The following is a 115343-nucleotide window of genomic DNA, read 5'->3' on the forward strand; positions in this document are numbered from 1 at the left end:
AGTTTATTATTACTACTATTATAAGAGCAAATAATATTTTTAGAGCTTTCGTCAAAACGATTCACTAATTGATTTTCAGCATTCGTTATTTTATGAACAACGTCGGTAGCATGAGCCTTAAGGCTGTTATCAAGAGATTTTTGGCTTTCTGATAATGCCGCTGCCAGAACCATAATTTTATCATATAAGTTATTAGTACTATTGGAGATCGAATCAACAATAGATTGAGGATGACCTGCAATAGTTTCTTCAAAGTGTGATTGTACTCGTGCGAGAGAATTAGAAAATAACTTCTCTCTATCAGAAATAACATTGCTTACTTTTTGATAGGAAGAATTAAATGAAGAGCAGAGCTCCTCTGATTTCTTTCCAATATCGGAATCAATCCTCTGACGTTTTTCTTCAAGCATATCTTTGAGAGAGTTTATACTATTCGTTAGAGTGTTTTCTAATCTTTCTGTATTCATACTCGTGATTTGAGAGATATTGTTCTGCTTTTTAGACAGGATATCTTCAAAGAGCAAAGTTTTCTTATCTAAATTAGAACCAATAGTTTGTATATTAGATAGGAAAAGATCTTCCATATTACCATGCGAATCTGCAAAACACCCTTGGAGCTTGTCTATATTGCCTTGCAAATTCGATTCAAATTCACTGAGATTATCTTTATAAAAGGAACTAAAGTCAGTGATGGAATTATTGAATGTTTCGACAATTTCTTTGAGAAATGCTGTGATTCTATTTTCTAGTGTGTTTGTACGATTGTCTACTTCACGCAACGTGTTATCCGTGGTGGATTTAAGATTACTACAAAAAGAATCTTCTTTTTCTTGAAGGGAAATTCGTAGACTTTGTAATACATCATTAAGTGTGACGGTGATAGATTTTTGTTTTTCCGAAAAGAAATTCGACATCTCACAGATATGTGATGTGAATGCTTGCATAAATTGTTGTGATTGTTCTTTGAGTGCAATGCTAACTTTATCTGTATTATTGCCCAACATTAACGTATAATTGCCCACCTGATTGGCCAAGCTACGTCCTGAATTATTAAGTGTATTTGAAAGAGATTCAATACGATTATCAAAGTCTTTCGTAATTACAATAGATGTTGAGTGAAGGACTTCTAATAATTGATCTATTTTTGAAGAGATGGTTTGTGCTGATTCTTGGACTATCCGAGTTGTTTTTTCAGTTACCTTCGCGATACGCACATCAACAATGGATTGAAAAGAATCTATTGCTCTCGATAGATGAACAGAAATTTCCTCACTTGTAAGTGAGAGTTCTTCTTTTAGGGACTCGTGTACTTCAGCAATAGATGTGCAAAGCTGCGTCCCGTGATTAATGATGGCTTCACGTTCCTGTTTAAGATTTTGAGTGATATTGTCAATCCGCATCTCGCTTTTAGTATAATTATTTTCAAGTACTTCTATTTCAGAGCGAACAGTTTTTTCTAATTCAGATGCACGAGAGATAGCACGATCAATCTCTTCCGTCATCAGCACAATCTCTTTGCGTACAGCACTACTAATCGACTGCATTTTTTCAGAAGAATATTCTTCTGGATCTATTAAGCGTAACGCAATTCCGGCTATTGATTGAGAAGCATCGTGCATATCGCGCGCGCGCGATATCATAATAAAGAACGAGAAGAATAGTAAAATAGGGACAACACTTACTACTAGAAACAGGGTGATCACTTCTGGTCGCATAGCAAAGTCGTAAAATGAATCCATGGGCGAATTAGTATAAAATTTGATCAAAAACCCCAATTCGCACGCTAACCAGATCAACGAGGACATAAACGCATTACGAAGTGCGATATTTAAGGAATTTTTACCAATATTTTGCAGTATATGTGTAATACCTCCATTGTCTAAATCATTCGCAGGATAGAATCCGGAATAGGTTTGCTTATTACTTGCCTGTTTAAAATTTTTCGAGAGAGTGGTTTGTTGCCTATCTTTAGATTCAATAGAATCGTCTCTTCTGCTATATTTGTGTTTTTTTCTAGAATGATGACGTTTTTTATTTTCATGCGAATCTGATGTAGACTGCTCTTCAAACTCTTTGAGCGAATCTCTATAAGTTGCTTTATTTTCTTTTTTATTACTCATATGCACGCCTTTAGATTGTTAAATTTCCAGACTTTCCAAAGAAAATCGAATATGAATTTCTGAATACTGCAGATACAAACCTATTTAAATTCGAAAAAAATATAAAAAATCAATATTTTAAAACCGAACGACTAACTACAATGAATCTCACCCTTGAAACAGAAGAGGAAAAGAATTTTTCTACAGATTAATTTTCATCCTAACAATTTTTTTACACTCACTTTTAAATTACGACACTACTACCAGCGTATTCTATGACTTTGTAATAATTATGTACATAGTAATGCTATGTTATACACAGATGCTATTCACTCATAGACAAAAATCCCAGCAATGAAGGTTACAAAGCGGTGCAATAGGTATCAGGTAATTTATTTATAATCAAAAAAATAAAATATACTTCAATTAGGTACATATTATTACTCTTAATTCTATGATAAAAATAGTCTATAACCGTTATTAATTTTTAAAATAGTGTTGAAGTGAATTCATAAAATAGAGAGCTATTTTTGATGATTTTCCATAAAAAAGTTAATAATAAAGTGCTATGAAGACATATTATCAATCTTGATATTTTTCTTTAAATTCCATCCATCCTTTTTGTCGTAGATAGCACGCTGGGCATGAGTTGCAACCATAGCCCCATTCATAGCGTTTATCACGTTTTCCAAGATAACAAGTATGACTCTCTTCAAGAATAAGATTCACCAAATCTTGCCCTCCAATATCTTGAGCAAGCTTCCAAGTTTCATATTTCTTGAGCCACATTAAAGGTGTATGGACAGTAACATGGCTTTCCATACCTAAATTAATAGCTGTTTCGATAGCCCTTATTGTGTCATGGCGACAGTCTGGATATCCTGAATAGTCGGTTTCGCATACACCAATAACAATATTAGTTATTCCAAGACGATACGCTAATGTAGCCGCAAAAACTAGAAAAATTATATTACGCCCAGGAACAAACGTATTAGGTAAATTATTGTCCTGGATTTTCATTGCAACATTTTTCGTGAGTGATGAATGGGAAATATCTCCAAGTATTGCAAGTGGCAAGATATGATCTTCTCCCAAAGAATCTTTCCATTTAGGCATGAGTTCCACTATTTTTTTACGCACGCAAAGGCGACATTCCAGTTCTACTTTGTTACGTTGTCCGTAATCAAAGCTAAGGGTTTCTACCCTATCAAATCTGTCCAACGCCCAAGAAAGACAGGTAGAGGAATCCTGTCCCCCTGAAAAGAGTAAAAGAGCAGAGGGTGCTTTTTTTATTATATCGTTCATCAGAATCCTTGATATTCGACCCAAGACATAGGCGTCTCATAAACGCGTACTGAGGATAAGATAGAAAGTGACGTGGATAAACGTTTCCAAATCCAGATAGCAATATTTTCTGCTGTAGGATTTTCTAACTCTTCAATCTCGTTAAGGCAATGATGATCTAATTTTTCTAAAAGTGGAGAAAAGTATTGTTCTATATTAAAAAAATCATCAACAAATCCAGTTTTAGGATCTACATCTCCTTCCATCACAAGCTCTACCCGATAGGAATGTCCGTGCATACGATGACACTTATGAGTTTTGGGAACACGCGGAAGTCTATGGGCTGCTTCAAATGTAAAAGCTTGTGTAATCTTCATTTTTTCTACAATACCTTTTTATGGTTATAAAGCTCTACAGAAATTAAAATTTCTAAAGAGCTCTTTATATTTTACTATATTGCTTCTTACATGAGTAGTGCGAAAAAATCATATTTTATTTTGGTATATTCTGATATGGAATGAGTTAATATAAGTCGCATGATAATGTTTTATAATACAACTCATGGAATGATAGATGAATAAAAAATTGATTCTACGTCATTTTTAAGGTTCTTTGCCGGTTTCATTTGAATGAGCATATTGGATTTATTTTTGAGTATTTTTTATACAATCATCATATAATCTGATGGAAATTGAATGAAAAAATAGTTGAGCAGTCTTCTAAACTTTACTGCTCAATATAATGTCTGCTGTGTTGTTACTGTTCCTTAATTCCAGGATCATCCGGTTGTCGAATGTGAGGATCTAAAGGATGAATAGTACTATCTTCAAAGGAAGAAACTTTTTTAATGCTAGGTAGATGGTTTTTCTTGCCATTGTTTAGCATACTTTGCAGATCATCCGCAGGATACGCCATTTCTAGAGAAAAATTGATGTTTTCAGAAGAAATATATTCTGGGCTTTTAGTAGGAATTTTCCATTCAAAATAACATAGTGTTTTACTTATAGGTGATAGAGGAAGCCATACAGATGATAAATAGCCATCATCTGATATCCATAGCGGATCTGGCATTGCGTGCAAGGCGCTTTGTGTCCAGTATAGAATTTTATCTGTGTTATGCGAATTTGCTTGCTCTATTTGAGCAAGCAGTAAAAAGATTTCTTTTCTAGGGGCGATTTTCATAGCAAGCATTGCTTTTGCGTGTGCCTGATCAATACTGCCCATTTCCAAAGCAATCTTAGAAACAATAACCAAGGATTCTACACTTTCCTTATTGATCTCTTCTAGCCTTAGTGCTCTCTTCAACTTTCCTACTGTATTTTCTGATAAGAGGTGCGTATAAATGTTGGCAATTTCAGGATGAGGATTAACCTTCCATATTTTTTCTAAAATTACTTCTGCTTTTCTTTTTTTATTTTGGGAAATTAAAGATTTGGCAGCACATATTGATGCCATGATTGAATTATCACATAGTTTCAAAGATTCTATTGCATCATGATAAGAAGCAATCATGTCACCTTTGTCTGCATTTTCTAAAGAGCGGGCTATGAGAAGTATTGCTCTATTACGATTCCATTCTTTAGCATTCTTCTTCTTTTGATTTAAAAAGGTAATGGCTCTAGACCATTCTTTTGCTAATACATACTGTTGTACGACTGCTTCAGTAACCCAAGGTGCATCAGGAGAAATATCCAAAGCTTTTGTTGCATAACGCTGAGCTGAATTTAAATCGCCTATACGGCAGGATTCAAAGTATAAACTATACACTGCAAATTCTCTAGTAGCGGGTATCTGTAGCATCATTTCTAATTTTTCATGTGCAATATTGTATTGTCTTTCAGCTAAAGCAATTTGCACTTCTAAGAGATAAACAAGATATTCGTTATGAAAAGTATGCTGTTGAGATACGTAAGAATGCATTTTGCGAGCCAATGGTATATTATGTGCGGCAATTGACATGAGACCCGTATATAACGCCTTATATCCCTTATCATAGTTGCGCTTATGAAGCATATGAAAAAGCATAGCGGGGCATGATAAAAAAAATCGTGAGACTGCAAATAATAAAATCCATGCAAAGAGAAAAAAATAAAGGATTGATAATATCACAAAAGGACTTGTTCGATATAATCGATTGCCCCAAGTAATGGACACATCCTCTGGGTAATGAGAGACTATGATAAAACTACAGATCACCAAGGAAATTACAAAAAAATAACGTATAAGACGGAGCATTTAATCTTGTATTCCTATGGCAAATCAGTTTGGGGAATCTTAGCCATCTCTTCCTTTAATATTGCATCAGAGCAAATATGCGCTTCAAGTGCATTTCTTAAAAACATACTAGGTTGTCTTGCTTTTTCTGGAATCTTATCCCATTCAGCAGCTGCTTTTACAAGATCACCTGTTTTCAGATTGTTCTCAATACGGGCGATGACATCGGTTATTGCATCTCCTTCAATATTTCCTCCTATGGGACGCACTTTTACTAGTCTAGTGAGTTGAAATAATAAGTAATTCGCAAATCCTGAATCTTTTTCAAGAGATTCGCTTGCAAAGACCATTTCCTCAGAAACTTTTGGAAATTTTGCTAAAATTTCTATTGTTGTAGGAATTTTTATATTAGCAAATTGCATTAGAGTAGCAGTACATGGCTTTAAAACCGAAAAATTTTCTTGCATTGTTGTATTCAGTGAGGAGTATTCCCCTTTATCCAATGCATTTTTCAATATGAGAAGAGAGACCATACGCTGAGTATTAGGGTTTCTAAGGGGGTTGGCAGTTAAAGTCTCCATCTTTGTTAATCGCGTGACAATATCTTGATAATTTTTACTAAGATCTGATATTAGTTGTTTTAAGGAAGCTATTTCTTCTAATAAAGGTTTTATGTTGAAATTTTGTGTGTTTGCTAGTTCTTTATCAGCCGTTTCTTCATCTTTTTGTTGAGCAATAGAGAGGTTTTGAGAAATAATTTCTTTTTCTATTACGGGCGAAATATCCTTAGGATCTTCTTTTAGTGGAGAAACGCTTGGTAAAAGGAGAAGATTATTATCGGTGCGGAGAAATTTTTCTGTGAATAATGCTGTAAATATAAAAATGAACGTGAGAACGATTACACAAACTAATGCAAGTATTTTGAAAAACGTTTTATTGCTAAGTATTTTTTCCCAAAAGAATTTCCTCCAAGTTATTTTTTTGACGTCACAAGAAGGAGGAGATGTTTCCTCTTGTTTAGGGGATTCTGTAGATCTACGAATATCCTTTTCCATAGAAGAATCAGACATAGGGCTCATCCTTTTTTCTCTTCACAATACGCTAATGTTCGGAATATATTAATTGAATAAACACCACATTATCATGCGAAGCTTATGTTATCGTAATTTTACAATCTTTCAAACGGCTTTATTCTCACCACTGATTATCTTTATACGGAATCTCGTCACAAGTAACGTTAGTAGCACTCGCAACGGACTATTTTATACTTAACTTATTAATTTTAAATAAAATATTAACCGCTACATACGAATCTTTATCTCCTTAAGGGAAGGAGCTTTAACAAGGAGGTTTCTTTTGGAAAACATGCTACTGTAACGACATTTTTATAGGATGCAGGAATCGCCGATGCAATATTATTGCTCAAACAGAGGAAAGCTGCAGATATTTTAGCAGGTAAAGGCAAACTAAAAAAGTATAAAACAGAAGATCGGGCATAAAACAATATAGCATCTGCATTTTGAAGGAGATTCTTCATTGTGGTTTCAGGGTAAGCGATGTCTTGGCTATAATAACAATCAATAACTCTTAGGGGAATCTTATGTTCGATAAGATAATCTTCAAAGTGAAAATTTCTTGGTTTCCCTCCTAGGTATATTAAAGGTTTTTGCGGGGTGAACAATACTTTTTGTTCGACGATTATCTTCGCTAAATTAATACTATTGTCTTTACCATGAAATATTTGAGTAAACCCTTTTTGTCGTGCAAGACAAGCACTGGCTTCTCCTATGGCAAAGATAGGGGTATGACGGCAGAAATTCGCAGGTAATGTAGAGAGAGATTCACTGCTGGTAATCGCAATAGCTCCGTATGATTGCTGCATTGCAAGAAAGACCGATTCTCTATCATGGATAAAATAGGATAGAGGCATCATAACGGGAATATACCCCATTTTTTGTATTTTTTCCTGTGTGCGTAGTGCCTTTTTTATTGGTCTCGTGATAACTATATACATAACTCGCTCTACATATTTTAATCTAACAATCAAACTACACTTTGCTATCAACAATTTTGGTGATGAGGATAGGAAGGGGGAAAGCAGTGGACTATGAATTTTCTATACTTTCGTATAATCGTTATATTGTTTTTTTAAGAAATCATATTTGATATTTATTGCATTGAAACGTTCTTCCCTCTAAAAAGTTTATTGATGATTTGACTAAATTTAAAGTGCCTACACCTTGATAGATTTACGTTTGCTGGTAATGATAATTGTAAGAATTTTGTTCGGTATATTGCGTGTGTTGATGCTTATGCTGTTGAGGTTGTTGCAAATAAATTTTTAAGACGCGCTTTTGTTTTGATGTGGATTGCTCCTTTTGGTAGTTTAGGAGTTGCAGTTTTGAGTCGTTATGTTAAGTCTGGTGTTTTTAATTTAGATAGTTTGTTGGTTGATTTTAGTGTTTCTTTAAAGGAACACTTTTTTGATACTTACTCAATTCCCTGGCATTCTATTTTTTATTTTGTTAGCGAGAATAGCAAGGAATACTGTAAAAAATGAACTAATTTTTGAGATCATTGTTTTAAACTTCAAAAGTTAAAAACATTTTTATTGGATATAAATCGTATATATTGAGCGGCATCACGACCTATATTAATAGCATCGCAACGGTTACCATTTCTTGATACTTCATGAAAAATTTTACCATCAGATGCCAAAACTATACCATAAAAATAAAGAGTTGATCCTTTACAATAGGCAAATCCAGCAATAGCACTTTTACAGGATCCATCTAATTCAGCAAGAAATGCACGTTCACAGTTTACGCTATCCCAAGTATCTTCATGATTAATCACTTTCACGAGTTCTTGTGCTTTAGGGTTATTCACATGTGTTTCAATGCAAATGGCGCCTTGTCCAGGAGATGGGGGAAAATCTTCAATGTTGAGAATTTCCTTTATAACTTTTTCTTTTTTTAATCTTTTGATTCCAGCATATGCGAGCAATATGGCATGGGCTTTATTATTGTTAAGCTTATTCAAGCGTGTTTCTATTTTTCCACGGAAATCTATGACAGATATGTCGGATCGCCATCGCAATAAGAGAGCTTTGCGACGTAAAGATGATGTGCCAATAACACTATGAAGAGCAAGATCTTTAAGGGACTGTGCGGTATGGCTAATAAAAACATCTCGTATATCTTCACGGGGAAGATAGGCAGAAATTTGAAGGCCTTTTAGCAATTTGGTTGGCATATCTTTGGCAGAATGGACCGCACAATCAATTTCGCCTGATATTAATTTTTTTTCAATTTCTTCCGTAAATAGTCCTTTGCCGCCTATTTCCGTTAATGTCCTATTGGTAATACGATCGCCTTTGGTTGACAAAGGAATAATTACAATATTGTGTGGAGGAATTTTATGCACATCCATAAGACTAGAGCGTGTTTCAAAAGCATGTGCTAAAGCTAGTGGACTGCAACGTGTTCCTATTCTAAAAGGTTTTTTTTCCATATTAATTCATCTGTGATATTGTTAAGAACGAGAATGACATTAATTTAATGACCATAAGAAAATTTAAAGTATTGTAATGTCTAAAATAAAAAAAACGGTTATCGGTATTGAAACGAGTTGCGATGAAACGGCTGTTGCTGTGGTACGTCGCAAAGATTCCCATGGCGAGATTCTTGCAGAAGCCGTTTTGTCTCAGATTGATCAACATGGTCATTATGGAGGAGTGGTTCCAGAAGTTGCTGCTCGTGCTCACGTAGACGTTTTGGATATTTTGATAAAACAAACCTTATTACGTGCTAATATGCAAATTTCTGATATGGATTCAATAGCCGTTACAGCAGGCCCAGGATTAATGGGAGGATTAATTGTCGGTTTGATGACAGCCAAAGCGATTTCCTATGTTAGTCATAAGCCCTTTTATGCTATTAATCACTTAGAGGGTCACATTCTAACAGCACGCTTGACAGATGACATTGCCTTTCCCTATCTGGTTTTGTTAGTATCCGGAGGACATACACAGATTTTGTTAGTAAGGGATGTTGCGCACTATGATCGTTTGGGAACAACTATAGATGATGCTCTTGGGGAGTGTTTTGACAAAATTGCCAAATCACTGGGATTACCATATCCAGGTGGAGTAGAGATAGAAAAGGCGGCATTGATGGGCGATGGTAAGCGTTTTAAGTTTCCGTGTCCTTTAGTACAAGGAACGCTATGTGATTTTTCTTTTTCTGGCTTAAAAACTTCCGTCCAGAAAACAATATGTGCTTTCGATGTGCTAGAAAAACAAGATATTGCTGATATTTGTGCATCGTTTCAAGTAACAGTCGTACGTATTCTTCAAGCAAGATTAAAACAAGGGTTTCTTTTATTTCGCAAGGCATTTCCACATAAACAAGCTGTATTAGTAGTTTCGGGTGGTGTGGCTTCTAATCATTTTATCCGAGCTTCTTTGATCGATCTTTGTGTTTTACATGGTTTTCGTTTTGTTGCTCCTCCAGCTCGTTTATGCACCGATAATGCAGTAATGATTGCTTGGGCGGCTTTGGAACGGATGGAGGCTGGATTACCTGCGGATGATTTATCTATATCACCTCGTTCTCGTTGGCCTTTAGATGAAAAAGCTCCGTCAAAAATAGGATCTGGTAAGCGTGGAGTCAAAGCATGAAAAATTATTCTACAATCTTCGTGATTGGTGCAGGAGCTTTTGGAACAGCGCTCTCTAGTGTCATTGCGTCACGTGGGCTTGCAAATGTCACGTTGCTTGGTCGAAAAGAAATTTTAATGCAACAATTAGAGGATACAAGAATCAATGCAAAAGCACTGCCAGGCATCAAACTGTCTCCCCTTCTAAACTTTTCATCTGATCACACGCTTTTGCAAAATGCCGATATTGTTTTGTTTGCTACTTCTTCTAAAGGCTATGGAGAAGCCCTTAACTTTTATAGCAATTGGTTGAAAGAGAGCGCAGAGATTATAATCTGTTCCAAAGGATTTGAATATAACAGCGGGATGTTGCTGAGTTCTTACTCAGAAAAAGTGCTTCCATCCCATTCTATATCGGTTCTTTCTGGTCCTGGTTTTGCACGTGATATTGCTCAAGGATTACCAGTAGGAGTGATCTTATCCTCTAAAAATATCGATATATCTCGGCGTCTTTCTAAGATTCTTACCACTGATTCTTTTCGAGTTTATTGTTCAGATGATCGTATCGGTGTTCAGATCGGAGGCGCTCTAAAAAATGTTATTGCTATAGCAAGTGGTATCTTAAAAGGGAGAGGATGTGGAGATTCGGCTCGCGCCATTGTAATGGTTCAGGGTTTGTCAGAAATTATGAAATTAACGGAAGCGATGAACGGTCGGGCTGATACAATTTTAAGGTTGTCTGGTGTGGGAGATTTAATATTAACAGCTACCAGTGAACAGTCTCGTAACTTTTGTTTTGGCATTGCTCTTGGAAGAGGGGAAAAACAGAATCCTGATCAGATACAACTGGTAGAAGGGGCAATTGCAGTTTCATGCGTGATAAATATATCAAAAAAAATGGGTTTAAAGTTACCTATTTTTCAAGCAATATCAGATGTGATGATGAATCATATTAGTGTAGATGAAGCTTTGAGTATTTTGTTAAACCACTCTTCCGAAGAGCAGTAGGTAAGTTTATTTCAATGATGATGCTTGTTGAATGAAGGAGAATCGTGGCATATTGGCTTGTAAAATCTGAACCTTCTGAATGGTCTTGGAAAATGCAACAAGATAAGGGGCGTGTTGGAGAAGCGTGGACAGGAGTTCGTAATTATCAAGCACGTAATAATATGAGAAAAATGCGTGTCGGTGATAAAGGATTTTTTTATCATTCTAATAAAGGTCGTGAAATTGTAGGGATTTTCGAAGTGATTACTTGTACGTATCCCGATCCAACAGCAGAACAATCATCGTGTTGGGAATGTGTGGATATATGTGCAGTTTGTAGTATGCCTTGCCCTGTTAGTTTAATGGCTATTAAAGCTAATCCACGCCTTTCTAGCATGATATTGATCGTTTCTTCCCGTCTTTCTGTGCAACCTGTAACGACGGATGAATACTTGGAAGTATGTCGTATGGGGAAACTATCTAATCCTCCTTTGTAGTCGCATATGAAGAGGTGAATATTCTATATTTTTGTTGATTATATTGGTAATTGTTTTATTGATAACGTTATTTTAAAAAATGAGGTTTTTTAAATGTCATATGTTAATAATTGTATACATATATTTCAATTAGTCATTGGGCTGTATCAGAAAGGAGTAGCTTGAAACTGATGTCTAGCATTAAGAATAATCGACCACTTTCTCCGCATTTACAGATTTATAGACTGATTCCTACTATGTTTGTCTCCATTGTACATCGTATCACGGGTTCAGTGGTTTATTTGGGAACTCCAGTAGTAGTTTTTTGGTTTTTTTGTATAGCAAATGGGGAACATACATTAAGTTCTTTAAGGTGTTATATGGATGGTTCTGTTTTCGAAGTATGCCTTTTTTTGTACACTTGGGCAGTTATCCATCATATGTTAGGCGGTATAAGATATCTTATTTGGGATGTTAGTTTGTGTTTAGACAAAAAAATTGCCACTCAAATGGCAAAAATTAATATTATTGCTTCGATTTTGACAGTATTAATAGTATGGATAATCAAGGATATTGTTTAAGGATGGAAATTGGATTTTGATATGCGTAGTAGTTTGGGAAGAGTGCGGGGCATGGGCTCTGCTAAGGATGGTACGGGGCATTTTATAAAACAAAGATTCACTGCTATTGCTAATATTCCCTTTATTATTTTTTTTATTGCTTTTTTTATAAAATATGGTGATGCTCCATATGAGCAGATTGTTTCTGTGCTTTCTAATGTGGCCGTAGCATCTATCATGGGATTAGGAACAATTTCGATTTCTGTGCATATGCAACTTGGTATGCAAGTAATAATTGAAGATTATATTCATTATAGACTATTGAAAATAATGTTCCTTTTTATGAATAGTTGTTTTGTTTTATTGCTTATTATTTTTTGTCTGTTCTCTCTCTTAAAAATTGCAATTTTGGGTACTCTATGAAGAATTCTTCTAATCTTAAATCTTCGTATACTTATGTAGATCATTCTTATGATGTTGTCGTTGTTGGCGCCGGAGGAGCGGGCTTGCGCGCTACTTTAGGTATGGCTGAAAAGGGATTTAAGACGGCATGTATTACAAAAGTTTTTCCTACTCGTTCGCATACGGTTGCAGCACAGGGAGGAATTGCGGCTTCGCTTGCCAATATGACACCGGATAGTTGGCAATGGCATCTATATGATACGATAAAAGGCTCTGATTGGCTTGGAGATGTAGATGCGATTCAGTATCTTGCGATGGAAGCGCCGCAGTCTGTTTATGAGTTAGAGCACTATGGTGTACCTTTCTCACGTAATGAAGCAGGGAAGATTTATCAGCGTCCTTTTGGTGGACATATGCAAAACTATGGAGAAGGTCCTCCTGTTCAAAGGACTTGTGCTGCTGCTGATAGAACAGGACATGCTATTTTGCATACACTATATGGCCAAGCGTTAAAAAATAATGCGGAATTTTTTATTGAGTATTTTGCACTTGATCTTATCATTAACTCGGAAGGTTGCTGTGTTGGTGTTGTCGCTTGGCAGCTAGAAACGGGTGAAATTCATCGTTTTTCTGCTAAATTAGTGGTGTTAGCGACAGGTGGGTATGGTCGAGCTTACTTTTCTGCTACATCAGCACATACTTGTACTGGTGATGGTGCTGGTATGGTTGCACGTGCGGGTCTGCCATTACAGGATATGGAATTTGTACAGTTTCATCCAACTGGGATTTATGGCGCAGGGTGTCTTATTACGGAAGGGGCGCGTGGAGAAGGTGGCTATCTTGTTAACTCTAAGGGAGAACGTTTTATGGAGCGTTATGCCCCTTCAGCTAAGGATCTTGCTTCTCGAGACGTTGTTTCTCGTTGTATGATGATGGAAATACGAGAAGGGCGAGGTGTTGGTAAAAGTAAAGATCATATACATTTGTATTTGAATCATCTTGACCCTGCTGTTCTTCAAGAGCGTTTACCAGGCATTTCTGAATCTGCGCGGATTTTTGCTGGTGTTGATGTAACACGCGATCCTATTCCTGTTATTCCTACCGTGCATTACAACATGGGAGGTATTCCGACTAATTATTGGGGAGAGGTATTAGATGCCAATAGTAAGAATCCAGAGCGTTTTGCCCCTGGTTTGATGGCAATTGGTGAGGCTGGCTGTGCTTCGGTTCATGGGGCGAATCGTCTTGGTTCAAATTCATTGATTGATTTAGTAGTTTTTGGTCGAGCTGCTGTTATTCGCGCTTCAGAAATGATTGATAAATCAAGTCCAATTCCTAGCTTAGATATATCTTCCTGTGATCGTATTATGGATCGATTTGATCGCTTGAGACATGCCGATGGTCATGTTCCTACCGCTGCTTTACGAGAGAAAATGCAACGAGCAATGCAATTAGATGCAGGTGTATTTCGTACTCAAGATTCTTTGTCTGATGGATGTCGCAACCTTTCTTGTCTTTGGGATGAAATGGCTGATCTAAAAGTTCATGATCGATCGTTAATCTGGAATTCGGATCTTGTGGAAACTCTTGAATTGCAAAATTTGATGATCAATGCGATTGCTACAGTTTATTCTGCAGAAGCACGCAAAGAAAGCAGGGGATCTCATGCGAGAGAGGATTTTAAAGATGGCGAATTTGGTGGACGTGATGATGTCAATTGGCGCAAACATTCTCTTTGTTGGGTTGATTGGAATACAGGGAAAATAAAGCTTGATTATCGTCCAGTACATACTGAATTGCTTTGTGGTGGAGTCGACTATTCTAAGATAGCTCCTAAAGCACGTGTTTATTAGTATAGGTATTGATCATGGTTGAAATTATGTTGCCAAAGAGATCTCGGGTAAAGCGGGGGAAGATTTGGAATGCTCCTACTGGAGAAAAGAATTTAAAAGAATATCGTATTTATCGATGGAATCCTGATAATAAGGGTAATCCGTGCATGGATACTTATTATGTTGATTTAGATAATTGTGGTCCTATGGTTCTTGATGGGCTTTTGTACATTAAAAATAAGATTGATCCTACTTTGACTTTGCGTCGCTCATGTCGCGAAGGTATTTGTGGCTCTTGTGGGATGAATATAGATGGCACTAATACTTTAGCTTGCGTAAAAGATATGAAGGATATTAAGGGTGCTATCGCGGTATATCCTCTGCCTCACATGTCTGTCATTAAAGATCTTGTGGTAGATATGTCACATTTTTATTCTCAACATCGTTCAATTGAACCATGGCTTAAGACTGTTTCTCCCAAACCTGCTAAGGAATTATTGCAAAGTCATGAGGATAGGCAGAAAATTGATGGTCTTTACGAGTGTGTGATGTGTGCTTGTTGTTCAACGTCTTGTCCAAGTTATTGGTGGAATTCTGATAGATATCTTGGTCCTGCTATATTATTGCAAGCGTATCGTTGGTTAATTGATTCTCGAGATGAATTTCAAGGAGAGCGTCTTGATAATCTCGAAGATCCTTTTCGCTTATATCGTTGTCATACAATTATGAATTGTACTCAAAGTTGTCCTAAAGGTCTTAACCCAGCAAAAGCAATTGCAAAAATTAAAATGATGTTGCTAGATCGTAAAATATAGTTTTTTCTTATTTTTAGAAATATTTCTGGATATATTAGTTATAATAATGATCTCGGGTATGAAGGATATAATAAATGCATTTTTATCGTTTTATTCTCTTAAATCTTTACATGCTCACATTATTTTCACATGGCTGTACACAAATAGATTTCGGAAATATTTTTTTCAAAAAACCAGAGATCTCCCTTCCTCCTTCTGTTGAATCAGAGATTCTTCTTCCGCCTATTCCTGAAGAAGAATTTGATCAGGACGATATTTCTGTGCCTAGTAAGGATAATAATGCCATTAGGATGGGAATAATAGGTGCTTGGAAAGTATCATACCGAGATGTCGACTGTAAGATGATTTTGACATTGACTCGATTTAAAAAGAATTTTCGTGGAACCGCTCGAAGTTGCCATGGTAGGTTAGCATCATTAGCAGCATGGAATATAATAGATGAGGATAGTTTTGAGCTTAAAAATAAATCCGGTCAAACTATCATTGTTTTCTATAAAACTGCGGAACAGTCTTTCGAGGGATCTTTTCAGGGTGAAAGTGATAAAGTTATAATTTCTCGGTAGGACATGAGATGTTTAAAAGGGAAACGTACAATGAATGTAGATCTAATTCGGAAAATCTTTATCTATATGGGACGATTAACGATAATTAAGTTTCATAGTGCAACAGGATTTAAAAATGGTATTCAATTTGGTGATACAACAGAAATAACTAAGTGATTCTTATAGAGCTTTCTTTGTGACTCAATTTTAGAAAGATCTCTCCTAAGATCAGCGCAAGAATTTCGAATATTATCTACAATGCTCTATCTAGTATTACATCATGGTCTAACCTTGACAGTCATGCATGCTGCAAGAGTTCAATTGCTACTAAAATTGACAAATTATGATATTATGTACATCTACATAGGTTTTTTTAATTTTTATCTTAGTTATATGTTCTTGGTTTTGACATAAATTTTGGTAATGGCAGTTATTTTATCTATTTTTTGGGTGTGTATTAGTGTCTCTTGATCTTGTCAGTAGTAGACTCATATCTTTGATTCAGGATAAAAAATTAAAATATAATCCCGCTCAAGAGAGTGTGGTGAAATCCTTTGATCGTCTTCTCGTTGATTTATATAAGCAACAAAAACAGGAACAAGGTATCTTTTCTTGGCTTTGGAATTTAAGGGGCATAAAAAGAAAATATTGTTCTATGCAGGGCATTTATCTCCACGGAGATGTTGGTCAAGGCAAGAGTATGCTCATGAATCTTTTTTTTGCATTAGTTCCTATAGAAAAGAAATGCAGGCTTCATTTTTACGAGTTTATGAAAGATGTTCACAGTCGTATTATCATGTATCGTAAAAAAATTGAATTTGGAGAAATACTAGAATCGGACCCTATTCCATTAGTTGCGAGTTCTATTGCTCTAGAATCCAGAGTTTTATGTTTTGATGAATTTATGATAACCAATATTGCTGATGCAATTATTTTATCTCGATTGTTTGCTGCATTGTTTTCACATGGTTGTATTATAGTAATGACGTCAAATTTTATTCCAGAAAATCTTTATAAAGATGAAATTAATCGCAATGTTCTGGTTTCATTTATAGAACTATTAGAAAAGAAACTTGAAATTATTTCTCTGGATTCAGGTCAAGATTACCGTAGAAAAGAACAATCAATTCTTCCTATTTATATGACTCCACTTAATTCTTATAATAGAGTGCTAATGGATAAATTGTGGGCTCATATAACAAAAGGAAAGAAATCACTTTCTTTGAATATTTCTACAGAAGGAGGATATGAAATTCATGTCCCTTTTTTTTGCAGTAGAGTATCTCGCTTTTCTTTTTTTGATCTTTGTGATAGACCACTATCAGCTAATGATTTTGTAGAAATTGCTAATCGATTTGATGTTGTTATTATAAATGATATTCCCTTATTAAAGGAAGATCGAAAGGATTGGATAAAGCGTTTTATTATGTTGATAGATGTGTTTTATGAGCATAAAATTGGTTTAATTATATCGTCAGAAGAAAATATAGAAGATTTATTCCCTTATAAGTTAAGAAAAGGGGCATTTGAGATTCAAAGAACTGTTTCGCGTTTGTATGAAATGTTCAGCGCGCAATATATCGGTAAGAATAAAATTATAATAGACGCTTGTAAGATTTTGTTATCAAATAAGAGTGTAAATGATTTTTTTAATAATAGTAAATTTCTTATATAGAGAACCAAAGTATGTTACTTGAAGAAAGGATGCGTAATGAAATCAAATAAGATTGCTCTTATAGGGTCTGGTATGATCGGAGGAACACTTGCGCATCTTGCTGTTCTTAAAAAGCTTGGAGATGTTGTTTTACTTGATATAGTAGATGGCATGCCACGTGGAAAAGCGCTTGATATTGCAGAATCTTCTCCAGTTGAAGGTTTTGGCGCACAGTTATGTGGCACCAGTGATTATTCAGATATTGCAGAAGCTGATGTTTGTATTGTAACAGCGGGTATTCCACGCAAGCCATCAATGAGTCGAGATGATTTGCTTGCTGATAACTTGAAGGCTATTGAAAAAGTAGGAGCAGGGATTCGCAAGTATGCCCCTAATTCATTCGTGATTTGTATTACAAATCCTCTTGATGCCATGGTATGGGCTCTGCAGAAATTTTCTGGCTTACCGTCACATATGGTTGTCGGGATGGCTGGTATTTTGGATTCGGCTCGATTTCGTTATTTTTTAGCGCAAGAATTTGGTGTTTCTGTTGAATCTGTAACGGCTCTTGTGTTAGGTAGTCATGGAGATTCAATGGTGCCTATGTTGAGATACGCTACTGTATCTGGTATTCCTGTTTCCGATCTTGTAAAACTTGGTTGGACTACACAAGAAAAAATCGATCAAATTGTGAAGAGAACTCGCGAAGGTGGCGCAGAAATTGTTGGATTACTTAGATCCGGATCTGCGTATTATGCCCCTGCTTCTTCTGCCATAGCCATCGCGGAATCATACTTGAAAAACAAAAAAAATCTACTTCCCTGTGCTGCGCATCTTTCGGGACAATATGGTGTGGAAGGATTTTATGTTGGAGTTCCAGTCGTGATTGGGCATAAAGGAGTAGAAAAGATTGTTGAATTAAATCTTTCTTTTGATGAAAAAGATGCTTTTCAAAAGTCGGTCAAAGCTACTGTTGATTTATGCAATTCTTGTACTAAATTAGTTCCTTCGTTGGTATAAAAGGGAATAGTGTTGTTATGAATATTCATGAGTATCAAGCTAAGGCATTGTTAAGAAAATATAATGTTCCAGTTGCTAAGGGTGTGGTCATTTCGTCTGTTCATGCGGCAGAATCGGCGATTAAAACTCTTCCTGGTCCGTTGTATGTTGTCAAAAGTCAGATTCATGCTGGAGGGCGTGGTAAAGGACGTTTTAAAGAATTACCCGCTGATTCGAAAGGTGGGGTACGTGTCGAAAGCTCTCTTAAATCTGTCATATCTGATATTCGAGAGATTCTCGGTTCTACACTCATAACAAAACAAACTGGACCTACGGGGAGCAGAGTGAATTGTGTATATGTTGAAGATGGTGCTGATATATTAAGAGAACTATATTTATCTCTTTTAGTAGATAGAACATCAGGAATGGTTGCCTTTATTGCCTCTACTCAAGGAGGGATGGATATAGAGGAAGTCGCCAAAGATTACCCTCAGAAGATTTTCAAACTACTTATTGATCCCTTGATAGGGGTGACTTCTGAAGATGTTGCCAGCTTGTGTGATATGCTTGAATTACAAGGGCAAGCTCGTATTGATGGCGGCGATCTTTTTCCTAACCTTTATAAAGCTTTCTGTGATAAAGATATGAGTTTGCTGGAAATTAATCCACTAATTATTATGAAAAACGGTCGGTTAAGAGTATTAGATTCAAAAATATCTTTTGACGACAATGCGTTATATCGCCATCTTGATATTCAAGAATTACGCGATGTTTCAGAAGAAGACAGTAGAGAAATAGAAGCCAAACAACATAATCTTTCTTATATAGCACTTGATGGTAATATCGGTTGTATGGTTAATGGAGCTGGTTTAGCTATGGCTACTATGGACATCATTAAATTATACGGAGGAGCACCTGCTAATTTTCTTGATGTTGGAGGAGGAGCCGATCAAGATAAAGTAGCTGCTGCTTTTAAGATTATCACGTCAGATTCTTCTGTTAAAGGAATATTAATCAATATATTTGGAGGGATTATGAGATGTGATGTGCTAGTAAAAGGTATTTTATCTGCTGTTAAAGAAGTAAAGATCAATATTCCCCTTGTGATGCGTCTTGAAGGGGCCAATGTAGATATTGGAAATCGATTGATTGCGGAAAGTGGTTTGAACGTTATTACTGCAATTGATTTAGATGATGCTGCTCAGAAAATAGTGCATGCAGTGAAAGGAGTTTGAATATTGTGTCTATCCTAGTTGATAAGAATACCAAAGTTCTTGTTCAAGGATTAACGGGTAAGGCTGGAACTTTTCATACGGAACAGGCTATTCTTTATTGTCAAACACAGGTTGTCGGGGGAATACATCCTAAGAAAGGCAGTACTTATTGGACTGGAGGAAATGTTAACGTCCCTGTTTTTACTACTGTCGCAGAAGCAAAAGAGCGTACAGCTGCTAATGCTTCTGTGATATACGTTCCTCCTAGTGGAGCGGGTGATGCTATTATTGAGTCTATTGAGGCAGAAATTCCCTTGATTGTTTGTATTACTGAAGGAATACCAGTTTTGGATATGGTTCGGGTAAAAGCGCGTCTCGAAAAATCTTCTTCTCGCCTTATTGGTCCTAATTGTCCTGGTATTCTGACGCCTGATAGTTGTAAAATAGGAATTATGCCAGGTTCTATTTTTCGCAAGGGGTCAGTTGGTATTCTATCTCGTTCTGGAACTCTTACGTATGAAGCTGTATTCCAAACATCTCAAGAAGGATTAGGGCAAAGTACAGCTGTTGGTATTGGTGGTGATCCTGTTAAAGGGACTGAATTTATTGATGTCCTTGAGTTATTTTTAGCAGATGAAGCAACTGAATCGATTGTTATGGTTGGTGAAATTGGAGGATCTGCAGAAGAGGAGGCTGCCCAGTTTTTGAAAGATGAAGCTAAACGTGGGCGCAAGAAACCAATAGTTGGATTTGTTGCAGGTAAAACGGCACCTCCTGGTCGAACTATGGGGCATGCTGGTGCGGTCATTTCTGGTGGCAAAGGAGGGGCTGAAGATAAAATAAATGCAATGAAAGAAGCTGGTATTTGTATTGCACCTTCTCCCGCACGTATTGGAAGATCCCTCGTAGAACTATTGGGTAGTTTGTAATATTTTGAAATTACATTTTTTTTAGTATAGAATGAATATTAGATCATCAACAACAATGCAGTGACGGAGAGAATGATGTTGCAAGATTTAAATAAGATGTTTTCTCTTTCTTCTTTTCTAGATGGTACTAATTGTTGTTATATTGAAGATCTGTATAAGAGTTATCAAGAGGATCCATCTAGTGTTTGTAAGGATTGGTATCCTCTCTTTTCGTTTCTTGATGAGAATTCTGAAGAGTATGATAATTTAGAAGACGGAATAGCTTCTTTTTTAAAAGAAGAATCTGTTGCGAGTGCCGTTTTTTCGCAGAAGAAGAGCGCTGTGGAGAGTTCTTGTTCTTTAGGCGAAACTCAATCTGTAAAAGATTTTTTTCAAGTCATGAAGATGATAGATGCATATCGTTCTTATGGTCATTTCAAGGCAAATATTGATCCATTAGGATATAATTCTCATCAAAAAGATTTATCAGAGTTGTCTCCTGCTCACTATGGATTTGTTAAAGCTGATTATGATCGTAAGATTTGTATGAAAGGTGTATTGGGTCTTGAGAGTGCTACGATTCCTGAGATTGTAGATGTTCTTTCTCATTTATATTGTTCGAACATAGGCGTGGAATTCATGCATATTGTCGATTCTATAGAGAGGGATTGGGTACGAAATACAATTGAAGATTATGATTTTTCTTCTAATTTTTCCAAAGAAGAACAAAGGGATATATTAGATAAGCTTGTTAGAGCCGAAGGCTTTGAAAAGTTTATTGACATAAAGTATAAAGGAGCAAAGCGTTTTGGTGCCGATGGCTCTGAGGTCATTATTCCGGCTATAGAGGAAATTATTAGACAAGGAGTTCAACAGGGTGTGGATGAGATGATTTTAGGAATGGCTCATCGGGGTCGCTTAAATGTTTTATCTCAGATAATGAATAAGCTCCCGCGCTCTATTTTTTATGAATTTAAAGGAAAAGGTCCTTCAGAAAAAGAATATTCAGGGGATGTAAAGTATCATTTAGGATTATGTTGTAATCGTCAGATTTGCGGAAAAGATGTGAAGTTGTTGCTACAGAGCAATCCTTCGCATCTTGAATTTGTTGACCCTGTGGTGATAGGAAGTGTCCGTGCTAGACAGGACTTAAAAGCTGGTATTGTAGGGGAAAAGAGTATCTCCTTAGTAGAACGCTCTCGAGTATTGCCCCTCATTATTCATGGAGATGCTGCTTTTGCTGGACAAGGTATAGTTTCGGAAACTTTTGGTTTATCTGGTTTGTCGGGATACACAGTTGCAGGCAATATTCATTTGATTATTAATAATCAAATTGGATTTACTACGAATCCTTCTTCAGCTCGTTCTTGTACCTATGCTTCAGATATATCCAAGTCTATTGGTATTCCTATTTTTCACGTTAATGGAGATGATCCAGAAGCTGTGATTCGTGTTGTTAGGATGGCTGTTTCATTCCGGATGAAATTTCACAAATCTGTAGTAATAGATATAGTATGCTATCGCCGTTTTGGACATAATGAAGGAGACGAACCTTCTTTCACGCAGCCTATGATGTATAAAACAATACGTTCACATAAATCGGTATTGCAACTATATGCTGATTCTCTCATGAAAAATCAAGTTATTTCTAAACAAGAGTTGCAGTCTTTAGCCAACAATTGGCATAAATATTTGGAAGCAGAATACAAGGAAAGTGAAAGCTATTGTCCTGAAAAATTAGGATTATTGCATAATGGTGAGAATGAGCGAAAAAATTCTGTATCAAAAGAAATATTGAAAAAAATAGGTTCTAGTATTATTCGTCTTCCAAAGTCTTTTAATACGCATAAAATTGTTGAACGTCTTATGGCAAATCGCCAAAAGATGATTGAGACAGGCAAGGGAATTGATTGGTCTATGGCGGAATCGTTGGCTTTTGGTTCTCTCTGCTATGAAGGTTATAAGGTACGTTTATCGGGGCAAGATTGTGAACGTGGTACTTTTTCTCATCGTCATGCAATTTTATGTGATCAAGAAACAGGCAAACGCTATTTTCCTTTGGGTAATATTTCGAAAGATCAAGGGCATTGTGAGGTTGTTAATTCTTTCCTTTCTGAGCAAGCTGTTTTGGGATTTGAGTATGGTTATTCTTTAAACAATCTTAATGCATTAACTATTTGGGAAGCTCAATTTGGAGATTTTGCTAATGGTGCCCAGGTTATATTAGATCAGTTTATCACCGCTGGAGAGCAGAAATGGCTGTGCACTTCTAATCTTGTGTGCTTGTTGCCACATGGATATGAGGGACAGGGACCAGAGCATTCGTCTGCTCGACTTGAAAGGTTTTTGCAAATGTGTGCGGAAAATAACATGTACGTTGCTAACTGTACGTCTCCCGCCAATTACTTTCATATTCTGCGGCGTCAAATTTATGATCGTTCTTCTAGGCCATTAATCATGATGGCTCCAAAGTCCTTGTTGAGACATAAAAGGGTTGTTTCTTCTCTTTCAGATATGACATGTGGGAGCGTTTTCCAAGCGGTGTTATCAGATGACGCTGAATATCATGGAAAAACTTCTGTGAAACTTAAGGAAGATTCGCATATTCGTCGGGTTATCCTCTGCACAGGAAAAGTCTACTATGATCTTTTAGATAATCGCGATATGCGTAATATTGCTGATATCTATCTGTTGCGTATTGAACAATTATATCCTTTCCCAGAAGATTATCTAATAAAAGTTCTTTCGCGTTTTGTTCAAGCCGAGATCGTTTGGTGTCAAGAGGAACCTCAAAATATGGGAGCATGGACTTTTATTGAACCTTATTTAGAAAAAGTATTGCATTCTATTGGCGCAGATTATTCTCGTGTTCGTTATGTTGGACGTTTACCTTCCGCATCTACGGCCGTGGGTCATATGTCTCGACATCTAGAACAATTATCTTCTTTTATTGAGGATGCTCTTAAATAAAGATTAACGATGTTGACCGGTATTATTAATAATACCGGTATTTTGGAAGAGAAAGTTAGAAGTATGGCTACGAAAATTCTAGTGCCCTCTCTGGGCGAATCTGTCAATGAAGCAACGGTTGGCACTTGGCTTAAAGAAATTGGTGAATCAGTTGAAATCGGTGAAATTTTAGTAGAACTCGAAACCGATAAGGTGACCGTTGAAGTGCCTTCTCCTGTCTCGGGAAAATTGCACGAGATGTCTGTTGCAAAAGGCGATACAGTTACTTATGGGGGATTTTTAGGATATATTGTAGAAATTGCAAGAGATGAAGATGAATCTATAAAGCAAAATTCTCCTAATTCTACTGCCAATGGTTTACCTGAAATAACTGATCAAGGTTTTCAAATGCCACACTCCCCATCTGCTTCTAAATTAATAGCAGAATCCGGTTTATCTCCTTCTGATATTAAGGGAACGGGCAAAAGAGGGCAGATATTGAAATCTGATGTTATGGCAGCAATTTCTCGTTCCGAATCTTCTGTTGATCAATCAACCGTTGACTCTCATAAAAAAGGTGTTTTTTCGAGAATTATTAATAGTGCCTCTAATATTTTTGAAAAATCAAGCGTTTCCGAAGAATTATCTGAAGAGCGTGTCAAAATGTCTCGTTTGCGTCAAACTGTTGCTAAACGATTAAAAGATGCTCAAAATACTGCAGCTATTTTGAGTACGTATAATGAAGTCAATATGTCTCGTATTATTTCTATCCGATCTCGTTATAAAGATATTTTTGAGAAAAAGCATGGGATTAAGCTAGGTTTTATGGGCTTTTTTACCAAAGCAGCAAGTCACGTTCTGCAAGAAATTAAAGGTGTCAATGCAGAAATTGATGGCGATCATATTGTTTATAAAAATTACTGCCATATTGGAGTGGCAGTGGGCACAGATAAAGGTCTTGTAGTACCGGTTATACGTCATGCGGATAAAATGAATATTGTGGAGATTGAAAGAGAGATTGCGCGTCTTGGTCGAGAAGCTCGTGCAGGACATCTTTCTATGCGTGATTTGCAAAATGGTACATTTACTATATCTAATGGTGGAGTCTATGGTTCTCTTTTATCTTCTCCAATATTAAATCCGCCACAATCGGGTATTCTGGGTATGCATAAAATTCAGGAAAGACCAATAGTAGAGGATGGACAAATCGTGATTCGTCCTATGATGTATCTCGCTTTATCATATGATCATCGTATAGTCGATGGAAAAGAGGCTGTAACATTTTTGGTTCGTTTGAAAGAATTGCTTGAAGATCCTGAACGTTTTATATTGGACTTATAGACCTTAAAGTATTAGTGTTTATCTTCTTTGATGATGGATTTAGGATATGCTGTTGGTTTTAAAGACAGTAGGGGCAGTCGTTTGTCCATAGAAGTTAAAAATAGAAACATGTGTTTATTGATTTAATTATTTGATTTCTTGATGGATTGGAGAAAATAATTCATTTAAAACGGGAAAAATAATGGTTTATGATGTTGCTGTTGTGGGTGGTGGTCCAGCTGGTTATGCTTGTGCAATAAAAGCTGCTCAGTTAAAAAATAAAGTCGCTATAATTGAAAAAGAAAAGACTTATGGTGGAACTTGTTTAAATATAGGGTGTATTCCTTCCAAGGCTTTGTTACATGCTTCGGAAATGTATAGTCATATTGCTAAAGAAGCGGGAGATTTAGGGATAAATATTGCATCTTGTCATTTGGATTTGAAAAAGATGATGTCTTACAAGAAATCTATTGTCGAATCCAATACTCAAGGGATAAATTTTCTCCTAAAGAAAAATAAAATTATTACATATCATGGATCAGCAAGGATTGTATCCAATAATAAAATACTGGTCAAAGGAAGTTCTTCAGAAGAAACAATAGAAGCGAAGAATATAGTCATTGCCACTGGATCAGAGGCATCTGGCTTGCCGGGTATGTCAATTGATTTTGATGAGCAAGTCATCGTATCTTCTACGGGTGCATTGTCATTTTCTTCCGTTCCAAAAAATTTACTGGTCATTGGCGCTGGAGTCATCGGCTTAGAATTGGGTTCCGTTTGGACGCGACTTGGTTCTTGTGTAAAGATTATTGAGCATTCTGGCACTATTTTAAATGGAATGGACAAAGAAATAGCAGCACATTGTCTTAAAATTATGTCCAAACAGGGAATGAATTTTCAGTTGAACTCAAAAGTTTCTTCTGTCAAAAAGGTGAAGGGAAAAGCGCAGGTAGTCTATCGATCTACTGATGACGAGCCTATAAATATTGAAGCTGATGCCGTTTTGGTTGCTGCAGGACGTAGGCCGTATACGAAAGGTTTAGGTCTTGAAGAAATAGGTATTAATATTGATCATCGGGGATGCATTGAAATAGGAGGGCAATTTCAAACATCTATTTCGACTATTTATGCTATTGGAGATGTTGTCCGTGGACCAATGTTAGCTCATAAAGCAGAGGATGAAGGTATTGCGGTAGCTGAAATTATTTCTGGTCAAAAAGGGCATGTTAATTACGGGATTATCCCAAGTGTTGTGTATACTCATCCTGAAGTTGCTTCAATAGGAAAAACCGAAGAACAATTGAAGTGTGAAAAAAAATCTTATAAAGTAGGGAAGTTTCCGTTTAGTGCTAATGGTAGAGCACGTTCTATGAATTCCATCGATGGTTTTGTAAAAATATTGGCGAATGAGAAAAGTGATCGCGTAGAAGGTGTGCATATTATAGGTGGTAGTGCTGGAGAAATGATTCACGAAGCGGCAGTTTTGATGGAATTTGGAGGATCTTCAGAGGATCTGGCTCGCATTTGTCATGCGCATCCAACAATGTCAGAAGCCGTGAGAGAGGCGGCATTATCTTGTTTTGATCAACCAATTCATATGTAATACTATCGCTGGAAGTAAGGGTGATACTACCTTTGTTTTTATCAATCAAGAGAGAAGAGAAATAAGATGGACGCTCTTCAAATGAAGAGAAATGCTGCTCGTCGAGCAATTCAGTATGTTGTTGACGGGATGACTTTGGGAATGGGGACAGGGAGTACTGCCAAAGAGTTTATGATTTTGCTCGCTGACAAGATTGCGAATGGCTTTCGTGTTCAGGTTATACCATCTTCGCGAAATACAGAAAATTTCTGTAAAATCCATCATATTCCTTTGCATTCGCCAGAGGATGTTTCGTCTGTTGATTTAAGTATAGATGGATTTGATGAGATAGATTCTCGGTTGCGCCTTATTAAAGGATATGGAGGGGCTCTTCTCCGTGAAAAGATTATTGCACACGCTGCTTCTCGTTTTATTGTCATCGGGGATGAAAGTAAAAGAGTTGATTTTTTAGGAAGGGGCATGCTCCCAATAGAAATTGACCAATTTGGTGTGAACAAGACGCTTTCTGCGCTCAAAGAGGTTGCATCTTGTTTTGGTTTAAATGAAGAACTCCGTCTACGGCGAAATGGATCTGGCTTATTTGTCAGTGATGGAGGAAATTATATTGTTGATGCTTTTTTTGGATTTATTCCAGATCCTCAAATTATTTCAGGAGAGCTATGTAATATACCAGGAGTTATAGAGCATGGTTTGTTTATTAATATGGTAGACTGTGCAATTATTGGAACATCTGATGGAGAATGTTTAGTCTTACAAAAATAAAACATAATGATGCGATGGACAGGATCTTGTAGCATACTCAAGTGAGTTTTATTCGAAAATTATGTTATTTTTTTTCTGTTGTTGATTTCTAGGAGATTGATTCAGGATACTTGTTGGCTGTTATGAGTCTATATGAACTTTTATAGTAAAATTTAGGATATCATTTTTCTGTAAAAATACTTTTTTATTTTTCATGAAGTATAATCAAACTTGTAGTCTTTAATCGAGATAGCGTTTGTGGGAGTAGTTTTTCATTCCATTATTTATCTTTGCATATGTATTGTGACTATCATAAGTTTGATCTTTAATTCTGACATGATATCCTAAAGGAATTGGAGACGTGAGATATGCGTTATGAATATGATCTTGTTGTGATCGGAGCCGGATCTTCTGGAGTACGTTCTGCTCGTTTAGCAGCTCAACTTGGGAAAAAGGTAGCTATTTGCGAAGAGTATCGTGTTGGTGGCACTTGCGTTATTAGAGGTTGTATTCCTAAAAAACTGATGTTTTATGCATCACAATATTCCGAATACTTCGAGGATTCGCAAGGTTTTGGCTGGAGTGTTGATCATAAAAGTTTTGATTGGCAATCACTTATTACAGCACAAAACAAAGAACTATCCCGTCTTGAATCGTTTTATCATAATCGTTTGGAATCTGCAGGAGTAGAAATATTTGCAAGTAAGGGCATTCTTTCTTCTCCTCATTCTGTATACATCGCCAATCTAAATCGCACTATTACATCTCGATATATTGTCGTTTCCACTGGCGGATCTCCTAATCGTATGGATTTCAAAGGTTCTGATTTATGTATAACATCAGATGAAATTTTTTCTTTGAAGAGTTTACCTCAATCTACTTTAATTATAGGCGGAGGATACATTGCTGTTGAATTTGCTGGTATTTTAAATTCTTTAGGATCAAAAACGACTTTAGTGACGCGTGGCAATAGCATTCTTTCCAAATTTGATTCAGATATTCGTCAAGGATTAACGGATGTCATGATTTCTAGAGGTATGCAAGTATTTCATAATGATACAATTGAAAGTGTAGTTAGTGAATCAGGCCAATTAAAAAGTATTTTAAAATCTGGAAAAATTGTAAAGACAGATCAAGTAATACTTGCAGTAGGTCGTACTCCTCGGACTACGGGTATAGGTCTTGAAAAAGTAGGGGTGAAGATGGATGAAAACGGTTTCATTATCACCGATTGCTATTCGCGTACGAATGTTCAGTCTATTTTTTCTCTAGGTGATATTAGTGGTCACATACAATTAACACCTGTTGCCATTCATGCTGCGGCTTGTTTTGTTGAGACAGTGTTTAAAGATAATCCCACAATTCCAGACTATGACTTGGTTCCCACTGCGGTTTTTTCTAAACCTGAAATTGCTTCTGTTGGATTAACAGAAGAAGAAGCCGTACAAAAATTTTGTAGATTAGAAATATATAAGACAAAATTTTTCCCGATGAAATGTTTTCTTTCGAAACGTTTCGAACATACGATAATGAAGATTATTGTCCATGCGGATAATCATAAAGTTTTAGGAGTGCATATCCTAGGGCATGAAGCAAGTGAAATAATCCAAGTATTAGGCGTTTGTTTGAAAGCTGGATGCGTAAAAAAAGATTTTGATCGTTGCATGGCGGTGCATCCAACTTCTTCAGAAGAATTAGTTACAATGTATAATCCACAATATTTGATTGAAAACGGTATTAAGCAAGTTCTTTAAGCAGCAATACAGATTATTTTTTTAGTGAGGAACATATATTTTTCATAATATACTTGTTTCTAACTAATTTAGTGTATTCATCGTATACAACTATAGATTTTTTTATTATCATATGATACGTTACACAGTTGTATTTCTCAACTAATGAGGGGAAGAATTGTGTGTATTATAAACAGAATAATATCATTTGTGAAAAGGATGATAGGCATGAACGGTGATGATAAACATAATAAAATACCAGTTCCTAACGCTCTTATTAAAATGCTCAAGGAGTTCGAGGGCCTTAGACTAACAGCTTATCGTGATATCGGAGGTGGTGCTTGGACAATTGGCTATGGGCATACTGGCTCAGATGTTACAGAGGGTATGACGATTACAGAAAAAGAAGCAGAAGATTTTTTGCTGAAAGATGCGAGTAAGTCTCTTAATTTACTTTTAGAGTCATCTCCGGCTTTAAAGTCAACTAGTGAAAATCGCTTGGTCGCAGTAGCTGATTTCGTGTTTAATCTTGGTATCGGAAATTATAATAAAAGCACTTTTAAACAACGTGTTGATGCTCAAGATTGGGAAAAAGCCGCTGAGGAATGTAAAAAATGGACTAAGGCGGGTGGAAAGGTTTTGCCGGGCCTTGTAAAAAGGCGTGATGCAGAGGTTAAGTTATTGTTAGAAAGTTGATTTTATTATTATTCTAATTGAGAAGAGGATTGTAGATATGAACGGTAGTAGTAAAATTCTTAATGCTTTAATTGAAATAACTAAGAGATACGAAGGACTTAAACTGACAGCTTATCGTGATCCTGGGGGCACTTGGACAATTGGTTATGGACATAGTGGCTCATGTTAGAGAGGATATGACGATTACAGCAAAAGAAGCAGAGGACTTGTTGCTAAGTGATCTGCGTAGTCACTTGGATTTGCTTTTAGATGCATCTCCGACTTTAAAGTCAGCTAGTGAAAATCGCTTGGTCGCAGTAGCTGATTTCGTGTTTAATCTTGGTATCGGAAATTATAATAAAAGCACTTTTAAACAACGTGTTGATGCTCAAGATTGGGAAAAAGCCGCTGAGGAATGTAAAAAATGGACTAAGGCGGGTGGACAGTCTTTACGAGGTATTGAAAATAGACGTGCAGAAGGAGCTACAATGTTGCTAAACGGTTGATTTTTATAAGCGTTATCCCAAGAAGGGATCGCGCTTCTTGCGTTACATATCGTATCTTAATTATATTTTCCATCAAAAGTTGTAGTTGATCATTGATGATAATTTTTCCTTTTGTTTGATTAAAAAAATAAGCCATACCCGAATATATATAGTCTATCAAGCAAGGTTTGTTATTGGGCAAGTGATAAATTTAAGAATAAAATAAGCTTTTAATTTTTTAACTTATTGATGCAGTCAATAATTGAGTATATAACTCTGGTATTACAGGAATCAGTGTGTTTGCTGATTCGGTGCGATGGCTTTTTCCTTCGAGTCAATTTTCAAACGAAGTATAGGTGTTGTAGTGGTAGCGGTACGAGAAACAGTAGATAAAGTACGCAAGATTGATGTTGATCAATATAAATATGGTTTTGAGACTAATATCCAAGTTGATAAAGCTCCTAAAGGTTTGAACGAGGATATTATTCGCTTTATCTCTGCGAAGAAAAATGAGCCAGACTGGATGTTGGAATGGAGATTATTGGCATATCGCCGTTGGTTGACAATGAAAGATCCTTCTTGGGCTCGCATTCGTTATCCTGCCATTGATTTTGATGACTTGTATTATTATGCAGCTCCTAAAAGTATTGTGGGTCCTCAATCCCTTGATGACGTTGATCCAGAATTACTTAGAACATATGAAAAATTAGGTATTCCAATACGTGAACAAGAGATTTTAGCTGGCGTCCAAACTTCTAAAGTGGCTGTTGATGCTGTTTTTGACTCTGTATCGGTTGTGACCACTTTTAAGGAAGAGTTGAAAAAATCAGGTGTGATTTTTATGCCGATTTCAGAGGCAATTTGCGAACATCCTGATCTCGTGAAAAAGTATTTAAGTACAGTTGTTCCAGTAGGCGATAATTTTTATGCTGCTTTAAATTCAGCGGTTTTTACCGATGGTTCTTTTGTCTATATTCCGAAAGGAGTGAGGTGTCCTATGGAGCTCTCCACATACTTTCGCATTAATGAAAAAGGGACAGGTCAGTTTGAACGAACTTTGATTATTGCCGATGAAGGTTCTTATGTCTCTTATCTAGAGGGGTGTACAGCACCACAGCGTGATGAAAACCAGTTGCATGCCGCTGTTGTTGAATTAGTTGCGCTTGATAACGCTGAAATAAAATATTCTACCGTGCAAAATTGGTATCCCGGAGATTCGCAGGGTAAGGGTGGGATCTATAATTTTGTGACTAAACGCGGAGATTGTCGTGGTATGAGATCTAAAATATCTTGGACTCAACTGGAAACTGGTTCGGCTATTACGTGGAAATATCCTTCGTGTCTTTTACGTGGTGAACAATCTTGTGGAGAATTTTATTCAATTGCGATTTCTAATGGTTTTCAACAAATAGATAGTGGAACTAAGATGTTGCATCTTGCTAAAAACACAACAAGTCGGATTGTTTCTAAAGGAATTTCAGCTGGATTTTCTAATAATACATATCGCGGAAAAGTATCAGTGCATCGTGGTGCCGCGCATTCGCGTAATTTTACACAGTGTGATAGTCTCTTAATCGGCAATAATTGTGGTGCTCATACAATCCCTTATATTGAATCGAAAAATTCTTCTTGTAATTTAGAACATGAAGCGACAACTTCAAAGATATCTGATGAGCACTTATTTTATTGTCTCCAACGCGGTATTCCTGAAGAAGCAGCAATAGCATTAATTGTCAATGGATTTGTAAGAGAAGTATTGCAAAAGTTACCTATGGAATTTGCTGTAGAAGCACAGAAATTAATTGATATTTCTCTAGAAGGATCCGTTGGATAAGACAAGGATTGTATGTAATCTTTGGTATTTTATATAGTAGTAATTGAGTAAAGCGGAAGAAAATATGCTTGAAATAAAGAACCTTCGTGCAAAAATTGTGGACACGGATACAGAAATTATCCGAGGACTGAATTTAAAAGTAGAACCCAGCGAAGTGGTAGCTATAATGGGTCCTAATGGATCTGGTAAATCGACGCTATCATATCTTTTGTCGGGACATAAAGACTATGAAATAACAGCTGGAGATATTCTTTATAAAGGCGAGAGTATCTTGGATTGGAGTATTGTAGAAAGGGCATCTAAAGGAATTTTCCTTGCTTTCCAATACCCTGTAGAAATACCTGGTATTATCATGATGCAATTTCTAAAAATTGCTTTGAATGAACAGCGTAAAGCTCGCAATGAAAAAGAGCTTTTAATTCCAGATTTTACCCGTAAAGTGCGAAAGATTACAGCCGAATTAGGGATAAACATGGATATGTTAAAACGCCCGCTGAATTTAGGCTTTTCTGGAGGTGAGAAAAAGATAGCTGAAATTTTGCAGATGCGTCTTTTAGAGCCGAGTTTGTGTATTCTCGATGAAACCGATTCAGGACTTGATATTGATGCTTTGAAAATTGCTGCTCAGGGAGTCAACGCTCTACGTTCGCAGGATCGTTCTTTTTTGATTATTACACATTATCAGCGTCTTTTAAATTATATCAAGCCAGATACTATTCATGTCCTACATAATGGAAAAATTATTAAAACAGGAGATTATAGTATTGCCCTTGATCTTGAAGAAAATGGTTATGCTGAATTAATAAAAGAATAGGTTTGATTATAAATATCAAAAGGTAAAATATGGGTAATTTAACAGCGGTAGAGACTATGTTGCTCCAATCTTGTGATGAGGCTTGTCAAAAATATTATCGAAACCAATCAGTTGTTGCTTTTCGGAGGCGCTTGTTGTGTGATTTTCGTACTCAAGGCCTCTTACCGACACGAAAAATTGAAAATTGGCACTATACAGATTTAAAAAATATTTTGAAAGTACTCCCTACTAACAAGAATAGTATTGCAACATTGCAAAAAAAATATAAGCCTCTCGTGGCAGATAGTATTCAATTATCGATTTCTCAGCAACCATCCTCAAGTATTTTAAAAGAAAAGAATATCGAGGTTTTACCTTTTTCTCACATAGAGAATACGGATGAAAATTCTTATTGTTTAGAGCCGTTAAGTGAACATGATACCATTGGATATATCAATGGGATTTTGAGTAATGATGGGTATAAGGTTGTTATTCCTGATGAGTGTCAATTAAATGTTCCTTTGGAATTGCAGGCTATACAGTGTGGTGGACAGATGCATCTGCGTTATCCTATTAGCTTCGGGATGAATTCTCGAACCACTGTTGTTGAACGGTACACAACTCTAACGAATGATAATTCGTTCGTATCGTCTATTGCAGATATAAAGGTAGGTGAAGGTGCCGATATTACCTGGGTTATTGTATTAGATCAAGGTATAGAAGATACGCATCTAGGACAGCTACGTGTCATTCTGGAAAAAAAATCTTCGTTGAAAGTTTTTGTGCTGAATATAGGGCAAGGTCTTTCTAGAAGAGAATTATCGATAGATGTTAAAGGAGAAGAATCGCAATTTATGTTGCGGGGGATTAATCTACTCAGTGGTAAAGCACATAGTGATTTATCAATGTTTTTACGTCATAAAGTACCCAATACTTGCTCTACTTCTGTAATTCGTAATATTGTTTTAGAAAAATCCACCGGTGTGTTTCAAGGAGCAGTGCATGTATCATCGGAAGCTCAGGGTAGTAATGCTCGTATGACTGCCAATACTCTTTTGTTTTCTAATGAAGGAAGTTTTTATGTAAAGCCAGAATTGGAGATTTTTGCAGATGATGTGCAATGTGGTCATGGTGCAACGATTTCTGATATTAATCCTGAGCACTTATATTATTTGATGGCGCGTGGTATTTCTAAAAATCAAGCATGTAGCATGCTCTCGCATGCTTTTATGTCTGAAATTGTAGAAGATCTTAATGATCAAGTGTTGCAGTTTTCTATAGAAGAGATTTTATCTTCTTGGCTAAAAAATAATTCTGCTAATATGGTTATGGTATGACTTTTGATATCAATTCTATTAGAAAAGATTTTCCTATATTAGGTCGTGATATCAGAAAAAAGCCGTTGATATACTTTGATAATGCTGCTTCTGCTCAAAAACCTCGGGATGTTATCGATTCTATCATGTGTACTTATAGTCATGAGTATGCAAATATACATCGTGGATTGCATTATATGGCGAATGCGGTGACAGATAAATATGAGAAAGCACGGGATAAAGTTCGTCGTTTTATCAATGCTTCTTCTGTAAAGGAAATTATTTTTACACGTTCTGCTACTGAATCAATAAATCTTGTTTCGTATGGATGGGGTGCTCGACATATTTCTACTGGAGATGAAATAGTTTTATCCGTAATGGAGCATCATTCTAATATCATTCCTTGGTATTTTTTGCGTCAACGTCGTGGTGCATCTCTTGTATGGGTTCCTATTGATAATCAAGGGTTTTTCCATATTGATGAATTTAAAAATCGTTTAACAGAACGCACTAAACTCATTGCCATTACTCACATGTCAAATGTATTAGGAACCGTGATTCCCATAAAAGAAATTTGTCGTATTGCACATGAGCGTAATATTCCTGTTTTGGTTGATGGAAGTCAGGGATCCGTCCATAATTTTGTTGATGTTCAAGACATTGATTGTGATTGGTACATCATAACAGGACATAAACTTTACGGCCCTTCTGGTATAGGAGGATTATATAGTAAGGAATCTCGTCTTAATGAAATGGATCCTTTTATGGGTGGCAGTGAAATGATTGCTGATGTTACGCAAGACATGGTAACTTATGCTGATCTACCGTATCGATTTGAGCCAGGAACTCCTCCAATCTCTCAAGCAATTGCATTAGGAGTCGCATTGGATTACGTAGAAAAAATAGATCGAAAATCTATTTTTTCATATGAAAGAGAACTAGCACGATATGTCAGATCCCGTTTAAAAGAAGTGAGGGGTATGCAATTAGTGAATGAATCATTAGAAGATTCTCCTATTATATCATTTCGATTAGGCAATATTCATCCCTATGATCTTGCATTGTTTTTAGATGGCGAAGGCATCGCTATTCGTGCGGGGACACATTGTGCTAATCCTTTGCTAAAATTTTTGGGAATAGATTCTCTTTGTCGTGCCTCACTTGCAATGTATAATACTTATGAAGAAGCTGATAAGTTCATTGAAACTTTAAAAAAATCAATTCAGTTCTTTCAATAATTTTTGGCGCGAGTGTACTAGAAAAATGCTAAGTATGAAACAAAAAAATCCTGATACTGAAAATAACATTGCTGATAAAATAGCATTATCTCCAGAATCTACTATTCCACCGGAAGACCTAGAGAGAATTTCAAATGATATCATCGCTGCTTTGAAAACAGTATATGATCCTGAAATACCTTGCGATATATTTGAACTCGGACTCATTTATAAGATTGATGTTGAAAATGATTACATGGTGAAAATTTTGATGACTCTCACTGCTCCTGGATGTCCTGTCGCAGGGGATATGCCTAAGTGGATTGAAAATGCTGTTGGTGCAGTAGAGGGAATATCGGGTGTAGAAGTTTCGATAACTTTTGATCCCCCTTGGACTCCGGATCTCATGTCAGAAGAAGCGCAAATTGCGACAGGTTATTATTGAATATCTATCATATTCTACGGAAATTTATTGACGAATATTTGCATATCTTGCTTGTTTTAAGGAGTAGTTGAGACAATGTCAGACATAGTGACCATGACAGAAGCGGCAGTATATCGAATCAAGGAAATTGTTTTCAATTCACAGGGAAAAGCGCAGGGTATTCGTATTTCTCTTAAAAAAGGTGGGTGCGCTGGTTTGGAGTATATGGTTGATTTAGTGACTGACAATCCTGTAGATGGAGATGATTTGATAGAAAAAGATGGTGTAAAGGTTTGGATTGATTCTGCTTCTCTCCTTTACATGCTCGGAACAGAAATCGATTTTAAAACAGAAAAATTATACTCAGGTTTTGTCTTTCATAATCCCAATCAGGTTTCCGCTTGTGGTTGTGGACAATCAGTAGAAATAAAGCGGGCTGATCTTTAAAAGTTTTAAGATTATCGAGAAAAGTACGCTATTCAAAATAGTATACAATAAGCAGTGATCATCATCATCATGGGTGTTATTATTTTTTTAATCAAAATATGAATTAACTGAGCATAATAATTCATACTAATCGTTTTGAAATTTCTTATTTTTCATGTGGAGCTCTGTTAGAGCGTATTCTGGGATTTTTGCGGAACAGAACAGAATGTTTTAGCTTATCATGCTTATTCTTTGGAGGAGTATGGGTACAATCTTTTGTCTTTATTTATTGCTAAATGTATCTATTTATTAAACTCATGATGATTTTGGCGGATAGTCGTGTACTATATTATGGTGATCGGTAATACAATAGGATCCATTACCTACTTTTTTGATGTTATGAGTATCAATTTTCACCTTTCCATATCCCCCAGGAAGATCAAGAATATAAAATGGTTGGCATAGTCCCGAAATTTTTTCTTTTAAACTCGCAACAATTTTTTGTCCTTCTTCAATGGTAAGACGAAAATGGCTTGTTCCAGCAGCAAGGTCTGGGTGATGTAAATAATATGGCTTGATTCGCAATTCTACAAAAGTTCGCATGAGATTGGCAAGAATTTCGGGATCGTCATTAATACCTTTAAGTAATACTGATTGGCTTAAAAGAATAATGCCAGCATTTGCCAGTCTAGAAATAGCAGCAATAGCTTCTTCAGAAAATTCATAAGGATGATTAGCATGTATCGCAATATATACAGGTTTACCCGCTTCTTTTAAACATTGAATGAGTTCAGGATTAATACGTTGAGGATCAACAATAGGTACACGACTATGAAAACGTAATATTTGAACATGCTTAATATACCTCAATGTTTTCAAAACTTTTTGCAAACGCTTGTGGGATAAAATTAAAGGATCCCCTCCTGTAAAGATCACTTCCCAAATTTGAGATTTTTCTTGAATATAAGCAAGAGCAGCTTCCGTATCTTTAGAAGATAAAACCGTGCCTTTTTGTGAGCCAACCATCTCTCTACGAAAACAAAATCGACAGTATACAGGACATACATGCAATAATTTTAGCAGTATTCTATCAGGATAACGATGTACAATGCCTTTTAAAGGGCTATGATTATTATCTCCAATAGGATCTTCTCGTTCTTCTGGTAAAATATTCAACTCTTCTTTCTGAGGAATAAATTGGCGGGCAATGGGATCATTGGGATTATGAGGATTAATCAGATTGGCAATAACAGGTGTCAACGCAATAGAATAATGATTTGAAATTTCTTTTATCTCATCGATTTGTTCTTTCTTGATGAGATTTGCATTATATAAATCTTGTGCAGACGTTAGTGTTTTATGACGTAATTGCATCATATTTCTTCTTGATTAGATTGAGAAAACGGTGTCCAAATCACTTCATTGATATTATTTGCACCTGTAACCAGCATGACAAGCCGATCAAAACCCATGGCTATACCAGAAGATTGTGGCATCTCTGTTAAACAAGCAAGAAAATCTTCATCTATTGGATAGGTTTCATTATATATCTTCTTTTTTTCCTGCATTTCTTTTTCAAAGCGATGACGTTGTTCGATTGGATCAAGGAGTTCATCACAAGCATTGCATAACTCAATATTACAAGCATATAGCTCAAAACGTTTTGTAAAACGAGGATCAGCAGGATAAATATTAGCAAGTGCAGATTCTGGAGCAGGATAACGATCAAGAATAGTGCAACAATTAATCCCAAGATTAGGTTCTATTTTCTCTATAAGAATGCGAGAGAAAATATCACTCCATGTATCATCGTGAGCGACACGTATTCCCGCCTGTTGTGCTTGTAGATATAAAAGATGGCGATCAGGTTGATCAGGATTATCAAGTGTAGTGCCAAGATCAATATTTGCATATCGTGCAAAAGCTTCAGCGACGGTAATATATTCCGGTTCACTAAAAGGATTACAATTAACATTTTGAAAAGAAAAAATTTTTTGATTAGCTACTTCTGCGGCACATCGTATAATGTTCATACAATCTTTCATTAATTGTTCATATGATTCATGCGCACGATACCATTCTAGCATAGTAAATTCTGGTTGATGCAAACAGCCTTGTTCTCCATTTCTCCATGCATGTGCAAAACAAAAAATTTTTTCTTCTCCTGCCGCAAGAAGCTTTTTACAAGAAAATTCCGGAGAAGTTTGCAGATATAAAGGCTTTCGTATATGGTCTTGGATGATCAATTCTGTAGAAAAGGCTCGAATGTGCGTTTCATTTCCAGGAGAATATTGAAGAGACATTGAATCAATTTCGATAAACTGATTTTCGACAAAATATTCTCTTAAAGAGCTTTGGATCATATTGCGCTTGAGAAGAAAAGGACGACGACGATAATGAAAATCACGATTCCACCAAGGTTGGGAAGGAATTTGATGCATGAGCATTTTTCTTATTTTTAGAAACCAATTATCAATATTTAAAACAAAAATGTCAGATAGTTGGTTTTTAGGATAAAAAAGTAGACAATCTACTTCATAAGCACGATGATATAGTCAAATAGTCTTTTTTACTATAGTTTAAATAAGGAATAAATTCAATATGGTGAAAGTTATCGCTTCTGCTGTGCGTAAAGGTAATGTTCTTGATGTAGATGGAAAACTTTACATTGTCCTTGTTGCAAAAAATTTTCATCCCGGAAAAGGCACTCCTATAACACAAGTCGAAATGCGTCGTATTTCTGATGGAGTGAAGGTTTCGAATCGTTGGCGTACAACAGAACAAGTAGAACGTGCTTTTGTTGAAGATCAGCGTTTTCAGTTTCTATACCAAGATCAGGAAGGGTTTCATTTCATGAATCCCGAAACTTATGATCAAGTTACTGTTTCTGAAGAGGTTATCGGTGATCAAAAAGTGTATTTCCAAGAGGGAATGGAAGTAAAACTTTTAATCCATGAAGGAGTAGCGTTATCTGTTGAAGTGCCACGTCATGTAGTATTCACCGTCATTGACACAGAGCCTTCTTCTAAAGGACAAACGGTTACAGCATCTTATAAGCCAGCAATCCTCTCCAATGATATTCGGACCACAGTGCCTCCCCATATTAATATAGGAGATGATATCGTTATTCTTACAGAAGACAATTCATATGTTGAACGCGTCAAAAAATAACCTTATCAACTTTGAGAAGAAGCAGAGGTCAATACCACATTATTAAGATTATTTTCCAAATAATTTTGGCCGCTTTCTTAAACGTTATACGATTTTCTATTCCGGCGATCCGTTCTGAACTGAAATTATCGTAGCAGTTGATCATGATAAATCAGAATAGAGGGCATCTGAACACCCACCCATCATAGCCGTTGATGATAACAAAGAAGCAATTAACAATCTCTGGATCCTCATGAAACCAATTCCATCATTTTACGTTACTAACAAGCAACGCACTCTCAGAGTGTATCTTCTCCATAATTATTTGATTTAAATCAATACTTCAATTTTTAATTGGTTAAAAAAAATTGTAATTAAAGCATGATTTAGTATCAAAAATTGTAAATAATGCAGCTTTTAGTGATAACGAGTGATAGTAGTACTTCTTCCACTTATGATATGGTCACCTTTAAGGATAATATCTGCAATAGCAAATAGTATCATTAAAAAAAATTACAATTTTAAAGATAAATTTAATAAAATATTGTATAAGTAAATGTGCTATTTTTATCGATAATGAAAAACGATTGTATAAGATTGTTTATGTACTACTAACATTTGCGCTTTCTGCTTGTGCGTTATTCCAAGCGAAAGAATCTCAATATGAGAGCAAGGTTTACGTTCCCTTGCAATTTTTCCTTAGACTATTAATTATCTGCTATGATTTCACTGAAAAAAGAAGAAGGACTTCATGAATGAAGATTCATTGTGGTGTTATCGTCTTTTATGCTAACAAGATCATGAATCAATCACCCATGAGGTCATCGTTTGTTTGGTATGCTCATGCCATTGAAAAGAAGTAGAGGTAAATACCACATTGTTAAGATTATTTCCCAATTTATTTGGTTCAATGTTCGTCTAGTCACCCACCAAATAGTTTTGGTTACTTTCTTAAACGTTACACCATTTGTTCTATCTGCTTTTAGATTATTCTGGGTTGTCTTTTATGAATAGCTGCTTGGTTCTAAACTATCTGTCTCTATTTTTTTTACAATCTCGTTCAATTGTGACATTGCTATTCGTGTATATTCCCGTTTTTCTATTTCTTTTTTTTCTTTATTAGATTTCTCCTGTTCTAATTGTTTATTTTTTTCCTCTGTTTTTTGTAGTGCTTCTTTTACTTTCTTTAGTGCTTCTTCTTTAGTTGATGATGGTACATCAGAGTGGAGCACATCTGAGCACCCCCCCATCACAACCGTTGTCGATAACAAAGAAGCAATTAACAATCTCTGGATATTCATGAAATCAATTCTTTCATTTTACGTTATTAACAGGAACGCACTCTCAGAGTTTATCTCTTCCATAATTATTTGATTTAAATCAATATTTTAATTGTAATGGGTTAAAAACAATAGTTTGAAAAAACGATTATGTACTACTATGTACTATAGCATTTGCGCTTTCTGCTTGTGCGTTATCCCAGAATCTCAATGTGAGAGTAAGGTTTACGTTCCCTTGCAATTTTTCCTTAGACTATTAATTATCTGCTATGATTTCACTGAAAAAAGAAGAAGGACTTCATGAATGAAGATTCATTGTGGTGTTATCGTCTTTTATGCTAACAAGATCATGAATCAATCACCCATGAGGTCATCGTTTGTTTGGTATGCTCATGCCATTGAAAAGAAGCAGAAGTAAATACCATATGTTAAGATTATTTATGAATTTTTTTATAGCACAATTCACGCATAATTTCGGAAATCTCATAGTTTTTATCAGAAGCTTCTTTGTGTTTCATGCAAGATTCCTCATATAGCCTTTGAGATTCTTTTGGGTTTTCTTCTTTGAGCATAGCTGATTGTCGCAATGCATTATCAGCGTCTGTCTGTATCTTGTTACAGGCATCCATTTGGGGGTTTATTATTCGGTCGAATTCTTGCTTTACTTCTTTTATTTTTCTGTCTCTATCCAATTTACTTTTTTCTATTTCTTTTTCTATTTTTTTAATGTTTTCCGTTCTTTTGTCTATTTCTGCTCTTATATCTTGTAGTTTTTCAAGGTTAGACGCATTTGAATCCCCACCTGTCACAGCAATTGACGATGGTAAATCAAAGTGGGACGAATCTGAACACCCATCCATCACAACCGTTGTCGATAATAAAGAAGCAATTAACAATCTCTGAATATTCATGACAATAATCCTTTCATTTTCTAGTTACTGATAGAAAAATCATTCTCAGAGTGTATATCTTCCATAATAAATTGATTTCAGTCAATATTTCAATTTTTAATTGGTTAAAAACGATCGTTTGAAAAGTTGTAATTAATCATGATTTAGTATCAAAAATTGTAGATAATGCAGCTTCTAGTGATAATGAATGATAATAGCACTTCCTCTACTTATGCGGTCACCTTTATGGTCTTTGTAATAGATCTCCAAAGATTCAATAAAAATTCCCCTCAACAATGATTGCCAAAAGCAAGGAGAATATCTGCAACAGCAAATAGTATCATTAAAAAAAATTTACAATTTTAAAGATAAATTTAATAAAATATTGTATCAGTAAATGTGCTATTTTTTTTGATAATTAAAAAACGATTGTAGATGATGCGATTAATATACTTTTAGTAACAACAATCATGCATATGAGATATAGTTATATATATATAACTTGGGGGGTATATTATGTCGCTTTCTAATTACTTTACTAGTAATATGTTCTATGTACTGCTATCATTTGCGCTTTTTGATTGTACGTTACCATCAAAACGACCAAAGGAGTCATAATGAAAGAAAAAATAGGGCAAATGCTGATTATAGGTTTTGATGGATTCGAGTAGCCCAATTGCACTTGCTATTCAAAATAGGCAAATTGGAGGAGTGGTGCGATTTGATTATGATTTTAAGAAAAAATCCTATCAAAGAAATATCAAAAATCCTATTCAATTAGAGAGATAACAGCATTACAAAATATGGCTAAAGAAGCTGATAAACAAAAAGTAAATTCAGTAGAATCTTCATATCCTTTAATGATTGCGATTGATTATGAAGGGGGAGAAGTATCTCGTTTAATCTGCACAACAGTTTTCGCAATTACCAGCTAAGCAAGCAGAGCAAGAAGCGAATAATTGGCTAAAAACTTGGTAACCTCAGGCATCAATGTGAATTTTTCTCCAGTCCTTGATCTTTTATACGGGCCAGAAACATTTATTGCACAAAAAAGGAGTATTTTTTCAAGAATTCCCGCAAAAGCGGAAGAGAGTGCTCAATTGTTCTCTCGTACCTATATAAAAAATCCAAAATAACTTGTGCTTATAAACACTTTCCTGGGCATGGTAGTGCCGTAGGTGATACTCACTTTGATTTCGTAGATGTCACCGATACTTGGCAGAAAAAAGAATTAGAGCCATATCAAGATCTCCTTGGTAAAAAGGATGCATGCCCGATTGTTATGGTTGCACATGTTGTTAATCGTAATTTAGATTCTAGTAGCAAATCAGCCACTTTATCTAAAGAAATTGCGGGATGAGATGGGCTTTCAAGGCGTTGTTAGCACTGATTGCATGCAAATGGAATCTATCGCGGATCATTGCTGTCTATAATGCAGGTGCCGATCAGCAAGATCCTGCTGATGTCATTGAACTTATTTATGCTCATGTAAAATCAGGTGAGATTAAACCAAGTAGGATTGAGAGTGCTTATCAACGTATCATCTACCTAAAGAATAAAATGAAAACCTAAACTCATGTAGTGATGGATTTCATGATGTCGATTGAGGAGCTATCGTAGAGGATGTCTTTCTAGTGGACTTCCGATTAAAATGGCGGAGAAGCGAGTATGACAGTAGAGCAGGGACAATATGACCAAATCTGCTCTAGTGGTTGGCGACTATGTCGCAGGGATATCTACTGTATTTAGGATCTATTGAATTTTTTCGGTTTGTTGAGTTCAACAACTGATGTCTATTGATGATTTTTTAAAGGTGGATATCCCCATTATTTATAGAGTGTTGTGCAACTCTTAAAGCCTTGCTCTCCAACAAATTTGCAATATTTTTAATAATATCCTTTTTATAGACTTTAGAGTATGGTAGTTTAAAAACTATTTTATTTCATTTTATAAAAGCACCACTTTTTGTATTTTTTGAGCTGTGCTTTTAATCTTTAACTATTTTATTTTCTTACGAATTTACCTTCTAATTTTTCCGCGAATTCACGTTCTACCATTTCAAATGCTATCCTTTTTTTTTGTATTACATCTGCTTTTTCACTACACAAATCACACTCATCGCACTGGTCGAATCCCAATTCAATAAACTCTTCTATTAACTCTCTTATTTCTTTTTTGTATTCGTTATACGCTCTTGTGAGTGTGTCGACGGCTTTAGTGATTTCCTCAATTTCTATTGCGGATTTGCCTAAACCAAATTCTCTGAGTTCTGCTACAACTGATTTGTAATATTTAGTTAGTGCTTTAAAATATTTTAGTTCTGTTCTGAAGTCTATGTAAAAAGCTTTACTCAATTCTTTAGGCGATTTTTTATGGCTTGATACTTTATCGTAAGCACCATATACCTTATCCCGTTTTTTATGTGCTTTTTGGGCTTTTTCGTATAGCTCTTCCACCTTGGTTACGAACTCTTTATTAATGACGGATTCTTTGGATCTGATTTGTAAAAAACTGCCAAACTTAGCATCTGGTATTTTAGAGGTATCATTGTTGCTTGCACTAACAGAATACCCCATCAATCCTAGGAAACAGAACAATATATACGCAAATACGCGATTCATTTTCAATCCTTAATATATAAAATCAACGAAAAGTTGATTTTATATATTATCACGATTTTCCTATTCTAGTCGAGGTTCGAATAGTATTTAGTTATTAAATGGTTAAAAAGACATTTTATGGTAAGTTGCGATTGAGATATATCTATATCAAGGAATGTAAGACTACAGATAAATATATCTAATAACGCAATTATTTTCCATTACCTATATACTACAAAACAAATCAATGATTTTTCAGAATAGCTATCCTTGTATTCTGCGGATCAATAAAATGAAAATAGGACAACTAATTTGGACAAAAAGCATCCTACCAATCAATGGTGCCCTCGACGGGGTTCGAACCCGTTACCTCCTAATTACAAATCAGGCGCTCTACCAGCTGAGCTACAAGGGCTTTTCCGTTAGTGATGGGATATACCGTACTCAACTCATAAACAAAAATCAAGAAACGATGATGTTCTACACATACAATTGCCTATTGTACTTCAAGACACCCATCAATCAATAAAATTATATATTTTAAAAAAACAACATAAAAAATATTTTAATTATTTCAATAACTTCTGTATTGAAAATTCAATACAATAATATTCTAAAATTTCTTTATTTAGTTGTTATAGTATTCTATTCTACAAAGATTAAATACGGTACCATTATCCTATAACTACCCATAGCTATCAAGGATGATCTTTCTCCTGCGAGTTATAATTTAAAAAAAAGTGGACTAAGAGATGAATCTTTGTACAATAGAGATAGGTTGTCCAGATGATATTGAAGAACGCAAAAGAATAAGCCAAAGAAAATTCGAAAATCTTCAAAGTATTATTTGTACTGAATTTGAAAAGTTAGAAAACGAAGCACACGAGAATTCAGCAAACCGTTCCCCAAAGATCTTTACAGTAAAACATTGGTTACGCGACAAAAGTCAAAAAGAAGATCTCGGAGGCGGGCGTATGGCAACGCTATGTGCTGGGAAAGTATTCGAAAAAGCTGCCGTTCTCGTATCAACAGTTTATGGAGATTTATCTCCAGATTTCAAAGATCAAATACTCGGAACAACAAAGAACCCATATTTTTGGGCAACGGGTCTTTCGGTTATTGTTCATCCTTATAACCCGCATGTTCCTGCTGTGCATTTTAATATACGTATGATCGTGACCGGTGCTTATTGGTTCGGTGGAGGAATTGATCTCACCCCATCCTTAGAATCCCGTCGTCATTCCTATGATCCAGATGTGATATTTTTCCATAATACTCTCAAAGAAATGTGTTCTCAACATGCAGTCGCCAATTACACACACTATAAAGAATGGTGCGATCGGTATTTTTATCTACCACATCGACAGGAATCTCGGGGTATTGGAGGAATATTTTTTGATCATCTTCATTCTTCTCCAGAGATGGGGGGAATAGATGCAGATTTTTCTTTTATCTCTGCTGTCGGAGACTGTTTTATCAAACTCTATCCATCGTTAGTACGCCGTAATTATCATCATTTATTTTCTGAACAAGATCGGCAAGAACAGTTGATTCGTCGTGGACGTTACGCAGAATTTAATCTTCTATATGACAAAGGAACGAACTTTGGATTTAAAACAGGAGGCAATGTGGAAAGTATTTTAGCATCTATGCCACCCTTGGTAGCGTGGCCATAGCCATAAGATTTTTTTATTCCTTTAGCATTGTCATGCAATTTATAACAGAAAGATAGTCACTAATAGACTAAAAAGTATCATATAAGGATAATATAATGGAAGGAGTGAAAATTCATGAGAGTTGGAAAAGTTTGCTAGAAAATCATTTCCAAAGTGAGCATATGCGCAATTTAAAAGAATTTCTTCTTTCTGAAAAACGAAAAGGAAAAAGAATTTTTCCTCGGGGATCACATTATTTCCGCGCTTTTGATATTACTCCTTTTAACAAGGTAAAAGTTGTAATCTTAGGACAAGATCCTTACCATAACTATGGTCAAGCACACGGTTTATGTTTTAGTGTTCCTCTTGGAATACGTATTCCTCCATCTCTTGTAAATGTTTATAAAGAATTGCAAGAAGATGTTAATTTTATTCCTCCTACGCATGGTTTTTTGGAACATTGGGGACATGAAGGCGTATTATTATTAAACGCTGTATTGACGGTTGAAGAGGGACGTGCTGCTTCTCATAGAGGGAGAGGATGGGAACAATTCACAGATTCTGTCATTGATTTGATCAGTAATAATCATCAAAACATTGTTTTTATGTTATGGGGTGCTTCCGCTCAAAAAAAACAGGATGTTTTAGATCATAAACGACATCTTGTGCTCAAAGCCGCACATCCTTCTCCATTATCAGCAAGCCATGGCTTTTTTGGTTGTCGCCATTTTTCTAAGGCTAACCGATATCTTCAAGAACATGGAAAAACAACGGTTAATTGGCAAATACCTTTGTCATAAATGTCATATGGAAACAAGAGAATACGGATTATTATCAAAAGGATACGTCTTCGTTATTAACACTTTAGAAAGAGGTAAATTACACTATATAAGTGTATGATAGGCAATAAATATCCAAAAGAGGGGCAATTATCTTGTGGGAAAGAATCGCTAATACTATCGTTGCTACAAGTAAAAAATGGTCTTTTTTATTTGCAATATTATCTCCAACAGAAGTTTATAATGTTCACCGTAGAATATGGCATCTTTTACGTGACGATTTTGGGTATTTCACAAAGAGAACTTTTTTCTGTTTTGCCTTTTTTATAACTATTATATACGTGTTTTTTCCTATTTTTATAAATTTTTTAATTTCCTATATTTATAAAAACATAGGCTATAAAATATCCTCCCAATATTATTCTCTTACAGAATATACATGGCATGATATTGAGACATTTCTTGCACTACTTTATATGTCTTGTATTTTGGTCGCAACAGACGATCGTAAGTTAAGGATGATAGAAGATGGTGATCGTATTATAGAAATTATTCAAAGTATACGTCGTGCTTTTGATCAATATAAAGAAGAAGAGAGAAAAGCATTGTCAGATATACAGGAACAATTATTAAACGATGCCTCTAAGAAGATCGTTTTTTCTTCGGATAGAGAAGAATATATTGGACTACATCAAAAACAAATTGATCTTATCCATCAAAATATTGATCGACATCTGGCAAGAATGAAGAATCAATTAGTTGCAGAATCAGATGAACTAGAAGATATTTTATCTCGATATAGCATCGAATCTATTCCCTTAGACCTCCCTGAAATGAGTCAAGACGAAGCGATTAAATATATAAATCATGTATATCTGTTAGGAAAATGGATATCACGAGGAGAAATTCAGAGAAGTCAGATCGCTCGCAGGGAATATATTGGATATCTACAATAAAAAAAGATTGTCATATTTTGTATACGAAAAATAAATGTTTACTCTGCAAAAAAACAAGAGAATGATGTCTACTCCTAAGAAATGCTGAATGATCTTTTATCTAGGTTGGTATGCCATCAAGTTGATATACGTCTTATACCATAGAGAAATACGATATGTTTTGTAATAGCATACCTGAAAGACCACATTTTGAACTTGAGGCAATGGTACGAGAGAAAAATATGTGGCCAGTAGCAGGAATAGATGAGGTAGGACGCGGCGCACTTGCAGGTCCTGTTGTGGTAGCAGCTATTATTCTTGATCCGAATAACATTCCTTTTGGTATTAATGATTCAAAAAAAATATCACATAAAAAAAGAGAAGAGTTATACGAAAAGATCACGAGTAGTGCTATCATTTCTATTTCTTCTGCGAGCCATCAGTATATTGACAAACATAATATTCATAAAGCTACTCTCGATGCAATTTATCATGCTGTAGAAAATTTACAAGTTATTCCTCGATCTGCTCTCATTGATGGGCGTAGCATTCCTGAAGATCTACCATGTCAAGCATTTGCCGTTATCAAGGGAGATTCTATTTCTTTATCTATCGCAGCAGCATCTATTATCGCTAAAGTCACGCGTGACCGTCTTATGAGGATAGCTCACAAAAAATATCCCGATTATGGATTTGATTCTCATGTAGGTTATCCAACAGCAAAACATCAACAAGTCATAAAAGAAAAGGGTCCTAGTTGTATTCATAGGCTGACATTTCGTCCATTACGGAATTTATCTGTTTAGTTTTTCATATAGAAATATTTATAAAGCTAATTATACAAGCCCAATATATATGTGAAAATATTATCAGAAATACCTTCTATGAAAAACGGACGTGCGATCTTAACCGAATTTTCCTCAAAAAATCAATTAGTAAATACTGTACAGATATTATGGTATAAAATATGCTTAACTAAAGACACAGTCTAAATAATGAGAGTAGTGTGATAATTTTACATTGTCTATCCGTTATTAGTTCGATGGGAATCAATTACAATATTCCTGCATGCTATCCAGATCCATTAGAAGATTCATCATTATTTTATCATTTTCATTCCACTCTAAACTTGATGACACTGCATTTGCCACTGCGTTTGCAGGAAGAAGGGATTTCGCAATCCAACTTAAGGACTGATCACAATGTAAAGCAACATGTGGCTATTACACCGATTCTTCAAATGCTTGACTTAACTAATTGTCGACATTCTAGAGTAAATCAATGGCGACAAATCTCTAATATTATTGGATATAAAAAAATCAAAAGAATCAATTGTGGTTGATCCCAAGAAATTCATTCTCGGTCAAGCTGTTTTCTGACTTTTAAAGCGTATGATCTTCTCGCATAGATATTTCAATGGCATCCAGATTCTTTTATCATCAAGGCTAAGGCGTAAAGAAGAAGTGAAAAAGGATTAGAAGTGCATATTTATACCAAGAGATGCGATGTGGGCATTACCTTTCCTGTCCACTCTTTCAACATCACTTTTTGCGTTAGAATTATTAACAGAATGAATGTGATGAGGAATATAACGATAACTAGCAGATAAAGAGATGTCGTAATTTACCATATAATCTAAACCTATACCTAATACTACACTTGATCCATGCCCATCAAATCTACCTTTAGCATTTTTACTGTTGTCTGATTCAACCTTCTCAAGGCTTGAATCTATAACGTATGCTCCTCCAAATCCTCCCATTCCATAGATAAGAAGAGAATCCACAGAATATCCTGCTTTTAGTACAACATCCCCATAAATAAAATATTTTTCTTTTAGACGATAAAACGTAGAATCATCCTTCGCAGCAGTAGTATGACAATTGATACCAAAAACAAAATCTTCTAGCTGTATATTATGTCCTAATTCAATTCCCAATCCATTTGGTAGTAAACTATTATACGTTTTCCTATTGATAGTATCAGCTAAGGGGTGCGTTTCATATAAACGAGATATATGCAATCCTACATAATTACCAGACCATATACCATATTCATCATCCTGATATTCCACATTGTTATCTGCCTCATTAAATAAGTCAATTTTCCTAGGCAGATAAAGATCTACTGCTAACGAATGATTCGGTACTACAATACTTAAAAATACTACGAAAAAAAGTGCACCATACCCATTAAAATTCATATGAAATTTCTCCGAAGGGATAGATATAAAGATAATAATAAAATACAATTCACTTTTTAATTGATTGTATGCGGATTAGCAATAATCCATTAAACAACGAAAACAAATGTGAACCGCCGTGAATCCGCATCATTAACTTTTGCAAAGGAAATTTTTAATTACATATACTACATCCAGCATATTAATTTTGCCTGCATACATGCCTATATAGTATATATAAAAAATATTTGATGTATATTTTTTAATAGTACAATAAATTTACATTATAATATATTAAATAAAATAAAAATATCGCGATAACTTTTTAGTACTTTAATATTATTTCGAAATTTTGGTAGTTTTTTATGACCTTAACGGTAAAATATCAATATAAAATTTTACTTTTTGTAATATTTCTAAATCAATTGTTGATATCTGTTAAGGAAAAAATTTGTTGACCCGATCTTTGAAAGATTTTCTTAGTATATGGTTGTGTCATGAGAAAAACTTAGAAAGTTTTTCTCCCCATACCTTTATGATCTACTTTTCTATTTTCTTTTCCATTTTTATCGCTACAGTGATATTTATTGCGAATATTTTTTTATTTTATATCGGATTAACACCGTTTTATGGGTTAGAATATATTCTGGTAGAAAATTTATCTCTCGTTATTATTTCTATCACTATATCATTGTTATTGGGATATATATCTGGATCGATTCTCAAAGAATTATTCATTTCTTATAATAGAATATCCCAATTAAGCCGGATTGATTGTCTCTCTGGGTTGCTTAATCACTCTGCTTTTATTTCTAGTCTTGGATCTTATAACGAAAAATTATCAATCGTTTTTTTTGATATTGATTATTTTAAGCAAATCAATGACAATTTTGGACATCCTGTAGGAGATAAAGTGATAGCTTTTCTTTCTGATCAACTGGTTGTCGTTTTTGGGACACCTATGTTTGTAGGACGATTAGGAGGAGAGGAATTTGCAGCTGCTGCTTTAGGATCTTCTGAACAAGAAGCTGCAATTCTTGCTAATGATCTTAGAAAAATTATAGAAAATTCCCAAATTAATATTTCTTCTGGCCCATCTATTCATATCACTATCTCAGCTGGAATAGCAGAACGTTGTCATAAAGAACCTATCTCGACAATTATCTATCGAGCCGATCAAGCTTTATACGTTGCTAAAAAATCAGGACGTAATCGCGTTGTTTGTTTTAGTGATATTGAAAATAATACTTGCTAAATATCAGAATTTACGATCTAGTCAGTTTATTGTACTTTATCCTTGTGGCTTATAATAATAGGGCTTTGCTTTGGTTTTAAATTGTTCATATACTCTCTTAAAATAAGGGTCAAAGGAAAAATATGATGATGCAAAGTTCTCAAAATAAAAAATTATATTTCCTTTACACTCATTATATTCAAAGTTACATATAAACAAGGATTGAGCCATCAAGGATTCTAGAAATACTGTTGATAATCACTCAATGATATTGACAAGTTTAGAATATTTTTGATCATAACACCTTGAACGTTATTATTAATACGACTTGTATTGAGGATAAATATGATTGATAACATTCAAAATGTTACACAAGATCAATTACGCACTTTTATTGAGCGTCTTGAACGTCTTGAAGAAGAGAAAAAACTTCTTACTGAAAATATTAAAGATATTTATGGTGAGGCAAAAGCAACTGGTTTTGATGTAAAGGCCATTAAAAAAATTCTCTCGTTGCGCAAAAAAGATGAAAAACAATGGATGGAAGAAGAGCAAATTCTAGACGTTTATTTGCGCGCTCTTGGTATGTTAAAAGACGAATAAGGGTATTCTCAATAATAAGAATATATTTTTTCTCTTTATAGATCTTATTATTCATGGAAAGAATAGGGGAGGGTATTTTTAATCTCTGTCCATGAATATAATAAATCAAAAGGAAGATCAAAATAACGGTAGTTGATATAAATGAAAGTCGTTTGATATTTTCATCAAATTACAGACATGATGATAGCCATGAAATGATTTATTGTGCTTTTCACCTGGCACGGAGAAGAGAATCAGCCCATGATTCTACATAATGATTAAAATAACCTTCAATATTATAGGACGACGTCTCCTACTTCTTGCGAAATAAGGTCTACGACGTCTGTTATAAGGAAGTCTCTTATAAGGTCTATTAAAACGTATACGATATGGACTAACAATCCTAGAAGACCCATACGCAGGTTGAAGTCGTCTTCGATACATATTCATCCTAGAATAAGTATTAAAAGGTCGGGCTCTTCTTGATGAAGTGTAAGGACGACGACGCCAACGACGCTGTGTAAAGTTAGGAGAGTAACGATATCGATAAGAAATAGCCATAATAAAAAAACCTTAATAAATAACCTTAATAATTAACCTCAATAAATAACATTAAATAAATTAATGTATTACTCTGTACCCTCCTTAGCTTCCTCAGATTCAGAATCAGAACACCGCACGAGTTCTGACTCTGAATTCCTATGAAAATCTGAAATCAAAGACCCAAACTTATCCAAATAAGATTTCAGATTATCAACTAACAAATGCTTATTTAATAACAAATAATCATAACGCTGAGTTAGATCAGAAAGTTCATCAGAAGTAATCTGATCACTATCCGAAGCAAAGTCCAAATCCAAAAGAACAGAATATCTCTCTTCCGCATACGCCTCACACATTATTTCACTCATTTCTTCTTTTCCTTAGTTACCTCATACCAAACAGCTACTTCATCCGAAACAAACGAATGAAAACGGGAAACATAATCTAGAGAAAAATTATAAACAGGAAGATCTCTCAAATATTTTAAACGCTCCCACAAATCATTAACAAAAGAATAATCAGACGAACCATTTTTCTCTAAATCATCCAAAATAGCATCGCGCTCTTCTACAGAAAGCATCGCTAAATCACTCATAGAAGGCTTTGCCTTTCGCAAAGCCTCCACAATAGAATTACGCTCTAATCTCCAATACTCTATAAACTCACGATTACGAGAAACATCAGTATTCATAAAAAAATCCTCTCCCAAAAAACCTAAGGACTACCAGGAGCATTCAATTTATTAAGATCAACCTTCAATTCAGAAGAGGAATTTTTTTCATCAACTTTATCCTCCTTAACTAAATGAGAATGAGGATAAACAACATCGATAACAGAAGGACCAACTTTTTTAGGATATTTAGCAAAGTAAAAACTCATACTCCGTCTATGCGCTTCTAAATCAGAAAGACGAGTTTTCAAATATTCGAAAACTTCAATACTCTCAACATCCTGTAAATCCTGATCCAAAGCATTAATAATATCACCACGCTCAGACCAATAAGTCCTTCTAACAGAACTCGAAAAAACATTACTGTTAGGAATATGAGGACCCACAACTCGCGCAACTTTCTTGTAACGCTCAAGAGCCTCATGCACATCAGCAAAACTTTTACGCTGAACAAAATGGGAAACAAAACAAAATACAAGAATAGAAACCTGTACCAGGTCATTCCAAGTAACAGAAAGATACGTCATAACAAGAAACCTCCAAGCGAACAAATGTTCCATAATACTTATTATGCGACAATTATAACTATCTAAAAAACTACGAAGGCAAACTATCAGGAGCATTCATTTTATTAAGATCAGCTTTAGATTTAGATTCAGAAGAGGAATTTTTTTCGGCAGCTTGTTCAGAGTTGCCATACATTTCAGAAAAAGCACGATCAACATCCGCTTGAACTAACATATCAGAATTAGAATTAAACTGAGGAGGAGAAACCATACCAGAAATAGAAGGACCAACTCTTTAGGATATTTGGAAAAATAAAAATTCATACTGCGTCTTATATAGTCAGACAAAAAAATATGATTTTAGCCTTTAAATCCCCATTACTGATAATTATTGGCTTCCTAATGTTTCAGTAGTATTCTTGTCCATTTGATGGCATGATTGAATACTACTGATCGTTTTTTCAAAGATACTAGAATTGACGTCATCATTCATCTTTTGAGAAATAATTTCTCTAACGATTTCTACAGAAAAATCTGCTATTTTTGCATAAAGCAATCGTTTAGCTTCCAATTTCATGTAATGAATTTTTTGTTCTAAATCTTTTAGGTATAAAGCAGATATCTGCTCTATATTCTGACAACCCTCTTCTGCAAGAATCTTTGCCCTATGCTTAGCTGCTAAAATTATCTCACGAGTTTCCTCTTCGACTTTACTATGCTTTTCCTTATACTGCATCAAAATATTTTCTGATTTTTCGCGTAAACGTCGTGCTTCAAAAATATCATCACGAATTTTATCGGCGTGAGCATCCAAGAAAGATAGTAAAATTGAGGGAATCCGCAGATATACTACTATCACCAGAAAAATAATAAGAGACATAAAAACTAAAAAAGTCTCATCAAAATGCATCTATGCCATCCCTTTTCCGATCTAATATTTTTTGTACATCTGCATCAGATACAGAAAATCCAAGTTTTCGAACCAAATCTTTAGTAACTTCTCCTACAATGGAATATACTTCCTGTGATGCTTTTTTTTGCATGTCATCTATCTCATTCTGCGCATTCGATAATTTATGCAATAAATCTTTCTCGAATACTTCTCTTTGAAATTCTAGATTCTGGTCAGCAGCTGCCACCACCTTATCAATAATTTCCTTTGCATGCGCACGAGCAATAGCCAATGATTCCTCGTAAGAAGAAATCATGGATTCTACCTCTCTTTTAGCAGAATCCATTTTCTCTTGATCAGATGATATCAGATTACGACGCACCTCCATGATAGAGGATAAGCGAGGCAAAATAAATCGATGGGTGACCCAATAAAAAATGCCAAAAATAATAGCGAGCCAAAAAAATTGTGACAAAAAGGTACTGGTATCAAAAGGAGGAAATCTACTAGAAAAATCAGAAGAAGAGGAAGACGCCATATTCTCACCCATCATACAGTAGAAAAGCTGTAATATTTATCCTGCGGGATAAGTGAATTCACACAATCATTAAAAAGATAACTCATGTGTTTTTATCCTTTCATATCTAAATGACGAAAAGAAGAAGCATTACTACAAGAAGCAAAAATAATCCCAATGACTCAGCAATGACCGCAAAAATTAAAACTTCTGTCTTATGCGCAGACGCTGCACATGGATTGCGAAAAGCCCCTGATAGATAAGTGGTAAAAATATTACTGACAGCAAGAGCAACCAACCCCATACCTAAACACGCCATACCGACAGCTACATATTTCGCTGCTAAAGAATAATAACCATTTGCTGCTGCGAACGTTGCTGCTTCCATCATTTGCTTATCCATTATTTGTTTCCTTATAATTTAATGATTAAGTTTAAAAATACAAACTGATACTTTGAAAGACACTTCCTTAGATTTTAATGCTGATCAGATCGGTAGACATCACCGATATACACACATGCTAATACCATAAAAATATATGCTTGCATAAACGCAACAAAAAATTCAAGTCCCGTTACAGCAACATTGGCCAATACTGGCAAAAAAGAAAACGCTATTCCTAACATACCAATAGACATCATAGAAGTAGAAAAACCAGCAAACACTTTCAGCATAAGATGCCCTGCAAGCATATTTGCAAATAAACGCAATGATAAACTAACAGGACGGAATAAGAAAGAAGACACTTCTATAAAACATACCAACGGTTTTATAAGCAATGGAATATCTTTAGGAATAAATAATCTTAAAAATCCCAAACCATTCACATAAAAACCAGATATAACAACGCTTAGAACAACCAAAAGCGAAAAACTTGTTGTCACAACGATTTGACTTGTAAACGAAAAAAGATACGGGTGCAAACCCAATAAATTAGCAGTCGTCAAAAAAACAAAAAGCGAAAAAACAAAAGGAAAAAAATTCTTAGATTGATTCCCAGCAGAATCACACAGGGTAGACATGATAAATTGATAGATAATCTCAAAGAAAGATTGCAAGCGGGTAGGAACAACTCGACAATTACTCACAGCAAAGAAAGCGAAAATAAAAATAACCAACAAGCTAACAAGCATCGCAAGAGAGGAATTGGTAAAAGAAAGATCAAATCCCTGAACCTGTATCGGAACAATCTTCTGGACAATAAACTGACTCATAGGGGATTTAGACATGAATTCCCCTCTTTACTTGCATCCATCATAACATCAAACCCATAACCGTGTATATAAAAAATTCACGAAAATACCTACACCCTCAAAAAATCACTTTATAAAAAAATATCTCCTATAGAATATGTAAAAAATAAAAAATGTCTACATAAAACACACGTATCAAAGATCAGAATTTACCTACGAAAGATATTGAATATCACAAAAAACATTATTGCAATCGTTTTATACTCCTTCAAATCACTGCACAAACTTATATCTCGTTTGCCACAAAATATAAAATGACCTGTTACTCGTATTAATAAAGATCTGATCTTATTTATAAATTTTTTTTCATTAACACGAGATTTAAAAATTTTTAAGAGAGTATCTCATCGAACCCTTCTTACTATTAAAAAATCCAGTCATGCTGTCTTAAAACCGCTTTATAAAAGAAATCCCAAAAATTTTCATGCTCCGTAGCACCGATATTCTGGCAGGAAAATTTTTCACAAATATTTTTATTCATAAACCAGAATCCTTATACGTAAACTCAAGCTTCTCATCAAAGCTAACCTAGTACACCTCTTACTTTCACAAAAAAAAAGGAAAAATAACTTCACCTAGCAACTATATTTAAACACAAAGGTCAAGAGATTAATTGATAATATAACGCAATAACGCTCAAAAAATACGCTTTATAATTATAAAATATGCAGTATCTCTTTGTTATTAAGAAAAAATTCACTATGTTATACACAAGGTGTAAAAAAATAAAAAACGGATTAAAAATAAAAAAACAAATTATGAAAAAATACAGAATACTTAACAAACACAGCTGATATTGGATACTAAAGCGAATCACCTGTACCAAATAATTCTTCTCAATTGCGCCACTCATACCAACATCAAAATCTATTCCAGCTCAGTATAAAAAAAATGTAATAATAATCCGTAAAAATTACGTACAATTTTTCACTATGTTATTTTTAGTATACACTTTTGCAGGGAGAGATAGTGACTTGCTAACCTATCTATAAAACCTTAGATTGTGCATAGAGTGCGAATCATAACTAAAGGTTGGTTATGCAAATTACAGGATTTACCATAAAAAACTTCAAAGGAATAAAGGAAACTTCCACGAGTTCAATGGGGGAAATGTTATTCCATTAGTGGGACTCAGTGAAAGCGGCAAAACCACCTTATTAGAAGCGATTTTTTTATTCGGAGAAGCTCTTGCGCTTGCGCTTTCCAACGACCCTGTCTCTGTTTTTTTAAAATCCGATGTATTTGATGGGATTTCCAAAAATCAATATGGATTTTTTACAGGGAAAATTAAGGTTGATGCACAATTTATATTATCCGAAAAAATGGATATCCCACATGTTTTTCTGCCAATGGTCCATTTTCCATGAAACCAATCATCCATCTACTCAATGGATGGGGAGTAAATTTTAGATTTTTGTTAGATGGATACCGATCGGGAAAAACGAGTAAAGACAAATATCAAAAAATCGTAAAAATAGGTGACCATGCCGAATCCATCAAAACCCTCGCCGATTTTATTAAAGATTATCCTGATTGTGATCTAGAGTTAGAAAATCTCGTGACAGATGATATCCTATAAAAAGCGGAAATTACTGCAACAGACGACAAAGAAACTAAGAAGGAGAAGCCTAGATAAGGCTTGGTGACATTTTGAAATACAAGAGAAATAGCTTTTGAAAATATGCCTCAAAAATGCACAAATGCTTTTCTACCTAACTGTAGAAGTGCGTATTATTTTTTGTAGTGCGTTTAAAAAGATATCAATATCTTCTTGAGTAGTGGAATCACCGCAAGAAACACGCACAGCACCTTGTGATGTATCAAATCCCATGGCAGCTAATACATGATTTTTTTTGATCTTGCCAGAAGAGCATGCGGATCCTGCCGAAACCGCGATCCCTTCAAGATCAAGAGCAATTTGCAACACTTCTGCCTTTAAAAAAGGAATGCTAAAACAACATGTATTAGAGATACGCTCTGCATCTTTTCCATAGATTATGATATTGGGAATTAATTTTTTTAATTCTTGTTCTAAATAATCACGTATAGCAAAAACGCGGGAAGAACGTTTTTGGATATCTTTGACCATTTGCTGTGCTGCAACAGCAAATCCACCAATAACAGCATAATTTTCTGTTCCTGCACGCTGACCTTTTTCTTGATCTCCTCCTCGCAAAAGGGGTGACGGCAATAAAATATCTTCTCGGAAAACAAGCGCTCCAGCTCCTACAGGAGCCCCTAACTTATGCGATGAAATAATAAGAAAATCCGCTTTTATTTCTTCTATAGACAGAGGAATGCGCCCTGCTGCTTGTACCGCATCAACAACTAAAATTCCTTGATACTCTTTTACTATTTGCGCAATCTCTTTAATTGGCTGAATCACGCCTGTTTCATTATTAACAAACATAACAGCAATCATAGGAATACCGCATGTAGAGTTCCTTTGCTCTAAAAAGTCAGTCAATGCCTGAATATCAACGATGCCTTTAGATAAAACTGGTATCTTGTGAATTTTATGCGACGGAAAATGTCCTCCTGCATAAACAGCAGGATGTTCTATTGCTGAAATATAAAGAGAATCTATGGATATTTTATGAGAACCCTGATAAAAATGAGGTGTTAATACCCAATTTGCTGCTTCTGTTGCACTACTTGTAAAAACAACATGATCAGGTTTTGCCCCGCAAAAATCTGCGATGATACGACGTGATTCTTCAATATAAAGGCGAGTCTTCTGACCTTCTTTATGAACAGACGAAGGATTACCATAAAAATCTAAGGATTTGACAAAAGACTGCCGCACGACCTCAAGAAGAGGTGCTGTAGCATTCCAATCAAGATAAACTCTCTTAAACAATATTTTTCTTTTTTGTATGCATAAACCTTTTTACCAATAGCTCACCTTCATAGAATAATATGAGAAAAACACAAAATTTTTCTCTCTTCATTGTGTTCATTTTCGCTATCCTCATCAAGAAAGCAATCAAGTTCTCAACGATTTTGACTGTGTGAATATCATATCCCCAATATAGTTCATAAAACCCGAAAAAAGAGGGAAAAACACCTTGAAAGACTCCAGAAAGAAAATTCTACTACTTTTCATCAAAACAATAAAATTAAGAACCATTTTTTAAAGACAACAAGAACACTATCTATAAGACCACGACGTATTTTTTACTTCTTAAGTATATCAGAAGTAGGAATATTTCCAAAAAGAATACCTAAAATACAAATAATTAAGTAGTGCAACCACTAAATTTACTTATTCTTACCCTTTTATCTGCGTTATGCATAATTTGAAATATAATAAGACTATCTTATCTCATTGCAATCACCTCATTGTGTGTTATATAGTGCCATTTGATTAATATGAAAAAGTCTAACCGTTTTTTGTTAATTTAATTATTTTTTTAATTTAGATTATAGAAAAATCGTTGTTAAGCTAATCATCAGTTTTTTCTTAGAAAAGTAGTCAAATGCCCGAAGTAGTTTTTAATGGCCCCTCAGGTCGCTTAGAAGGACGTTATCAGCCTTCTACAAATCCAAACGCTCCTATTGCATTAATACTGCATCCTCATCCACGATTTGGTGGAACGATGAATGATAATATCGTTTATCAGTTGTTCTACCTTTTTCAACAAAGAGGATTTGTCTCATTGAGATTTAATTTTCGGGGAATTGGAAGAAGTGAAGGAGAATTTGATTATGGTGATGGAGAGTTATCCGATGCTGCAGCAGCTCTAGATTGGGTTCAGTCTCTCAATCCTGAAAGCAAGAGTTGTTGGATTGCCGGTTACTCTTTCGGAGCATGGATTTCCATGCAACTTTTGATGCGGCGTCCTGAAATCAATGGTTTTATATCTGTTGCTCCTCAGCCTAAAAGTTATGATTTTTCCTTTTTGGCACCATGCCCTTCTTCTGGTTTGATCATCAATGGCAGCAATGATACGGTGGCGACTACCTCTGATGTCAAAGACTTGGTCAATAAACTTATGAATCAAAAAGGCATTTCTATAACTCACAAAGTTATTCCTGATGCAAATCACTTTTTTATTGGTAAAGTAGATGAACTGATCAATGAATGTGCCCATTATCTCGACAACTCTTTAGATGAAAAATTCACTCTACTAAAGTCTATCAAACATTTGCGTTAAAATATTATACTTTTGAAATAATCCAAAGTCATCGGTAGAAAGACGCACAATACTCTACCTATATTGTAAAAATATACAGAAGTGCTATTTATTGCCTCCTGTCGCCCCATCGTGATCTCGCAAGAAAGATATATTTTTGTTTGTTACAACAATTAAACAATTTTCTGAACATTAATAACTATCAAGATGATGTTTTTTATATATTGCAGCAAAGAAAGACGATTATCTCTCACCTCTCGATCATCTACATTCACAAGCACTTGATCAAAAAATATTTCAATAGGTTCACATATAGAATGCAGGAGATCTCCAATCTGATGATACCTTTTATGATCCATACTCTCCTGTATATGGGTACCAAAATCAGATATTACAGCATATAACCTTTTTTCGGCTTCTAATAAAAGATACTGAGGACTAATCTCTAGGGATATCTCCCTGTTCTTTTTCTCTTCTATAGCCAAAATTTGAAAAATACGCTTAGCAGAAAGGAGAAATTTTTCCCCTTTTGCACTACTAAAAAACTCATTTAAATGCTTAATCAGATCAACGATAGTGAGAAGATTATCATTTTCAGGTCGTAATATAGCTTCAATGAGATCATGTCGTATATCCCTGTCATGCAAGTATAATTTTAAACGATCATGAAAAAAAAGAATCAGATTCTGATCTTCTATAAATTGTGATAAAGGAATATCAATTTTATTTTCTAATATAATACGGATAATACCAAGTGTCGCTCGGCGCAATGCATAAGGGTCTTTTGAACCACTAGGCTTTTCATTGATTGCCCAAAAATTAATGAGAGTATCAAGTTTATCAGCTAATGATACAGTGATCGATATTTTATTAGTTGGCACATTTTCTAAAGGACCACGCGGCTTTAAATGCTCTTCAATCGCATCACAACAACTGATATTTTCGTTTTGCAAAACAGCATATTCTTTGCCTATTTTTCCTTGTAACTCTGGAAATTCTCTGACAATCTCAGTACATAAATCAGCCTTTGAGAGTACTATTGCACGATCCACTAAAGCAACATCTGCATCTATCAACTGCGCTATCTTTTTCCCTAATACTCTGATACGTGATACTCTTTCCCCCTGCGTCCCTATTTTAGCATGAAATACCACGTCCAACATATCAAGCCTTGCCATACGTTGATCCAGCGGCTTAGATAAATCAAGATTGAATTTGAGTGCAGATTCTTTTAAAGACGATAGATTAGGAAGATTATTTTGATCACGTTTCCAGAAATGCAAAGCGTCTTCTAAGCGAGCGGCAACAACCCTACTATTGCCCTGTACAATTGCGGCACCACCATCAGAGGCTTGAATATTAGAAACAAGGATAAAACAGTTAGCAAGCACACCTTCACGAGTGCGTGTAACGAAACACTTTTGATTTGTTTTAATCGTCAAACGAATTAACTCTTCTGGAAGACAGAGATATTTTTTATCGAAAGATCCCATAAAAACTTGTACCCATTCGACAAGACCTATAATTTCTTCTAAAAGATCTTTATCTTCTACTAATTCTAACCCAACAGCAGAAGCTAAGCGATGTGCATCATTAAGAATGGCATTACGACGACATTCAGGATCGAGTAATACCATTGCTTCTTCTAAATCGCGGATATAGTGATCAAGAGATTGAACTTTAATAGGATGTGGTGCATGGAAACGATGGCCATAAGTAATATTTCCACAAGGTATTTCCTTTAGATCGAGGTCAATTATCTTCTCTTTTGCATCTTCAGCAACGAGGATACACAAAATTGATTTTAATGGCCTAATCCACGAAAAAGCACTGATAGGAGAATGCGTAGTACTCCAACGCATTGATTTAGGCCAAGGAACTTTTTGAATAGCCACAGGAACTATTGTTTTAAGAACGTCTTCTATTAAACGTTTTGGCTTTCGTAAGACTGCTAAATAAACATCTCCTTTTTTAGGATCTTTTTTAATTTGACAATCAGAAATCGTCTGTAGTCCTGTAGAACGCAAAAAACCATCAATTGCTTTTTTCCCTGCCCCAACTCTTGGCCCTAATCTTTCTTCAATCTTTTCTGGAGAATGAGGAGATAAGCCTTTAAGGTACAAGAATAAACGATGCGGTGTCCAATATTGACGCATATTCTGATATATTACGCCCTCTTCTTTCAATAAACCAATGAGGATTATGCTCAAGTCCTCCGCAGCTTTATGCTGCATACGAGCAGGAATCTCTTCGGAATAAATTTCAAGCAAAAAATCAGGCATTATCGGTTCCTATTATTTAGGATTACAAACTGCTCATATGTCGTAATGCACACGATACCAAGAACGTCTATAGAATATCTTTATTATATGGAGAGAAAGTATAAACAGCACTATAATTGAAATATCGAATGATTTCACCTATAGAGAAAGGAAAATACCAAAACAAACTCCAATAAACTAGCAATACTATATTTACACCATTTGGTACCCGGTGAGGGACTCGAACCCTCACGCTTTCGCGTTTGGACCTAAACCAAGTGTGTCTACCAATTCCACCAACCGGGCATGATGTAACTACATGTTTACTAAGAAATCAATCCATCTTCTAAGAAGATCCACTCAGTGACCTGTTGATTATATCTTCACTAGATCATTCTCGATCACAATACATAAAAATTATAATACTGTAAACACAATAGAAACATGTATTAATAATCAGTTCTTATCCTAAAATTAGATTGTTTTTTGTCAACGATGGTAACAGATCCTATTATTTCTTACCCAGAAAAATTCTAAAATATTTTTGTAGCATCCACAATCTGATGATCGAAAAAATCTCCGAGACGCTTTATTTCCCATTCTAGAAGAATACCTGATTGATTGAAAACTTTTTTGCGCACTTGTTCTCCAAGATATTCAAGATCATATCCAGTAGCATTGTCAGCGTTAATCATAAAATTACAGTGCAATTCTGATATTTTAGCTCCTCCAAATTCTAATCCACGACAACCGGATTTTTCTATTAACTGCCATGCAGAATGTCCCGTAGGATTTTTAAAAGTGGAACCTCCCGTTTTTTCCTTGATTGGCTGTACTGTTTCCCGATGATGACAAACATTAGCAATAGCAGCACTAATAATATTTTGAGATTCTGGAAATCCCCGCAGAACAACATGCGTAATGATCAAATCCTTCGTAATCTCTGAAGAACGATATTGATATTTTAATTGCTCTCGCGGAATAACATGTTGATTTCCCTTACGATCTATACCATGGACTTCTACAACATATTGAGAAGTTTCACAATTATTGGCACCAGCATTCATATATGCTGCACCTCCAATTGATCCCGGAATACCATAAAAAAAATGAAAACCCCCAATACCATGACGTAAAGCGCTATTAGCAAGAGACTTTCCTGAACAACGAGCACCTACAATCATTTCACAATGATTTCTTACTTCTATATTACTAAAACCAGCATTTGATAATCGTAAAACAACACCTCTAATCCCAGCATCACGTACCAAAATATTTGAACCCAGTCCTACAATCGTGATAGGAATATCACTTGGCAAAAGTGTTAAGAAATATTTTAAATCGTGAATATCTTGAGGTTGAAACATGACTTCTGCATTACCACCAGTGCGAAACCATGTTATTTGCTTCAGAGGAAAATTCTCTTGAAATTTGCCTCTGAGTTGTTTACCTCGTTCCCTCAAAAGACGAGAAATTCTTCCATATATCACATCATGCACACGTTTTGTGGAGTAACCAGTTCTAGTTCTCCAATAAGGGAAGCCGCCCATTGAGTGATATTCCCTGCCCCAAAGAAAATAATAAAATCACCTGGTTCTGCAATGGCTAATATCTTGGAAACAAGATGATCAAAAGAATCCATATAATATGCCTGAGGATGTCCTTGCAATTTAATGTTTTTTACCAATTCCGGAGAAGAAAATCCTGGTATTTCTTTTTCTCCAGCCGAATAGACAGGTGAGATCAACACTATATCAGCGTCTCCAAAACAGCTGGAAAATTGATCGAAAAGTGTTGAAAGGCGTGAATAACGATGTGGCTGATGAATAGCTATAATCTTGCGAGGGCAAATTTGACGAACTGCCGCCAAAACAGAAGATATTTCGATAGGATGATGCCCATAATCATCAAAAACATGAACATCATTCCACACACCAACTAAAGTAAATCTTCTTTTGATACCGGAAAACGACGCTAATCCCTTTTTTACATCTTCAGATGACAAACCCAATTTATAAGCGACAGCGATAGAAGCACACGCATTAGAAATATTATGTTCTCCTATCAATGGTAAAGAAAGATCTTTTATTACCGTCAGATCTTTTGTCACATTACCTTGCACAGAAACATCAAAAATCGAACGACCTGAATATTTTCTGATATTCGAATAACGGATATCAGCTTGAGGATGTCGACCATAGGTAATGATTTTACGATTTTGGATACGTGCAATAAGCGAACGAACTTCTGGATGATCCATACACACTACTGCAAAACCATAAAAAGGAATATTGTCAATAAATTTGTAAAAGGCAGCTCGGATAGCATTGAAATCACCATAATAATCCAAGTGTTCTGGATCAATATTCGTAACAACTACAATATCAGAAGGTAATCTTATAAATGTTCCATCTGACTCATCTGCTTCAACAACGATCCATTCACTTGTTCCTATACGGGCATTAGTTCCATAAGAATTAATAATTCCTCCGTTAATCACCGTTGGATCAAATTTTCCTTGCTCCAAAAGTGCCGCAATTAATGAAGTTGTTGTCGTTTTGCCATGCGTTCCACTCACCGAGATAGATTTACGACAGCGCATAAGTCCCGCAAGCATTTCAGAGCGAAATATTATAGGGATATTTCTCTCACGTGCCGCAATACATTCAACATTGTCTTTATCAATTGCCGTAGAAAGCACTAGAATTTCAGCGTTATCGATATTTTCTACTTTGTGACCAATAGAAACTTTAATCCCTTGTTTATGAAGCCTTTGTACATTAGGACCTAAAATAACATCTGATCCTTGTACCTGATGACCCGTGTTATGCAAAACCTCTGCAATACCACTCATCCCTATTCCGCCTATCCCTACAAAATGTATCGGACCCATCCCTTGTGGATTTAGCATGTGGAGTCCCTTTCTAAAACAAGTCCTATATCTTGTGGAATCAGCATTACATTACCTTCCTAAACCAAATCTACTTTTACATGAGCTAGTTTTTCAACTAAATCTGATAACATTAAAACAGCCTGAGGTTTTCCTTTCATAGAAACTTGCTTAGCCATCTGAACCAAACAGCTTGGTTTTTTCATAGCAGAACAAAGCTCTTCAGCCAATCGTTCAGGAGAAAGAAAATTTTCTGTTATAACTTTAGCTCCCCCTCCTTCTTGTAAATAATAAGCATTGTGTAGCTGATCCTGATCAACAGAATGAGGATAAGGTACAAGAATTGCTGGACGTCCTATAACAGCTATCTCAGAAACGGTCAAAGCTCCTGATCGACATATCAACAAATTTGCTTCTACAATATATCGTTCAATATCTTTAAAAAAACAAGCAAGAGTAGCCTTACAACCTAATTCATCATATTGCTTTTGAACTTTTTCTTTATCATCTTCACGGACTTGTTGCATAATCACTAATCGTTTACGCTGCATCTCTGGTATAAGAGCAATGCTTTTAGGGACAATATCGGAAAAAACTTTTGCCCCTTGACTTCCTCCAAATACTAATAAATGAAAAGGTTGATCTAAATCACTAGACTGATACGGAATATCTTTCATTTTGATCAAGGAACTGCGTATAGGATTACCTGTTACAATAATTTTGCGTAATAATACTTTTTTCTGAGAAGATACTAATCCTCTTGCTATTATTTGTACTCCCCAAGATAAGAGACGATTCGCTTTTCCCATTATAACATTTTGTTCATGAACCATCGAGGGTATCCGTAATATCATTCCCGCTAATAGCGGAGAAATGCTATGATAACCTCCAAAACCTACCACGACGTTAGGTTTTAATTTTTTTATCAAACGTAAAGAAGCGATAAATGCTTTCCATAAAATCACTAAAGAATTCCAAAAAACAAAGGGATTAGAAAATCGAACCTGAGAAGAAACAATCTCATAAATGGAATCAGCAGGAAAATCTGTAATAAAAGACCTTGCACGACGATCAGTGATTAAATAGACAGCATATCCTCGATTTTTTAATTCATGCGATAATGCCACTGCGGGGAATACATGTCCTCCCGTACCCCCTGCTACTAATAATATAACATTGTTTTCTGACATACTTATGATCCTGAACTATGTGAGATCGAAGTATGCATAAAATCTTCTTCGTAAGCGCGTTTTTCAGGACGACGACACGTTAATGCTAATAAGTATCCCATTGTAATACATATCCCTAATATAGATGATCCCCCGTATGAAATAGCAGGCATTGTCATTCCTTTAGTAGGGAGAAGATGTAAATTAACACCAATATTAATAAACGCTTGTAAAGCTATCTGCAATGCCAGACCAAATATAGCCATACGAATAAAATCATTTGACTCCACTAGCGAATAAAGAAAAGAACGCACAACTATAAAAGCAAAAATACATAAAATAAAAATACAAAATATAATACCAAATTCCTCTGCAGCTACAGAAAAAACAAAATCCGTATGACTATCCGGAATAACACGCTTTATGACTCCCTCTCCTGGTCCTTTACCAAACCACCCACCATGGATGATTGCATCACGTGAACTATCTATTTGGAAAGAATCCCCCACTCCGGTCATAAAATGGTTAATGCGAATAGCAACATGAGGCATTGTCTGATAAGCAATGAATAAACTCATCAATCCTAAAAAAGCAAATACCACAATCCACAACCACGAAATACCTGTAATAAAAAACATACAATCCCATATTAATGACACCAAAATACTTTGTCCAAAATCAGGTTGTGCAATGAGTAACGCTATAACGATTCCAAACAATATAAAAGAAAAAATATTCCCTGGTATTTCTGGATGGCGAATTTGTTCGGCGAAAAACCAAGCACTGACAATAATGAATGATGGTTTCATAAATTCGGAAGGTTGGACCGATGTTCCTGCAATATACAACCAACGTTTCGCTCCTTTAATTTCTACTCCCCAAAACAATGTTAGAAACATCGCTATTAAAGAGAGAAAAAGTAAAATAAATGCTGTATTTTTCACATTTTTAGGAGAAAAAAGGGAAAAAGATATCATAATGATTACGGAAGGGATAAGAAATAGAGCATGTCTTTTAACAAAATAAAAGTTTTCTAGACCTAATTTTTCTGCTACAGAAGGGGATGAAGCAAAAGACAACATCAATCCCAACCCTAATAAAAATAAAAATGCTATGAGGGAGAACCAATCTACAGTCCAAAACCATTCTGCCAGTATCCCTCTTTCAGCTCGTTTTACCATAGAGATTTCCTTTCTTCTTCTATGTCAACGAGCATTTCTATGCCCGGTATCTCTGAGACCTGCGACATAAAGGAGAAACCTCTTTCTCGAAAATTATTATATTGGTCAAAACTTGCACATCCTGGAGAAAATAATACAATCGATGGCAATTGTACATTTTCTACGTCACGAACAACACTTTTAAGTGCTTGGTCAAGGGTTTTAGAAAGAGTACTGTTGATCTTTCCTCCGAAATGATGAAAAAAGAGCATAGCAGAGTTCCCTATAAAATAAGCTTTTGCTATCTTTGATATAAAAGGAAAAAGAGTAGAAAAATCATCAGATTTAGACAAACCACCAGCAATCCAATAAATCCGGCGTTTTTCATTCAAGAATGCATGAATCACAGAGTGAAGATTTGTTGCCTTGGAATCATTGATGAAAATAACATGCCCTAATCGTGCTATTGTTTGCAAACGATGTGTCAAACCACCACATGACAACAATGCTCTCTTGATCTCCTCAACTTTTAAACCTAATTGCATACAAACAACAGCAGAGGTCACTAAATTCTGAATATTATGTTTCTTTGTTTCTTGCGAGAAATCAAATATTACTTCTGATGTGGCAGAACATTTTAAGAAAGATTCATCAATATATAAATCGGAATCTGATTGCAGCGATTGAGATGATATCCGAGATATAGAATGCCCAATAAAATTCATGTCATATGCAATTTTCTCACATTGATGATCATTGATACAAATAATCGCATGTTTGCTCATGGTTACAATTTTTTTTTTGATATTGACATAATTCTCCAAAGTATGGTGACGATCAAGATGATCGGGAGAAATATTTAAAAGAACTCCTATGGAAGGATCAATGGTCGGTGTCAATTCTATTTGGTAAGAAGAGCATTCAATCACATAAAAACGATTAGGAGAAAAATATTCAAGATTCAAAATCGGAAGACCAATATTACCACCTAATTGTACATCATAACCATTTTTTCGTAAAACATGTGAAATCAATGCAACCGTAGAAGATTTACCGTTGGTACCAGTAACCGCAATAAAAGGAGACTGCAACGACGAAAAACGTCGTTCTCGCACGAATAATTCGATATCTCCAATGATTTCCACATTAAATTGGTTCGCTAATTTAACACACCAATGAGCGTTTTCTCCTGTCAAAGCAATACCAGGAGACAAAACCAAGAAAGAAATTATAGACCATGGAATCTCTCGAAAATCAATAACTTCTATTCCCATATCTTTTGCTTGTTTTACAGCGCAAGGATGGTCATCCCAAGCAATGACATGTACTCCTGAATCCTTCAAAGCACAAGCAGCGGACAATCCCGAACGTCCTAATCCAAAAACAGCAATTGAATGATTGCGAAAGCTACTTAATTTCATCAAAATATTAACGCATTTTCAAAGTTAAAAGCCCAATAACAGCGAATATAAAAGAAATAATCCAGAAACGAATCACTATTTGGTTTTCAGTCCAGCCCTTTTTTTCAAAGTGATGATGAATTGGAGCCATTAAAAAAACACGTTTTTTAGTCATTTTAAAATAACCCACCTGCATGATGACAGAAAGTGTTTCAACGACGAATAATCCTCCAATGATAATCAATAGTATTTCATGTTTAGTTGAAACGGCAATTCCACCAATGAACGCACCTAATGCTAGCGACCCCGTATCTCCCATAAAAATCACTGCAGGGGAAATATTGAACCATAAAAAACCGATCCCTGCACCAATAAGAGCACTTATCACAACAACTAATTCCCCTACACCCGGAACAAAATTGACCTGTAAATAATGTGATAATAAAATGTTTCCCGCAACATAAGCAATAAACGAAAATGCAACAGATGCAATCATAACTGGCACAATAGCCAAACCATCGAGTCCATCTGTTAAATTAACGGCATTAGCCGTTGCGACAATCACAAAAGCAGCAAAAGGAATAAAAAATAGCCCCATATCTAGAATAATATCTCTAAAAAAAGGAAAAACTATAGAAGTTTTTGTTTCTATACCCAAGAGCGTTGAATTCGAATAAAAAAGCAAAGCACAAACAGCCAATATAGCGATAATAAACTCTATTAAAATCCTCACTTTCCCCGAGAGCCCTCCTGCATCTCCTGTGGTGATTTTGATATAATCGTCATAAAAACCCACTAAACCAAAACTTAACGTTAATAATAAAATAATACTCACATGAAGAGAAGAAAAATCAGCCCACAAAAGAGATGATCCTATTAGTCCCATCAAAATGATGATACCACCCATAGTAGGAGTATCAATTTTCCTAGCATGGATTGGCAAATTGGGAACGCGAACAGGTTGCCCTCGAAATTCTTGGAGAGAACGCAAACAATCAATAACCTTAGGCCCAAAGGCAAAAACAATAAGCATAGCACTGAAGAATGCCGCACTAGATCTAAAAGTAACATACTTTAAAACATGAGTGATAATATAATATTCTGAAAAATCAGCCAACTGGATAAACATTTTCACCTCTTTGGTAGATTACACAAACTGTCTTATGATGGTCTTATTGAATCGCAGGAAATTCCTCAAGTAATAAATTGATAAGACGATAAAATCCACAGGAATTCGAAGATTTAACCACTACAACATCTCCATCCACAAGAGATGATTGGATAAACAAAAAAAGACCATCCATTGTTTCGGAATAGTGTACATGAATACTACGAGGCAATGCATCCTTTAATGCCAATACATGAAAACCACTTAACCATACATGCGAAATATTGTATAAGGATAACACTTCTGCCAAATCGATATGAAAAGATTGTGATAATTCTCCCATTTCACACATATCACCAAGGACCGCAATGCGACGCCCTTCCCCATGTGGAGAGATTTGAGATAAAACAGATATTGCCGCTTTCATCGAAGCAGGATTAGCATTATAACTTTCATCAATCAGAGTGAAAAATCCTTGGTTTAACGCACAACGATAACGCTTACCTCTTCCTTCTTTAGGATGGAAAACAGAAAGTGCCTTAATAGCTGTATCAACATCAGCAGTCAAAATTGATACAATTCCTAATGTCATGAGCATATTCTGCGCCATATGATATCCAATCCCATGGTGTACTACCTCCATTGATTTCCCTTGTAATTGTACTTCCATCCAAGACTGTTCAGAACACTGTTTCCATTTTCGCAGCTGGAAATCAGCATTTTTCGATTTGCCAAAAGAATAAATTGTTTTTATTCCTAGAGCATGGGACTTTGCTTTGAGAAGTTCAAAAAAGGAATCATCATAATTCAGAAAAATAGTCCCTGTTTTTTCTAATCCCTCAAAAATTTCTGCTTTGGCAGATGCAATTTCTTCTATCCCTGAAAAATTACTCAAGTGCGCAGGAGCAATCGTAGTAATTACCGCTATATGAGGACGAACTAAATGTGTTAAAAAACGGATTTCACCTAAATGGCTCATTCCTAGTTCAAAAATCCCAAAATCTACATCTACAGGCATGCGTGCTAACGTTAATGGAACTCCAATATGATTATTATATGAACCAATACAAGCATAGGTCTTCTTTATAGACGACAAGGCGATAGTGAGCATTTCTTTCGTAGTAGTTTTACCAACAGAACCAGTAATGGCAATAATTGTCGCCTTAGAACGAAGGCGTGCAGCTACCGCAAGTTTGTTTAAAGCACCCAAAACATCATCCACACCAAAAACAGGAATAGATAATGATCCTATAGACGCAACCATATCTGTATTGACAACCACAAGACCAGCACCTTTTTGCACTGCGTGCAAGATGAAATCATGACCATCATAATGAGGACCCTTGATAGCAAAAAATGCTTCCTGAGGAGCAATAGAACGGCTATCTATTGAAATTCCATTTACAAACCCTTGGGGGACGATTCCAATCGAATGACCTTGGATAGCCTGAAGCAAATCATGAAATGTCCATAAAGGATTCATAGAATTAAGCCTAAAATTTCACGTATAATATCACAATCAACAGACATTTTTTTTTCCCCATTAGTCACAATATGTACTGTCTCATGTCCCTTACCTGCCACAACTAAGACATCTTGCTTATTGAGCATCTCTATAGCAGTACGTATAGCCTCTATTCGATTTCCTTTTTCAATAAAACCAGGAATACCATGGATGATTTCAGCTCGTATTTTTTCAGGATCTTCCGAACGTGGATTATCATCTGTGACAATAGCAATATCCGCCAAATCTAGGGCAATTTTCCCCATTATTGGGCGTTTCCCTTGATCACGATCTCCTCCACAACCAAAAACCACAATAATACGACCTGATGTAATAGTACGAATGTTTTTTAGAATCATCTCGAGCGAATTAGAAGTATGAGCATAATCAACATAAATTCTACCACCTCTGGAATTTGTACCAACAAACTCAAAACGTCCAGGAACAACATGCAATTTTTCTAAATGTTCAAGGACAAGGGCACTATCTATTCCTATTGCAATACATAATCCTGCGGCAACTAACGCATTATATACTTGAAATTCTCCTGGAAGAGGAAACAGAAAATCAAAATCCTTTCCTTCAACAGATATAGTAACTTGTTGTTTATTATGGATTGCACATACTTTTTTAAGATGAATAAATTTTCCTTGATATCCTACTGATAACACACGACAACCTGCATTATGGGCACGTTTCATCACTTCTTTGGAATAGGCATCATCTGCATAAATAATCGCAGGAGATTCCTTGGGTAGCAATTCTTCAAAAAGACGCATTTTAGCGTTAAAATATGCCTGTTGGGTTTGATGGTAATCGATATGATCACGTCCCAAGTTTGTAAAAGATCCCGCAATTAACTTGATGCCATCTAATCTATGTTGATCTAATCCATGACTGGATGCCTCAACAGATACATGGGTCACACCCTGAGAAGAAAGATACGATAATGCTTTTGCTAGATAAATAGGACTAGGAGTAGTTAAACGATTATCTTGTGCAAAAGAAGAAATAGTACTCGTTGGTCCAATTTGAAAGGATGATAGACCAGAACGTTGACAAATCTGTTGCACAAAAGAAGCCACGGAACTTTTTCCAGAAGTACCGGTAACCGCAAGGATGTTTTCAGGGTGTTTGCCATATAATCTAGAGGCGAAAAGAGAGAGAAATTTTCTTGTATTGTCGACGACTAAAATTGGAGTATTTGACCTGATAGTGGCTGAAAAATCTTGTAATGAATACGCAGAAGATACGACAATAGCTTCGGCACCTTGCGCTATTGCTTGTGGAATAAAAAGATGACCATCTTCTTTATTCCCAACAATCGCTACAAATATCCACCCTGCTTGAATATGGCGACTATCTGAAGAAACTTCATTGATCTTCCGTTCCCTCCATTGCATTGGAAAAATCGACAATTGATTTATAAGCTCTGGAAAATCTTTATATATCAGATCTTGTAATTTCAATACCATCTCCTTTCACACAATACCGTAAAAGTATTCCTCAATACCTGTATCACTACAATCATTGAATATCGAATGTATTATTTCAAAAAAACGGGTTTTACACCAAGCATTGAAGCAGATCTACGAATGATATTCCCTACCATAGGAGCTACATTTATTCCAGCAGTAAGCTGATTGCGTTCTTTGATTTTTGGAGAATCCATGAAACTCAACACAATATACTGAGGATCAGTTGTAGGAAAAACTGCTAGAAAAGAATTAAAATTCAATGTGTCTGAATAACGTTTTTTAATAACTTTTTGAGCTGTACCAGTTTTTCCTCCTACCTCAAATCCTGGAACAAATGCTCGTCTTCCTGAACCACCTGTCACTCCTTCACGCAATAAGGAACGCATTGTTTTTACCGTATTCTTTTTGAGAACTATACGCGATACTTTCTCCGATTCTTCACGGCTGCGGATCATAAAAGTTGGTGGGATCAATCTACCTTCATTAATAAGAGCAGCAGCGGCAACTGCTGTTTGCAATGGTGTCGTCGAAAGACCATGCCCAAAAGAAATCGTCAACGAATGAATTCTTTTCCATTGTGATGGATAAGAAGGTGCTTGAATTTCAGGTAATTCGGTTTCTAGTTTAGATAATAAACCTAATCTATATAAAAATTCTTTGTGTCCCTGAATACCCATAGCATCAGCAATTTGAGCTGCTCCGATATTAGAAGAATATCGGAAAATTTCCGGAATAGTCAAAATACGATTTTGTGGATGATAATCATGAATAACATGTTTCCCTACTTTAATGGGATTACGGGTGTCAAAAAGATCTTTTACTGTAAACAAGCCACTATCAATCCCCATAGCAATGGTAAAGACCTTAAAAATTGATCCCATTTCAAATATTCCATAAGAAATACGATTGAACCATCCTTCTTTTTTTCCTTTAAATGCCTCATGTGGGTCGTAATCAGGAATAGAGACCATAGAAATGACCTCTCCTGTAGAAACATTTAGAATCACGGTACCTACTGATTCCGCATTATATTTTTTCTTATTCTCCACTAATTCTTGATGAACTATATTTTGAATACGCAAATCAAGTGCTAATCGAATGGGTTGAAGATTTTTCTCGCCTTTATTGGTTGTAAAAACACGAGTCAATCCCTGCATATCAAGAAATTTTTCAATCCCAGTAATACCACGATTATCGATATCCACATAACCAACCACATGTGATGCATGAGAGGCAGCAGGATAAAAACGACTTTTTTCAAGACGAAAACCCACTCCTGGCAATCCAAAACTTAAAATACGTTTTTGCTGTTGTGGAGATAATTTACGACGCAACCATTGAAATTTTGTTTCAGATGATAATTTACGGCGAATCATTTCAGAATCAAGATTCGGTAATACGATTTGCAGTTTTTCTATAATCTCATCGGGAGAAATAACCTTATGTGGTTCAACATAAAGGGAAAAAGTTGGTATATCCGTTGCTAATATTTCCCCATTTCTATCAATAATATCAGGACGTGACATGCCGTATTCATCAATATTCATTGAAGGAGCAATAGGTTCAGGATGTATGTTACCATATTGTATTATTCTAATTGCAAGAATAATATATATAACAAGACACACAACAATAGTCATGCCAATGCGATTTTTGCTGTGTGCAATAACCTTGCGACGTCTTTTTTGAAAAAGATCCTGTCCATCCTCCATATGGCATCCTTTTTGACAAAGATTATGTCCGCTTTCCATATTCCGAAAAGAAATATTAGCACTGTTATGCGACATATTCATATTATGGTTATGCAATATACCCATGGAGAAAAACATTCGAAACTGTGATACAGTGATAAAAGGAAAAATCATTCTAGAAGTATAACCTCCCCACTCGCAAAATCGATAAATTCATTGTTGTTGCACAATTTCTTTTCGATGTTGGCGCCTTTCTACAGTTCTCTTGGGTAAATTAGAACGATTTTCAGGCAAAAGAGTGTGCTTTTTTAACCTCGCTAAATCATCATAAGTAATTAAATTAATTGGATTAGTTGCTTGTAATTGTAATTCTTTTTGATAAAGAGAGACTAGATCTTTAATTCGATCAGGTTGAATTAGTAGCGCCCATTGAGCTTTTAGCAAATCAATATAATTTTGTTCTGAGGTAATTTTATTTTCTAGGATTCTTAGTTTTTCCTTTTTCCCCTCTGTTTCATGTTTAATGGAATACGTAATTGTTATAGAAGCAAGGACAACACCGAGTATAATGAAATCCAATGTTTTGAACATGTCATCCCCTAAATTGAGAAAGTGTGGGTAACCGAGGCAAATGTACAAAGGAATCATCTTCTATTGATCGCTCTACAGTACGCATTCCTGCACGTAATTTTGCAGAACGTGAACGTCTGTTAAAGGCCACATCCTCTTGAGTCGGTACTACCACTTTTTTAGTGATGGATTGAAAAACGGCAGGATGAGCATTAGAAGGAATCATATGACGTACAGCCATTACTTTTCCTGAGCGACTGGCAAAAAATTTTTTAACAAGACGATCTTCCAAAGAATGGAAAGAAACAACTATTAATAGCCCTCCAGCTTTGAGTGCTTTTTCTGCGGATCGCAAGCCTTGCGCTAATTCTTCTATTTCATTGTTAACAAATATCCGCAATGCTTGAAACGAACGAGTAGCAGGGTGAATACGGTTATTCTTACTAAAATAAACAGTCTTTTGGATGAGAGAAGATAAATCTTGTGTCGTTTGAAAAGGAGCAGATTGACGACGTTTTACAATAGCATGTGCAATGCGAGAGGCTTGTTTTTCCTCTCCTAAAATTCCTAAAATACGCGTCAAATCTTTCACATTAGCTTGATTGACAACATCAGAAGCTGAAATCCCAGAACAAGACATGCGCATATCTAAAGGACCAGACTTTTGAAAAGAAAAACCTCGATCTCCACAATCAATCTGCATGGATGATACCCCTAGATCAAAGACAACACCATCAACGCCCTTATCTGGCACATAATCTTGCAATTGAGAAAAAGTTGCTTGAAAAAGAGAAAATTGTTCTTTGTAATCTCGCATGGTTTCTTGTCCACAAGATACTGCGAATGGATCACGATCTAATGCAATGACGTTGGATCCCATTTTGCAAAAAGAACGACTGTATCCCCCAGCACCAAATGTCGCATCCAAAATAACCTTTCCTGGAGCAGGATTAAGTAGTGCTATAACCTTTTCCAAAAGGACAGGAACATGGTCACCGATTGTATGATGAATAGCCGAAGACATCGTTTTACAAGATTTGGATTCCATAGTATATCCCAACGTATCTTTCATTTTTGTAATAGTTGACGGCAGTATTCATTTCTTGATTCTTCTTGTAATTTTCTAAAAGTCTGCGGATTCCATAATTGAAAATAATTCCCTCTACCCACAAAAGTAACTTCATTTTCAATACCCGTGAATACGCGAATAAAATCTGTCATAAGGATTCTTCCTTCTGAATCCATTTTCAAGAAAATCCCCCCTCCATGCACCAATAAGGACAATTGATTAGCTTGTATAGAAAATGGATTATATTCTGCTATTTTTTGCTCAAAATACTCAAGTAGATCACTATTGCCAACACTAATCGCGGGGAAAAAAAAATCTTGGAAACAATATAAATCGGTAATACAGCGTTGTGCTAAAATCGTTCGAAAAACAAAAGGAACAGAAACACGTCCTTTGGAATCTATTTTCTGCGTTACGTTTGATAAAAAACGGCTCATACCATACCCTATATTACCCAACGACTCAACACCTCAATAAAAAGGTTCATTATGGGATAACATGGGAAATTTTGGGCGTCAATGGAAATAGTGAACTATATAATTGAAAAACAAAAGAAATAAGTGACATATTCCCAAAATTATTAGCATCAGAGCTATATTGAAATAGTCATACGAAACAAAGCTATTACTCTGATTTCAATGATGCCAGAAAACTGAGAATTTTTAGAGGAAAATCATCTTCATGAATATTTTAGAGAGTAAAATCAATAGAACCAGAAAAAATATCTTCATCAACGAGCAGAATTAAAAATTATGCTATCCAGTTAGATATCCCACTTATATGTACTCATTGCACAATTATTAAGATTATGAGACTGAGAACAATTTATTCCGATTAGTGAGGTCACTATTGCAAATATACAATGGATTATTATATAGTCCGCAAAGACGTTGGTGAAATACATTACAAAACGAAGCTGTCTTGTGAAAATATTTCATATATCGTAAAAAAATTCTTATTATCAGGTGCATATATATCGCTTGATTACAGGATATTTTAACGTAGATAGCTGAGAATATGGAGAGGTTATTGATCTTAAGAATCATGCATATTTGTTTTAATCTTTTGCCCAAATGCGCGCAAAACGCACCTTCTTGTTCTAAGATAGTGATGTGTTATAGCCGTTGGTTTCTGAGAAAAGTGTAATTCGATCAATGTTGTGCACTATAGTCCCCACTGTTCCTTATCAAGATCAAAAACCTGGAACGTCGGGATTGCGAAAGAAGGTCAGCGTTTTTCAGCAGAATTCTTACACAGAAAATTTTATCCAAGCTATTTTCAACAATGTGGATTGTGCAGAAAAGACGCTTGTTGTTGGTGGCGATGGTCGCTTTTATAATCACATTGTAATACAAAAAATCATCAAGATAGCCGCGGCAAATGGTTTTGCTCGCATTATTATAGGAAAAGGAGGAATCCTCTCAACTCCTGCCGTTTCTCATCTCATCCGCAAGTATAAAGCTTCTGGAGGCATTATCTTAACTGCTTCCCATAATCCTGCAGGTGCCACGCAAGACTTTGGCATAAAATATAATACGAGTAGTGGTGGCTCCGCTTCTGAACAACAAACAGAAGATATTTTCGAAGAATCAAAAAAAATCACTTCTTATCAAATAATAGAAGCCAATGACGTCGATATTAACCATATTGGCACCAAAGAACTAGCCAACATGACTATATCCGTTATTGATCCTATCGAAAATTACGTAGCGTTAATGGAAAATATTTTTGATTTTGATGCAATTCGCAAACTTCTTAGCTTTGGATTTCGCATTGATATTGATTGCATGAATGCCGTGACTGGCCCTTACGCGAAAGAAATCTTAGAAAGAAAACTTGGCGCCCCTACTGGTTCAGTACGTAATTTCATTCCTTTAGAAGATTTTGGAGGATGCCATCCTGATCCTAATCTTATTCATGCGAAAGACCTATATGATCGAATGATGATGCATGATAGTGCTGATTTTGGAGCTGCTTGCGACGGAGATGGCGATCGCAGCATGATTCTCGGAAAAGGAATATTTGTAAATCCATCCGATAGCTTAGCAATCATGGTTGCCAACGCAGGACTAATACCTGGCTATGCTACTGGCTTGGTAGGTGTAGCACGTTCAATGCCAACCAGCGCCGCCCTTGATCGCGTTGCCGAAAAGCTTAACTTAAAACTATTTGAAACTCCTACTGGTTGGAAGTTTTTCAATAACCTACTCGAAAATGGCATGATAACTATCTGTGGAGAAGAAAGTTTCGGTACGGGTTCAAATCATTCCCGAGAAAAAGATGGTATTTGGTCTATTTTGTTTTGGCTCAATATTTTGGCAGTTCGAGGAGAAAGCCTATTAGATATCGTCCATAAACATTGGGCTACTTATGGTAGAAATTATTATTCTAGATATGACTATCTTGGTATTCCTACAGAAAAAGCACAAGATTTTATGAATGATTTCCGTTATAGACTAAAGAATCTAATAGGGAGTTCGTTTATTGGTCAAAAAATAAAACAAGCCGGTGATTTTGTTTATACAGATTCTACCAATGGTAACGTAAGTGACAAACAAGGCATACGTGTTGTGTTTGACAACCATTCTCGAATAATCTACCGAATATCTGGAACAGATACAGAGAATAGTACCCTTCGGGTTTATATTGATAATTATGAACCAGATTCATCAAAACATTTAAAAAACACACAAGAAATGCTGTCAGATCTGGTAGAAGTGTCTCAGCGAATTTCATGTTTACGACACTATATAGGACATACAAATCCCTCGATTGCCTCATGAGTTTATCCATAAGAAGCGTCATCGTAGACCATTTTCACATAAGATCCTTTTCCTTTCGATTCTGAAAAGAAAATCCTATTCAAGGAAACACTTTCACATATAGCGATCAATATGATCGGAAGTAATATTAAAATTATCTTTAATTCTTTTTTATTTACTGAACATAGAAATAAATTTAAGAACACTTCTCACATTATGGAAAATTCCCCCTCTTAATGCCCTCTATTTTTATCGCTTTGCCTGAAACAATACGAAAAATTACAATATAGAGAAAAAATACTCACGCATACATAGTATATTTTTACTATAAAACAAATTGATAGTTGCAAATTAATGTTCATTGATATTATCTAGAAGATAAGTTTCTAGTTAAATTAGAAATAAATACATTGTTTTATTTCTAATCGCCTCGTCATCAGGCGACTTCTAATAGATAAATTATGGAATACAGCTAAATTGATTTTTTTATGCAACGATAGTAAAATATCGCACAACTTTTGGTTTTGTTTAAAAAACCGAAAAGGTATCGTGGCTATCATGACCGCAATTATAATTTCGGTATGCTTTTTGTTTATCACCTATGCTATCGATTTAGCGCACATTATGTACATACGGAATCAAATGCAATCTGCTTTAGATGCTGCTGTTCTTTCTGGATGTGCATCTATTGTATCAGACCGAACAATAAAAGATCCGACGACAAAAAAGGATCAAACAAGTACTATCTTCAAAAAACAGATCAAAAAGCATCTAAAACAAGGATCTTATATAAGAGAAAACGCAGGAGATATTGCACAGAAAGCGCAGATTAACATTACCAAGGATAAAAACAATCCATTACAATATATAGCGGAATCAAAAGCTCAGTACGAAATACCCACAGAAAACTTGTTTTTAAAGGGTTTAATTCCCTCAGCACTGACTAATTTATCACTTCGCAGCACTGGAATAATCGAAAGATCTTCTGAAAATTTAGCTATATCAATCTGCATGGTACTTGATGTCTCACGCTCTATGGAGGATCTATATCTTCAAAAACATAATGATAATAATAATATGACATCAAATAAATATCTTTTACCCCCCCCTCCCAAGAAGTCTTTTTGGTCTAAAAATACTACCAAGTCCAAGTATGCCCCTGCTCCTGCTCCTGCGAATAGAAAAATCGATGTTCTCATAGAATCCGCTGGTAATCTTGTGAATTCGATTCAGAAGGCTATACAGGAGAAAAAAAATCTGTCAGTACGAATAGGAACAATCGCTTACAATATAGGTATTGTTGGGAATCAATGTACACCACTTTCAAATAATTTAAATGAAGTAAAGAGCAGATTAAACAAATTAAATCCATACGAGAATACTAACACATACCCAGCTATGCACCACGCCTATAGAGAGTTATATAACGAAAAAGAATCTTCCCACAATACTATAGGATCTACTCGCCTAAAGAAATTTGTTATATTCATAACGGATGGAGAAAATTCCGGCGCCAGTGCTTACCAGAATACTCTCAATACACTCCAAATATGTGAATACATGCGTAACGCAGGTATGAAAATCTATTCTGTTGCTGTTTCTGCCCCACCAGAAGGACAGGATTTATTGCGTAAATGCACTGATTCTTCAGGTCAGTTTTTTGCTGTTAATGATAGTCGTGAATTACTAGAGTCTTTCGACAAAATAACAGATAAAATACAGGAACAAAGTGTGAGAATTGCACCTAATAGATAAAAAACGTAGGTCTTATGCTCATTGTATAATCAAAATTTTAGACTTAGACATAGGAGTAAGTACTTACAATAACCAACATTAATGAATGAATGGTCTTCCTTATCAGTTTAGAATACAGCCTTAACAATAAGTAACATAAACCGAAAGATAATGATTAAATATATAAATAATAGAGCAAAGAAACGTCTATGACTCACTGGTCGACACAACACGATTAACATAATCAACGCTAGATTCATTAAAGAATCAATTACAAAATCAACATGGCGACTATGCTGACACCATAAAATAATAGAATCTATAAAAGAAATAAAAATAACTATATTTCTTCCACGAAGAAGAAGTTTTGTGGAATTTTTCAAGATCATCGACATCCTCTACCGATTAAAAAAACATAAACACTATTGTTCGCATGATACGCTATTATCATTAAATAAATGCATAAAAATTACATTATCGTATATGATTCTCATTAATGATTAACTTCTATACATCTTATTGAGAACGAAAAATACAGCGATTTTTCATTAAATTTTTATTATTGTTTTCTTATATTTATTTCATTAAGAGCATGATATAAAGTAAAAAATTAAAAAACATCTCAAATATAAAAGAACAAAAAAATAGATAGAAACTATCTTTAGCTTTCCTGTAAAATAAAATATCGACTTTTCCAAAGTAGCAGATAATCTCTGCATATGAAAATCAATACCACATGCACATGGAAATTATTTATCCTTTGAGGATTACACTATATTTACGGTGAACCATCAATTGAGAAATATTCTGAAATACATGAATAAGAGAATCAGCATTCACCACATTGTAATGATATTCAGGAGAACTCACACATGTTTTTAAGAGTCTCTGACCATTAGGAGATGCATTGATAGAGATAGTCACGATTTTTATAAAGTTTTCCTTAGCCTTATCGCATATTTTTATGGTATTGACATTGCTTTTAAAATTATTATTTTCTCCGTCTGTTAAAAATATAATAAATTTTTGAAAAGGAAGAGAAGGAATTTTTACTCCTTGACGAAAGAAATTAGTAAAAAAAGATCTTTTCTTATCAGAAGTCAGAATTTGGTATGCTTGCTTCATTGCGGGAGTCGAATCCGTTGGTTTCAATATAAGGGAATCCATATCTCGAGTGACATATTGTCGGACTTTCTCTGTTCCCCAGGATGGTTCTATATTCTTTTCAACACGCGTTGTATATCCTATTAATCCCATATAGACATCCTCTTTCACATGAGATAAAAGATCTATAGAATCAAGAAATAGAAGCAGAGCGTTTTTGAGTGCTGCCATTTTAGTACGCTTTTTATCTTGACAAATGGGAGCGGAATTTACATCTTCTGGATCAGAATTCATCGCACAATGCATTGAACCAGAAAGATCCACAACTAGTTCTATAAGGAAAATAGGACGCTCTCCCATCTCTATTCTCAAAAGAGCGGGAATAAAAGATACAATTTTTTGATTATATCTTTGATTTAAAAGATGTTCTATAAATTGAAGACGATAATCGTAAGATGTCATCACATCCATATTATAAAAGATTGTATTATTTGAAGAATCAAGGCGATTATTTGCCATATGAGTCATAGAAATACGAGAACTATTTACAATATTCTGTATCTCTGTATTATAAAATACAGCAGAATATCCGGACAAAGATTCTTTAATATGGTTTTTAATAAATCTTTTCGCATCATCTATCAAAGCTCTCTTTGCATGATTTGAAATACTTTCAAATCTATCACCTAAGCGACTTAAATTTGATACCATTTTTGATGCACCAGCTAAAATAGCAGCATTATTGGCACTTTCCATAGAATTTTTTTTATAATGCCAATCCAAAACATATATTAAAAATCCTATAAGCAGCAGGAAAGACATAACGCTCAAAGCAAAGATTATAGAAAAATTCGCTTTTTCAGAAGCAATACCTTTTTTAAAATAAAAACGGAATCTACTTAATAAATGCATTGGCAAATCTTTTATTGGAAGATGAAAAATGAAACTATCTATTATTATCTTACAAGAGAATTTGTTCAAATAAATCACGATTTTTGAGGAATAAATATCAATATATCTGTAATAAATGAATTATTATAATAGAATATAAGTCACTGATTAAAAATCGTTTTTTATCAATTTACAATAGAATTAAAATAATATAAAAAGATCTTGGGTATATCGTGAGAGATTCGCAAATGCGAGAATATCTTGATCCTTCTTAACAGCAATGGTTCAAAGCCATATTATTTATCAACCTCTTATGAATTAGAAAAAATATCTGAAAATTATCAGCTCTCTAAAATAGTTTCCTTATTATTTTTTTTGAGAGATCGATAAATTTAATGAATGAAAAGGAAAAATAAATGAATGGTGGCTTGCCATCTAAGTTACAAGAAAATTCCAAAAGGATAGACACTATTTTAGATGATTTGTTGTTGCAGACAGCCTCTCATATGCAAACACAACATAATGATCGCTTACTCTCTGCCATCCGTTACGCTCTCTTGGGAGGGAAAAAAATACGTTCTTTTCTCGTCACTGAATGTGCTTCATTATTTAACGTAAATCATTTAACAGCATTGCGTGTTGGTGCTGCTATTGAGTGTATCCATTGTTATTCTTTGATTCATGATGATCTTCCTTCAATGGATAATGGATATATTCGCCGTGGTAAGCCAACAGTACATATTCAATACGATGAAGTCACCGCTATTATTGCTGGCAATGGTTTGTTAACCTATGCTTTTGAAATCATTTCCTCTCCAAAAACTCAATTAAAAGATAATATACGGTCTCAGTTAATGCTTTCCCTAACACATAATATAGGGTTACAAGGCATGCTTGGCGGACAAATGCTAGATATTCAAGACGAATTTATCGATGAAACACAGGTGTTCATGATACAAAAAATGAAAACTGGAGCACTCATGTGCTTTGCTTGTGAATCAGGAGCTATTATGGCGCACGCTAGTCAAAACGAAAAAGAGCGATTGCGTTGTTTTGGAGAAAACTTAGGAATTATTTTCCAATTAGCTGACGACTTACTTGATTGTGAAGAAGATCTCCAAAAAATAGAAAAAAAATCAATACAAAGTGCCGTTACCAAAAAAAATAGTTTTGTCAAAATTAAAGGGAAAAAGTGGATAAAAAAAGAAATAGACCGCAGAAAGCAACAAGTAATTGAAATAATAAGCCCATATGGGGAAAAAGCACAATCTTTGATAGAACTTGCTCATTATATCTCTTGTAACAATAAATAAACTTCATTCTACAATATTTTTTGTAGTAAATATTATAACTTTAAAAGAAAGCATGAGTTCATAGCGAGCGATGCATTATACTCAAAAATTAAAAAAATATGAGAGGAAATATAATTATGCGTCGTCTCCTTAGAGATTTAAGGAAAATATTTTTTTCAAAATATCTATTTTTCGCTCCATTCTTTATTCTTTTTTCCTACTATTTTGTAATTTATCCTTTTCGCACGGAAGATCAATCCGCTCTTCGTGTTGGTACAGATGGCATTTATCCTCCCCATAGTTTTCATGCTCAAGACGGCAGGGGTGAATTAACAGGATTTGATATTGATCTTATCAAAGAAGTAGCTCATCGCCTTAATCTAAAAGTAGAATTTTTTGAAACAGCAGTGAGTGGCCTTATCACTGGACTGGATACCAATCGTTATGACGTTTTAGTCAATGTCGCTATTACACCAGAGCGACAAAAAAAATATGATTTTTCCATTCCTTATATCGCACATCGTGTGTTATTGGTCGTTCGTAGTGATCAACAGGACATTCGTAGTTTTAAGGATCTTACCGACAAAACAGTGGCTCAAATACTTGGCACAGATCTTTCGCGATTTGCCAAGGAATTGAAATCCCACCTAGTATTTAGTCATAATTTTGAACAATCTTTACAATTATTATTAAGTAAGCGCACCGATGCAACTATGATACCCGATATTCCTTTTTTCAATTTTTTAGAACGTCGTCCTCATGACGGCAATCTCTTTAAGATTGCCGATCGTATGAAAGATAACAGTGCTGTCGCTTTTATGATGCGAAAAGGAAATAATAAACTCACACGATCTATTAACGAAATCTTGTGCGCAATACACTTAGACGGTACTTACAAAAAAATATTCGATAGATATTTTGACAAAAACATTATATCAAGTGTACCTGGTTGTTCTTCATAATTGAAAAGCTGTTGTTTCGGATTACAATTTTATGAAATATGAATGGTTCAATTTAATTATCGATTCTTTCCCACAACTGCTCTACGCTGCTATTGTGGTTACATTGCCGATTGCATGCATCTCTTTCGTCATAAGTCTTATCATAGGTTTTTTTATTGCAGTTATCCGAATTTTTTTTTCAGATACCATAATAAGTTTAATCATGCACTTTTATGTATGGATTTTCCGCGGTACTCCCCTTCTAGTCCAATTATTCGTAATTTTTTATGGACTACCTCACATAGGTATCGTCTTTGATTCCTTCGTTGCGATCATTATCAGTCTTACACTGAATTTTTCTGCTTATATATCAGAAATAATACGTTCTTCTATAATATCTATTCCCAAAGGACAGTGGGATGCTTCGTATGCCATTGGATTAACAAGGAAGCAAACCATACGTCATATTATATTGCCGCAGACTATTACTACATCTGCTGTGCCTTTATCAAGTGAGTTCATATCGATTCTAAAAAGCACTTCAGTGGCTTCCACTATCACTATTCCAGAAATTTTTCAAACAGCACAGCGAATCGTATCAACCACTTACCAACCTCTTATCATCTACTGTGAGCTAGCATTCGTTTATTTAATTTTGACTTCATTCTGTTACATCATCCAAATAAAGATAGAATCTAGCGTTACACAACATACATACTCTGTCGATAAGTAAGTCGATAAGTAAACAGTCAGCATAAAGAGATTACCTTGTAAGAATATGATTCTTCATTGAAATATATTATCGCAAAAACATCTAAGATATGTTCATGGAGTTTAGAGATTCATGCCAATTCCTGTATATGTAATCAGTCTTCCTTTCTCTCATGCAAGACGCGAAAAATTCTGTCATCGTGCTGCCCGTATTCACCTTCAGTTTTCTTTTTTTGATGCTATATATGGAGAAAATAATCCTATTTGTAATAGGATATTCTCTCATCAAAAGCGTCAATGCCAATTTAAACGTTTGTTATCTCTTCCTGAAATTGGTTGTTATATAAGCCATATTCATCTTTGGAAAAGAATTGCATATTCTCCTGCTATAGGGGCAATTATTTTAGAAGATGACGCGGACTTTTCAGATGAATTTAGCCAATTACTCCCGCATTTAAGCAAATGTGATATAAATAATATTCTCATCAAGTTTGACGCATTACGTAAAAAACCTAAAAAAGACAGTTATTTATGTACGCTTCCAGGAAACTTCGATATACATCAACCTAGAATATTATCTCCTCGGACTACTGGTTATTTCATCGGAAAAGAAGCGGCTATTCATCTTTTAAATGTTCGTAAAAACATTTATCGCCCTATTGATATGGATATGAAACATTGGTGGGAACATAATATTCCTTCACTTGTAACAGAACCTGGCGCCGTATATGAAGCTATCGATACAAATGATAGTACTATTGAAGAGAGTCGCTTAGTAAGAAAGCCTACTTTTTCTCCCTTATATTTTTATCGCAACACATGCTATCAGTGGAATTTACACTATAACGCCTGGAGAAAAGATCTGCCTCCTGTCTCCACCACAAAATTTTTACCTTCTTCTTCGTCTTCCCTGATTAAATCATGATTGACTGATAAGATATTTGTTGTGCTTGAACTATCTATTACTTATTGAGAAGATGCAATTAATTTTCGCAAAAGGTGATGCAAATCTTCTTGAGATAATTGAAAAGAAGAATTAATCCATTCTTGTTTACAATGAACCAGAATATTCCCTACTTTTTTTCCTGGAGGAATGCCATATTTCACAACATCATCTCCTGTTAATGGAAACAAGGGTTTTTTCCAATGTATAATATCTGACAGTACTTGCAAAATAAAACAAGTGTCCTGATGAGTAAGATTGTTATAATGGAGAGCTAAAAATATTTTTAATTTTGCTATCATTACCTTATCACCATAAAGATAAAATAATTTTTTAATTTCTGGTATTGAAAGTGTTTTCTGATTAAAATTACAGTTAAAAAACGAAATCAAAAAATATCTTATTTCACGAGGTAAGCTAAATTTTTTAGCCATAGATAAAATCGATTTCTTGTCTTGCCAAGAAATCAGAACAATAAAACGTAGTAAAGAATCAATCTTCCATTCGAATACTTGCTCTGCCTCAATAACTTGTGATAATTGGTCAAGGGATATTTCTTGCACGTCGAGAAATATTTCTTTAAATATCCCCCCATTGTACATATGTACAATGGCATTGAGGGGATTTTTTGCTTCTAATAGCTTATTTATTTCTGACCATATACGTTCAGAAGACAGAATTTTTAGACCTTTTTTAGCTTTTATGCTCGCTACTAATCCATCAGAATCAATATTCTTCTCACCATAATGTGCAAAAAAGCGAAAAAAACGAAGAATTCGCAAATAATCTTCTAAAATTCTATGATGCGCATCACCAATAAATTTTATTGTACGATTCCTGAGATCATTCAATCCCCCAACATAATCAATCACCTTACCCTGTTGATCTGCATATAAAGCATTGATCGTGAAATCTCTTCTTAAAGAATCAGCCTTCCAATCACGGGTAAAGACAACTTTGGCATAGCGTCCATCAGTAATCAGATCACTTCTCAAAGTTGTAATATCAAAATATTTTTTACGGCATATTATTTTAATTGTTCCATAGCTAATACTTGTTGGGATAACTTTATATCGTGTCTTGGAAAAAATTCTCATCACACGATCGGGGAGAATAGTCGTAGCAATATCAATATCTTGTACACTCAGGTTCATTAAACTATCTCTCACTGCTCCTCCTACAATACAAGACTTATCTTCGCCTTTATTAAGTAACGAGAGAATATTTATTAAATCAGAATCATGAAACCATTTGTGCTGAACAATCGATACCATATCATTACAATCCACTACAATTGATCATGTGCTGAAAAAAACTAAGAAAGTAAATACTAGTTCAACAGAGCATGAATCAATCGTCAAAATCACATTATGATATTTTAAAAACGCGTACAATACCATACAATCAATGACGCGAACGACAGGTGATCATGACCACTCTTAAAAATATTATCCAAGAAAAAACACGGAACTCAGAATCGGTTAAAGAGCGCAATTATACCACATAATCGATTTAGATCACCGAAAATTTCAGGATCATTAGGATAGAATAAACCTCTTTTTCATTGATTTATCAACATCTATACAGGTTCAGACTTTGATTGAACCTCAGATACAAATGACCGAACAACACGAACTCGCACATTTTCGGCTATTTCTACTTCAAGTTCTAAATCATCAATAACTCTCACGACTTTCCCAACAATTCCTGCTGCTGTGACTATAGAGTCTCCCCTGCGCAAATTACGCAACATCTCTGCACGTCTTTGTAACTGTTGACGTTGTGGCCGAATAAGCAGAAAATACCATACCACTGCCAAAACAAAAAACAAACCAGCCATTTCTAAAGGAGAGGTCGCAGAAGTAATTGCAGGAGCATCTGATTGTGCATAAACTGTTGTAAATATCATAAAATAATCTCCTAAAAGTACAAACAGTAACATAAGTAGGTATTTATATAAAATACTGATATCAGTTACAATCACTTTATAACCGCAATTTCATCTAAATATTGACAACACTGTTAGCAGAAGATGACCAAGGGATACAATGAGATATGTACTTAACTAAGAAAGCATCGTTTTTGCTAAAAATATTTTGATGCGGTATAAGGTATAGTATAATAATACGCGGATAATTTGTATCTTTTATTTTGAAAATCTTGACTGGAGGGATCATCCTCACTTACATTGTCTATCAAGAGTGTTACTGTGAAAGATAAAAATATGATTTCTTCTTCTAAAGTGCGTGTACGCATTGCTCCTTCTCCTACTGGGGAACCCCATATTGGAACGGCTTATACGGCTCTCTTTAATTATCTCATAGCTAAAAGAACGGGGGGAAAATTTATCCTTCGTATTGAAGATACTGATAGTAAACGTTCTACATTAGAATCCGAAAATGCGGTTATGCAGTCTTTAAAATGGTGTGGTCTCAATTGGGATGAAGGACCTGATATAGGAGGAGCATATGGGCCATATCGTCAGTCAGAACGCAAAAATATTTATCAGCCTTATGTACAAAATCTTCTGGAAAAAAAGCTCGCATTCCGTTGTTTCTGCTCAACGGAAAGACTAGAAGAGATGCGGCGGGCGCAACGCAAAAGAAATATTCCTTCGCGATATGATGGTCACTGTCTCAAGCTTTCAAGTCAAGAAATAGAACGTTTATCGCAAGAACAAAAGAAACATGTCGTACGTCTTACAGTTCCTAACCAAGGATCGTGTGTATTCCAAGATAAAGTATATGGAGAAATGGAAATTCCTTGGAATGCTGTTGATATGCAAGTGTTATTAAAATCAGATGGAATGCCAACATATCACCTAGCAAATGTTATTGATGATCATCTCATGAAAATAACGCATGTCGCACGAGGAGAAGAATGGATTTCTTCAGTCCCCAAACATATACTGCTCTATCAATATTTCAACTTCCCTATTCCCGAGTTTATCCATTTACCACTCATAAAAAATCCCGATAAATCTAAATTGTCCAAACGGAGAAATCCTACATCTATTTCCTATTATTCAGCAATGGGATATTTACCAGAAGCTCTCATTAATTTCCTTGCGCTGTTATTTGTACACAAAAGCGAAGATGATGATGAACTCATGGATATGCAACAACTCATTCATCATTTCGATCTTCATCACCTATCAAAAGCAGGCGCTGTTTTTGACAAACAAAAGTTAGATTGGTTAAACGGTCGCTGGATTCGAGAAAAACTTTCCACAACAGAATTCTTATCTCGCGTGTCCCAATGGATGAAAGAAAAGGATCGACTCACTCAAGCATTAACACTTGCGCAATCTCGCATTACGACCCTTTCTGCTCTTCCTCAAATGACAGACTTTTTGTTTAAATCTGATCTTCATTTAACAGCTGAATCTTTTAAAAGTACTGCTCTTTGTCCCGAAGAAATTATCGATATTTTAAAAACGACACAAGAAGAATTCGAAGTTATCCAAATTTGGAAAAGAGAGAATATTGAAACAGCATTGCGCAATGTTGCCCAACATAGAGAAAAATCTCTTAAAATTATCGTCAAACCTCTTTTCCTAGCTATAACCGGTTCTAAATACTCTTTACCGCTTTTTGATAGTATAGAAATTTTAGGACGTTCTGTTGTTTATTTTCGTCTAAGACATGCAATTGCATTAGTTTCTTCTCTCGTTCAAAATCATAAGAAAAAAGAACTGAAATGAATAATACTCTTACTCCCGAATCTTTATCTTCTAATTCTATCGAAGTTCGCTCTCAAAAGTTGAATATGTTGCGAAAATCTCTAGCAGAAGTTTATCCTGCCCATTTTCATCGTGATATAACAAATGCTGAAGTGCGTGAAAAATATTCTCATCTTCAAAATGATGAGAAATCACAAGATATGATTACTGTTGCTGGACGCGTCTACTCTTCCCGAAATTCTGGAATGTTTATGGATATTCACGATGCAAGTGGTAAAATTCAGATTTTTACTCATAAAGATACAGCCGATCAAGATTCGCAAAATTTATTATCTATGATTGATATCGGTGACATTATAGGAATAACAGGACAAGTACGTCGCACTAAACGTGGCGAACTCACAGTGAACGCACAAAAAATAATAATGCTCAGCAAAGCATTAAATTCTATCCCAGAAACATATTATGGATTATCTGATGTCGAAATCCGCTATCGTAAAAGATATCTTGATATTATAAGCAACTCCGATTCTAAAATACGTTTCCAACAAAGAAGCCTTCTTATTTCCCAAATACGCCATTTTATGGAAAAAAAAGGATTCATGGAAGTAGAGACTCCTATATTACAACCTATTTACGGAGGAGCTACCGCTGATCCATTCAAAACGCATCATAATATTCTAAAAGCCGATATGTATCTACGTATTGCACCCGAACTTTACCTTAAACGCGTTTTAATATCAGGACTGACTGACCAAGTATTTGAATTAAATCGTAATTTTCGTAACGAAGGAGTGTCCTCACGGCATAATCCAGAATTTACAATGATCGAAGCCTATTGGGCTTATACTGATTATCGAGATATGATGAAACTAGTCGAAGATCTTTGTCATAATCTTGCTAAAACTCTTCATGGTACAACAGATATTCCATTTGGAGAAAAAGTCATTTCTTTCAAAGCACCGTTTGCATGTAAATCTATGCTTCAGTTGGTCAAGGAAGCAACAGGACTTGATTTTATGCTTTTAAAAAGCGATCAAGAAGCACGTGTTGCAGCACAAAGTATTGGGATTACAGTAGAAAACGATGCTCTATGGGGTGAAGTCATGATGACAATTTTCGAAGAAAAAATCGAAAAAAATATTGTGAATCCAACGCATATTACAGATTTTCCCAAAGATATTTCACCTTTTGCAAAAGAAGTGGCGGGCGAAAAGCGTCTGGTAGAGCGTTTTGAAACCTATTGTAATGGATGGGAAATATGTAATGCATTTTCTGAACTCAATGATCCCGTAGAGCAACGCATACGCATGGAACAACAAGTTGAACAATCCCATCAACGTGGAGAACACACTATTCTTGATGAAGATTTTTTAGATGCAATGACCTACGGTATGCCTCCAGCAAGTGGATTAGGTCTTGGTATAGATCGCCTAATCATGCTATTGACCAATGCCCCTTCTATTCGAGATGTTATCCTCTTTCCAGCGCAGCGTGTGAAAAATGGTAGTCGGAAAACAGAATAAAGTAAGAAAATAAGAGTAAACTGGCATCTTATTCTAGAGTTTCTGGTAATATTTTTACACAAGGGTATAAAGGTATAAATACTACAGATATTTTAAAAAGAACATTTCATATTCTCTGAAGAAGAGATACGACTTTTCATTTAAAAAGGAAATAATTTCTTAAGCAACCCCACCACATGATGGATGATCCACGTCCTTAAAGCAGGGAAACTTCCTATCGGTAGTGCTATCGAGATAAACCCCTTGATGAACGCTGTGAATCCTTTAGCCGTAGTTAAGATAGTAAAAAATTCATCTATAACTGATTGCTGTTTATTAAATTGAGCAATCAGACAATCCACTTTTTGTTTCAACAGCGTAACTTCGCCTTTCATCTCAACAAACTCTACTCGTGTCACTCATTCCAAATTCTTGGACATTATTAGCTTCTCCGATATCTCGCAACGCTCGCAACTTGCCATCTTTTTTATTCACCACCTTTTTATGTGTTCAGCTAGTATTTCACTATTAATATAGAAGATGAATTATCTTTTGCCATCATCAAGTATAGTATTAGCGACAAATAAACGAATCTCCTCCTCTGATTAACAAGTTAATCAGGGAGATTGCCGTCCCTGCTACATCATAGTCCCAACGTATTTAAGTCGTCTATTAGCTAATGGATGATGTACTTATTCAAAGTATTCGGGCGAGCAAAGTCTAACACCAGCTTCGTCAATAAGCATTTGAGCAAAAGCTTTTCTATCTTTTCCAAATTCAAACACTTTCAATGTTTAAACAAAAAAACGAACCAAGATGAACATACGTAACCCGTGAATGTGTTCTAGTTTTAACACATGATCGCTAAAATACCAGTTTAATGGGGTTTACCCAGCACATTCATTTATCAACATTCACGATAGCAACCTTTTAAAAGATATGTAACGTAACAAGAATCTCTCTCTCATTAGAGTGTCCTATTATCCCGTTATCTGCATTTCTTGACGAGGTACTTTAGGAATCCTTTTCGAAAGAGACTTTAATTGACCGCATGCTGCTAAAATATCAAGCCCTCGTGGTGTGCGAATAGGTGATGAATATCCAGAACGTTTAATACATTCAGAAAATGTCACAATATCCTTTTGATCAGAACAAAGATACTCACATCCTGGCCAAGGATTAAACGGTATAAGATTTATCTTTGCAGGAATACCCTTAAGAATTTTAATCAGATTCAGCGCATCTCGAGGACTGTCATTAATACCTTTAAGCATCACATATTCAAAAGTAATACGTCTTGCATTTGACAAACCTGGATAATGACGACATGCATCTATCAACATTTCCAAAGGATATTTTCTATTAATAGGAACCAAAATATTGCGAAGATCATTACTGACTGCGTGTAAAGAGATAGCCAACATCACCCCTATTTCTTCTCCCACGCGCGCAATATTAGGTACAAATCCTGAAGTAGATAACGTAATACGACGTTTTGAAAAAGAAAGCCCCATACTATCACTAGCAATTGATAAAGATTTTTTTACATTGTCAAAATTGCAAAGAGGTTCTCCCATACCCATCATCACAATATTAGAAATCTTGCGTCCTACTGATGGGATCACCATCCCTTCAATATCTTCACACCCTGGAAAATCTCCTAGAAGACTCCGTGCTAAAAGAACTTGTAGCAATATTTCCTCTGCTGTGAGATTACGTACTAATTTTTGAGTTCCTGTATAACAAAAAGAACAGGTTAAAGAACAACCTACTTGACTGGAAACACATAAGGTACCACGAGATTTTTCAGGGATATAGACGGTCTCAATCTCTACAGGTCCACCAATACAGCGTGCAGGAAAGCGCAATAACCATTTACGCGTCCCATCACAAGAAATTTTTTCATCAACAATTTCTGGATAAATAATACTGAAATGCTGATTTAGAAGATGTCGTACTTCCTGTGAAATATCCGACATCCCTTGAAAATCACGTATCCCTCGCACATAAATCCACTTCCAAATCTGCGATGTACGCATCCTCACATGTCGTTGTGGAATACCTATTTTGAGCAAAGCCTCTTCTAACTCTTCTCGCATCATCCCTATCAAGGATTCTTTTTTTAAGAAATTCATCGAACGATCCTACAAATAAACTCTTTTCAAAAGAACATCTTTACAACTTAAGTTTGACACAACAATAGAAGATTCAAGAAAAAATAATAAAAAATCAATAATTTAATTACATTTACGAATATCTGCCAAAGAATCAGATAATCCAATGAGAGAATAGATATAGCGGGTATTTGTTCCACGTTTAGATTTGGCGGATACAACTAATTCTTTTCCCCGTTTCATCTCCTCAATAAGAACAGTATCTTGAGATCTTTTTTCGAATGCAGCTCTATTATTATAAGACTTCATTTTAAATATTGTTCCGCTAGCATTTTTTCCTTTTACTTCAAGCGAAACCATCTCTTCTTCATCTAAAGGATAATCCATAACTAATTCCGAAACATAAGCAGAATTTTCCTCTTTTTTCAATGAAATAATAAAGAAATTAACCCCATGTCTAACACCTTCTAACGGTTCTACCGTAACAGGAACAGAAAGTGAAAAACAAAGTTTTTTATTTAAATCTGGATATACATATACAGACCATCTGGAAAATTGATTACGTAATGTAGGCTCAGGTTGTGAAGCATTCGCATACCCAGCGGATACACTGCTTACCATTAATACAATCAAAAATCGTATCCTAGGAACAAAAAAATCTTTTAGAACATTTAAGAACATTACATTGCTACTCCTTCATCAGCATGATCTGTTATTTTGAACACACGAAAAATATCAAAACCTACTTGTACAAAAAAGTCCATAAAAATGGCAACATGCAACCTTCTTTATTACACTTAATATTGTTAAATCCACTAAAAATTAATTAGAAAGTCACATGATTCTCTACCAAAGTATTTCCCATCTTCTCCTACGATTTGCCAACAAGAGTAAACACTGATATATCTGCTCCTATGATCAACACTATATAGCTGTACAATGTCATTGTCTCATACAAATAAGTTTATTGATTTTGCTATTTTGCTCAATGGAGATATACGAGTAACAAATCGCCTGCTATGTGCTATTGAATCCTGCAAAGTTATCGCTGCCGATGGAGGGATATGTCATGCAAGTCAACTGAAAGTGGTTCCAGAATTATGGATAGGAGATTTTGACTCTGTAGATCGCACACTATTACAACAATGGTCATCAATTAAACGTATTTTCTACCCTAATGATAAAGATATGGCAGACGGTGAAATTGCTGTTCATAAAGCTTTACAATCAGGTGCACGCAATATTATTCTCGTCGGCTCTATTTCTGGTCAACGTTTTGATTACGCGTTGCAACATATTACGCTTGCAACATCTTTAAAAAAAAAGAACATCAACGTTACCCTTACTTCTGGCATTGAAGAGGTGTTTATTCTGGTCCCAGGAAAACACTCTTTTGATCTTCCCGAAAATAGCGTCTTTTCTATTGTTTGCCTTGAGGATATCGAAAATATAACCATTACCGGAGCAAAATATACCCTTTCCCATCACTCTCTTTCCCTTGGTTCTTCTCGTGCCGTTTCTAATGTCGTGACGAAGAATCTAACCATCATGCTTGATCAAGGATTGGCTATTTTGATTTCTCGTCCTTACGATTTACAAAGGTTTTAATCTCATGAGCTTACCTATTTTAAGACTTGATCACATTAGTGCTACCATAGGGGGAATAGATCTCCTACAAGATGTCTGTTTGTCCATAAAACCAAAAGAACGGATCTGCCTTGTAGGATGTAATGGATCTGGAAAATCAACTCTTCTAAAAATTGCAGCGGGAATTACAGAACCACAATCAGGTAACGTATTTCTCCATTCTTCTTCTAGATTAGGATATCTTGAACAAAATCCAGATTTATCTCATTTTTCGACTATTTCTCAATATATTGACGATACAATCAAAGACACGATAGAAGCGCCTTATAGCCCCTATTCTCTTCTCAAAAAATTCAACTTAAGAGAACAAGATCGCATAGAGAATCTCTCTGTTGGACAAACCCGTTGTGTCGCCTTGATGAAGATGCTCATTTCACGTCCGGATATTCTTATTTTGGATGAACCTACAAATCATTTGGATTTTCGCACGATCCATTGGATGGAACAAGAATTATTAAAGATCAATTCTGCTCTTATTTTTGTTTCCCACGATCGTCGTTTTCTTGAAACCCTATCTACAACAACAGTATGGTTAGACCGTGGTTGTTTACATCATCTTGATCAAGGATTTGCTTATTTTGAATCTTGGAAAAAGAATATCCTTCAACAAGAACAAATACGTTATCATAATCTCAAGAAAAAAAATGAAGCAGAAAAAGAATGGCTACGCTATGGAGTAACAGCGCGACGCAAACGCAATGTTCGTAGAGTCAAAGAACTCCACGAAATACAAAAACAATTGCAAGAACAGAAAAAATCCTTTCACAGCACGATACAAACACACTTGCAAACCACTCAATCTTCTGGAAAATTAGTCTTAGAAGCAGATAAAATAACCAAACAATATGATGATCGTTTGGTCGTTAAGGATTTCTCTCTTCGCATACATTATGGTGAATGCATTGGCATTGTTGGTCCTAATGGCGCTGGAAAAACAACCTTGTTGAAGTTATTAACTGGAAAAATAAAACCCGATTGTGGCTTCATTACTTTGGGAACTAATCTTAAAATTGCAACTATTGATCAGAAACGCGAAGACATCGATCCAGATAAATCTCTTGCTTCTTATCTAACAGGAAGTTCTGGGGATAGTTTGATGGTACGAGGAGAATCCCGTCATGTTGCTGGCTATATCAAAGATTTTCTTTTTCATCCCGATCAAGCACATTCTCTTATGAAACATCTCTCTGGAGGTGAAAAAATGCGTGCTATTGTCGCACGCGTCCTAGCACAGCCCTTCAACTTTCTCATTATGGATGAACCAACGAATGATCTTGATTTTGAAACACTAGACTTCTTAGAAAGAACCATCACTCAATTGCAAGGAACCATCCTCATTGTGAGTCACGATCGAGATTTTCTAGATCGTACTGTCACTTCTACAATTGCTGCACAAAATATTGAAGATCCCAACGGATACTGGATAAAATATGCTGGAGGATACTCTGATATGCTGGTACAGCAAAAAAAGAGCCATCCTACTCCTCAGAAAAAAAATCCCCCTGCACAATCGTTGCAAGAAGAAACTGTTAAAAAAGAAAAAAAACAAAAAAGAAAGAACCGCCTTTCCTACAGTCAGAAATTGCTTCTCGAAAGACTTCCTCAAGAAATACACAAAATACAGCTAAAAATCACTGAAAAAGAACAACAAATAAACGATCAAAACCTTATTTCAAACGAAGGAAAAGAAATTCACCAGCTTTATCATGATCTTGATCAGATGTACCAAGATGTCAAAGAGAAAGAAGAACAATGGCTCACACTCGAAATAATGCAAGAAGAAGAAAAAAATCCGTAGTTTCCTTGGATTCCTCCAAAATAGATCAAACCATGATGACATCGCTTACGGCTGAAGACAAAAAAGAATTTATCTCAAACTATGTTTAGCAACTTTTCATAACTCATCCCACTCTTTGAGCAATAAATCGCGTGAGTGAGAGCCTTTGAACAAATTTCTCCATATCACTCAACCAAGTCGCTAGATCACGCAATCGCATGGTAATAAGCAACGGATTGATTCCATATTTTTATCAGCGCATTTGATACTCTCGAAAATTTGAAAGGTCGATATATGAAATAAGTATTTAAGGAGCATTGAAGAGGTATAGAGGTTTCTATACGCGTTGGATAGCGTTATAGGCTATGGGAATTGCAGATGTGAAAAGAGATCTCCCTAAATTTAGGGGCGTCTATCAGATGATGAGTTTTGGGTTTAGGGAAATATAAGACTAAGGAGATCTACTCCAAGTTGAGGAGATATATCCAAATATGGAAAGTGCGGAATATTAATCTATTACTTCCCTTTGTTATTTTGAATTGTAAACTCCTCGCTCAATACGCATTTGTTTATATCGTTCTTCGTTTGATGATTGGAGCGATTTTCTAAGAGCTTTATAAGCGCGCAGATATGTAGCCTATATCCCTCATCGACCATCCCTTCTTTACCAATTTCAACAGGTTCTATCAGCGGATCAACATAGGGTTCTAAAGCCTTTTCAATGCTCTTTAATATTTTTGGAAAAGCGTTTCTCACCTCTTTTCTTAAGGGGCGGTATTGATTACCTTCCTTAGGAGCATACATTAATCCGTGAGGGTTCATAACATATAGCTTCTGATCACTGCCATTTTTCTTTTATCTGCAGGAATATTGAGTGTTTCATAGATAAAAGAAGGCACTTCATCACGGAAAATAACGTTATAATGAGGATCCTTAGCACTTAACCTATACCTATTAGGATCATTTAAGCATCTTATGTATTCTAATATTGGAGACAACAAAGATTCCTGCGCATTTTCTTTCGTTCGAAGGTCTACAGCTTGTTTTATCTCATACTCGTATTCGTTTTTTTATCCCTTCCGAGATAGATGGCTTCGAAAGCGAAGCAGAGCGGCGGATCAACTTCTTTGGAATAATCACTTCATCCCCCAAAGTAAACTCCAATCCAGTGACTTATTAATCGCTTCTTGAATAAAAAAGCGGATTTTATATTGGATTGACAAATATCTTTTTCGTAATCTCTTATATTATTATTAGTTATACCAATCCATTCAGCAAGATGAGAATAACCTTAAAACTATCAAACTAAACAAGGACTCACATGAGGATCAAAAATATTTTACTTGTAGCATCTTTAGCAACAGCTAACACAATCCTAAGTAGCTGTGATTTTCTTGATGAATCTAAGAAAATCAATCCTGATTAAATTGGTGATACTATTTATCAACTGACCTTAGAAGAATAGCTCGACGAGCTACAGAACAAAGTAGATCAAAAATACGAAAACCCTCTTAATAACGGTTCGAAAATGTCTCGCGATTGATATTGAAAGGAGGGGGCTGATAGAGAAAGAAGAAAACAGCCCCCTAACCTTTAGAGATTACAATCATACATACAATAAGGGAATAATATAGATAATACAACCGTAATCGTAGATCAAGATGTAACTTTTCATGAACCTCATGTGAAAAAGAAGGTTGTGTCACGAACTAATACGGCTGGTATAACCCCCTCAAATCCACTGGAATGAATGGATAATCTCTCGATTACAAAGGGGGATTGAAGGAGGATACTAACGATGAACATTTTTGTTAGGGATATTTCGTGTCTACGTGCACTTGTGTTCGTTATAACAAGGGGAGTCGCTAGATTACCAAAAGACCAAAAAAAAGCATTCTTTAGACACGAGAAAAAAGTAGCAGACCATCTAAACTACAATGCGGGAGATAGAAAGTCTAATATAGATAAATTATACAAAGCAAGATGCAAATACCGAAAGGAGTCAAAATTACAGAAATTGTCTAAATCAAAGATATTCTCGATAAAACACACTTAAAATATACTGTAAATTCTTGTGGGAAGTATTTTCTTATCCTCCCTTCCCTTTACAATCCACAACATTAGTTATTTCATTTATTTCTTCGAACTCTGATTTTAATATTTTTCAGCCTTCGAAGAGACGAAGGTATTTGCCTTCTTCACGCCCTTCCTAAGCTCTAAATCCTTTTGCTATCATCTTTTGGAGTCATAGACGCCATTCCCGTATGCCCATGATCCTTGAGATATTGAGCAAATTTCTATATGAATTCACCTCTACCCACATTAGCTTTGTGCTTATCTCGCAAAAAATGAAATTCATCAAACGCTCTTAACGCTTTTTCTGTTGCTTGTTTAATATTCTCGGTTATCTCAATTTTAAAGTAGTCGCGAACTAAACTCTTCATTTCTTGTGCGATACAGCGTTTATAGTTCGGAACGATTTCACAGGTAATTTATTTTTAAACGTTGGATCGTACGCGCCAATATTTTTGTGAAAGGGGATGGTGATCATTCGACGTTCTATCGCCCCATCCGCTTCAAGGATGAGAATAGTATAATTGGTGATATAGTTAGGAAAACCGAGAATTGGTTTGTGAAAACGACATTACACTTTTTTTAATGAAGTGACCAAAGCCCAACGAGCCCTTGGTAAGGTGATGGAATGAGCATTGGGATATCAAAAGACGGTGCAAAAGAGTTTTTAAAGTGGTGGCATGGATTTACACGCTTTTGCCACACTAGTGCAGTTGAGTACGTCTACCGATAATTGGAACGATACTCCAAAGTTTCATGCATGAGAGAGATGCAGAAATTTGTTTAAGAAGCTAGATATTAACGCGGTTCCTAATGAATACTCTTCTCTTATAAAACAATCTGATCCATCAACCACAAACCAAGAATACAGATACATGATATCTTGTGCGAACAGCAATAGACACAAAAGATCTTCGGTTATAAGCCCCTTCTCACTTCCCAGAAAATAGAGGATAATCCAAGATAACGTAGCAAGAAGTCCCCTAGAACTTTACAACGAATAGCCTTTGGATTAGGGGGATAATCCTTAACCCGACGATTGATCGAAGTTTTTTAAACGGCATCAATAATAGTGAAATCAATATTTAAAAAAATAGATCACTTTTCGACCGTTGTTGACAATAGAGGAGGTATAATAACGTCTTCTGAAAACGGATAGGACTAACCACCAATATTAATTCTTGGTCAATTATTACGAACAACTACATACTTTTGAAACCAACGCACAACGTCTTTTCTCTAACTGCCACCATCTATGATGATTATGCGAAATAAGCCGCCAATAATTTTTATTTCCATATAAAAATGATCCCTAATCCCTCATGACAAGGGACTAGAGATCACATTTTTAATATGATTGAATGTCGGTAAAGAACAACCAAAGAAGTTAAAAGCGTAAAACCACACCAGCTGTGAAGTCACCTTTTTCTCTCCACTTGCTGACATCCCAAGGCTGGTCATAACAAGCGACATAACGATACTCACCACGAATCGAGAGCATGCTAGCAAGTTTCTTTTCAATCCCCACACCAATAACTTTATCTAAAAAACCGTTTGCTACAATGTTTCGTATTGTGGATTTTGCTGTGTCAGCAGATTCAACAGACATAATATTTCTTATACGAGCTCCACCAAACCCATAAATAAGAGTATTTTGGAGAATAGAAGAATTATTATTATCAAACGTAAAACCGGTACGAAACAAGAGTGTTCCCGCTACCTTATCCCCATCAATTCCCCCTCGTGGTTCAAGATGAAATCCCTCGACACCCAAAGAAGCACCATAAACAAGGGTTCCATCTTGACCATCAAGACCAATGGACACCCCATTTAAAGAAAGATTTTGCAAACGAACAGGCGACTGATGATCTATTTTGGAAAAATCAGCAGCAACATATAACCCTTTAAATTTTGCAAAATTGGACACCATTATAGTCGGCTGAAACTGGGGAGAATACCCATAGTCTGCCATTGCAGCAGAAGAAAAAAACCCTAGAAATAACCCACTCAATATAATTTTAGCAGTATTCCTAAAATAATTTCTAATTTTTCTTATATCTCTCATCATTAATATCCTTCACAAATTTAATGGCGCATCTCTTGTAATATCCGATAATATTATTATTACTACATACCACTAAAATATAAAACATATTAATCGAACCGTAGTTAACTAATACATAAATTAACTAGAAAATATTCTATTAGTAAATATAAATAATACTTCATTAAAATTACTCTTACTATTCTTTTCTCTAATATTAGAGATGAATATTTGATACCATTTATAAATATAGAAAGCACTTACTTCCAGTAAGAACATTTTCTTGAGCAGTACAATTGACTAATTGTACTGCTCACAATTCAACCATTAATTATTTATTAAGACAATGAAGAGAGCTATTTGAAATCAATACGTTTTCATTATTCTTTTTCTAATTTTTCCCCTTCTGCAATGACACAAGAAAGAGATTCGTCTTTCACAAGATTTAAAGCCACTCCTTCTTTGAGAGATGCAATATCAGATTGATTGGGAAATACCATTGCCTTGGAAAGAATAATATTGTTGATTTTTTGGTCATCTAAATTAAGCTGATTGACAGCATCAGGATTGGTATTACCAAGATAATCTTGGGATAATTTCATCTTTTCAGGCGTAAATGTAGAATATTGAACTTGTGTGGTAGCAAAGTTTAAGGCATTACTTGCCGCCTTATGCAATCCATCGCGCAACATGCCCTCTATTTCCAACTGTTTAAAATTCTTTGACTATGGGACACATCGCTCCTCGTGAGTGAAATGCCCCAAAAAAATTCGTTGCTTGATTTTCTTAGAAAAAATTAAAAGGATTTGCCGTAATAATGTAAAATAAAGACAGATCAATAATCTGAATCACTCGGCTGACACATAAAATCTATTCATCACATTTGATAAATTTATTTTTCACAGGAATGATTGACACCTAAAAAGCAAAGGCACAACAATACAAAAAAAATATGTGGATTATTTAAGTTGGATTGATGAGCTAATCAAATTTTTGGGAATTTAGAGGCGTATTGGACATATCTTGTACATCTTGATGTTCTTCATTTTGTTTATCGATCATATCACGTAATTCCTTTACCTCCTGTAAAAGTTCTTGTATTGCTTTTGCAAGATGCGGGATAATAACAGAAGGATTAGGAGCCAAATAACCGCCAATCGTATCAACAAATACCTCATTGATTTCTTTTAAGTTATTTTCTGAAAAACCAATCAAATATCGCAATTCAGAATCCATTCCACTTTCGGGAAGATAATTGAAATCAATAAATTTCAATTGTTCAATGATCTCTCGTGCAGAAGCAGACGATTCCCCATGTACTTTTTTTAATCGTTCATCGGATAGAAAATAGCTACATCCTACAGCACCTTTGTCGGTATCAAAGTGAATGTATCCCGGACCTCGTCCCATATTTAAGACCGTCGTCTTGTAAAGACAATTTTTTGTTGATTCTAGAGCAATATTAGCTGTATGTTGCGCTATCTCGATTCCTTGCCACACCGTTTTTTGGCGCTTATAGCACATTATATCACCATCATCCAGAAATGCAGCAATTCTCTGCGAATTATTGTAAAATTGCGCGCCATTTTGGAAAATAGCTTGATGCAATGTTTCACCATTGTGACAAGAGAATAATTTTCGCATAAAAGAAGAAAGAGGCGTTGCAGCATATTGATTAGAATCGGTAGTATATACAATATGATTTGGTTTGTGAGCATGATCAACTAAATTTTGCAAAGCACGAGGTGCTAATTGCGATGTCCACACTTCTCTCATGGAAGATAAATCAACTTGCAATAGAAGTTGTGTTCCGTTCCATCCCAAATATATTTTATTATCTAGTTGTCCTATTCCACCTCCTTGCTGAATAGGATAAAAGGGTAATAAATTTGCAATAATTTTTCCTTTGGTAAGATTACTCGCATCGTCTGTTCCCAAATTGACACGCGCTTGGACAGCATTATCTGCTGCTGTTCCTCCCGCAGAAATAGGACGCGGACTATTATTATCCAATGCCAAATCTTTTAATAGATTATTATAAGCGCTACTACTAATATTACTATTAGGATAAGCTTGAGATCCGGCCGGAAGGATGTATACTTCTCTAATACGAGGCATGGAATTTCCTTTTAAAAACTGGAAATTGAAGTAAAAAGGCGAAAATATTTTTAAATAAAACTTATTAAATAATAGGATCGATAAAACAGGTTTTAAGTAAAGCACCACACATCCAAAATAGATTAGTGGCATAAATTTTATTGTGCAGTGTTCTTTTTCTGTTTTGTCTGTATTTGCCCAATATTAAAGAGTCGACCATAATCAACAGATTTTATTCCTTGATTATTCTCAACAACAGTATCTGGACGAATTTTACTGATTTCCTGTGCAATTACGCCAATCCGTTGCACATTTTTTGGATCTGATAAATATCGATACTGATATAGATTAGCTACAGGTTTGACATTACATTTCATACGACGATCTGAAACAAGAGGTGCTAATTGATATCCCATATTGACTGCATCATAGAACTCTTTTTTCCCTTCTTTCCGTTCTGATAATTGATTTTGATAGATATTTTGAGCTATTCCCGCATAATCAATCGGCGCTATAGGTGTCGGGTTATTAAGGGATATAGGTAATTTAGGAACAGTAACATTTTGCATCAAAGATAAAATTTCATGGAATGCTTGTTGCTTTTGATCCATTTTTTATTGTAATCCCTGTGCTTGCGCAAGATTATGAAAATAAGCATGTTTTTCTTGTATATTATCTAAACGTTCTTGTTCGTCAGAAGCTTTTAACATCGCCGCCAACCGTACATCATGCAGTTTTCTATTTGTTTCATCTATTGCCCTATTCCAAGCAACGGATCCTGACACAAGTCCCTGATTATGTAACTTTGTTTCTAAATCTTCACGATCTTGTTGTAATGATGATTGTAATCGGTCTAAAAAAGCCTTCTCATATTGCTGGGATCCCATTGTAGGATAATTATAGAGAATCTCCTTTCTTTCTTCTAGAGAAGCATTGGGTTTTTCGGGAACATCATTATCTCGTAGTTGCTGTGGTGGAAAATCCTTTGTGGTATTCACATGAGTATGATGATGAGGCAAAAGATCTTGTATCCGCTGTGTCAAGAGATCTGATAACAAAAGATTATTGATATTTTGCCGATTATGGATCTGTTGCTGGATAGGATGTAATGAATAACTTTGAAGATAATGAGGAATAGATATTTCCCGACCGATAAAAGAATCAATTATTTTATCTACACCACTTGTTTTATACTGCCAGATACCATCTGGTGTCATTCGATCTATATTTTCTCTATATGCATTAGCTGAAGCATTAGCAAGATTTGCTGATAATTGCAAAGAAGCAATAGCTTTTGGATCAGGAGCCAAAGATGCGCGTTGTTTACCCATATAAACACCTCATGATTGTGACATCACTCAAACCAGCGAATATTTTCTGATATTGTGAACCATGGGAACATCCTCACTAGACGTGAAGCTTTTTATTCCATAGAAAACATACTACTGATAATGTGTGATGATTTTAGTGATTGAAACTAATACTGATAAAAATTGTATTCTTATTGTTTGACTAGAAAGGACGAGAATAATATTGACGATCAACAATACAAAATATTTATTAATCTATTGAATAATACTAAAAATTACAACGACTTATGAACTGAAGATTGTCGATTAATTTTATTATGCATCCAAGCTTCATGAGTAATCACATATATATTTTCCGCTGCATTCCTTCCTCGTAAACGTGGAATACGATAGCGAATTCCCCCCAAGGAAGTGAGCATACGATGTTGAGGATAATCTTCGTCAGGAATACGATGAATCACTGCCTGGCAACACAACTGATTCCAAGGATAGCTATAGATTTCCTTTAATACTGATCGACTCAGCCATGATTTACAATCCGATGCACCTGATAATTCTATGACACGAGATATAGGGCAATAGTTATGGTATATGATTCCTGCCACTAAAAAATTACTTTTCAAGATCCCCATACTAACAAATCGATCCCAACCACTAGAACAATCCTTAATACGCTTTGCAACAAAATCTGCGATTATCTGGTTAATTCTTGGTTTAGCATTTCCACCCCAAGTAATTTCTATGGTATTATACATCCTTATTCAACTAAGAGCTTTGCATTATTAATTTGAATATCATTGATAGATTTTCCAGAAGAAACGATGACACAACCAACTGCCAAACAATTGCCATAAGCGACTACATTTTGACAAAACTGGAATAGTTTCTTTTTTGTGACAAACAAGTTATCTGTCCATTTAACCTCATCCCATAAAGAATTATCCCATATACCATTATCCATTGGATTATTACTGATCGTTTCTTTTGAGAACTCCGGATAACTATGATCATAATTAGCACGAGCAAATAATTTGAGATAGGGACGTTGATATGCTTGAAGAGAAAGATGAGCGACACAAGCTCTCCTTTGAAATCCTAAACGAGGATCAATTGCATGAAAAGGAGAAAGGTATATCCCGATAAAAGGCCGTGCATTATCTGATCCCGAAATATCTCCTTGCCAAAAAGTACCTTCATAATCTCCAAAAAAAAGATTTTCATTTGCAACAACATAAGATTGAGTAAACCAATTATGGAAACTAGACCAACGATTATTATGAGCCACATTCATCACAAACGTTTTATCAGATAGAAGAGAATTTTTAGGACAACTAATCAATAACATATTGCGTTTTTCCCAAAGAATCATCGACCACCCTGTTGGAGCTACCATAATTGCTTGTTCCCATTGTTCTTGAATAGGCCAAGATAAAGGAAGATTTGTTTTCTCTTCCTGTAAGAGAATATTTTTCATAGAAATCAAACCGTTATTCGTTGCAATCCATACGTCGTTTTTGACAAAAACGATAGCTCTTTTCCCCAAAGGACGTCCAATATGATAAATTGCTTTGAGAGAAAAAGAAGAGGAGTCATCAGGATTATCTCCACCATAAACAGCGACTTCACCAAGAGTGGATAAGAAAACGCATAAAGTAGACAAACCATCACCACTTTCAGTTGACCATGAGAATCCTGTAGGCAACGATCCTCCTGCTTGCATTATTCCTCCTAAAGGGAAAACTTTAGCAACACTATCTAAAGCTTTAACTGGCAGGTCCAAGCATCCATACTATCCGAGGCGATATACCATTGACGATTTTTAAAAAACCATCCATATGAAAAATACACGGGATTATTCTGATTATGTCCTGCACATATAATGGGAAGCAAAGATGATTTACAGTTATTCCCATTGTAGATCTGACGTTCATCTTGACCATTTAATGCAATCAAAAAAGTTTTATCTGGCGTTGTATATTGAAATGTAACCCATTCACCAGATTTCATTCCCGACACACACAGACAGTCGCTGATTGCATTGAAGAAGCATCAGTCACATCATATATTTCCCGATGATTGGCAAGAAATACTCTTTGTTGTGTACTACTTCGATATGAAAAAGCAGAGATAATACTACTATTACTATCCAGTGTACATATTTTCCTGCATCCTCCACGCATGATTGGACCCTTTGTAGTAGGCCAAAAATTATGCAAAATACTAAATGCATTTTCTTGCAACTGTTGTTTTTCAGTGGGAAAGTATAAAAAATTTTGATCTTTCGAAGAAATATACTCTCCCGAGAGATTATTTGAATCAAAGTATTGATTTCTCAAAAACTGAGACATGTTATCCTCCTAGCCAAAGGATCTTTTCCGCAATGAGAGCCAAATCAAATTCCCGCAAACAATCATCGAAACTTAATCCTTGAGCACGACGCCAACGCCAAATAATATCTTTAATGAGCAGATATGTGGGCAATAGTGTGCTATCATCATCTGCAGTGATGTGATGTTTGGCTTCTTTATTACTATCAATTATCCAATTTTTAGAAAAATATCGAAAAGTAGCAGGCGAATTGATAGAGAGATGGATCATCCGACCATCAATCCAATACCAAGGAGTATGTGAAATTCGTTTAACAATTCCCCAATCGACAGCATTTATTACTGGACGCGCTAAAGAAAGATCTAGCATTACCATTGCCCCTCCCAACAATGGTCTGTAATAATCTTGCGGGAGATGAAATGGCCAATGATCAATTTTTATTTCTTGCAATAACTGTGGCCAATCAACTTTCAAACAGATTTCCTCGCCAGCTTGTTGCAAGAAGGATACAAGGAGCACTGTACTTTCATCTTGATTTTGATACACTGTTTCGAATCGAGATAAGCCAACTAAATCACAAACGGTATTTAATATGGCTAGCACGTTCATGGTGTTAGTCTACCACGAACGGATATCATTCTGCTGTAATTTTTTGATAGATTCTTGAAACAAAGCACTAGCAGTAGTCGCCTTGTCTATTTTTTGTTCCCACAAAGCAATCTCTTCTACCAAACCATAGAGATAAAGATCTGGAGCTCTATGTAACAACCAATTGACAGGATTATTTTCTGTCAAGGGTGGGATGCAAGCATAATAATAAAGAACAACATCCTCAGAAGAAATGGGCAAAACACATATCGAATCTGCGGTGATGATGTATCCTTTGTTCTTCTGTAAGGAAATGCTTAAAGGAAGATGGTCCAATTTATTTCCCTTGTTATCTTCAAGGAAACGAATTTCGATATAATCATCTGGTAATGGGGCTGATCCTTCAACGAGAGAAAGAACTATTTTTCTCTCCATTTCGCGTAAGCGCAAGGCACGATTGATCTTTACCTCTATTCTATGGAGAAAATTCTTAAAAAGATAAGTAAAACCCCCTTTTTCTACATAATGACTTACATCAATTAATAAAGAAGCGAAATCTTTTGCCATTTATACGTATCCTTCCGAAGTACGCCAAGAAGCGTTATCTCTATTATTGAGCCACTTATTGACCCAAACGTCATCTCCTTCAGTATGAGCTTGGAGAAGATGAGAGTCTTTTAAAATACTTACAGGAATGCTGGCTATTCTTTGCCAATCCCTATTTTTCTTCCTAGTAGCCATTGCACACGCCTGATTAATCTCCATAACTTGGGATACAGGATAATCGATCCGATACACATCTTTTTTGATTATCTAACATATACCACACAGTTCTCCCCGTCTCTGGATCATAACTTATTAATTTCCAAGAGCCATCATAGATATCCATTATTGTCGCTTTCCTAAGTTGTTTTTGATAGACCAAACAGATCAGCGACAACACCGACGGCTTTTTCATTCCTGACTTTTAGAGCTCCTTCTCCGATCAGCACACCCTTGTTAGCATCACCATTTTTAGCAATATTTTTATCCTCATGAATTGTACGCAACCATAAGAATTCCAACATATTAGGATCAATGAGAAATGCATTTCGTGCAGTTTCTGCATTGCTCGCCATAACACGATTAGGATGCACCATCACTTTTCCAAATGGCCTATCATATATGTCTGCAGTGGCAACAATGGTATTATTGTGACTTTTACCAGATGTAGCATAGCGAAAAGATGCAACATTAGAATCAGACATAAAGCGAACAAATTCACTTTTCACATAAGGTGAAACGATAATATGACGAAAGTTATCTCCATTTTGATATCCTTCTTGCATGACTTCATCAAGGATTTGTTTTGAAAAGGTCCTTTGTGTACCATCTTTGGCTTTTTTAGTCATGCCAGTGATAGAATCATATCCTCCAGAACGCCACCTGTCCCCCTGCTAGCATTTTTTTTGATCCAACTACTCAAAGCAGCCATTTTACGTGGCGATGTTTTTTCAGATCCTTGTGAACTTACAAGAGCGAATTCAACATCTTTACGAATTTCAAGCGCTTTTTTTAATTTTTGTTCCTTATATTTTAAGATGTATCCAACATCATCAACAGCTTCTTGAGTCCCAGAAAGAATCCAGCTTTTACGCATAATTTGTGTATAATTTCCCATCCTTTCTGGCGTATTTATTGTTTTAAAACTATACTCATCTCCTTCCAATTGTGCGTTCGGACCTGGAGAAGCAAGATCATCTACAACCCATTCTGGATGTATAGAATGTGTCGTGCCTTTCTTAATCATCGAATAAATAGGAGTATCTTCTGGCGTAATCCGAGATACAACATCAGACAAGGATTCTTTATTGGTAGTAGAGGAAGAAGTAATAAATGTATTATTAACAATAGTCATGATCTTAAAATTTCCTAGTATAAATTTTGATAAATTATGTAATAGTTCTTCTCTGCAGTGATGCTTGGCAGAAAAAGGATGTGAAGTAATAGAACAATGTTTTATTGTGAAAACATGATTATACGGTCTCATGCCAAACTGACAGAATTTACGAATATGTAGTGGAATGATTTGTTATACGAAATCTATTTCCAAAGCATCATAAAGAGATCCCGTTTGATGCAATTTTTGTATTGCTTTTTCTTGTGAAGTGATCCGGCGATGATTTTTAGCCTTGTTAGTTGTAATATTGACAAAAGGTTTGTGACGAATTTTATGATAGGCATCTTCAGATAGTTTTTGAGCTTGCAACCCTATTTGTGCATAATAAGCCAAAGAAAGTAATCGATGGTCTGTAATATCTACCATTTCTTCCTTCTGAAATCCCAGAATGTTTCCTATTCTAAATAAATTTTTAAAAAAATTCTCTCTTTGTGCTGGATCTTTTGTTTGGGGGAAAAGGTGTTCTAATTGTTGGTTTTCAGCTATCAATTTTTTTTCTAGAATTTCTGAGTCCAATTCTTTAGCAATATTATCAGGATTTCGCCCTGTTTCAACGAAATGATTGATGATATTCAAAGCCTTCTGTCGTAAATATCGGATACGATGATAGGTTTCAGGATATGTTTTTTCTAAAGTAGGACTAGAATCATCTGGGATATGATGATTGATTAATTGTGCTAATGCTTCGGCACTCTGTGCCAAAATTTTTGCTTGATTTTGCACATATTTTTTTGTTCGAGAACATCTTGTTGTTGCGACAAATATGCTTGATGTCGACCATATCCCTCTTTGAGCTCAGCAATGGTTATTTTTTCACCGTTATCAAGAGATACTTCATGTAAATTATTGATATCTTTGATATTTGAATCTGAATTTTGGGGATTTATTTCCCCAGATGATCCTTGGTCTGATTGTTGATTCTGGTGGACATAGACGTCATCTTCATGGATTTCTGCTGTGCTAAAAGAACATTCTATAGGATATTGCTTCTGTTTTTCTTGTAGATGCGTCGGTTCTTTCCCATTCCTACTTGATCTATGAGTGTCCTTATCATATGGAGAAAAAGAAACTTGATCATAGTCAATTGGTTGCGTTGTCCCATCAAAATTTTTATTGGCACTCGGGCATTTTTCAACACAGTTATTAGCAAAGATCCAAGGGATTGTCTGCGATTGATTATGTGTCGTTCCATATCAGCGAATGAACTTTCCGACTTTATCATAGAATATTTTCCTTTTTAAAAGAGAGAGTGATAGAGAAAGATCCGATAATTTCTTTCCTAATAATAGGACTATATGTCTAAAAATTGGATATTTCTTTTAATGAGTTATTTGGGAAAAGCAAATTCCTGCTACAAGGTTTGTTGCGATTGCAATTTTTTTTTGAGTAAATATTCTGCATCTGCTTGTTGTTTTTTAATATTTATTTCCGCCTGTATTTTGGCACGTTTTAATTCCATTGTTCTGAATCTGGATTGTTAAAGTATTCATTGACATTTTGTACTCCAACCGCCTCGGCAAGACGCGCAATGCCGTTATATAAATGAGTAGTGGATACAAAAGGGTTATTAAGACCAAATGTGGCTAGAATTTCTTTCTGGAGAGCTAAAAGATGCGAGACCATCATGATATCTTTCTCACGATTTCCGGATCCTAATCCTATATTGACCTTTGCATCCATGTCTGCATTTCAATATCGAGGATCGAACGAAACCCATTGATCACGAAGCCTGACCATTCGCACTTTGTCTTGGTGTTGAATAATCAATCGTAGTAATCCTCGAAAAAGAATTTCCAAGCCTTGTGCTAATGTACGCACGATGAGCTCTACTTGTCCTACACCGCTTTGTTCAATCAAAGATGTAGCAGTCGCGGTCATATTTTGCAGTATCTCTGGCGAAAATCCAGAAGAGATATCCGAAATACCTGTACGATCGACTAATTCTTGGTCTAAATAGTGTAACATCGAAAAAGATTTTTCAATCATGGGCACACTGTGAATTCCCAATACGCTGCGAATATCCATTCCTGCTGCCACTCGAATAGGCTTGCCGAATTGCGGATTGAGTACACTTTCCGGATCAATAATTGATCCTTCTTGAACAATAGTTTGCGGTTGATTTTGCCAGTAAAGATTGTCTAATGTCTGCCGTAATAAAACAGTTTTTATTTTTTGAATTTCGATAATAGATGCTGCTAAACTTTCTCCGATAAAACAATGTGGTGCACGCATAGCACGCAAACATGTAAAAGGTAATTCATTCCACTCTTCATTACAAAGAATATTATCTTTTCCTGTGCCCCCTGCCATAATTACTCGGCGTAATTCTGCAATACCATCTCCATCATAATCAATTGTGACATATAATTCATAGTATTCAATCATCTCTAGAGCTTTATCAGAATACTGATTTTTTGGAAATTTCCATGTATTTTCAATATTTTGTGAAGATATAATAGGTAAATTATTAATGGACTCACGGTCATATCCCATAGAAATGAGATCCGAACGTGTAAGATATAATTTACGCCCGACAATAGGACTCTTTTCAATATCTACCGAATCAGGATGAATCAGAAATTCATCAGGGGAGACAGCATCAACACATACTTTTCCTTGAGAATATTTGCGGCGAATCCGAAGATCATGAACCTTTTCTCCTCCATCTTCCCTGTGAGAATGTTCAAGAACTTCCACGTCAGAATCTTTGATGAGCATATGGATAAAATAGTTTAATGCCATTTTCTTAGTTTGTAAGAGAGTATTACTAACAGATACATACTCATGTTATTTCATCGTATTTTTTAAAGATACAATATTATATCACTTTTCTTGGAGTATATTTCCATGAAGAGTATCCAGGTTTGGAGATAGAAAATATTTTCATCATTAATGCATATCGGCTAGCACAAATGAGATCATCTTTTTCTTTGATAACGCGTCCTTCACAACGGTGATACTGATGGAATTCATCCAACCATTCTTGACATTCTAAAATACTTTCCAACGCCCCGATCGCATACGATCTAACATATCCGATATCCCTGCTTCAACTCCATTACTGCCATCATCAAATGTTGCACATTCTGGCAACATTTTCATACCTTGTCGACGATATTGCGCGGATAATTGTTCGCCTGATCTTTTATCATGTTGCAACCCATCATGCGGCCAAGCCCAGGGCAACCATTTTCCCCAAGACTTCAATGCTGCTACATGAAATATAGGAGTTTGTTCTCGACATCGATAATTTTTAACAACATATATCACATCTGAATCCCGATTCCAGACGAGATGTCCGGCAGCAAAAGGATGATGCCATCCAAAATCCATTCCTCCTATTTGCACCCAATGTTCTGGAATATCCAAAGAATTGATGACAATATCTTCTTCTACAATAGGAAAAATACGCCCTGATCCTAAAATTGGCTCTCCTTTTGTTCGTGCCTCTCTTTCATGAAGAGGATAACTATCAATAATTCTTTTTCTCTCTTGCTCATTATAATGCGGTGTTTCATTAATAGTCATGCGAATAACTTGCCGATCTGATGAAGAGGCGGATAAGTAATGTTCAATAATAGGAGATCGCCCTTTTAAAGGAGTTAATGTGAGAGTAACCAATCCTTGTGTTGCATTGATTCGTGTAAGTCCTTCGAAATAAACATCTTCTGGAGGCTCCTCATCAAACCATACATAATGGACGGTATTTGACTGCCATTTATCCCTTCCCTGTTCATATGCTTTCAATAATAAAACCGATATCCCTCCCGGAAAGGTGTCTAACTGTTACCGTGCTATACGCCCCTGCAATATTTGAACGCCGTGTCATATTGAGGACTTTATTTGCGGGAATCATTCCGCTTCCCTGTTGATCTGGAGACATAGGCTCTCCTAATAAGAGACGTTGAATACCATCACGTGTTAATTCATATGTCACAGAGCCCGCAACCATAACAATTGGCTGTAGAAAACGATATCCTCGCCACCATGAAGGATAACAACCTGATAAGTGCATTGCCGCTTCAGCAGCACCCGCCAAAGTTTTTCCGAGTTGATTTCCCGCCATAAAGAGACGTTCTCGCGCCGTTTTCCCTAACTGATGGAAAACTTGTTGCTTTTCATAAGGTTTATAAAACTCAAGACGACGCAGATTTCGTTGTTTCTTTAGTTTCTCGAGAATGAGCATCTTTGTTTTTAAAATCTGTGAAAATTTGCAATTCTTTTTCGAGAGATCGAATGATTTCACATAATTGTTCATCAGTTAATTGATCTCCATTTGTTATTCCGTCTTGTTTTATCTTTTCTCTTGGTAATATTTGAGATATAAGACGCAGATATTGTTCTGGTTTTTCTTCACGCAGATTTTTTATTACTTTCCGTCCATATTTAGAGAAATCGTCGGTTAAAACACTTTGATACAAATATTGTAGTGAAATTTCTTTATGAGATAATCTATTTATGCAGGGATATTTTTTTCTTATTGGCAATAGAGTAAGCGGGGACATTCAGCAAAATCTCCTAGTAAACATCAAGTAACCTTGCGAGAAATGGATCAATATTTTTTTTAATAGAGTAGGAGTCCCCCCTCCATATCATAGACATTATTACCGTTATTCAATTGTCAACATGCCTAACAATACCGAAATTATATTTCTGAATTTTTGTATAAAATCCCTTGTAATAATAACTGGATAATTTTTTATTTTTTAGACGTTTTAAGCCTTATTATAAAATCTATTGAAATACTCCGAATCCAAGAAAAATGTAACATGACGGAAACGGAGAACCTTTTTGTATAAAGATGAACAGCAACAGACTGCTACCACCCCGTCCGTACAACCCCAATCCTTCTTAAAGGATCTTTTTTAACACGATTTCTAGGGACAGTCTAAAAAGAGAACACCGACAAAGGAAACCTCAAAATAATCAACCGCCCCACAATAAGGAATAACTCCCTAATAGGTAAGACAAACGTTAAAACGAAACTGATCATCTTTTTCCGTGTTCTACGTAATATTTGAACCATATCTAAGAAGGATAAATATCCTATATTAGGATAAATGTTAACATTATTATGATAAAATTAAGAAAATATACAAGAAAAGTTCATGTGCAGCACATTTTATATAATAAAATATGAAACAAATCCTATTTATCACAGAACCATTCCCTACGTTGACCAACAAATTCATTCATTGGTCAATGTGAATAAAACCGTTTTAGTATATCCTCTAGCGTGAACTAACCGTTTGAAAAGGAGCGCGATTAACCATAACACGTATTCTGACAAGTTTTGGAGTTACCTTCAAGTAATTTAAAATTGACAAAAGCAAGAAACAACCCACCGAAAAATACACTTGTAAAAAATGGGGACACATAAATTTTCTCCAAAACAGCAAACTAAGGAAAGGGCATACACACAACTAAAGTCATCTTATAAGAAGGATCGTAAAAACGAAACATTTCACGGTGAAAATAATCCTTATTTTCCAATAAAAAACAATTTCATCTTAAAATAATCAAAATACTTAACAACATTCAAAAAAAATGACCCAAGAAACCATCACACTATACTATAGTATTCTAAATGAGATG

At 35.4% G+C, this 115343-nt stretch carries 111 protein-coding genes, 2 tRNA genes and 3 pseudogenes (1 of these 116 cut by a window edge); 52 read left to right on the forward strand and 64 right to left on the reverse strand.

The genetic code is table 11. The features are described 5' to 3' along the window. From CD16_RS04625 to CD16_RS04650, 6 genes are all read right to left on the reverse strand, one after another. Positions 1-2120 carry the 5' end (the start) of an apolipoprotein A-IV repeat region-like domain-containing protein gene (locus CD16_RS04625; RefSeq protein ID WP_015452861.1) on the reverse strand. 3367 nt of this gene lie to the left of the window's left edge, so only the first 2120 of its 5487 coding nucleotides appear in the window; its start codon is at positions 2118-2120; its stop codon lies beyond the left edge, outside the window. Between the two features lie 561 nt (positions 2121-2681). Then, on the reverse strand, positions 2682-3404 hold the full coding sequence (gene queC, locus CD16_RS04630; protein WP_015452862.1) for a 7-cyano-7-deazaguanine synthase QueC: 723 nt from the start codon (positions 3402-3404) through the stop codon (positions 2682-2684). Continuing rightward, positions 3404-3760 (reverse strand): 6-carboxytetrahydropterin synthase QueD, encoded by a 357-nt coding sequence (queD, locus tag CD16_RS04635; protein WP_015452863.1) that lies wholly within the window; start codon positions 3758-3760, stop codon positions 3404-3406. Before queD ends, queC begins: the two co-directional genes overlap by 1 nt. Positions 3761-4139: 379 nt before the next feature. Beyond that, a complete protein-coding gene (locus tag CD16_RS04640) occupies positions 4140-5618 on the reverse strand; it encodes a heme biosynthesis protein HemY (RefSeq protein ID WP_015452864.1) in 1479 nt (492 codons plus the stop codon). A 14-nt stretch (positions 5619-5632) separates the two neighbouring features. Next, a complete protein-coding gene (locus CD16_RS04645) occupies positions 5633-6676 on the reverse strand; it encodes a COG4223 family protein (protein ID WP_031935046.1) in 1044 nt (347 codons plus the stop codon). Between the two features lie 236 nt (positions 6677-6912). Continuing rightward, the gene (locus tag CD16_RS04650) at positions 6913-7611 is read right to left on the reverse strand and encodes a uroporphyrinogen-III synthase (RefSeq protein WP_015824966.1); all 699 of its coding nucleotides are present in this window, start codon (positions 7609-7611) and stop codon (positions 6913-6915) included. 348 nt (positions 7612-7959) lie between these two features. Here CD16_RS04650 and CD16_RS04655 point away from each other — a divergent pair, with 348 nt between their 5' ends. Next, positions 7960-8157: a hypothetical protein gene (locus CD16_RS04655; RefSeq protein WP_015452867.1), complete on the forward strand. Its 198-nt coding sequence runs from the start codon at positions 7960-7962 to the stop codon at positions 8155-8157. A gap of 29 nt (positions 8158-8186) precedes the next feature. Here the strand turns inward: CD16_RS04655 and hemC are convergent, their stop codons facing one another. Next, positions 8187-9110 carry a hydroxymethylbilane synthase gene (hemC, locus tag CD16_RS04660; RefSeq protein WP_015452868.1) on the reverse strand — a complete coding sequence of 308 codons (924 nt, stop codon included), beginning with the start codon at positions 9108-9110 and terminating at the stop codon, positions 8187-8189. 76 nt (positions 9111-9186) lie between these two features. On the opposite strand from hemC, the gene tsaD reads away from it, so the two are divergent. The 26 genes from tsaD (at position 9187) to sufA (ending at position 36182) form a co-directional block, all read left to right on the forward strand. After that, positions 9187-10278: a tRNA (adenosine(37)-N6)-threonylcarbamoyltransferase complex transferase subunit TsaD gene (tsaD, locus tag CD16_RS04665; RefSeq protein ID WP_015452869.1), complete on the forward strand. Its 1092-nt coding sequence runs from the start codon at positions 9187-9189 to the stop codon at positions 10276-10278. Continuing rightward, positions 10275-11264 (forward strand): NAD(P)H-dependent glycerol-3-phosphate dehydrogenase, encoded by a 990-nt coding sequence (locus tag CD16_RS04670; protein WP_015452870.1) that lies wholly within the window; start codon positions 10275-10277, stop codon positions 11262-11264. Before tsaD ends, CD16_RS04670 begins: the two co-directional genes overlap by 4 nt. A gap of 44 nt (positions 11265-11308) precedes the next feature. Beyond that, on the forward strand, positions 11309-11740 hold the full coding sequence (locus tag CD16_RS04675) for an EVE domain-containing protein (protein ID WP_015452871.1): 432 nt from the start codon (positions 11309-11311) through the stop codon (positions 11738-11740). A 170-nt stretch (positions 11741-11910) separates the two neighbouring features. Continuing rightward, the gene (sdhC, locus tag CD16_RS04680) at positions 11911-12300 is read left to right on the forward strand and encodes a succinate dehydrogenase, cytochrome b556 subunit (protein WP_015452872.1); all 390 of its coding nucleotides are present in this window, start codon (positions 11911-11913) and stop codon (positions 12298-12300) included. A gap of 21 nt (positions 12301-12321) precedes the next feature. Next, positions 12322-12702 (forward strand): succinate dehydrogenase, hydrophobic membrane anchor protein, encoded by a 381-nt coding sequence (sdhD, locus tag CD16_RS04685; protein ID WP_031935048.1) that lies wholly within the window; start codon positions 12322-12324, stop codon positions 12700-12702. Then, positions 12699-14534, forward strand: coding sequence for a succinate dehydrogenase flavoprotein subunit (gene sdhA, locus CD16_RS04690; protein WP_015452874.1), 1836 nt, complete (start codon positions 12699-12701; stop codon positions 14532-14534). Before sdhD ends, sdhA begins: the two co-directional genes overlap by 4 nt. A 14-nt stretch (positions 14535-14548) precedes the next feature. Next, positions 14549-15328: a succinate dehydrogenase iron-sulfur subunit gene (locus tag CD16_RS04695; RefSeq protein ID WP_015452875.1), complete on the forward strand. Its 780-nt coding sequence runs from the start codon at positions 14549-14551 to the stop codon at positions 15326-15328. Positions 15329-15402: 74 nt separating this feature from the next. Beyond that, positions 15403-15891: an AprI/Inh family metalloprotease inhibitor gene (locus CD16_RS04700; RefSeq protein ID WP_015452876.1), complete on the forward strand. Its 489-nt coding sequence runs from the start codon at positions 15403-15405 to the stop codon at positions 15889-15891. Between the two features lie 439 nt (positions 15892-16330). Further along, a complete protein-coding gene (gene zapE / locus CD16_RS04705; protein WP_015452878.1) occupies positions 16331-17545 on the forward strand; it encodes a cell division protein ZapE in 1215 nt (404 codons plus the stop codon). Positions 17546-17581: 36 nt separating this feature from the next. Beyond that, positions 17582-18544: a malate dehydrogenase gene (gene mdh / locus CD16_RS04710; RefSeq protein WP_015452879.1), complete on the forward strand. Its 963-nt coding sequence runs from the start codon at positions 17582-17584 to the stop codon at positions 18542-18544. A 17-nt stretch (positions 18545-18561) separates the two neighbouring features. Continuing rightward, positions 18562-19758 (forward strand): ADP-forming succinate--CoA ligase subunit beta, encoded by a 1197-nt coding sequence (gene sucC, locus CD16_RS04715; protein ID WP_015452880.1) that lies wholly within the window; start codon positions 18562-18564, stop codon positions 19756-19758. Between the two features lie 5 nt (positions 19759-19763). Continuing rightward, positions 19764-20666 (forward strand): succinate--CoA ligase subunit alpha, encoded by a 903-nt coding sequence (sucD, locus tag CD16_RS04720; protein WP_015452881.1) that lies wholly within the window; start codon positions 19764-19766, stop codon positions 20664-20666. A 72-nt stretch (positions 20667-20738) separates the two neighbouring features. Beyond that, the gene (locus CD16_RS04725) at positions 20739-23615 is read left to right on the forward strand and encodes a 2-oxoglutarate dehydrogenase E1 component (protein ID WP_040055329.1); all 2877 of its coding nucleotides are present in this window, start codon (positions 20739-20741) and stop codon (positions 23613-23615) included. Between the two features lie 63 nt (positions 23616-23678). Next, positions 23679-24935: a 2-oxoglutarate dehydrogenase complex dihydrolipoyllysine-residue succinyltransferase gene (gene odhB / locus CD16_RS04730; protein WP_171816671.1), complete on the forward strand. Its 1257-nt coding sequence runs from the start codon at positions 23679-23681 to the stop codon at positions 24933-24935. 181 nt (positions 24936-25116) lie between these two features. Beyond that, positions 25117-26517, forward strand: coding sequence for a dihydrolipoyl dehydrogenase (lpdA, locus tag CD16_RS04735; RefSeq protein ID WP_015452884.1), 1401 nt, complete (start codon positions 25117-25119; stop codon positions 26515-26517). Positions 26518-26583: 66 nt separating this feature from the next. Then, positions 26584-27279 (forward strand): ribose-5-phosphate isomerase RpiA, encoded by a 696-nt coding sequence (gene rpiA, locus CD16_RS04740; protein ID WP_015452885.1) that lies wholly within the window; start codon positions 26584-26586, stop codon positions 27277-27279. Positions 27280-27626: 347 nt separating this feature from the next. Further along, the gene (gorA, locus tag CD16_RS04745; protein WP_015452886.1) at positions 27627-29012 is read left to right on the forward strand and encodes a glutathione-disulfide reductase; all 1386 of its coding nucleotides are present in this window, start codon (positions 27627-27629) and stop codon (positions 29010-29012) included. A 207-nt stretch (positions 29013-29219) separates the two neighbouring features. Next, positions 29220-29687: a lysozyme gene (locus tag CD16_RS04750; RefSeq protein ID WP_246711307.1), complete on the forward strand. Its 468-nt coding sequence runs from the start codon at positions 29220-29222 to the stop codon at positions 29685-29687. Between the two features lie 37 nt (positions 29688-29724). Beyond that, entirely contained in the window at positions 29725-29856 is a 132-nt protein-coding gene (locus CD16_RS05895; RefSeq protein ID WP_015824967.1) for a glycoside hydrolase family protein, read from the forward strand. A gap of 7 nt (positions 29857-29863) precedes the next feature. Further along, positions 29864-30172, forward strand: coding sequence for a lysozyme (locus CD16_RS04755; RefSeq protein WP_015824968.1), 309 nt, complete (start codon positions 29864-29866; stop codon positions 30170-30172). A gap of 343 nt (positions 30173-30515) precedes the next feature. Beyond that, positions 30516-31985, forward strand: a complete 1470-nt coding sequence (gene sufB / locus CD16_RS04760) for a Fe-S cluster assembly protein SufB (RefSeq protein WP_015452890.1) — start codon at positions 30516-30518, stop codon at positions 31983-31985. Between the two features lie 64 nt (positions 31986-32049). Further along, the gene (gene sufC, locus CD16_RS04765) at positions 32050-32799 is read left to right on the forward strand and encodes a Fe-S cluster assembly ATPase SufC (protein WP_015452891.1); all 750 of its coding nucleotides are present in this window, start codon (positions 32050-32052) and stop codon (positions 32797-32799) included. Between the two features lie 29 nt (positions 32800-32828). Then, positions 32829-34115 (forward strand): Fe-S cluster assembly protein SufD, encoded by a 1287-nt coding sequence (sufD, locus tag CD16_RS04770; RefSeq protein WP_015452892.1) that lies wholly within the window; start codon positions 32829-32831, stop codon positions 34113-34115. Further along, the gene (locus tag CD16_RS04775; protein WP_015452893.1) at positions 34112-35332 is read left to right on the forward strand and encodes an aminotransferase class V-fold PLP-dependent enzyme; all 1221 of its coding nucleotides are present in this window, start codon (positions 34112-34114) and stop codon (positions 35330-35332) included. Before sufD ends, CD16_RS04775 begins: the two co-directional genes overlap by 4 nt. A 34-nt stretch (positions 35333-35366) precedes the next feature. After that, positions 35367-35756, forward strand: a complete 390-nt coding sequence (locus tag CD16_RS04780) for a DUF59 domain-containing protein (protein WP_015452894.1) — start codon at positions 35367-35369, stop codon at positions 35754-35756. Between the two features lie 75 nt (positions 35757-35831). Next, positions 35832-36182 (forward strand): Fe-S cluster assembly scaffold SufA, encoded by a 351-nt coding sequence (gene sufA, locus CD16_RS04785; protein WP_015452895.1) that lies wholly within the window; start codon positions 35832-35834, stop codon positions 36180-36182. Positions 36183-36476: 294 nt separating this feature from the next. Here the strand turns inward: sufA and CD16_RS04790 are convergent, their stop codons facing one another. After that, positions 36477-37535: a lysine-2,3-aminomutase-like protein gene (locus CD16_RS04790; protein WP_015452896.1), complete on the reverse strand. Its 1059-nt coding sequence runs from the start codon at positions 37533-37535 to the stop codon at positions 36477-36479. Next, on the reverse strand, positions 37535-38602 hold the full coding sequence (gene epmA / locus CD16_RS04795; protein WP_015452897.1) for an EF-P lysine aminoacylase EpmA: 1068 nt from the start codon (positions 38600-38602) through the stop codon (positions 37535-37537). Before epmA ends, CD16_RS04790 begins: the two co-directional genes overlap by 1 nt. A 160-nt stretch (positions 38603-38762) precedes the next feature. Here epmA and efp point away from each other — a divergent pair, with 160 nt between their 5' ends. Next, on the forward strand, positions 38763-39332 hold the full coding sequence (gene efp, locus CD16_RS04800; protein WP_015824970.1) for an elongation factor P: 570 nt from the start codon (positions 38763-38765) through the stop codon (positions 39330-39332). A 983-nt stretch (positions 39333-40315) separates the two neighbouring features. On the opposite strand, the gene CD16_RS04805 is transcribed toward efp, so the two are convergent. Further along, positions 40316-40612 (reverse strand): hypothetical protein, encoded by a 297-nt coding sequence (locus tag CD16_RS04805; RefSeq protein WP_054105251.1) that lies wholly within the window; start codon positions 40610-40612, stop codon positions 40316-40318. Positions 40613-41025: 413 nt separating this feature from the next. After that, positions 41026-41502, reverse strand: coding sequence for a hypothetical protein (locus tag CD16_RS04810; protein ID WP_055688161.1), 477 nt, complete (start codon positions 41500-41502; stop codon positions 41026-41028). A gap of 636 nt (positions 41503-42138) precedes the next feature. On the opposite strand from CD16_RS04810, the gene CD16_RS05900 reads away from it, so the two are divergent. The 4 genes from CD16_RS05900 (at position 42139) to CD16_RS05830 (ending at position 43053) form a co-directional block, all read left to right on the forward strand. Next, a complete protein-coding gene (locus CD16_RS05900) occupies positions 42139-42270 on the forward strand; it encodes a hypothetical protein (protein ID WP_015452899.1) in 132 nt (43 codons plus the stop codon). 14 nt (positions 42271-42284) lie between these two features. Next, the gene (locus tag CD16_RS05905; RefSeq protein ID WP_015452900.1) at positions 42285-42416 is read left to right on the forward strand and encodes a hypothetical protein; all 132 of its coding nucleotides are present in this window, start codon (positions 42285-42287) and stop codon (positions 42414-42416) included. A 197-nt stretch (positions 42417-42613) separates the two neighbouring features. Further along, entirely contained in the window at positions 42614-42841 is a 228-nt protein-coding gene (locus CD16_RS05965) for a glycoside hydrolase family 3 N-terminal domain-containing protein (RefSeq protein WP_350341711.1), read from the forward strand. Beyond that, the gene (locus tag CD16_RS05830) at positions 42838-43053 is read left to right on the forward strand and encodes a hypothetical protein (protein WP_015452902.1); all 216 of its coding nucleotides are present in this window, start codon (positions 42838-42840) and stop codon (positions 43051-43053) included. The genes CD16_RS05965 and CD16_RS05830 overlap by 4 nt, the downstream gene beginning before the upstream one ends. A 431-nt stretch (positions 43054-43484) precedes the next feature. On the opposite strand, the gene CD16_RS04825 is transcribed toward CD16_RS05830, so the two are convergent. Beyond that, positions 43485-44057, reverse strand: a complete 573-nt coding sequence (locus tag CD16_RS04825) for a hypothetical protein (protein WP_015452903.1) — start codon at positions 44055-44057, stop codon at positions 43485-43487. A gap of 363 nt (positions 44058-44420) precedes the next feature. Then, positions 44421-44496 (reverse strand) — tRNA-Thr (locus CD16_RS04830). 337 nt (positions 44497-44833) lie between these two features. On the opposite strand from CD16_RS04830, the gene hemF reads away from it, so the two are divergent. The 5 genes from hemF (at position 44834) to CD16_RS04855 (ending at position 48792) form a co-directional block, all read left to right on the forward strand. After that, positions 44834-45757 carry an oxygen-dependent coproporphyrinogen oxidase gene (gene hemF, locus CD16_RS04835; protein WP_015452904.1) on the forward strand — a complete coding sequence of 308 codons (924 nt, stop codon included), beginning with the start codon at positions 44834-44836 and terminating at the stop codon, positions 45755-45757. 95 nt (positions 45758-45852) lie between these two features. Continuing rightward, positions 45853-46536, forward strand: coding sequence for a uracil-DNA glycosylase (gene ung / locus CD16_RS04840; protein ID WP_015452905.1), 684 nt, complete (start codon positions 45853-45855; stop codon positions 46534-46536). Positions 46537-46670: 134 nt separating this feature from the next. Beyond that, positions 46671-47471: a hypothetical protein gene (locus CD16_RS04845; RefSeq protein ID WP_015452906.1), complete on the forward strand. Its 801-nt coding sequence runs from the start codon at positions 46671-46673 to the stop codon at positions 47469-47471. A gap of 155 nt (positions 47472-47626) precedes the next feature. After that, positions 47627-48256, forward strand: coding sequence for a ribonuclease HII (locus CD16_RS04850; protein WP_015452907.1), 630 nt, complete (start codon positions 47627-47629; stop codon positions 48254-48256). A gap of 200 nt (positions 48257-48456) precedes the next feature. After that, positions 48457-48792: a hypothetical protein gene (locus CD16_RS04855; RefSeq protein ID WP_015452908.1), complete on the forward strand. Its 336-nt coding sequence runs from the start codon at positions 48457-48459 to the stop codon at positions 48790-48792. 132 nt (positions 48793-48924) lie between these two features. Here the strand turns inward: CD16_RS04855 and CD16_RS04860 are convergent, their stop codons facing one another. After that, the gene (locus CD16_RS04860; protein WP_015452909.1) at positions 48925-49653 is read right to left on the reverse strand and encodes an outer membrane protein; all 729 of its coding nucleotides are present in this window, start codon (positions 49651-49653) and stop codon (positions 48925-48927) included. A 433-nt stretch (positions 49654-50086) separates the two neighbouring features. On the opposite strand from CD16_RS04860, the gene CD16_RS04865 reads away from it, so the two are divergent. After that, complete coding sequence (locus CD16_RS04865) at positions 50087-50887, forward strand: GGDEF domain-containing protein (RefSeq protein ID WP_015452910.1); 801 nt, start codon at positions 50087-50089, stop codon at positions 50885-50887. 324 nt (positions 50888-51211) lie between these two features. Continuing rightward, complete coding sequence (locus CD16_RS04870) at positions 51212-51469, forward strand: DUF2312 domain-containing protein (RefSeq protein WP_015452911.1); 258 nt, start codon at positions 51212-51214, stop codon at positions 51467-51469. Between the two features lie 246 nt (positions 51470-51715). On the opposite strand, the gene CD16_RS04875 is transcribed toward CD16_RS04870, so the two are convergent. The 9 genes from CD16_RS04875 to CD16_RS04915 form a co-directional block, all read right to left on the reverse strand. Continuing rightward, a complete protein-coding gene (locus CD16_RS04875) occupies positions 51716-52009 on the reverse strand; it encodes a hypothetical protein (RefSeq protein WP_155714014.1) in 294 nt (97 codons plus the stop codon). A 68-nt stretch (positions 52010-52077) separates the two neighbouring features. Then, positions 52078-52359 carry a hypothetical protein gene (locus tag CD16_RS04880; RefSeq protein WP_015452912.1) on the reverse strand — a complete coding sequence of 94 codons (282 nt, stop codon included), beginning with the start codon at positions 52357-52359 and terminating at the stop codon, positions 52078-52080. Then, entirely contained in the window at positions 52356-52682 is a 327-nt protein-coding gene (locus tag CD16_RS04885; RefSeq protein ID WP_015452913.1) for a hypothetical protein, read from the reverse strand. The genes CD16_RS04880 and CD16_RS04885 overlap by 4 nt, the downstream gene beginning before the upstream one ends. A gap of 23 nt (positions 52683-52705) precedes the next feature. Continuing rightward, a complete protein-coding gene (locus tag CD16_RS04890) occupies positions 52706-53188 on the reverse strand; it encodes a hypothetical protein (RefSeq protein WP_015452914.1) in 483 nt (160 codons plus the stop codon). Positions 53189-53258: 70 nt separating this feature from the next. Then, the gene (locus CD16_RS04895) at positions 53259-53438 is read right to left on the reverse strand and encodes a hypothetical protein (protein ID WP_015452915.1); all 180 of its coding nucleotides are present in this window, start codon (positions 53436-53438) and stop codon (positions 53259-53261) included. Between the two features lie 117 nt (positions 53439-53555). Further along, complete coding sequence (locus tag CD16_RS04900) at positions 53556-54077, reverse strand: F0F1 ATP synthase subunit B family protein (protein WP_015452916.1); 522 nt, start codon at positions 54075-54077, stop codon at positions 53556-53558. Then, positions 54067-54597, reverse strand: a complete 531-nt coding sequence (locus CD16_RS04905) for a F0F1 ATP synthase subunit B family protein (RefSeq protein ID WP_031935068.1) — start codon at positions 54595-54597, stop codon at positions 54067-54069. The genes CD16_RS04900 and CD16_RS04905 overlap by 11 nt, the downstream gene beginning before the upstream one ends. A 106-nt stretch (positions 54598-54703) precedes the next feature. Continuing rightward, on the reverse strand, positions 54704-54979 hold the full coding sequence (locus CD16_RS04910) for an ATP synthase subunit c family protein (protein ID WP_015452918.1): 276 nt from the start codon (positions 54977-54979) through the stop codon (positions 54704-54706). Between the two features lie 74 nt (positions 54980-55053). Beyond that, the gene (locus tag CD16_RS04915) at positions 55054-55806 is read right to left on the reverse strand and encodes a F0F1 ATP synthase subunit A (protein ID WP_015452919.1); all 753 of its coding nucleotides are present in this window, start codon (positions 55804-55806) and stop codon (positions 55054-55056) included. A 1148-nt stretch (positions 55807-56954) separates the two neighbouring features. Between CD16_RS04915 and CD16_RS04920 the strand changes: the two genes are divergently transcribed. Next, the gene (locus CD16_RS04920; protein WP_015452920.1) at positions 56955-57197 is read left to right on the forward strand and encodes a P-loop NTPase family protein; all 243 of its coding nucleotides are present in this window, start codon (positions 56955-56957) and stop codon (positions 57195-57197) included. Beyond that, positions 57194-57409, forward strand: coding sequence for a hypothetical protein (locus CD16_RS04925; protein WP_015452921.1), 216 nt, complete (start codon positions 57194-57196; stop codon positions 57407-57409). The genes CD16_RS04920 and CD16_RS04925 overlap by 4 nt, the downstream gene beginning before the upstream one ends. A 129-nt stretch (positions 57410-57538) precedes the next feature. On the opposite strand, the gene CD16_RS04930 is transcribed toward CD16_RS04925, so the two are convergent. After that, the gene (locus CD16_RS04930) at positions 57539-58690 is read right to left on the reverse strand and encodes a cysteine desulfurase family protein (RefSeq protein ID WP_015452922.1); all 1152 of its coding nucleotides are present in this window, start codon (positions 58688-58690) and stop codon (positions 57539-57541) included. Positions 58691-59309: 619 nt separating this feature from the next. On the opposite strand from CD16_RS04930, the gene CD16_RS04935 reads away from it, so the two are divergent. Next, positions 59310-59987 (forward strand): alpha/beta hydrolase, encoded by a 678-nt coding sequence (locus CD16_RS04935; protein WP_015452924.1) that lies wholly within the window; start codon positions 59310-59312, stop codon positions 59985-59987. Positions 59988-60139: 152 nt separating this feature from the next. On the opposite strand, the gene glyS is transcribed toward CD16_RS04935, so the two are convergent. The 14 genes from glyS to mraZ form a co-directional block, all read right to left on the reverse strand. Then, positions 60140-62248 carry a glycine--tRNA ligase subunit beta gene (glyS, locus tag CD16_RS04940; RefSeq protein ID WP_015452925.1) on the reverse strand — a complete coding sequence of 703 codons (2109 nt, stop codon included), beginning with the start codon at positions 62246-62248 and terminating at the stop codon, positions 60140-60142. Between the two features lie 202 nt (positions 62249-62450). Then, positions 62451-62533: transfer RNA gene (locus tag CD16_RS04945), tRNA-Leu, on the reverse strand. 227 nt (positions 62534-62760) lie between these two features. Further along, entirely contained in the window at positions 62761-63777 is a 1017-nt protein-coding gene (murB, locus tag CD16_RS04950; protein ID WP_080571138.1) for a UDP-N-acetylmuramate dehydrogenase, read from the reverse strand. Beyond that, positions 63714-65138 (reverse strand): UDP-N-acetylmuramate--L-alanine ligase, encoded by a 1425-nt coding sequence (murC, locus tag CD16_RS04955; protein WP_015452927.1) that lies wholly within the window; start codon positions 65136-65138, stop codon positions 63714-63716. Before murC ends, murB begins: the two co-directional genes overlap by 64 nt. Positions 65139-65197: 59 nt before the next feature. After that, the gene (gene murG / locus CD16_RS04960) at positions 65198-66307 is read right to left on the reverse strand and encodes an undecaprenyldiphospho-muramoylpentapeptide beta-N-acetylglucosaminyltransferase (RefSeq protein ID WP_015452928.1); all 1110 of its coding nucleotides are present in this window, start codon (positions 66305-66307) and stop codon (positions 65198-65200) included. Positions 66308-66309: 2 nt separating this feature from the next. Next, positions 66310-67467 carry an FtsW/RodA/SpoVE family cell cycle protein gene (locus CD16_RS04965; RefSeq protein ID WP_015452929.1) on the reverse strand — a complete coding sequence of 386 codons (1158 nt, stop codon included), beginning with the start codon at positions 67465-67467 and terminating at the stop codon, positions 66310-66312. Beyond that, on the reverse strand, positions 67461-68867 hold the full coding sequence (murD, locus tag CD16_RS04970) for a UDP-N-acetylmuramoyl-L-alanine--D-glutamate ligase (RefSeq protein ID WP_015452930.1): 1407 nt from the start codon (positions 68865-68867) through the stop codon (positions 67461-67463). The genes CD16_RS04965 and murD overlap by 7 nt, the downstream gene beginning before the upstream one ends. 7 nt (positions 68868-68874) lie before the next feature. Beyond that, the gene (gene mraY, locus CD16_RS04975; RefSeq protein ID WP_015452931.1) at positions 68875-69975 is read right to left on the reverse strand and encodes a phospho-N-acetylmuramoyl-pentapeptide-transferase; all 1101 of its coding nucleotides are present in this window, start codon (positions 69973-69975) and stop codon (positions 68875-68877) included. A 43-nt stretch (positions 69976-70018) separates the two neighbouring features. After that, positions 70019-71437, reverse strand: coding sequence for a UDP-N-acetylmuramoyl-tripeptide--D-alanyl-D-alanine ligase (locus tag CD16_RS04980; protein ID WP_015452932.1), 1419 nt, complete (start codon positions 71435-71437; stop codon positions 70019-70021). Next, positions 71434-72927 carry a UDP-N-acetylmuramoyl-L-alanyl-D-glutamate--2,6-diaminopimelate ligase gene (locus CD16_RS04985; protein WP_015452933.1) on the reverse strand — a complete coding sequence of 498 codons (1494 nt, stop codon included), beginning with the start codon at positions 72925-72927 and terminating at the stop codon, positions 71434-71436. The genes CD16_RS04980 and CD16_RS04985 overlap by 4 nt, the downstream gene beginning before the upstream one ends. Before the next feature lie 77 nt (positions 72928-73004). Continuing rightward, a complete protein-coding gene (locus tag CD16_RS04990; protein WP_015452934.1) occupies positions 73005-74801 on the reverse strand; it encodes a peptidoglycan D,D-transpeptidase FtsI family protein in 1797 nt (598 codons plus the stop codon). A gap of 39 nt (positions 74802-74840) precedes the next feature. Next, positions 74841-75218, reverse strand: a complete 378-nt coding sequence (gene ftsL / locus CD16_RS04995) for a cell division protein FtsL (RefSeq protein ID WP_015452935.1) — start codon at positions 75216-75218, stop codon at positions 74841-74843. A gap of 1 nt (position 75219) precedes the next feature. After that, complete coding sequence (gene rsmH, locus CD16_RS05000) at positions 75220-76245, reverse strand: 16S rRNA (cytosine(1402)-N(4))-methyltransferase RsmH (protein WP_015824972.1); 1026 nt, start codon at positions 76243-76245, stop codon at positions 75220-75222. Positions 76246-76265: 20 nt separating this feature from the next. Further along, entirely contained in the window at positions 76266-76703 is a 438-nt protein-coding gene (mraZ, locus tag CD16_RS05005) for a division/cell wall cluster transcriptional repressor MraZ (protein WP_015452937.1), read from the reverse strand. A 720-nt stretch (positions 76704-77423) separates the two neighbouring features. Here mraZ and CD16_RS05010 point away from each other — a divergent pair. Together CD16_RS05010 and CD16_RS05015 are read left to right on the forward strand one after the other, a co-directional pair. Next, positions 77424-79049, forward strand: coding sequence for an alpha-D-glucose phosphate-specific phosphoglucomutase (locus tag CD16_RS05010; protein WP_171816673.1), 1626 nt, complete (start codon positions 77424-77426; stop codon positions 79047-79049). 537 nt (positions 79050-79586) lie between these two features. Continuing rightward, the gene (locus CD16_RS05015; RefSeq protein WP_015452939.1) at positions 79587-80783 is read left to right on the forward strand and encodes a vWA domain-containing protein; all 1197 of its coding nucleotides are present in this window, start codon (positions 79587-79589) and stop codon (positions 80781-80783) included. A gap of 107 nt (positions 80784-80890) precedes the next feature. On the opposite strand, the gene CD16_RS05760 is transcribed toward CD16_RS05015, so the two are convergent. Both CD16_RS05760 and CD16_RS05025 read right to left on the reverse strand, forming a co-directional pair. Next, positions 80891-81151, reverse strand: coding sequence for a hypothetical protein (locus CD16_RS05760; protein WP_015452940.1), 261 nt, complete (start codon positions 81149-81151; stop codon positions 80891-80893). A gap of 364 nt (positions 81152-81515) precedes the next feature. Then, positions 81516-82778 carry a vWA domain-containing protein gene (locus CD16_RS05025; RefSeq protein ID WP_015452941.1) on the reverse strand — a complete coding sequence of 421 codons (1263 nt, stop codon included), beginning with the start codon at positions 82776-82778 and terminating at the stop codon, positions 81516-81518. A gap of 395 nt (positions 82779-83173) precedes the next feature. Here CD16_RS05025 and CD16_RS05030 point away from each other — a divergent pair, with 395 nt between their 5' ends. From CD16_RS05030 to CD16_RS05045, 4 genes are all read left to right on the forward strand, one after another. Next, a complete protein-coding gene (locus tag CD16_RS05030; RefSeq protein ID WP_015452942.1) occupies positions 83174-84070 on the forward strand; it encodes a polyprenyl synthetase family protein in 897 nt (298 codons plus the stop codon). 116 nt (positions 84071-84186) lie between these two features. Next, positions 84187-85011 carry a transporter substrate-binding domain-containing protein gene (locus CD16_RS05035; protein WP_015452943.1) on the forward strand — a complete coding sequence of 275 codons (825 nt, stop codon included), beginning with the start codon at positions 84187-84189 and terminating at the stop codon, positions 85009-85011. Positions 85012-85042: 31 nt separating this feature from the next. Further along, entirely contained in the window at positions 85043-85723 is a 681-nt protein-coding gene (locus tag CD16_RS05040; RefSeq protein WP_015452944.1) for an amino acid ABC transporter permease, read from the forward strand. A 111-nt stretch (positions 85724-85834) separates the two neighbouring features. After that, entirely contained in the window at positions 85835-86626 is a 792-nt protein-coding gene (locus CD16_RS05045) for a glycosyltransferase family 25 protein (RefSeq protein WP_015452945.1), read from the forward strand. A 41-nt stretch (positions 86627-86667) separates the two neighbouring features. Here the strand turns inward: CD16_RS05045 and CD16_RS05050 are convergent, their stop codons facing one another. Both CD16_RS05050 and yajC read right to left on the reverse strand, forming a co-directional pair. Continuing rightward, positions 86668-87918 carry a CCA tRNA nucleotidyltransferase gene (locus CD16_RS05050; RefSeq protein ID WP_015452946.1) on the reverse strand — a complete coding sequence of 417 codons (1251 nt, stop codon included), beginning with the start codon at positions 87916-87918 and terminating at the stop codon, positions 86668-86670. Between the two features lie 305 nt (positions 87919-88223). Continuing rightward, positions 88224-88553: a preprotein translocase subunit YajC gene (yajC, locus tag CD16_RS05055; RefSeq protein WP_015452947.1), complete on the reverse strand. Its 330-nt coding sequence runs from the start codon at positions 88551-88553 to the stop codon at positions 88224-88226. A gap of 318 nt (positions 88554-88871) precedes the next feature. On the opposite strand from yajC, the gene gltX reads away from it, so the two are divergent. After that, a complete protein-coding gene (gene gltX / locus CD16_RS05060; protein ID WP_040055335.1) occupies positions 88872-90347 on the forward strand; it encodes a glutamate--tRNA ligase in 1476 nt (491 codons plus the stop codon). Continuing rightward, complete coding sequence (lysS, locus tag CD16_RS05065; protein WP_015452949.1) at positions 90344-91852, forward strand: lysine--tRNA ligase; 1509 nt, start codon at positions 90344-90346, stop codon at positions 91850-91852. The genes gltX and lysS overlap by 4 nt, the downstream gene beginning before the upstream one ends. A 140-nt stretch (positions 91853-91992) precedes the next feature. Here lysS and CD16_RS05070 read toward each other — a convergent pair whose 3' ends face one another. The 3 genes from CD16_RS05070 to CD16_RS05080 all read right to left on the reverse strand — a co-directional run bounded on the left by CD16_RS05070 (position 91993) and on the right by CD16_RS05080 (position 94626). Further along, on the reverse strand, positions 91993-92250 hold the full coding sequence (locus CD16_RS05070) for a hypothetical protein (RefSeq protein WP_015452950.1): 258 nt from the start codon (positions 92248-92250) through the stop codon (positions 91993-91995). Between the two features lie 561 nt (positions 92251-92811). Beyond that, a complete protein-coding gene (gene rlmN / locus CD16_RS05075; RefSeq protein WP_015452951.1) occupies positions 92812-93966 on the reverse strand; it encodes a dual-specificity RNA methyltransferase RlmN in 1155 nt (384 codons plus the stop codon). A gap of 102 nt (positions 93967-94068) precedes the next feature. Continuing rightward, the gene (locus CD16_RS05080) at positions 94069-94626 is read right to left on the reverse strand and encodes a hypothetical protein (RefSeq protein WP_015452952.1); all 558 of its coding nucleotides are present in this window, start codon (positions 94624-94626) and stop codon (positions 94069-94071) included. A gap of 258 nt (positions 94627-94884) precedes the next feature. Between CD16_RS05080 and CD16_RS05085 the strand changes: the two genes are divergently transcribed. After that, positions 94885-95553 (forward strand): thiamine diphosphokinase, encoded by a 669-nt coding sequence (locus tag CD16_RS05085; protein WP_015452953.1) that lies wholly within the window; start codon positions 94885-94887, stop codon positions 95551-95553. 4 nt (positions 95554-95557) lie between these two features. Further along, on the forward strand, positions 95558-97390 hold the full coding sequence (locus tag CD16_RS05090) for an ABC-F family ATP-binding cassette domain-containing protein (protein WP_015452954.1): 1833 nt from the start codon (positions 95558-95560) through the stop codon (positions 97388-97390). A 495-nt stretch (positions 97391-97885) separates the two neighbouring features. Here the strand turns inward: CD16_RS05090 and CD16_RS05095 are convergent, their stop codons facing one another. From CD16_RS05095 to CD16_RS05200, 19 genes and pseudogenes are all read right to left on the reverse strand, one after another. After that, positions 97886-98191: a hypothetical protein gene (locus tag CD16_RS05095; RefSeq protein ID WP_015452955.1), complete on the reverse strand. Its 306-nt coding sequence runs from the start codon at positions 98189-98191 to the stop codon at positions 97886-97888. Between the two features lie 2638 nt (positions 98192-100829). Next, entirely contained in the window at positions 100830-101510 is a 681-nt protein-coding gene (locus CD16_RS05110) for a CLIBASIA_05150 family virulence factor (RefSeq protein ID WP_238556157.1), read from the reverse strand. 356 nt (positions 101511-101866) lie between these two features. After that, a complete protein-coding gene (locus tag CD16_RS05115) occupies positions 101867-102193 on the reverse strand; it encodes a hypothetical protein (protein ID WP_236301261.1) in 327 nt (108 codons plus the stop codon). A gap of 274 nt (positions 102194-102467) precedes the next feature. After that, a complete protein-coding gene (locus tag CD16_RS05120) occupies positions 102468-103604 on the reverse strand; it encodes a tail fiber domain-containing protein (protein WP_015452961.1) in 1137 nt (378 codons plus the stop codon). A gap of 137 nt (positions 103605-103741) precedes the next feature. Continuing rightward, complete coding sequence (locus CD16_RS05125; RefSeq protein WP_015824976.1) at positions 103742-104194, reverse strand: tail fiber domain-containing protein; 453 nt, start codon at positions 104192-104194, stop codon at positions 103742-103744. A 3-nt stretch (positions 104195-104197) separates the two neighbouring features. After that, positions 104198-104914 (reverse strand): hypothetical protein, encoded by a 717-nt coding sequence (locus CD16_RS05130; protein WP_031935085.1) that lies wholly within the window; start codon positions 104912-104914, stop codon positions 104198-104200. 254 nt (positions 104915-105168) lie between these two features. Next, a complete protein-coding gene (locus CD16_RS05135; RefSeq protein WP_015452967.1) occupies positions 105169-105648 on the reverse strand; it encodes a hypothetical protein in 480 nt (159 codons plus the stop codon). Positions 105649-105650: 2 nt separating this feature from the next. Further along, positions 105651-106673 (reverse strand): hypothetical protein, encoded by a 1023-nt coding sequence (locus CD16_RS05140; RefSeq protein ID WP_144428486.1) that lies wholly within the window; start codon positions 106671-106673, stop codon positions 105651-105653. Continuing rightward, the gene (locus tag CD16_RS05145; RefSeq protein ID WP_015824979.1) at positions 106649-106900 is read right to left on the reverse strand and encodes a hypothetical protein; all 252 of its coding nucleotides are present in this window, start codon (positions 106898-106900) and stop codon (positions 106649-106651) included. The genes CD16_RS05140 and CD16_RS05145 overlap by 25 nt, the downstream gene beginning before the upstream one ends. Further along, positions 106897-107241, reverse strand: coding sequence for a hypothetical protein (locus tag CD16_RS05150; protein ID WP_015452968.1), 345 nt, complete (start codon positions 107239-107241; stop codon positions 106897-106899). Before CD16_RS05150 ends, CD16_RS05145 begins: the two co-directional genes overlap by 4 nt. Position 107242: 1 nt before the next feature. Then, entirely contained in the window at positions 107243-107830 is a 588-nt protein-coding gene (locus CD16_RS05155; RefSeq protein WP_015452969.1) for a hypothetical protein, read from the reverse strand. A gap of 9 nt (positions 107831-107839) precedes the next feature. Continuing rightward, positions 107840-108376 (reverse strand): phage adaptor protein, encoded by a 537-nt coding sequence (locus CD16_RS05160; RefSeq protein ID WP_015452970.1) that lies wholly within the window; start codon positions 108374-108376, stop codon positions 107840-107842. Further along, a complete protein-coding gene (locus CD16_RS05165) occupies positions 108377-108607 on the reverse strand; it encodes a hypothetical protein (RefSeq protein ID WP_157140836.1) in 231 nt (76 codons plus the stop codon). Positions 108608-108711: 104 nt separating this feature from the next. Further along, positions 108712-109706 (reverse strand): annotated as a pseudogene (locus CD16_RS05170) (DUF5309 domain-containing protein). A gap of 174 nt (positions 109707-109880) precedes the next feature. Then, positions 109881-110471, reverse strand: a complete 591-nt coding sequence (locus tag CD16_RS05175) for a hypothetical protein (RefSeq protein WP_015452973.1) — start codon at positions 110469-110471, stop codon at positions 109881-109883. A 250-nt stretch (positions 110472-110721) separates the two neighbouring features. Beyond that, entirely contained in the window at positions 110722-110970 is a 249-nt protein-coding gene (locus tag CD16_RS05180) for a hypothetical protein (RefSeq protein ID WP_015452974.1), read from the reverse strand. A gap of 227 nt (positions 110971-111197) precedes the next feature. Then, positions 111198-112490 (reverse strand): annotated as a pseudogene (locus tag CD16_RS05190) (portal protein). Positions 112491-112566: 76 nt separating this feature from the next. Continuing rightward, positions 112567-113934: pseudogene (locus CD16_RS05910) on the reverse strand (terminase large subunit domain-containing protein). Beyond that, complete coding sequence (locus CD16_RS05200; RefSeq protein WP_015452976.1) at positions 113885-114253, reverse strand: hypothetical protein; 369 nt, start codon at positions 114251-114253, stop codon at positions 113885-113887. The pseudogene CD16_RS05910 and the gene CD16_RS05200 overlap by 50 nt, the downstream one beginning before the upstream one ends. Positions 114254-115343: the final 1090 nt, after the last annotated feature.

Origin of the sequence: Candidatus Liberibacter asiaticus (genome assembly GCF_000590865.3) — a bacterium.
Taxonomy (GTDB): Bacteria; Pseudomonadota; Alphaproteobacteria; order Rhizobiales; family Rhizobiaceae; genus Liberibacter; species Liberibacter asiaticus.

Bases quoted from the DNA above. Each gene is read 5' to 3' on its own strand.
- queC (WP_015452862.1), bottom strand. From the start codon at position 3,404: ATGAACGATATAATAAAAAAAGCACCCTCTGCTCTTTTACTCTTTTCA.
- queD (WP_015452863.1), bottom strand. From the start codon at position 3,760: ATGAAGATTACACAAGCTTTTACATTTGAAGCAGCCCATAGACTTCCG.
- CD16_RS04640 (WP_015452864.1), bottom strand. From the start codon at position 5,618: ATGCTCCGTCTTATACGTTATTTTTTTGTAATTTCCTTGGTGATCTGT.
- CD16_RS04645 (WP_031935046.1), bottom strand. From the start codon at position 6,676: ATGAGCCCTATGTCTGATTCTTCTATGGAAAAGGATATTCGTAGATCT.
- CD16_RS04650 (WP_015824966.1), bottom strand. From the start codon at position 7,611: ATGTATATAGTTATCACGAGACCAATAAAAAAGGCACTACGCACACAG.
- CD16_RS04655 (WP_015452867.1), top strand. From the start codon at position 7,960: ATGTGGATTGCTCCTTTTGGTAGTTTAGGAGTTGCAGTTTTGAGTCGT.
- hemC (WP_015452868.1), bottom strand. From the start codon at position 9,110: ATGGAAAAAAAACCTTTTAGAATAGGAACACGTTGCAGTCCACTAGCT.
- tsaD (WP_015452869.1), top strand. From the start codon at position 9,187: ATGTCTAAAATAAAAAAAACGGTTATCGGTATTGAAACGAGTTGCGAT.
- CD16_RS04670 (WP_015452870.1), top strand. From the start codon at position 10,275: ATGAAAAATTATTCTACAATCTTCGTGATTGGTGCAGGAGCTTTTGGA.
- sdhC (WP_015452872.1), top strand. From the start codon at position 11,911: ATGTCTAGCATTAAGAATAATCGACCACTTTCTCCGCATTTACAGATT.
- sdhD (WP_031935048.1), top strand. From the start codon at position 12,322: ATGCGTAGTAGTTTGGGAAGAGTGCGGGGCATGGGCTCTGCTAAGGAT.
- sdhA (WP_015452874.1), top strand. From the start codon at position 12,699: ATGAAGAATTCTTCTAATCTTAAATCTTCGTATACTTATGTAGATCAT.
- CD16_RS04695 (WP_015452875.1), top strand. From the start codon at position 14,549: ATGGTTGAAATTATGTTGCCAAAGAGATCTCGGGTAAAGCGGGGGAAG.
- CD16_RS04700 (WP_015452876.1), top strand. From the start codon at position 15,403: ATGCATTTTTATCGTTTTATTCTCTTAAATCTTTACATGCTCACATTA.
- mdh (WP_015452879.1), top strand. From the start codon at position 17,582: ATGAAATCAAATAAGATTGCTCTTATAGGGTCTGGTATGATCGGAGGA.
- sucC (WP_015452880.1), top strand. From the start codon at position 18,562: ATGAATATTCATGAGTATCAAGCTAAGGCATTGTTAAGAAAATATAAT.
- CD16_RS04725 (WP_040055329.1), top strand. From the start codon at position 20,739: ATGATGTTGCAAGATTTAAATAAGATGTTTTCTCTTTCTTCTTTTCTA.
- odhB (WP_171816671.1), top strand. From the start codon at position 23,679: ATGGCTACGAAAATTCTAGTGCCCTCTCTGGGCGAATCTGTCAATGAA.
- lpdA (WP_015452884.1), top strand. From the start codon at position 25,117: ATGGTTTATGATGTTGCTGTTGTGGGTGGTGGTCCAGCTGGTTATGCT.
- rpiA (WP_015452885.1), top strand. From the start codon at position 26,584: ATGGACGCTCTTCAAATGAAGAGAAATGCTGCTCGTCGAGCAATTCAG.
- gorA (WP_015452886.1), top strand. From the start codon at position 27,627: ATGCGTTATGAATATGATCTTGTTGTGATCGGAGCCGGATCTTCTGGA.
- CD16_RS04750 (WP_246711307.1), top strand. From the start codon at position 29,220: ATGAACGGTGATGATAAACATAATAAAATACCAGTTCCTAACGCTCTT.
- CD16_RS05895 (WP_015824967.1), top strand. From the start codon at position 29,725: ATGAACGGTAGTAGTAAAATTCTTAATGCTTTAATTGAAATAACTAAG.
- CD16_RS04755 (WP_015824968.1), top strand. From the start codon at position 29,864: ATGACGATTACAGCAAAAGAAGCAGAGGACTTGTTGCTAAGTGATCTG.
- sufC (WP_015452891.1), top strand. From the start codon at position 32,050: ATGCTTGAAATAAAGAACCTTCGTGCAAAAATTGTGGACACGGATACA.
- sufD (WP_015452892.1), top strand. From the start codon at position 32,829: ATGGGTAATTTAACAGCGGTAGAGACTATGTTGCTCCAATCTTGTGAT.
- CD16_RS04775 (WP_015452893.1), top strand. From the start codon at position 34,112: ATGACTTTTGATATCAATTCTATTAGAAAAGATTTTCCTATATTAGGT.
- CD16_RS04780 (WP_015452894.1), top strand. From the start codon at position 35,367: ATGAAACAAAAAAATCCTGATACTGAAAATAACATTGCTGATAAAATA.
- sufA (WP_015452895.1), top strand. From the start codon at position 35,832: ATGTCAGACATAGTGACCATGACAGAAGCGGCAGTATATCGAATCAAG.
- CD16_RS04790 (WP_015452896.1), bottom strand. From the start codon at position 37,535: ATGCAATTACGTCATAAAACACTAACGTCTGCACAAGATTTATATAAT.
- epmA (WP_015452897.1), bottom strand. From the start codon at position 38,602: ATGCATCAAATTCCTTCCCAACCTTGGTGGAATCGTGATTTTCATTAT.
- efp (WP_015824970.1), top strand. From the start codon at position 38,763: ATGGTGAAAGTTATCGCTTCTGCTGTGCGTAAAGGTAATGTTCTTGAT.
- CD16_RS04805 (WP_054105251.1), bottom strand. From the start codon at position 40,612: ATGAATATCCAGAGATTGTTAATTGCTTCTTTGTTATCGACAACGGTT.
- CD16_RS04810 (WP_055688161.1), bottom strand. From the start codon at position 41,502: ATGAATATTCAGAGATTGTTAATTGCTTCTTTATTATCGACAACGGTT.
- CD16_RS05900 (WP_015452899.1), top strand. From the start codon at position 42,139: ATGGATTCGAGTAGCCCAATTGCACTTGCTATTCAAAATAGGCAAATT.
- CD16_RS05905 (WP_015452900.1), top strand. From the start codon at position 42,285: ATGGCTAAAGAAGCTGATAAACAAAAAGTAAATTCAGTAGAATCTTCA.
- CD16_RS05830 (WP_015452902.1), top strand. From the start codon at position 42,838: ATGAGATGGGCTTTCAAGGCGTTGTTAGCACTGATTGCATGCAAATGG.
- CD16_RS04825 (WP_015452903.1), bottom strand. From the start codon at position 44,057: ATGGGGTATTCTGTTAGTGCAAGCAACAATGATACCTCTAAAATACCA.
- hemF (WP_015452904.1), top strand. From the start codon at position 44,834: ATGAATCTTTGTACAATAGAGATAGGTTGTCCAGATGATATTGAAGAA.
- ung (WP_015452905.1), top strand. From the start codon at position 45,853: ATGGAAGGAGTGAAAATTCATGAGAGTTGGAAAAGTTTGCTAGAAAAT.
- CD16_RS04850 (WP_015452907.1), top strand. From the start codon at position 47,627: ATGTTTTGTAATAGCATACCTGAAAGACCACATTTTGAACTTGAGGCA.
- CD16_RS04860 (WP_015452909.1), bottom strand. From the start codon at position 49,653: ATGAATTTTAATGGGTATGGTGCACTTTTTTTCGTAGTATTTTTAAGT.
- CD16_RS04870 (WP_015452911.1), top strand. From the start codon at position 51,212: ATGATTGATAACATTCAAAATGTTACACAAGATCAATTACGCACTTTT.
- CD16_RS04875 (WP_155714014.1), bottom strand. From the start codon at position 52,009: ATGGCTATTTCTTATCGATATCGTTACTCTCCTAACTTTACACAGCGT.
- CD16_RS04880 (WP_015452912.1), bottom strand. From the start codon at position 52,359: ATGAGTGAAATAATGTGTGAGGCGTATGCGGAAGAGAGATATTCTGTT.
- CD16_RS04885 (WP_015452913.1), bottom strand. From the start codon at position 52,682: ATGAATACTGATGTTTCTCGTAATCGTGAGTTTATAGAGTATTGGAGA.
- CD16_RS04890 (WP_015452914.1), bottom strand. From the start codon at position 53,188: ATGACGTATCTTTCTGTTACTTGGAATGACCTGGTACAGGTTTCTATT.
- CD16_RS04895 (WP_015452915.1), bottom strand. From the start codon at position 53,438: ATGGTTTCTCCTCCTCAGTTTAATTCTAATTCTGATATGTTAGTTCAA.
- CD16_RS04900 (WP_015452916.1), bottom strand. From the start codon at position 54,077: ATGCATTTTGATGAGACTTTTTTAGTTTTTATGTCTCTTATTATTTTT.
- CD16_RS04905 (WP_031935068.1), bottom strand. From the start codon at position 54,597: ATGGCGTCTTCCTCTTCTTCTGATTTTTCTAGTAGATTTCCTCCTTTT.
- CD16_RS04910 (WP_015452918.1), bottom strand. From the start codon at position 54,979: ATGGATAAGCAAATGATGGAAGCAGCAACGTTCGCAGCAGCAAATGGT.
- CD16_RS04915 (WP_015452919.1), bottom strand. From the start codon at position 55,806: ATGTCTAAATCCCCTATGAGTCAGTTTATTGTCCAGAAGATTGTTCCG.
- CD16_RS04925 (WP_015452921.1), top strand. From the start codon at position 57,194: ATGAAACCAATCATCCATCTACTCAATGGATGGGGAGTAAATTTTAGA.
- CD16_RS04935 (WP_015452924.1), top strand. From the start codon at position 59,310: ATGCCCGAAGTAGTTTTTAATGGCCCCTCAGGTCGCTTAGAAGGACGT.
- glyS (WP_015452925.1), bottom strand. From the start codon at position 62,248: ATGCCTGATTTTTTGCTTGAAATTTATTCCGAAGAGATTCCTGCTCGT.
- murB (WP_080571138.1), bottom strand. From the start codon at position 63,777: ATGGGCGGCTTCCCTTATTGGAGAACTAGAACTGGTTACTCCACAAAA.
- murC (WP_015452927.1), bottom strand. From the start codon at position 65,138: ATGCTAAATCCACAAGGGATGGGTCCGATACATTTTGTAGGGATAGGC.
- murG (WP_015452928.1), bottom strand. From the start codon at position 66,307: ATGTCAGAAAACAATGTTATATTATTAGTAGCAGGGGGTACGGGAGGA.
- CD16_RS04965 (WP_015452929.1), bottom strand. From the start codon at position 67,467: ATGGTAAAACGAGCTGAAAGAGGGATACTGGCAGAATGGTTTTGGACT.
- murD (WP_015452930.1), bottom strand. From the start codon at position 68,867: ATGAAATTAAGTAGCTTTCGCAATCATTCAATTGCTGTTTTTGGATTA.
- mraY (WP_015452931.1), bottom strand. From the start codon at position 69,975: ATGTTTATCCAGTTGGCTGATTTTTCAGAATATTATATTATCACTCAT.
- CD16_RS04980 (WP_015452932.1), bottom strand. From the start codon at position 71,437: ATGAATCCTTTATGGACATTTCATGATTTGCTTCAGGCTATCCAAGGT.
- CD16_RS04990 (WP_015452934.1), bottom strand. From the start codon at position 74,801: ATGATTTTTCCTTTTATCACTGTATCACAGTTTCGAATGTTTTTCTCC.
- ftsL (WP_015452935.1), bottom strand. From the start codon at position 75,218: ATGTTCAAAACATTGGATTTCATTATACTCGGTGTTGTCCTTGCTTCT.
- rsmH (WP_015824972.1), bottom strand. From the start codon at position 76,245: ATGGAATCCAAATCTTGTAAAACGATGTCTTCGGCTATTCATCATACA.
- mraZ (WP_015452937.1), bottom strand. From the start codon at position 76,703: ATGAGCCGTTTTTTATCAAACGTAACGCAGAAAATAGATTCCAAAGGA.
- CD16_RS05015 (WP_015452939.1), top strand. From the start codon at position 79,587: ATGACCGCAATTATAATTTCGGTATGCTTTTTGTTTATCACCTATGCT.
- CD16_RS05760 (WP_015452940.1), bottom strand. From the start codon at position 81,151: ATGATCTTGAAAAATTCCACAAAACTTCTTCTTCGTGGAAGAAATATA.
- CD16_RS05025 (WP_015452941.1), bottom strand. From the start codon at position 82,778: ATGCATTTATTAAGTAGATTCCGTTTTTATTTTAAAAAAGGTATTGCT.
- CD16_RS05030 (WP_015452942.1), top strand. From the start codon at position 83,174: ATGAATGGTGGCTTGCCATCTAAGTTACAAGAAAATTCCAAAAGGATA.
- CD16_RS05035 (WP_015452943.1), top strand. From the start codon at position 84,187: ATGCGTCGTCTCCTTAGAGATTTAAGGAAAATATTTTTTTCAAAATAT.
- CD16_RS05040 (WP_015452944.1), top strand. From the start codon at position 85,043: ATGAAATATGAATGGTTCAATTTAATTATCGATTCTTTCCCACAACTG.
- CD16_RS05045 (WP_015452945.1), top strand. From the start codon at position 85,835: ATGCCAATTCCTGTATATGTAATCAGTCTTCCTTTCTCTCATGCAAGA.
- CD16_RS05050 (WP_015452946.1), bottom strand. From the start codon at position 87,918: ATGGTATCGATTGTTCAGCACAAATGGTTTCATGATTCTGATTTAATA.
- yajC (WP_015452947.1), bottom strand. From the start codon at position 88,553: ATGATATTTACAACAGTTTATGCACAATCAGATGCTCCTGCAATTACT.
- lysS (WP_015452949.1), top strand. From the start codon at position 90,344: ATGAATAATACTCTTACTCCCGAATCTTTATCTTCTAATTCTATCGAA.
- rlmN (WP_015452951.1), bottom strand. From the start codon at position 93,966: ATGAATTTCTTAAAAAAAGAATCCTTGATAGGGATGATGCGAGAAGAG.
- CD16_RS05080 (WP_015452952.1), bottom strand. From the start codon at position 94,626: ATGTTCTTAAATGTTCTAAAAGATTTTTTTGTTCCTAGGATACGATTT.
- CD16_RS05085 (WP_015452953.1), top strand. From the start codon at position 94,885: ATGTCATTGTCTCATACAAATAAGTTTATTGATTTTGCTATTTTGCTC.
- CD16_RS05090 (WP_015452954.1), top strand. From the start codon at position 95,558: ATGAGCTTACCTATTTTAAGACTTGATCACATTAGTGCTACCATAGGG.
- CD16_RS05095 (WP_015452955.1), bottom strand. From the start codon at position 98,191: ATGAACCCTCACGGATTAATGTATGCTCCTAAGGAAGGTAATCAATAC.
- CD16_RS05110 (WP_238556157.1), bottom strand. From the start codon at position 101,510: ATGATGAGAGATATAAGAAAAATTAGAAATTATTTTAGGAATACTGCT.
- CD16_RS05120 (WP_015452961.1), bottom strand. From the start codon at position 103,604: ATGCCTCGTATTAGAGAAGTATACATCCTTCCGGCCGGATCTCAAGCT.
- CD16_RS05125 (WP_015824976.1), bottom strand. From the start codon at position 104,194: ATGGATCAAAAGCAACAAGCATTCCATGAAATTTTATCTTTGATGCAA.
- CD16_RS05130 (WP_031935085.1), bottom strand. From the start codon at position 104,914: ATGGGTAAACAACGCGCATCTTTGGCTCCTGATCCAAAAGCTATTGCT.
- CD16_RS05135 (WP_015452967.1), bottom strand. From the start codon at position 105,648: ATGTATAATACCATAGAAATTACTTGGGGTGGAAATGCTAAACCAAGA.
- CD16_RS05145 (WP_015824979.1), bottom strand. From the start codon at position 106,900: ATGAAATCTGGTGAATGGGTTACATTTCAATATACAACGCCAGATAAA.
- CD16_RS05150 (WP_015452968.1), bottom strand. From the start codon at position 107,241: ATGTCTCAGTTTTTGAGAAATCAATACTTTGATTCAAATAATCTCTCG.
- CD16_RS05155 (WP_015452969.1), bottom strand. From the start codon at position 107,830: ATGAACGTGCTAGCCATATTAAATACCGTTTGTGATTTAGTTGGCTTA.
- CD16_RS05160 (WP_015452970.1), bottom strand. From the start codon at position 108,376: ATGGCAAAAGATTTCGCTTCTTTATTAATTGATGTAAGTCATTATGTA.
- CD16_RS05180 (WP_015452974.1), bottom strand. From the start codon at position 110,970: ATGATAAAGTCGGAAAGTTCATTCGCTGATATGGAACGACACATAATC.
- CD16_RS05200 (WP_015452976.1), bottom strand. From the start codon at position 114,253: ATGTCCCCGCTTACTCTATTGCCAATAAGAAAAAAATATCCCTGCATA.